General features: G+C 56.1%; 116 protein-coding genes and 1 riboswitch (1 of these 117 running past the window's edge). Of the genes, 30 read left to right on the top strand and 86 right to left on the bottom strand.

The window, feature by feature from the left end:
* The 8 genes from KGZ66_07065 to pdxS form a co-directional block, all read right to left on the bottom strand.
* Positions 1-457, bottom strand: the 5' end (the start) of a protein-coding gene (locus KGZ66_07065) for an amidohydrolase (protein MBS3985348.1). Its footprint begins 740 nt before the window's first position; the window shows 457 of its 1,197 coding nt (coding positions 1-457); it begins with the start codon at positions 455-457; its stop codon lies off the left edge, out of view.
* Between the two features lie 87 nt (positions 458-544).
* Positions 545-874 carry a DUF1904 family protein gene (locus tag KGZ66_07060; GenBank protein MBS3985347.1) on the bottom strand — a complete coding sequence of 110 codons (330 nt, stop codon included), beginning with the start codon at positions 872-874 and terminating at the stop codon, positions 545-547.
* Positions 875-1,049: 175 nt separating this feature from the next.
* Positions 1,050-2,897, bottom strand: a complete 1,848-nt coding sequence (gene feoB, locus KGZ66_07055) for a ferrous iron transport protein B (protein ID MBS3985346.1) — start codon at positions 2,895-2,897, stop codon at positions 1,050-1,052.
* Positions 2,890-3,132 (bottom strand): ferrous iron transport protein A, encoded by a 243-nt coding sequence (locus KGZ66_07050; protein MBS3985345.1) that lies wholly within the window; start codon positions 3,130-3,132, stop codon positions 2,890-2,892. Before KGZ66_07050 ends, feoB begins: the two co-directional genes overlap by 8 nt.
* Positions 3,133-3,202: 70 nt before the next feature.
* A complete protein-coding gene (rnhA, locus tag KGZ66_07045) occupies positions 3,203-3,679 on the bottom strand; it encodes a ribonuclease HI (GenBank protein ID MBS3985344.1) in 477 nt (158 codons plus the stop codon).
* A gap of 219 nt (positions 3,680-3,898) precedes the next feature.
* Positions 3,899-4,690 (bottom strand): NYN domain-containing protein, encoded by a 792-nt coding sequence (locus KGZ66_07040; protein ID MBS3985343.1) that lies wholly within the window; start codon positions 4,688-4,690, stop codon positions 3,899-3,901.
* 101 nt (positions 4,691-4,791) lie between these two features.
* Entirely contained in the window at positions 4,792-5,349 is a 558-nt protein-coding gene (pdxT, locus tag KGZ66_07035) for a pyridoxal 5'-phosphate synthase glutaminase subunit PdxT (protein MBS3985342.1), read from the bottom strand.
* Complete coding sequence (pdxS, locus tag KGZ66_07030) at positions 5,349-6,215, bottom strand: pyridoxal 5'-phosphate synthase lyase subunit PdxS (GenBank protein MBS3985341.1); 867 nt, start codon at positions 6,213-6,215, stop codon at positions 5,349-5,351. The genes pdxT and pdxS overlap by 1 nt, the downstream gene beginning before the upstream one ends.
* A 114-nt stretch (positions 6,216-6,329) precedes the next feature.
* On the opposite strand from pdxS, the gene KGZ66_07025 reads away from it, so the two are divergent.
* Complete coding sequence (locus KGZ66_07025) at positions 6,330-7,679, top strand: PLP-dependent aminotransferase family protein (protein MBS3985340.1); 1,350 nt, start codon at positions 6,330-6,332, stop codon at positions 7,677-7,679.
* Here KGZ66_07025 and KGZ66_07020 read toward each other — a convergent pair.
* Positions 7,596-8,450 carry an MBL fold metallo-hydrolase gene (locus tag KGZ66_07020; protein MBS3985339.1) on the bottom strand — a complete coding sequence of 285 codons (855 nt, stop codon included), beginning with the start codon at positions 8,448-8,450 and terminating at the stop codon, positions 7,596-7,598. The genes KGZ66_07025 and KGZ66_07020 overlap by 84 nt on opposite strands.
* Positions 8,451-8,608: 158 nt before the next feature.
* On the opposite strand from KGZ66_07020, the gene KGZ66_07015 reads away from it, so the two are divergent.
* Entirely contained in the window at positions 8,609-10,063 is a 1,455-nt protein-coding gene (locus KGZ66_07015; GenBank protein ID MBS3985338.1) for a PAS domain-containing protein, read from the top strand.
* Here the strand turns inward: KGZ66_07015 and KGZ66_07010 are convergent.
* On the bottom strand, positions 10,060-11,433 hold the full coding sequence (locus KGZ66_07010) for a DEAD/DEAH box helicase (GenBank protein ID MBS3985337.1): 1,374 nt from the start codon (positions 11,431-11,433) through the stop codon (positions 10,060-10,062). The two genes, KGZ66_07015 and KGZ66_07010, sit on opposite strands and share 4 nt — an antisense overlap.
* 503 nt (positions 11,434-11,936) lie before the next feature.
* Between KGZ66_07010 and KGZ66_07005 the strand changes: the two genes are divergently transcribed.
* Both KGZ66_07005 and KGZ66_07000 read left to right on the top strand, forming a co-directional pair.
* Positions 11,937-12,428 carry a hypothetical protein gene (locus KGZ66_07005; protein ID MBS3985336.1) on the top strand — a complete coding sequence of 164 codons (492 nt, stop codon included), beginning with the start codon at positions 11,937-11,939 and terminating at the stop codon, positions 12,426-12,428.
* A gap of 148 nt (positions 12,429-12,576) precedes the next feature.
* Positions 12,577-12,701: riboswitch (FMN riboswitch) on the top strand.
* Positions 12,702-12,771: 70 nt separating this feature from the next.
* Entirely contained in the window at positions 12,772-13,335 is a 564-nt protein-coding gene (locus KGZ66_07000) for an ECF transporter S component (GenBank protein ID MBS3985335.1), read from the top strand.
* A 71-nt stretch (positions 13,336-13,406) separates the two neighbouring features.
* Here KGZ66_07000 and KGZ66_06995 read toward each other — a convergent pair whose 3' ends face one another.
* Positions 13,407-14,258, bottom strand: a complete 852-nt coding sequence (locus tag KGZ66_06995; GenBank protein ID MBS3985334.1) for a YitT family protein — start codon at positions 14,256-14,258, stop codon at positions 13,407-13,409.
* Positions 14,259-14,567: 309 nt separating this feature from the next.
* Here KGZ66_06995 and KGZ66_06990 point away from each other — a divergent pair, with 309 nt between their 5' ends.
* Positions 14,568-15,269, top strand: a complete 702-nt coding sequence (locus KGZ66_06990; GenBank protein ID MBS3985333.1) for a TMEM165/GDT1 family protein — start codon at positions 14,568-14,570, stop codon at positions 15,267-15,269.
* A gap of 18 nt (positions 15,270-15,287) precedes the next feature.
* A complete protein-coding gene (locus KGZ66_06985) occupies positions 15,288-16,313 on the top strand; it encodes a hypothetical protein (GenBank protein MBS3985332.1) in 1,026 nt (341 codons plus the stop codon).
* Here KGZ66_06985 and KGZ66_06980 read toward each other — a convergent pair.
* The 13 genes from KGZ66_06980 to KGZ66_06920 all read right to left on the bottom strand — a co-directional run bounded on the left by KGZ66_06980 (position 16,308) and on the right by KGZ66_06920 (position 30,710).
* Complete coding sequence (locus KGZ66_06980; GenBank protein MBS3985331.1) at positions 16,308-17,477, bottom strand: M20 family metallopeptidase; 1,170 nt, start codon at positions 17,475-17,477, stop codon at positions 16,308-16,310. The genes KGZ66_06985 and KGZ66_06980 overlap by 6 nt on opposite strands.
* A 48-nt stretch (positions 17,478-17,525) precedes the next feature.
* On the bottom strand, positions 17,526-18,230 hold the full coding sequence (locus KGZ66_06975) for a radical SAM protein (protein MBS3985330.1): 705 nt from the start codon (positions 18,228-18,230) through the stop codon (positions 17,526-17,528).
* A 19-nt stretch (positions 18,231-18,249) separates the two neighbouring features.
* The gene (locus KGZ66_06970; GenBank protein ID MBS3985329.1) at positions 18,250-19,758 is read right to left on the bottom strand and encodes a YjjI family glycine radical enzyme; all 1,509 of its coding nucleotides are present in this window, start codon (positions 19,756-19,758) and stop codon (positions 18,250-18,252) included.
* Positions 19,751-20,623, bottom strand: coding sequence for an ABC transporter permease (locus KGZ66_06965; GenBank protein MBS3985328.1), 873 nt, complete (start codon positions 20,621-20,623; stop codon positions 19,751-19,753). The genes KGZ66_06970 and KGZ66_06965 overlap by 8 nt, the downstream gene beginning before the upstream one ends.
* A gap of 1 nt (position 20,624) precedes the next feature.
* Positions 20,625-21,689 (bottom strand): ABC transporter permease, encoded by a 1,065-nt coding sequence (locus tag KGZ66_06960; GenBank protein MBS3985327.1) that lies wholly within the window; start codon positions 21,687-21,689, stop codon positions 20,625-20,627.
* Entirely contained in the window at positions 21,679-23,232 is a 1,554-nt protein-coding gene (locus KGZ66_06955; protein MBS3985326.1) for an ABC transporter ATP-binding protein, read from the bottom strand. The genes KGZ66_06960 and KGZ66_06955 overlap by 11 nt, the downstream gene beginning before the upstream one ends.
* 25 nt (positions 23,233-23,257) lie before the next feature.
* Entirely contained in the window at positions 23,258-24,352 is a 1,095-nt protein-coding gene (locus tag KGZ66_06950) for a BMP family ABC transporter substrate-binding protein (GenBank protein ID MBS3985325.1), read from the bottom strand.
* Between the two features lie 141 nt (positions 24,353-24,493).
* Positions 24,494-25,141, bottom strand: coding sequence for an endonuclease III (nth, locus tag KGZ66_06945; GenBank protein ID MBS3985324.1), 648 nt, complete (start codon positions 25,139-25,141; stop codon positions 24,494-24,496).
* Positions 25,135-26,082 carry an undecaprenyl/decaprenyl-phosphate alpha-N-acetylglucosaminyl 1-phosphate transferase gene (locus KGZ66_06940; protein ID MBS3985323.1) on the bottom strand — a complete coding sequence of 316 codons (948 nt, stop codon included), beginning with the start codon at positions 26,080-26,082 and terminating at the stop codon, positions 25,135-25,137. The genes nth and KGZ66_06940 overlap by 7 nt, the downstream gene beginning before the upstream one ends.
* A 70-nt stretch (positions 26,083-26,152) precedes the next feature.
* Positions 26,153-26,995, bottom strand: a complete 843-nt coding sequence (locus KGZ66_06935) for a deoxyribonuclease IV (protein MBS3985322.1) — start codon at positions 26,993-26,995, stop codon at positions 26,153-26,155.
* A gap of 9 nt (positions 26,996-27,004) precedes the next feature.
* Positions 27,005-27,709 (bottom strand): anaerobic ribonucleoside-triphosphate reductase activating protein, encoded by a 705-nt coding sequence (locus KGZ66_06930; protein MBS3985321.1) that lies wholly within the window; start codon positions 27,707-27,709, stop codon positions 27,005-27,007.
* A complete protein-coding gene (locus KGZ66_06925; GenBank protein ID MBS3985320.1) occupies positions 27,702-29,822 on the bottom strand; it encodes a ribonucleoside triphosphate reductase in 2,121 nt (706 codons plus the stop codon). The genes KGZ66_06930 and KGZ66_06925 overlap by 8 nt, the downstream gene beginning before the upstream one ends.
* Positions 29,823-30,209: 387 nt before the next feature.
* Positions 30,210-30,710, bottom strand: coding sequence for a GAF domain-containing protein (locus KGZ66_06920; protein ID MBS3985319.1), 501 nt, complete (start codon positions 30,708-30,710; stop codon positions 30,210-30,212).
* A gap of 189 nt (positions 30,711-30,899) precedes the next feature.
* Between KGZ66_06920 and KGZ66_06915 the strand changes: the two genes are divergently transcribed.
* Complete coding sequence (locus KGZ66_06915; protein ID MBS3985318.1) at positions 30,900-31,367, top strand: C40 family peptidase; 468 nt, start codon at positions 30,900-30,902, stop codon at positions 31,365-31,367.
* 61 nt (positions 31,368-31,428) lie between these two features.
* Here KGZ66_06915 and KGZ66_06910 read toward each other — a convergent pair whose 3' ends face one another.
* The 3 genes from KGZ66_06910 to KGZ66_06900 form a co-directional block, all read right to left on the bottom strand.
* On the bottom strand, positions 31,429-31,947 hold the full coding sequence (locus KGZ66_06910; protein MBS3985317.1) for a hypothetical protein: 519 nt from the start codon (positions 31,945-31,947) through the stop codon (positions 31,429-31,431).
* Positions 31,948-31,966: 19 nt separating this feature from the next.
* Positions 31,967-33,583: a transporter substrate-binding domain-containing protein gene (locus KGZ66_06905; protein ID MBS3985316.1), complete on the bottom strand. Its 1,617-nt coding sequence runs from the start codon at positions 33,581-33,583 to the stop codon at positions 31,967-31,969.
* A gap of 95 nt (positions 33,584-33,678) precedes the next feature.
* Positions 33,679-35,268 (bottom strand): hypothetical protein, encoded by a 1,590-nt coding sequence (locus KGZ66_06900; protein MBS3985315.1) that lies wholly within the window; start codon positions 35,266-35,268, stop codon positions 33,679-33,681.
* A 219-nt stretch (positions 35,269-35,487) separates the two neighbouring features.
* Between KGZ66_06900 and KGZ66_06895 the strand changes: the two genes are divergently transcribed.
* The 5 genes from KGZ66_06895 (at position 35,488) to KGZ66_06875 (ending at position 39,873) form a co-directional block, all read left to right on the top strand.
* Positions 35,488-36,636 (top strand): acyl-CoA dehydrogenase, encoded by a 1,149-nt coding sequence (locus tag KGZ66_06895; protein MBS3985314.1) that lies wholly within the window; start codon positions 35,488-35,490, stop codon positions 36,634-36,636.
* A gap of 32 nt (positions 36,637-36,668) precedes the next feature.
* Positions 36,669-37,454 carry an electron transfer flavoprotein subunit beta/FixA family protein gene (locus KGZ66_06890; GenBank protein ID MBS3985313.1) on the top strand — a complete coding sequence of 262 codons (786 nt, stop codon included), beginning with the start codon at positions 36,669-36,671 and terminating at the stop codon, positions 37,452-37,454.
* A 14-nt stretch (positions 37,455-37,468) separates the two neighbouring features.
* Positions 37,469-38,665 carry an electron transfer flavoprotein subunit alpha gene (locus tag KGZ66_06885; GenBank protein MBS3985312.1) on the top strand — a complete coding sequence of 399 codons (1,197 nt, stop codon included), beginning with the start codon at positions 37,469-37,471 and terminating at the stop codon, positions 38,663-38,665.
* Between the two features lie 37 nt (positions 38,666-38,702).
* Positions 38,703-39,119 carry a MaoC family dehydratase gene (locus tag KGZ66_06880; protein MBS3985311.1) on the top strand — a complete coding sequence of 139 codons (417 nt, stop codon included), beginning with the start codon at positions 38,703-38,705 and terminating at the stop codon, positions 39,117-39,119.
* Positions 39,120-39,279: 160 nt separating this feature from the next.
* Entirely contained in the window at positions 39,280-39,873 is a 594-nt protein-coding gene (locus tag KGZ66_06875) for a zinc dependent phospholipase C family protein (protein ID MBS3985310.1), read from the top strand.
* A gap of 4 nt (positions 39,874-39,877) precedes the next feature.
* Here KGZ66_06875 and KGZ66_06870 read toward each other — a convergent pair whose 3' ends face one another.
* Entirely contained in the window at positions 39,878-40,513 is a 636-nt protein-coding gene (locus tag KGZ66_06870; GenBank protein ID MBS3985309.1) for a glycerol-3-phosphate acyltransferase, read from the bottom strand.
* 92 nt (positions 40,514-40,605) lie between these two features.
* Between KGZ66_06870 and KGZ66_06865 the strand changes: the two genes are divergently transcribed.
* The 8 genes from KGZ66_06865 to KGZ66_06830 all read left to right on the top strand — a co-directional run bounded on the left by KGZ66_06865 (position 40,606) and on the right by KGZ66_06830 (position 48,784).
* Complete coding sequence (locus KGZ66_06865; GenBank protein ID MBS3985308.1) at positions 40,606-40,830, top strand: hypothetical protein; 225 nt, start codon at positions 40,606-40,608, stop codon at positions 40,828-40,830.
* 198 nt (positions 40,831-41,028) lie between these two features.
* Complete coding sequence (locus tag KGZ66_06860; protein MBS3985307.1) at positions 41,029-43,005, top strand: hypothetical protein; 1,977 nt, start codon at positions 41,029-41,031, stop codon at positions 43,003-43,005.
* A gap of 75 nt (positions 43,006-43,080) precedes the next feature.
* On the top strand, positions 43,081-44,052 hold the full coding sequence (locus KGZ66_06855) for an ABC transporter permease (GenBank protein MBS3985306.1): 972 nt from the start codon (positions 43,081-43,083) through the stop codon (positions 44,050-44,052).
* Positions 44,053-44,064: 12 nt separating this feature from the next.
* Positions 44,065-44,955 carry an ABC transporter permease gene (locus KGZ66_06850; GenBank protein ID MBS3985305.1) on the top strand — a complete coding sequence of 297 codons (891 nt, stop codon included), beginning with the start codon at positions 44,065-44,067 and terminating at the stop codon, positions 44,953-44,955.
* Positions 44,930-46,588: a hypothetical protein gene (locus tag KGZ66_06845; GenBank protein MBS3985304.1), complete on the top strand. Its 1,659-nt coding sequence runs from the start codon at positions 44,930-44,932 to the stop codon at positions 46,586-46,588. Before KGZ66_06850 ends, KGZ66_06845 begins: the two co-directional genes overlap by 26 nt.
* Entirely contained in the window at positions 46,582-46,812 is a 231-nt protein-coding gene (locus KGZ66_06840) for a hypothetical protein (GenBank protein ID MBS3985303.1), read from the top strand. The genes KGZ66_06845 and KGZ66_06840 overlap by 7 nt, the downstream gene beginning before the upstream one ends.
* On the top strand, positions 46,805-47,788 hold the full coding sequence (locus KGZ66_06835; GenBank protein MBS3985302.1) for an ABC transporter ATP-binding protein: 984 nt from the start codon (positions 46,805-46,807) through the stop codon (positions 47,786-47,788). Before KGZ66_06840 ends, KGZ66_06835 begins: the two co-directional genes overlap by 8 nt.
* Before the next feature lie 12 nt (positions 47,789-47,800).
* Complete coding sequence (locus tag KGZ66_06830; GenBank protein ID MBS3985301.1) at positions 47,801-48,784, top strand: dipeptide ABC transporter ATP-binding protein; 984 nt, start codon at positions 47,801-47,803, stop codon at positions 48,782-48,784.
* Positions 48,785-48,876: 92 nt separating this feature from the next.
* On the opposite strand, the gene ligA is transcribed toward KGZ66_06830, so the two are convergent.
* From ligA to KGZ66_06815, 3 genes are all read right to left on the bottom strand, one after another.
* Positions 48,877-50,859 carry an NAD-dependent DNA ligase LigA gene (gene ligA, locus KGZ66_06825; protein MBS3985300.1) on the bottom strand — a complete coding sequence of 661 codons (1,983 nt, stop codon included), beginning with the start codon at positions 50,857-50,859 and terminating at the stop codon, positions 48,877-48,879.
* 193 nt (positions 50,860-51,052) lie between these two features.
* Positions 51,053-53,248: a UvrD-helicase domain-containing protein gene (locus KGZ66_06820; protein MBS3985299.1), complete on the bottom strand. Its 2,196-nt coding sequence runs from the start codon at positions 53,246-53,248 to the stop codon at positions 51,053-51,055.
* A gap of 88 nt (positions 53,249-53,336) precedes the next feature.
* Positions 53,337-53,729 carry a response regulator gene (locus KGZ66_06815; GenBank protein MBS3985298.1) on the bottom strand — a complete coding sequence of 131 codons (393 nt, stop codon included), beginning with the start codon at positions 53,727-53,729 and terminating at the stop codon, positions 53,337-53,339.
* Positions 53,730-54,058: 329 nt separating this feature from the next.
* On the opposite strand from KGZ66_06815, the gene KGZ66_06810 reads away from it, so the two are divergent.
* From KGZ66_06810 to KGZ66_06785, 6 genes are all read left to right on the top strand, one after another.
* A complete protein-coding gene (locus tag KGZ66_06810) occupies positions 54,059-54,526 on the top strand; it encodes an NfeD family protein (protein MBS3985297.1) in 468 nt (155 codons plus the stop codon).
* Entirely contained in the window at positions 54,526-55,434 is a 909-nt protein-coding gene (locus KGZ66_06805) for an SPFH/Band 7/PHB domain protein (protein MBS3985296.1), read from the top strand. The genes KGZ66_06810 and KGZ66_06805 overlap by 1 nt, the downstream gene beginning before the upstream one ends.
* 82 nt (positions 55,435-55,516) lie before the next feature.
* Positions 55,517-56,125 (top strand): sulfurtransferase-like selenium metabolism protein YedF, encoded by a 609-nt coding sequence (yedF, locus tag KGZ66_06800; GenBank protein MBS3985295.1) that lies wholly within the window; start codon positions 55,517-55,519, stop codon positions 56,123-56,125.
* A gap of 72 nt (positions 56,126-56,197) precedes the next feature.
* The gene (locus KGZ66_06795; GenBank protein MBS3985294.1) at positions 56,198-56,629 is read left to right on the top strand and encodes an FMN-binding protein; all 432 of its coding nucleotides are present in this window, start codon (positions 56,198-56,200) and stop codon (positions 56,627-56,629) included.
* A 458-nt stretch (positions 56,630-57,087) separates the two neighbouring features.
* Complete coding sequence (locus KGZ66_06790) at positions 57,088-57,363, top strand: hypothetical protein (GenBank protein MBS3985293.1); 276 nt, start codon at positions 57,088-57,090, stop codon at positions 57,361-57,363.
* Positions 57,335-57,721 carry a hypothetical protein gene (locus KGZ66_06785; protein ID MBS3985292.1) on the top strand — a complete coding sequence of 129 codons (387 nt, stop codon included), beginning with the start codon at positions 57,335-57,337 and terminating at the stop codon, positions 57,719-57,721. The genes KGZ66_06790 and KGZ66_06785 overlap by 29 nt, the downstream gene beginning before the upstream one ends.
* Before the next feature lie 30 nt (positions 57,722-57,751).
* Here KGZ66_06785 and KGZ66_06780 read toward each other — a convergent pair whose 3' ends face one another.
* The 18 genes from KGZ66_06780 to KGZ66_06695 all read right to left on the bottom strand — a co-directional run bounded on the left by KGZ66_06780 (position 57,752) and on the right by KGZ66_06695 (position 75,892).
* Complete coding sequence (locus tag KGZ66_06780; protein ID MBS3985291.1) at positions 57,752-58,669, bottom strand: site-specific DNA-methyltransferase; 918 nt, start codon at positions 58,667-58,669, stop codon at positions 57,752-57,754.
* A complete protein-coding gene (locus KGZ66_06775; GenBank protein MBS3985290.1) occupies positions 58,666-59,397 on the bottom strand; it encodes a PaeR7I family type II restriction endonuclease in 732 nt (243 codons plus the stop codon). The genes KGZ66_06780 and KGZ66_06775 overlap by 4 nt, the downstream gene beginning before the upstream one ends.
* 98 nt (positions 59,398-59,495) lie before the next feature.
* Entirely contained in the window at positions 59,496-60,290 is a 795-nt protein-coding gene (locus KGZ66_06770) for a hypothetical protein (protein MBS3985289.1), read from the bottom strand.
* Positions 60,291-60,443: 153 nt separating this feature from the next.
* The gene (locus KGZ66_06765) at positions 60,444-60,923 is read right to left on the bottom strand and encodes a 23S rRNA (pseudouridine(1915)-N(3))-methyltransferase RlmH (protein MBS3985288.1); all 480 of its coding nucleotides are present in this window, start codon (positions 60,921-60,923) and stop codon (positions 60,444-60,446) included.
* Complete coding sequence (locus KGZ66_06760; GenBank protein ID MBS3985287.1) at positions 60,924-61,943, bottom strand: diaminopimelate epimerase; 1,020 nt, start codon at positions 61,941-61,943, stop codon at positions 60,924-60,926.
* A gap of 1 nt (position 61,944) precedes the next feature.
* The gene (locus KGZ66_06755) at positions 61,945-62,994 is read right to left on the bottom strand and encodes a Fic family protein (GenBank protein MBS3985286.1); all 1,050 of its coding nucleotides are present in this window, start codon (positions 62,992-62,994) and stop codon (positions 61,945-61,947) included.
* A gap of 85 nt (positions 62,995-63,079) precedes the next feature.
* Positions 63,080-64,213, bottom strand: coding sequence for a 5-(carboxyamino)imidazole ribonucleotide synthase (purK, locus tag KGZ66_06750; protein MBS3985285.1), 1,134 nt, complete (start codon positions 64,211-64,213; stop codon positions 63,080-63,082).
* Positions 64,210-64,701 (bottom strand): 5-(carboxyamino)imidazole ribonucleotide mutase, encoded by a 492-nt coding sequence (gene purE / locus KGZ66_06745; GenBank protein ID MBS3985284.1) that lies wholly within the window; start codon positions 64,699-64,701, stop codon positions 64,210-64,212. The genes purK and purE overlap by 4 nt, the downstream gene beginning before the upstream one ends.
* 4 nt (positions 64,702-64,705) lie before the next feature.
* Positions 64,706-65,953, bottom strand: a complete 1,248-nt coding sequence (gene purD / locus KGZ66_06740) for a phosphoribosylamine--glycine ligase (protein ID MBS3985283.1) — start codon at positions 65,951-65,953, stop codon at positions 64,706-64,708.
* A gap of 17 nt (positions 65,954-65,970) precedes the next feature.
* Positions 65,971-67,509, bottom strand: a complete 1,539-nt coding sequence (gene purH / locus KGZ66_06735; protein ID MBS3985282.1) for a bifunctional phosphoribosylaminoimidazolecarboxamide formyltransferase/IMP cyclohydrolase — start codon at positions 67,507-67,509, stop codon at positions 65,971-65,973.
* Positions 67,510-67,518: 9 nt separating this feature from the next.
* Positions 67,519-68,223 carry a phosphoribosylglycinamide formyltransferase gene (locus KGZ66_06730; GenBank protein ID MBS3985281.1) on the bottom strand — a complete coding sequence of 235 codons (705 nt, stop codon included), beginning with the start codon at positions 68,221-68,223 and terminating at the stop codon, positions 67,519-67,521.
* On the bottom strand, positions 68,216-69,262 hold the full coding sequence (locus tag KGZ66_06725; GenBank protein ID MBS3985280.1) for a phosphoribosylformylglycinamidine cyclo-ligase: 1,047 nt from the start codon (positions 69,260-69,262) through the stop codon (positions 68,216-68,218). The genes KGZ66_06730 and KGZ66_06725 overlap by 8 nt, the downstream gene beginning before the upstream one ends.
* A complete protein-coding gene (locus KGZ66_06720; GenBank protein MBS3985279.1) occupies positions 69,255-70,703 on the bottom strand; it encodes an amidophosphoribosyltransferase in 1,449 nt (482 codons plus the stop codon). The genes KGZ66_06725 and KGZ66_06720 overlap by 8 nt, the downstream gene beginning before the upstream one ends.
* Positions 70,685-72,916 carry a phosphoribosylformylglycinamidine synthase subunit PurL gene (purL, locus tag KGZ66_06715; protein ID MBS3985278.1) on the bottom strand — a complete coding sequence of 744 codons (2,232 nt, stop codon included), beginning with the start codon at positions 72,914-72,916 and terminating at the stop codon, positions 70,685-70,687. Before purL ends, KGZ66_06720 begins: the two co-directional genes overlap by 19 nt.
* Positions 72,909-73,610 (bottom strand): phosphoribosylformylglycinamidine synthase subunit PurQ, encoded by a 702-nt coding sequence (gene purQ / locus KGZ66_06710; GenBank protein MBS3985277.1) that lies wholly within the window; start codon positions 73,608-73,610, stop codon positions 72,909-72,911. The genes purL and purQ overlap by 8 nt, the downstream gene beginning before the upstream one ends.
* A complete protein-coding gene (gene purS, locus KGZ66_06705) occupies positions 73,607-73,858 on the bottom strand; it encodes a phosphoribosylformylglycinamidine synthase subunit PurS (GenBank protein MBS3985276.1) in 252 nt (83 codons plus the stop codon). Before purS ends, purQ begins: the two co-directional genes overlap by 4 nt.
* Entirely contained in the window at positions 73,851-74,570 is a 720-nt protein-coding gene (locus KGZ66_06700; protein ID MBS3985275.1) for a phosphoribosylaminoimidazolesuccinocarboxamide synthase, read from the bottom strand. Before KGZ66_06700 ends, purS begins: the two co-directional genes overlap by 8 nt.
* A gap of 29 nt (positions 74,571-74,599) precedes the next feature.
* Complete coding sequence (locus KGZ66_06695; protein ID MBS3985274.1) at positions 74,600-75,892, bottom strand: adenylosuccinate lyase; 1,293 nt, start codon at positions 75,890-75,892, stop codon at positions 74,600-74,602.
* 724 nt (positions 75,893-76,616) lie between these two features.
* Here KGZ66_06695 and KGZ66_06690 point away from each other — a divergent pair.
* On the top strand, positions 76,617-78,752 hold the full coding sequence (locus KGZ66_06690; GenBank protein ID MBS3985273.1) for an RNA-binding transcriptional accessory protein: 2,136 nt from the start codon (positions 76,617-76,619) through the stop codon (positions 78,750-78,752).
* Between the two features lie 6 nt (positions 78,753-78,758).
* On the opposite strand, the gene KGZ66_06685 is transcribed toward KGZ66_06690, so the two are convergent.
* From KGZ66_06685 to KGZ66_06515, 35 genes are all read right to left on the bottom strand, one after another.
* Positions 78,759-79,172 (bottom strand): transcriptional repressor, encoded by a 414-nt coding sequence (locus KGZ66_06685; GenBank protein MBS3985272.1) that lies wholly within the window; start codon positions 79,170-79,172, stop codon positions 78,759-78,761.
* Between the two features lie 268 nt (positions 79,173-79,440).
* The gene (gene dctP, locus KGZ66_06680; protein MBS3985271.1) at positions 79,441-80,514 is read right to left on the bottom strand and encodes a TRAP transporter substrate-binding protein DctP; all 1,074 of its coding nucleotides are present in this window, start codon (positions 80,512-80,514) and stop codon (positions 79,441-79,443) included.
* 85 nt (positions 80,515-80,599) lie between these two features.
* Positions 80,600-81,928, bottom strand: coding sequence for a TRAP transporter large permease subunit (locus KGZ66_06675; GenBank protein MBS3985270.1), 1,329 nt, complete (start codon positions 81,926-81,928; stop codon positions 80,600-80,602).
* Complete coding sequence (locus tag KGZ66_06670) at positions 81,925-82,443, bottom strand: TRAP transporter small permease (protein MBS3985269.1); 519 nt, start codon at positions 82,441-82,443, stop codon at positions 81,925-81,927. The genes KGZ66_06675 and KGZ66_06670 overlap by 4 nt, the downstream gene beginning before the upstream one ends.
* A 203-nt stretch (positions 82,444-82,646) precedes the next feature.
* Positions 82,647-84,188, bottom strand: coding sequence for a glutamine-hydrolyzing GMP synthase (gene guaA, locus KGZ66_06665; GenBank protein ID MBS3985268.1), 1,542 nt, complete (start codon positions 84,186-84,188; stop codon positions 82,647-82,649).
* Positions 84,189-84,221: 33 nt separating this feature from the next.
* Positions 84,222-85,079 (bottom strand): pantoate--beta-alanine ligase, encoded by an 858-nt coding sequence (panC, locus tag KGZ66_06660; GenBank protein ID MBS3985267.1) that lies wholly within the window; start codon positions 85,077-85,079, stop codon positions 84,222-84,224.
* Positions 85,076-85,852 (bottom strand): 3-methyl-2-oxobutanoate hydroxymethyltransferase, encoded by a 777-nt coding sequence (gene panB, locus KGZ66_06655; GenBank protein ID MBS3985266.1) that lies wholly within the window; start codon positions 85,850-85,852, stop codon positions 85,076-85,078. Before panB ends, panC begins: the two co-directional genes overlap by 4 nt.
* Positions 85,849-86,214, bottom strand: a complete 366-nt coding sequence (locus tag KGZ66_06650; GenBank protein MBS3985265.1) for an aspartate 1-decarboxylase — start codon at positions 86,212-86,214, stop codon at positions 85,849-85,851. The genes panB and KGZ66_06650 overlap by 4 nt, the downstream gene beginning before the upstream one ends.
* Positions 86,168-87,130, bottom strand: a complete 963-nt coding sequence (locus KGZ66_06645; protein ID MBS3985264.1) for a DUF2520 domain-containing protein — start codon at positions 87,128-87,130, stop codon at positions 86,168-86,170. The genes KGZ66_06650 and KGZ66_06645 overlap by 47 nt, the downstream gene beginning before the upstream one ends.
* A gap of 117 nt (positions 87,131-87,247) precedes the next feature.
* Positions 87,248-88,426, bottom strand: a complete 1,179-nt coding sequence (coaBC, locus tag KGZ66_06640) for a bifunctional phosphopantothenoylcysteine decarboxylase/phosphopantothenate--cysteine ligase CoaBC (protein MBS3985263.1) — start codon at positions 88,424-88,426, stop codon at positions 87,248-87,250.
* A gap of 140 nt (positions 88,427-88,566) precedes the next feature.
* Entirely contained in the window at positions 88,567-89,331 is a 765-nt protein-coding gene (locus KGZ66_06635) for a type III pantothenate kinase (protein ID MBS3985262.1), read from the bottom strand.
* A gap of 33 nt (positions 89,332-89,364) precedes the next feature.
* Positions 89,365-89,934, bottom strand: a complete 570-nt coding sequence (locus tag KGZ66_06630) for a 2'-5' RNA ligase family protein (GenBank protein ID MBS3985261.1) — start codon at positions 89,932-89,934, stop codon at positions 89,365-89,367.
* A gap of 99 nt (positions 89,935-90,033) precedes the next feature.
* Positions 90,034-91,659 (bottom strand): chaperonin GroEL, encoded by a 1,626-nt coding sequence (groL, locus tag KGZ66_06625; GenBank protein MBS3985260.1) that lies wholly within the window; start codon positions 91,657-91,659, stop codon positions 90,034-90,036.
* Between the two features lie 18 nt (positions 91,660-91,677).
* A complete protein-coding gene (gene groES / locus KGZ66_06620) occupies positions 91,678-91,968 on the bottom strand; it encodes a co-chaperone GroES (GenBank protein ID MBS3985259.1) in 291 nt (96 codons plus the stop codon).
* A 167-nt stretch (positions 91,969-92,135) separates the two neighbouring features.
* Entirely contained in the window at positions 92,136-92,768 is a 633-nt protein-coding gene (locus KGZ66_06615) for a 5-formyltetrahydrofolate cyclo-ligase (protein MBS3985258.1), read from the bottom strand.
* Entirely contained in the window at positions 92,761-93,801 is a 1,041-nt protein-coding gene (gene tsaD / locus KGZ66_06610) for a tRNA (adenosine(37)-N6)-threonylcarbamoyltransferase complex transferase subunit TsaD (protein MBS3985257.1), read from the bottom strand. Before tsaD ends, KGZ66_06615 begins: the two co-directional genes overlap by 8 nt.
* Positions 93,802-94,268: 467 nt before the next feature.
* Positions 94,269-94,697 carry a ribosomal protein S18-alanine N-acetyltransferase gene (gene rimI / locus KGZ66_06605; GenBank protein MBS3985256.1) on the bottom strand — a complete coding sequence of 143 codons (429 nt, stop codon included), beginning with the start codon at positions 94,695-94,697 and terminating at the stop codon, positions 94,269-94,271.
* Positions 94,698-94,718: 21 nt separating this feature from the next.
* Positions 94,719-95,387, bottom strand: a complete 669-nt coding sequence (gene tsaB, locus KGZ66_06600; protein MBS3985255.1) for a tRNA (adenosine(37)-N6)-threonylcarbamoyltransferase complex dimerization subunit type 1 TsaB — start codon at positions 95,385-95,387, stop codon at positions 94,719-94,721.
* Positions 95,375-95,851 carry a tRNA (adenosine(37)-N6)-threonylcarbamoyltransferase complex ATPase subunit type 1 TsaE gene (gene tsaE / locus KGZ66_06595; GenBank protein ID MBS3985254.1) on the bottom strand — a complete coding sequence of 159 codons (477 nt, stop codon included), beginning with the start codon at positions 95,849-95,851 and terminating at the stop codon, positions 95,375-95,377. The genes tsaB and tsaE overlap by 13 nt, the downstream gene beginning before the upstream one ends.
* Positions 95,844-96,815: a thiamine-phosphate kinase gene (gene thiL, locus KGZ66_06590; GenBank protein ID MBS3985253.1), complete on the bottom strand. Its 972-nt coding sequence runs from the start codon at positions 96,813-96,815 to the stop codon at positions 95,844-95,846. The genes tsaE and thiL overlap by 8 nt, the downstream gene beginning before the upstream one ends.
* Positions 96,816-97,143: 328 nt before the next feature.
* The gene (locus KGZ66_06585; GenBank protein ID MBS3985252.1) at positions 97,144-98,667 is read right to left on the bottom strand and encodes an MATE family efflux transporter; all 1,524 of its coding nucleotides are present in this window, start codon (positions 98,665-98,667) and stop codon (positions 97,144-97,146) included.
* Positions 98,664-99,788 carry a hypothetical protein gene (locus tag KGZ66_06580; protein ID MBS3985251.1) on the bottom strand — a complete coding sequence of 375 codons (1,125 nt, stop codon included), beginning with the start codon at positions 99,786-99,788 and terminating at the stop codon, positions 98,664-98,666. Before KGZ66_06580 ends, KGZ66_06585 begins: the two co-directional genes overlap by 4 nt.
* Positions 99,789-99,991: 203 nt before the next feature.
* The gene (locus KGZ66_06575; protein MBS3985250.1) at positions 99,992-100,276 is read right to left on the bottom strand and encodes a hypothetical protein; all 285 of its coding nucleotides are present in this window, start codon (positions 100,274-100,276) and stop codon (positions 99,992-99,994) included.
* A gap of 58 nt (positions 100,277-100,334) precedes the next feature.
* Positions 100,335-101,474 (bottom strand): class I SAM-dependent RNA methyltransferase, encoded by a 1,140-nt coding sequence (locus tag KGZ66_06570; protein MBS3985249.1) that lies wholly within the window; start codon positions 101,472-101,474, stop codon positions 100,335-100,337.
* Positions 101,475-101,629: 155 nt separating this feature from the next.
* The gene (locus tag KGZ66_06565; GenBank protein ID MBS3985248.1) at positions 101,630-102,748 is read right to left on the bottom strand and encodes a hypothetical protein; all 1,119 of its coding nucleotides are present in this window, start codon (positions 102,746-102,748) and stop codon (positions 101,630-101,632) included.
* 14 nt (positions 102,749-102,762) lie between these two features.
* Positions 102,763-104,592, bottom strand: a complete 1,830-nt coding sequence (locus KGZ66_06560; GenBank protein ID MBS3985247.1) for a glutamate mutase L — start codon at positions 104,590-104,592, stop codon at positions 102,763-102,765.
* A 167-nt stretch (positions 104,593-104,759) separates the two neighbouring features.
* Positions 104,760-105,056, bottom strand: a complete 297-nt coding sequence (locus tag KGZ66_06555; protein ID MBS3985246.1) for a hypothetical protein — start codon at positions 105,054-105,056, stop codon at positions 104,760-104,762.
* A 28-nt stretch (positions 105,057-105,084) separates the two neighbouring features.
* Positions 105,085-105,552, bottom strand: coding sequence for a hypothetical protein (locus KGZ66_06550; GenBank protein MBS3985245.1), 468 nt, complete (start codon positions 105,550-105,552; stop codon positions 105,085-105,087).
* A gap of 15 nt (positions 105,553-105,567) precedes the next feature.
* Positions 105,568-106,629 carry a P1 family peptidase gene (locus KGZ66_06545; GenBank protein ID MBS3985244.1) on the bottom strand — a complete coding sequence of 354 codons (1,062 nt, stop codon included), beginning with the start codon at positions 106,627-106,629 and terminating at the stop codon, positions 105,568-105,570.
* On the bottom strand, positions 106,613-107,338 hold the full coding sequence (locus tag KGZ66_06540; protein ID MBS3985243.1) for a gamma-glutamyl-gamma-aminobutyrate hydrolase family protein: 726 nt from the start codon (positions 107,336-107,338) through the stop codon (positions 106,613-106,615). Before KGZ66_06540 ends, KGZ66_06545 begins: the two co-directional genes overlap by 17 nt.
* Positions 107,335-108,318, bottom strand: a complete 984-nt coding sequence (locus KGZ66_06535; protein MBS3985242.1) for a D-cysteine desulfhydrase family protein — start codon at positions 108,316-108,318, stop codon at positions 107,335-107,337. Before KGZ66_06535 ends, KGZ66_06540 begins: the two co-directional genes overlap by 4 nt.
* An 89-nt stretch (positions 108,319-108,407) precedes the next feature.
* Entirely contained in the window at positions 108,408-108,758 is a 351-nt protein-coding gene (locus tag KGZ66_06530) for a type II toxin-antitoxin system PemK/MazF family toxin (GenBank protein MBS3985241.1), read from the bottom strand.
* 1 nt (position 108,759) lies between these two features.
* Positions 108,760-109,032, bottom strand: coding sequence for a ribbon-helix-helix domain-containing protein (locus KGZ66_06525; GenBank protein MBS3985240.1), 273 nt, complete (start codon positions 109,030-109,032; stop codon positions 108,760-108,762).
* A gap of 83 nt (positions 109,033-109,115) precedes the next feature.
* Entirely contained in the window at positions 109,116-110,276 is a 1,161-nt protein-coding gene (alr, locus tag KGZ66_06520; GenBank protein MBS3985239.1) for an alanine racemase, read from the bottom strand.
* Between the two features lie 38 nt (positions 110,277-110,314).
* Entirely contained in the window at positions 110,315-110,665 is a 351-nt protein-coding gene (locus KGZ66_06515; GenBank protein MBS3985238.1) for a holo-ACP synthase, read from the bottom strand.
* A gap of 298 nt (positions 110,666-110,963) precedes the next feature.
* Here KGZ66_06515 and KGZ66_06510 point away from each other — a divergent pair, with 298 nt between their 5' ends.
* Genes KGZ66_06510 through KGZ66_06500 form a run of 3 tightly spaced genes read left to right on the top strand, consistent with a single transcriptional unit; the run spans position 110,964 to position 111,977 of the window.
* A complete protein-coding gene (locus tag KGZ66_06510; GenBank protein MBS3985237.1) occupies positions 110,964-111,218 on the top strand; it encodes a hypothetical protein in 255 nt (84 codons plus the stop codon).
* Between the two features lie 10 nt (positions 111,219-111,228).
* Positions 111,229-111,564, top strand: a complete 336-nt coding sequence (locus KGZ66_06505; protein MBS3985236.1) for a nucleotidyltransferase domain-containing protein — start codon at positions 111,229-111,231, stop codon at positions 111,562-111,564.
* Positions 111,565-111,566: 2 nt separating this feature from the next.
* Positions 111,567-111,977 carry a HEPN domain-containing protein gene (locus tag KGZ66_06500; protein MBS3985235.1) on the top strand — a complete coding sequence of 137 codons (411 nt, stop codon included), beginning with the start codon at positions 111,567-111,569 and terminating at the stop codon, positions 111,975-111,977.
* 103 nt (positions 111,978-112,080) lie between these two features.
* On the opposite strand, the gene glmS is transcribed toward KGZ66_06500, so the two are convergent.
* Together glmS and glmM are read right to left on the bottom strand one after the other, a co-directional pair.
* On the bottom strand, positions 112,081-113,907 hold the full coding sequence (gene glmS, locus KGZ66_06495) for a glutamine--fructose-6-phosphate transaminase (isomerizing) (protein ID MBS3985234.1): 1,827 nt from the start codon (positions 113,905-113,907) through the stop codon (positions 112,081-112,083).
* A 159-nt stretch (positions 113,908-114,066) separates the two neighbouring features.
* A partial coding sequence (gene glmM, locus KGZ66_06490) for a phosphoglucosamine mutase (GenBank protein MBS3985233.1) occupies positions 114,067-115,343 on the bottom strand: 1,277 nt, incomplete at its 5' end.

Below are 115,343 nucleotides of genomic sequence, written 5' to 3'. Positions count from 1 at the left end.
TCATGCCCTTCGCGCCGCCTTCCGGCGCGCACTCTTCCGCGGGTTGGAAAAAGAACTTAACTGTGCCGGCAAAATCCTGGCGGTGGAGGGACAGCACTTTGGCTACGCCTAGCAACATAGCGGTGTGCCCGTCATGCCCACAGGCGTGCATCTTGCCGGGGTAACGCGAAGCAAAGGGTAGATTGGTCTCTTCGGTAACGGGCAATGCATCCATATCGGCGCGTAGCGCTATGCAGCGGCCCTCACCTCCGGCCTCGCCTTGGAGCAGCGCCAATACGCCCGTGCCGCCCACACCTTCTACAACTTCGAGACCAAAGCTGCGCAGCAGTCGCGCGACAAAAGCCGCCGTTTCTACTTCCTCATAGCCTAGTTCCGGATGAGCATGGAGATGTCTCCGCCAAGCGATTATTTCTCCTCCGACTGCCCCAACAGCTCCCGTAACATCAAAAGCCTTCATAGCATCATCCCCTCCAGCTCTAGCGGCCAACTAGCTGGTCACTCTATTCTCGTCGCGGCACGCATTTCCCTGCAACACTTCACATTCCTACCCTAAGGGTTTGCCGTCCTCGTAGTAGTGCCGCCTAAGTAGTGGACGGAAAGTCACGTCTACGCTAGGTATGCCTAGCGCCTGCAGGCGGCGGGTTATTGTTTCTGCCGTGCGGTCAAAGACCTCGGCACCGCGGTCAAAGCAGTGCACCTCCACATAGGGGAAACCTTCCTTCACTGCGCCGTCATAGATAAAGGTGGAGTCTACACATTCCAGAACGAAGTGCTCCCGTGCGACGCCCATCAGCGTAGCTAGTTCATCTACTAATCCCTTGCTTACGTCTCTCACCAGCGGTAACGGCAGAGCATAGAACTGCAATCTAGGCAAGACTTTTTCCTCCTTCTTCTGCGCGGCGACTCTCTTTGGCGCTTTGATCGGCACATTCCTTACAGGAACCGCTACACCGGGGGAGCTGCACTACTTGGCATAAGCACCGCGGACAACGCAAGCTCGCAGGGGGTACCGGGGCCTGACACCGGGGGCATGTTTCGCCGCAAGTCACCTAAATCACCAACTTAGCGACGAGGCCGCCGACGAGGAAAGCTACGGTGAAGGAACTTGCCCAGAGCAGAAGGCCCTCCTTGACGTTGCGTTCTTTAAACATTACTAAGACTGCGGCAATGCAGGGGACAAAGAGGGTAATGGTAACCATGGCCACTAGCGTTTGCGCGGCAGTAAGACTCATGTCTGCCAGACCTGCTGCGCCAAAGTCGCGGCGAATTATGCCCATAATAAACGCAGCCGCTGCCTCCTTAGGTAGCTCGAGCCAGCCTGCTGTTAGCGGTGCCAATAAGTTCTCCAAGGCGGTGAGGACACCCGTGAGCTGCATGCCGCTAATCAAGAGCGCCCCTACAGCAAACATCGGCGTAGCTTCTATGAGAAACAAGTAGGACTTGTTTAGGGTTTTCTTCATGACATTGCTCAAGCGAGGCAAACGCAATGGGGGCAAATCAATGAGCAGGTCTGAGGACTTACCCGGCAGGAGCTTGTTGAGGAAGAAGCCGATGACGACAAAGACCAGAAAGATTGTCGCCACGTAAATAGTCACATACTGCGCGCCCAATGGGGCAATAAGGCCGACTATAACTCCTAACTGCGCCGAGCAAGGAATAGTAATGGCTAGGAGTGCCACGGCAATCAGCCGTTCGCGCGAAGTGCCAAGGAGGCGCGTGGTGATTGCGGCCATAGTCACGCATCCGAAGCCAAGAATTAGCGGGATTACTGCTCGCCCGTTTAGACCTATGGCAGTCAGAGCGCGGTCTAGCAGAGCGGCGATGCGCGGCAGATACCCGGAGTCCTCAAGTATAGCCAAAAGAAGATAAAAGCCGACCACTAGGGGGAGTAAGAGTCCCAAGACATACGTCGCCGTCATAGTGAGGAGCCCAAACTCACCGACGAGCAGCGTGTGTACTGCTGTACCTTCGCTTACGAAGCGCTCTACAAACCCGCGCACCGCCGGCTCGTATATGCCTAGCATGATGGTTTCTTCGGTGATGCCGACCACCGTGCCGGCCACAAAGACGCCGATAATGTGGAACATAGCGTATAGTGTGGCCAACAACATGAGTATGCCTGTAATGGGCCTTAGCATCAGCAGCCCTAATGTCCGAGCGAAGCTAGAACCAACCATCCGCTCCTTAACTACGGTGCGGACAATTTCGTTTACGCGTTCACGGCGCGCCAGGTAGATTTTCTCCCTGCTACCGGGGGGTTTTAGGCCGTACCGTGCCGCAACATCTATGTCGTCTTCAAGATAGAGTAGCGCTTCACCGCGGGTTTTTATTCGCCCCAGAAGGCGAGTGATATCGGGTTCTAAGTACGGGCCGAGATTACCGGTCTTAGGGCAGGCCAATGCTGACTTTAGCTCTTTCAGCCCTTTACTTTCTACTGCGACCGTACCTACTACGGGCACACCAAGCTGTTTAGACAGCACCGCTAGGTCTACAACTAAGCCCTGCGCCTTGGCCTCATCTAGCATGTTTACCGCAACGACAACGGGGAGATTTAGGTCTATGCACTGTAACGTCAGGAAGAGGTCGCGCTCAAGGTGGGTTGCGTTCACTACATTGACGATGATGTCGGCGGTGAGGCAAACGTCGCGCGTCACTCTCTCTTCGTCGTTAAAAGCCGAAATTCCGTATACACCCGGCGTATCTATAAGCATGTAGTCCCCCATGCGCGCCTGTGTTAGCTCCACGGTGGTGCCGGGGAAGTTTGACACATCGACATAAAGACCGGTCAGCGCGTTAAACAGCGCTGACTTGCCGCAGTTAGGGTTCCCCACTAAGACTACGCGTTGCGGGCGACCTGTTGCTGTACGCGCTGCGCCGTGTTGCTTGCTGCTACGCATGTTTCTTGGCCTTCGCAGCGGTACGTTCGACTTCTATTTGGCGGGCAAGGTTTCTGCCGATGGCATAGCGCATGGTGCCGCGCCTCACAATCACAGGGCCATGCGGCAACACTTCTTCCACGGCAAACAACGCGCCCTCGGCGATGCCGAAGCGTATAGCCTGCGCACGCACTAGCTCGTCGATAATCTTGCGAACTACTGCCGTGTCTCCCCGCCTTAGGTCACTCATATTCATGCCCGCGCCCCCTTATGATAACAATTATCATTTTAAGTATACGCCGCGGGGCAAGGAAAATCAACGAAAATCAATGCCTTTCTAGCTGGGAAATCGCTTCTCGCGCTAGTGCATCACAGCGTTCGTTCTCTTTATTGCCGGCATGACCCTTAACCTTCACCCACGTGATGCGGTGTTTCTTGCTAAGGGCAACGAGTTCTCGCCAAAGGTCCTTGTTTTCCACCGGCTGCTTCTTACTGGTGAGCCAGCCGTTTTGCTCCCACCTTCCCAGCCAGTTCTGCTGAAAAGCGTTAATTAGATAAGCGCTGTCGCTATAAAGCGTCACCGCACACTGCGTTTTAAGGGCGGCTAACGCCTCGACTGCGGCTCTAAGCTCCATTCGGTTGTTCGTGGTTTGGGCTTCTGCTCCCTGCAGCTCCTTGCGCCTGTCCCCGCTCATTAGGACAGCCCCCCACCCGCCCGGGCCGGGATTACCTGAGCAAGCACCGTCTGTGTAGATGACTACTTCTTTCAGAGAAAACAAAGGGGACGGTTCTTTTTGTTTCACTAACTACAACTCACAATCTCGCTACCGTAGCTGCGGCGATAAAGGGGATAGCTGACTCGGGGAAAGGCGTCACACAGCCATTCTATCACAGGTTGCGTAGATGTGAACTGAAAGTGCCACCACAAGAACGGGAAAAAAAAACAAGAAGAACCGTCCCTTTTGTTTTGCCTTTGTTGGCGGGACGGCTCTAGAACGAATGTGAACCAATGTCAAGGGCAGCTATGAAGCAAAAGGCTCCGTCCCTTTTGCTTCTTTGGTGTCGAGGATTGCTTCGACGAAGGGATGCGCGCGGTTGAGGCGGCAGGCGGTGGTGGGAAAATCATTGTTGCTCGGGTTTGGCACCTTGTAGGTCTCAAGTATCCCTTCGCTAATGGCCTGCGACACCACGGACTGCGGGTCCCGCAGGCTCGCAAGCACCCTTGTGGTAACTAGCTTCAACCCGACGAACGCCATACGGGATTGCTCTAGGCAGTTAACCTTTTTTATTAGGAAGGCGAGGTCAGGTGTAATTGTTTCGCCCGCTTTAGCCGTCATCTCTTCTATGCCTAGGATGCGCTCAACAGACGAAAAGGCGTCGGCAAACTGCTTGAGGTCTTTGCTCGTAGTTCGTTCTACCCCGATTACGTGTACCTGCTTGCGCCGCGTGTGGAGCTTCTTGATGACTTGTATTACGTCTCTGTCTCCGCACACTAGGCAGTAGTAGTCGATGTCGAGGCGCGTGTAGACTAGTTCTAGTGCGTCTAGCGACAGCTCTATGTCCGCCGCATTCTTGCGCCTATCCTCTTCAGAGTTCACTGAGTATACGTGTCGCGGTTCGACCGAACGTCGCTGCAGTTCGGTTTGCAGGCCCTTGAACTCCGGGTGGTCAAAGTCGGCATACGCTAGCATTAGCACTACATGGCCTTGGCGCCCTATTAAGTTTCGCACTCCGTCGACAAGCATACCGGGCTCAAGGCTAAAACCATAGTTGTTCTTAAGACTCCAGTAGACGTTCTCGTAATCAATCAGCACAGCAATGTCTATGATCTACCACCTGCCATAAAAGTATTAACTTAGACAAAGAGACGGTTACCCGTCTCTTGTAGTTAATACTATGCCCATCTTTAGGTGCCTTATTCCGACCTAAGGAACATTTCGTGCAGGCGCAAATCCTCGGTCAACTCCGGGTGAAACGAAAGCGCCCAAATGTGGCCGGCGCGCACACCTACGATTTGCTCACGGCACGTTGCCACGACGCTGACGCTAGCGCCAAGTTTACTAAAACGCGGTGCGCGGATAAAGACTAGCGGAAAATCCGGCACACCCGCAACTTCGGCCTTGCAGGTAAAGCTGTCTAGCTGCGAACCGTAGGCGTTGCGCTCGACGGTTACATCAAGCGCGCCGAGAACAGGTTCCTCATAAGCAGGTTCTATTCTCCGCGCCAAGAGAATCGCCCCGGCACAGGTCCCAAGCGTAGGCTTCTGCAACACAAACTCCCTAAGAGGTAGAAGTAGCTCCGCCTTGTCGAGCAGGCGCCGCATGGCCGTGCTTTCTCCGCCGGGAAGAATCATGGCGTCTAGCCCTGCTAAGTGCTCCGGCAGCCTGACCTCTATGCCGATAGCCCCTAGCTGCCTGACTGCGCGCAAGTGCTCTCTGACTGCACCCTGTAACGCTAGGACACCAACTCGCACTAGTGTCCCCTCTGCGCGTAGGTAGCCGCGAGCCCGGCAATCTCAAGCCCCGGCATGGCTTCGCCTAAGCCGCGCGAAATGTGCGCCAGCCGCTCTGCATCCTTAAAGTGCGTTGTCGCCTGCACGATGGCCGCCGCACGGCGCGCGGGGTCTGCCGATTTGAAAATGCCCGAGCCGACAAAGACGCCGTCACATCCGAGCTGCATCATCAGCGCGGCGTCGGCGGGTGTAGCGATGCCCCCAGCGGCAAAGTTGACTACGGGAAGGCGGCCTAACTGCTTCACCTCTTGCACAAGTGGGAACGGCGCGCCAAACTCCTTAGCAATCGTCATCAGTTCCTCGTCGGGAGCGAGCATCACGCGGCGCATTTCGCTTTGCACTGCCCGCATATGGCGCACTGCTTCCACTACATTGCCGGTTCCGGCCTCGCCCTTTGTGCGCACCATCGCCGCTCCCTCGCCGATACGGCGCAAGGCTTCGCCTAGATTGCGGCAACCGCAGACGAAGGGGATAGCAAAGCGGTGCTTGTCGATATGGCACTGGTCATCAGCAGGCGTTAATACTTCGCTCTCGTCAATAAAGTCAATCCTAAGCGCTTCGAGAATCTGCGCTTCGACAAAATGCCCAATGCGTACTTTTGCCATGACGGGAATACTCACGGCTTCTTTGATGGCTATTATGAGCTCGGGGTCGCTCATCCGCGCCACCCCGCCCTGCTTGCGAATATCTGCCGGGACGCGCTCTAGCGCCATAACGGCGACAGCCCCCGCCGCCTCTGCAATGCGTGCCTGCTCCGCATTAACTACGTCCATGATTACGCCGCCCTTGAGCATTTCCGCCAAACCCCGGTTTAGCCCTGTCCGCATTTGTCACACAACTCCTTGACATCTATTCGGCGTATCGATACAGTTAGAACTGTATGAGCTACTCCGTCGCCAAAATTATAGTAGGACTTCTGAGATTGTCAAGGAGGAACCTGTATGTCCGTCTTAGATAAGCACAAGCCGCTCTATCAGTCTCTCGCCGAGCACCTAAAGCGCGCGGCGGCAACATCCCCCGCGCATACTAGACTGCCCTCGGTGCGTGCGCTCGCGCGCGAACACGCCCTAAACCCCTCTACCGTAGTAGCCGCTCTGCGAGTCCTCGAGCAGGAGGGTTTGGTTTACTGCCGAGAAGGGAGCGGTACATACCTCGCTCCGCGGGCTGTCTTACCCTCCGCGCCGACCGAGAAAGAAAGAGCGGACATCGACTTCACCTCAAGTACACCTTCGCCCGAGTTCTTCCCGGTGGATGAGTTTAAAGCCGCCTTTAACACCGTGCTTGACCGCGACCGCGGTGAGGCCTTCGCTTACCCCGAACCGCAGGGTTACGGTCCGCTTCGGCACAGCATTGCCGCTTATCTCGCGCAACAAGGGCTTACGGTAAACCCCGACCACGTATTTATAACCTCGGGTGCGCAGCAGGCCATTTTTCTTCTGGCACAGCTGCTGCTCGCGCCGGGCGCACTTGCTGTCGTAGAGAGTCCCTGCTACCCGGGGGCCATGCAGGCCTTTCAAGCAGTAGGAGCGCGCGTCCTCGGCGTCCCGCTCGGTCAGACCGGCTTGCGACTCGCGCCGCTAGAGCAGGCTCTGCGCCACTCCCCGCGCTTGGTGTACACCATCCCTAACTACCATAACCCCACCGGTGCAGTCTACAGCGCGGACGTGCGCAAAAAGCTAGTTAACCTCGCACGGGAGCGTGACTTCTATATCATCGAAGATGACCACATTTCCGAGCTGTACTATACACCCACTCGACCGCCCCTCTTGTGGCAGGAAGCGCCCGACAGAGTGCTGTTCGTAAAGAGCTTCTCTAAGATGTTTATGCCCGGACTCCGCCTCGGCTTTATTGTAGTGCCGCCACAGCTCTTGACGCGTGTTAACAACGCCAAGCAAGCTGTCGACATTGGCAGTTCCGGCCTCACCCAACGCGCGCTGGACCTGTACTTAAGGAGCGGTCACTGGGACAAACACCAAGCGCGCCTTCGGAACATCTACCGCGAGCGGGCAGGCGTCCTCTACGGCGCGCTGAAAAGTCACTGGCAAGGCACTGCTGTCTTTTATCCGCTGCGTGGCGGCATGAATTGCTGGATAGGGTTGCCCGAGGGCGCACGCGCTAGCGAGCTGCTTAAGCTCACCTCACAGGAAGGCGTGCTCTTCTCGCCCGGCGACGATTTTTCCGTGGCACGACAAGAATATCGCAATTTCCTACGTATTAGTATTGCAGGCACTTTCCCCGAACGCATCGAGCGCGGTATAGCGGTGCTGGCGCGCAGTTGGCACTCCCTCTGACAGCACACTAGGCACACCGGCCTGTGCGACTGTCAGCAGGCCGCTATACCCCGCACGTCGCAGGTACGGCGTGACTGTTCTAAGTGCCAGCTCTGGAGTATTGCAGTCAATACTCAGGTGAGCCAACATAACGCCCCGCGTGCGCTCACCCACCAGTTCCTTTAAGGCGACTCCGGCCTCGTCGTTAGACAAATGGCCAAAGCGCCCAAGCACGCGGTTAATGAGCATTTGCGGCCGACCGGAGTTAAGTTCCATGTATCGGTCGTGGTTGCTCTCAAAAACTAGGTAGTCGGCGTTGTGCGCGCCGCGATAAACTTCCTCCGTGACTTCACCTAGGTCTGTAACTACCGCCGCGGCGACACCGTCGGGTGCCGTAAGGCGAAACATCAGGGGACGCACTGCGTCATGCGACTTGGCGTAAGAACAGACGGTAAAATCTCCTACCTGCACTATAGACCCTGCCGCAAGGGAAAGTCCGCGTATCGCGCCGATACCCCTAACCCCGGGGGAGAACAACTCTCGCGGAGCGTACACCGGGATGTTGTACTTCGTCGAGAAAGGCGTTTTTAACTGCAGGGACTTAACATGGTCGCCGTGTTCATGCGACACGAGAATGCCGGCAAGGGAGCGCGGGGATACTCCGAGACCAACCAGACTCTGCTCTAGGCGCCTTATAGACACACCGCAGTCAACCAGTACATATGTAGAACCCCAGCCGATAAGATAGGCATTGCCGTATGTGCTTGAGCTCGCTAACGATATAACCTTCATCCGCATCACCCTGTAGATTATACACCGAGCCAGCCCTTTTTTCGACTGCTTAAGTGCCATGCCGTATCGCGTCGTTTTATTTTCCCCTACCACGCGCACTAACCCACAATAGTCGCGAGCAGCGTGTGAGACAATTTTTCCGAGGAGGTTTTGTGTCTATGCCAAACACGCATGAAATAGTCGACGCAGCACTCGTGTGGCTGGCCGGAGTTACAAAGGGTTCGCTCATTGTAATCGATGCGGCGGAAGTCGTGGTCTTTGCTAATGCCGGGGCGTACGACCTGATGGGCATTGACGCCGCCCTGCATTCGGTTGTCGGCAGCCACATTGAAAAGGTTTTCTCTTACACCGGCTATACTCGCGCCCAGTCGCCTATCCTGCGCTCGCTACACGAAGGCGTGCCTTTTAGCCAGGTGCGGACGGTCACGCCAAAGGGCGTGTTTATCGTAGACACCTCTCCGGTAGTAATCGCAGGCAAAGTCGCGGGTGCGGTAGCGCTCGGCTACGACATATCGCGGGAGGAGCGCATCCAGCAGGCCCTATATGAGATCACCGCGCACCTTACACAATCCAAAGCGGAAGCGTCGCAACATCGCGATGCCTTAGCTTGGCTCATTGAACACAGTCCCATCGGCATTATGGCGGTTGATGCCACCGGGTATGTAACTAGCGTAAACAACACCTGGCTAGAGCTAGTGCAGGCTGATAAGGATGCGGTCTTAGGCAAGCACTACCTGCAACTCAGCCCAAGCGTAGGGGCCGCCCTCATTGCAGGCGCACTACAGGGCACTAACGTATCAGGCACTCGCGCACACATTCGAGACCGCGTCTACGACATTTCAACCTATTCGCGACAAAGTAATGTTCTGAACCAAGCTGCGGGAGCTCTAGTTCTTGCGGTTGACTGCACCGAGAAAGCAAGAAAGGAAGCGGATCTAGCGCGCCTTGAACGTCTAAACCTCGTGGGAGAAATGGCGGCAAGCATCGCACATGAAATCCGTAACCCTTTGACCACCGTGCGCGGGTTCCTGCAGCTGTTCGCCGAAAAGCCTGAGTTTGCTCCGTACCGCAAATTCACACACCTTATGACAGAAGAAATAGACCGCGCCTGCAGCATTATCTCGACTTATCTGTCGCTCTCGCGCACCGCAGTCAGCATTAAGCCCTGTTGTCTCTCTGTCCTAATCGAATGCTTTGCCCCCGTGCTTAATTCGCTCGCCCTTGTAAAAGGCATGCGCATGAGCTACGCCCTGCGCTCACCCGCCACAATCATCGCCAACGAAGCGGAGATTAGGCAGTTGTTAACGAACCTCGTCAACAACGCTCTGGAAGCGATGACCTCCGGCGGGACAGTGTCGATTACGACGACGGAACTCGCAGGCTCTATTTGTCTAGCTGTAAGCGACGAGGGCTCCGGCATTGCAGCTTCGCTCATACCGCAGCTCGGCACGCCGTTTCTCACCACAAAAGAAAACGGCACCGGGCTCGGTTTGGCGGTATGCTACCGCATCGCCGAGCGCCACGGCGCCAAAATTCACGTGGAGAGCTCTCCGGCCGGGAGCACTTTTACTGTCGCCTTTCCTAAAGCGACGTGCCTCCCCGCCAGCAATTAGCGATGCTTATCCCGAGCTTGGCGCGCACGGTGGTCGCCTTGGCGCCGCTCGCGCCCATTCGTTTCAGCGCGAGGCCTGCCGAATGGCTTCTGCCCCGTACGGGGGCGGCGCAAAGGTGCTTCTTCTGTGATGAGCACCGGCGTGGCATCAGGCTCTTTAGTCATGATTTTGAGCGCGGCTGCCACTAGCGCGGCTGAGTCTGCTTTAGTTAACAGCGCTTCGGCGGCGCTCATATATTGCTCAATGTTGCCTTCTTCCACGACTTGCAGTAGCTTCTCCATGCTTAAGCGGCGTTGACCTTCGATGGCTTCGCTAAAGGTAGGACTAGGGCGCCGCCGCACCTTGCGTCCCGTCATCTTCTCAATGAGGCGCATAAGGTCTAGTTCGCGAGGCGTCACTAGAGTCGTGGCTTGCCCGGTGCGTCCGGCACGACCTGTGCGCCCGATGCGGTGCACGTACCCTTCGGCATCCTGCGGAATATCGAAGTTGTAGATATGCGCTACCCCCTCGATGTCTAGACCACGCGCTGCTACATCAGTCGCTACCAGCACATCAATCGTGCCGTCACGAAATCTGCGCATAACTTGGTCGCGCCGCGCCTGCGTCAAGTCCCCGTGTATGCCCATCGCGGCGTAGCCCCGCTTGGCCAACGCTTCGGAAACTTCATCTACGCGGCGCTTAGTCCGTCCGAACACGATCGACAGCCCGGGGTTAGCGGTGTCTAGCAGCAAGCACAAAACGTCAAATTTTTGTGACTCCCTGACTTCAATGTATTGCTGCTCGATGGTAGGCACCGTCAGCTCTCGCACCGGCACGGCAGCCCTAACTGCTTCGCGCATAAACTTCATCGCCAGATTCTGGATGGGCAGAGGCAGTGTAGCCGAGAAAAGCATAGTTTGACGGGCGCTCGGCGTCTCAGCTAAGATAGACTCGATATCCTCGATAAAACCCATGTTCAGCATTTCATCGGCTTCGTCTAGAACGACAAAACTCACCTGCCCGATACGTAGAGTCCGCCGGCGCAAGTGGTCAAGTAGCCTGCCTGGCGTGGCTACCACAATGTGGGGGCGAGCCTTGAGCGCGCGAATCTGCCGCTCTATCTCTTGCCCGCCGTATACGGGGAGACTGCGTACGCCCTTGACAGCGCCGAGGCGATTTAGTTCTTCGGCTACCTGCATGGCTAGTTCACGTGTCGGAGCTAGCACTAAACCTTGCACTTGCTCGACATCCATGCGAATGCGCTCCATCATTGGTATACCAAAGGCCGCCGTCTTCCCTGTGCCGGTTTGAGCTTGCCCCAAGACGTCGCGCCCGGCTAGAGCTTCGGGTATGGCGACGGCCTGAATAGGGGTCATCTCCTCAAAGCCCATGTCGACAATCGCTTGCAGCACCTCGGGACTTAGCTGTAGTTCATTAAAATTAGGCAATGTTTCATCTTCCTTTGTGTTTCACTTTGGTCTAGACTAAGGGCGCACCGGAGACTGCAAAAAACAGAGCTTCCATACGCTAGAGAGCAGTACAGAAGCCTGAATTTAAGCCTCCCAGTCACCCGTTGACGTTGCCAGTATAGCACGTCTTTAGCAGTGACGCAACCTCCGTGGAGGACGAGGGGTTGCTGGCTCCTGGCTCCTGGTAAAGAAGTGCCCGGTGCCCGGTGCCCGGTGCCCAGTGCCCAGTGCTCAGTAGAGCGCGTCGCCGCGGTATCCGTTTCCTCTTCGGGCACAGCTCAAAGCTCAAAGCTCACCGCTTCTAATGCCTCAAGCCTAAAGCCTAAAGGCTGAGTGCTGAGCGCTGTGCGCCCCCTCATAGCTCAATGCTCAATGCTCAATGCTCGCTCTGCGCGCTGACTAATCTGAGAGGTGGATGAACACGAATGGGTTTTGTACGAGGTCGGGTTGGGGGTCTCTTGGGAGGGTTTGATATCGACTGCGCCGTTGGCGCACATTCGGTCACGGGGCGCATAGGCGGCATGATGCGCGGCGCAGACGTTAACCTTAGTATTAGCGGAGACGAAATTGAAGGGCGTCTAGGAGGAGCGTTTCATGGGCAAAGTGTGTATGCCTGCATGGTGGGTCTAGAACTTGGCGGTCGGATTGGTGGGGAACTAGTCGGCAGGGACATTGCCCTGAAGCAGATTGGAGAAGAAGTCACCGGTCGGATTGGCGGAGAATACCTAGGCTTTAGTTGTGCTTTACAGCAGGTAAATGGCCACTTGGTAGGGAGGCTGGGCGGGCAGTTTGGCGGTCATGACGTAAACGCGAAAGTAGAGGACTGCCCGCCTTTACTTGCTGCGTTGTTGGTTGTTCTGACTTACCATTACTACGTGTTTACAAGGCGCTCCCCGCCGGCCGCTGCAAACCCCTAAGGGGTGCCTAGTGCTCAGTGCCCAGCGGAGCTCTCTCTCCCAGTTCATGATTCACGATTCCTGATTCATGATTGCCCCCGCTCACAGCTCATTGCGCCGCTTGACAAGGCCGCGTCTCTGCGGTACGATTTTAGTGCAACAAAATACGATAAACCTTCGGGGTTGGGTGTAATTCCCTATCGGTGGTAATGCGAAAGCTAGCCCACGAGCCACATGGCAGACTTGGTGCGATTCCAAGGCCGACGGTTAAAGTCCGGATGAAAGAAGGTACGCTGCAAGCTCCTTTTGCTTGTGCCTGCCCCGATTGCTTTATCGGGGCAGTTATTTTTTAGGAGGAATTCAAGTGAACCAAGACAATCGCCGCCAAAACTTACGCACCTTAGTGACTATGGCCATGCTGGCGGGCATGAGCTATCTCCTTATGTTCGTACTGCAGATTCCGCTAATCCCGGCTGCGCCGTTTCTTAAGTATGACCCAAGCGACGTGCCCACGCTAATTGGGAGCTTCATGCTCGGGCCTTTAGCCGGGGGCGCAATTGCGCTGGTGAAGGTTTTGCTATTCTTTTTAACTAAGGGCACGGGTGGCCCTATCGGGTCTGTGCAAAACTTTTTGGCTTCAGCAACTTTTGCCATTGTCACTGGGCTGGTATACCGGAAACTCCCTAACAAATGGGGCGCGCTGCTAGGGCTAGTCACCGGGGGTCTCGTGATGTCAGTAGTGATGTACGCTTCAAACCTCTACTGGGCGCTTGCCGCTTGGGGTGTGCCAGAGGCACAGCATGCCGAGCTCCTGTGGACGGCAATAGTGCCGTTTAATGCAGCGCGTGCCGCGTTAAGCAGTGTAATTACTTTGCCGCTTTATCTGGCGCTTGCTCCGTTCCTTAAGCGCTTTGGTCTGCGCGCCTAGGCCTTCTGCTTCCTCTGTCTTGCTTCCTATTTCTTGCTTCTTGAAGCAAAAGGCTCCGTCCCTTTTGCTTCTCACTTGAGGGCGCGGAGTGGGTTGTAGGCGGCGAAGCGGCCGATGATTTCATTGGTATCGCTAATCGTCATGAAGGCTTGTGGGTCTATTTGCAGGACGACTGCTTTAAGTTCAGCGACTTCGTAGCGCGTTAGCACGCAAAGAATGACTTTTAGCTGGGAGTGGCCGTAGGCCCCTTCGCCGTGGAGGAAGGTCACTCCCCGCTCTAGTTTTGTGTTAATGGCGCGCGCTATTTCGTCGGCAGAGCGCGAGACAATGAGCGCACTCTTGCGCCCGTGCGAGGTCTGTAAAGTATCGATGATGCGCGCTGCAACGAACATGGCTATTAAGGTATACAGTGCAGACGTAAGGTCAAACAACAGGGCACCTACCGCCACGATGATGGCGTTAAACCCCATTAGCACTTCACCAATAGAGATGCCTAGTTTACGGTTGGCGATGACGCCAATCACGTCAGTGCCGCCGGTAGAGCCACCTGCCTTTAGCACCAGCCCTAACCCTAACCCGTTGACTACCCCGCCAAACACGGCGGCCAGGAGCAAGTCGTCTACTAACGCCTGCACAGGCACAAGGTCAAGCAGGAGCGAAAAGCTCAGTACGGCCATGCTGGTCAGCAGGATAAACCTGCCGCCGATATGCTTGTACCCAAGGTACAATACCGGGATGTTTAGCAGCAGCACCATGACCCCGGTCGGCCAGCCCGTAAGGTTGTTAATAATGATGCTAAGCCCGGCAATGCCGCCTGAAAGCATGCGGTTAGGAATCAGAAACTGGTTAAAGGCAGCTGCGGACAGCAAGGTGCCAAGAGCAATCGTCAACAGCAGCCGCGCTGTAGATAGTGGCTTATTCAACTCTTCACTTCCGCTCGCGTATAGTCGCAGACTGCCAATCATAAGCTGTAGCAGTGTGCTGGCAGTATACTACCGTGCTCATGCTAGGAGGTCAAGTGTGCTTTGCGGTTGGCATGTTTAGTGATATACTCTCTCTATATCGAAGGGGAGTAGCCATAACTGGCGCGCCAACATACTGGACGATGAGTCCTGGCCGCTAGGGTCGCTCGTTAACTCTTTGGAGTTACTAGTTGACTGGTGAGACCTTCGGTGCTAAATCAGCGCCGAAGGTCTCTTGTTTTTGCGGGAGACCAGAAAGGAGCATCTCTAATGCCCACACTCGCGTTCACTGCAGCTATTGTGTTTCTGGCAGAGCTCGGTGACAAGACGCAACTGGTCTGTCTAGGCCTAGTGGCCAAGTTTGGCACATCGCGCGTGCTTATAGGAGCCCTGTTGGCCGCCCTGCTGAACACTGCGCTGGCAGTGACCTTAGGCGAGGGACTAAACCATCTCCTCCCCCTGTCGCTCCTAGAACCCCTAGCCGCACTTGGATTTATTGGCTTTGGCCTGTGGTCGCTCCGTGCCATACACGCTGAGGGCAACTGTCCTGATGTCTCGCCGGCCACGCATCATCCCCTCGCGGCAATCTGCATGGCTTTCTTTATCGCCGAGCTTGGAGACAAGACACAGCTAGTAACACTCGGACTCGCAGCCAAGCAGTCCGCACCGCTCTACACCTGGCTTGGTGCCGGCTTGGGTCTCTTTGCCGCGCAGGCGTTAGCCATTTTAGCTAGCGCTAAACTGGCGGAGTTAGTTCCGCCCCGCGTGCTAAAGAGTGGGGCAGCAATCGTCTTTATCTCTTTTGGCTTGCTTAGCCTGAGTCGCTACCTAGACCTCTCACCGCTCTCGGCTGCACCGGCACTGCTCTTGATGTTCTTACTCCTGCTCACTGCTCGGTTGTGGATTAGACACCGGCAAACGGCGCGCGCCCGCCGCTACCGCGCCAAGCAATCACGCCGCTACAAGCCCTAGAACATGGAGGAATCCTTAATGTCTGTGGCCGTAAAGGACATCCTGCCAAGACTCCCCGCGCCCTTTTGCCGCGCCGACCTTAAACGAATTACGCTTGGCGAAAGCGGTTGCTTGGTATATCGGCTGACTGAGCATGGCGCTAGTGCCATACTTAAGGTGTCCTCGCGTGCCTTGATGCCCGATTACCTCCGCCTAGGGCATCCGGAAAGCCATATTGCGGAGCATTTGTTCTACACTGAGCTCCTGCCCTTGCTCGATATACCTGCGCCAAAATTGCTTATGGGCGAACGATTAACAGACGACCTAAATTACATACTCCTTGAGGATGTGTCGCCTTACTACACGATTCCTGCCTTAGACCACCACTGGACGACTGCCGAGCTGCTTCTAGTCGTGGAGGTATACGCCGCCTTACATGGGCGTGCACCGCGGGCATTAGCTAAGCATGCGTCGCTCGCGTGGCTTAAACAAGACCCGCGTCAAGAGTTTTGCCCCGAACGTGCGCACGCTTTACTGGCCGCCCTCTACGACAATGCTTGGACTCACGCGACCGTCGCGCCGGTGTTTCTGCACCCTAGGCTTCAAGTAGTCTTAGACGGCTTGCTGGACGCCCTAGCCCATGTGCCCCCTACCCTACTGCATAACGACTTCTACCCGCTAAACATAGGCCTGCCGCGCGATGCGGCAGGCGGAGCTTTACTTATGGACTATCAGCTGCTTGGGCTTGGGCCGGGTATGTTAGATATACTAAACATCGGCTTCCTTCACCCGCAGCCACGCTTTTCTGGCATAGACAGGGACGCCGTCCTTGACCACTATCTGCGCTGCCTAGCGGTTCACACCGGCGAAAGCATAGAACTCGCGGAGTTTCGTCGCCTCTACACTTCTGCTGTCATACTTGGCTGGGCAGATTATCTGCCGCGCTTTGTACGGGCTATGCAGCGCGCCAATCTAGGTGTCGAGCCTTGGAATAACTGGCTCAGAGAGACGCTTACACGCGCGATGTCCGAGTGGGAACAAGCACTGACGGCGCAGAGTTTATAAGCGGCGGCCGGCTTCTTTGCGCAGCGCTTGCTGTATATCTGTGCGGCTAAAAATGTCCGCCACTGTCCCGGCCATGGCCTTTGCGCCAAGCGCCATACCGTCATGCGCCGCAGGGGTAATAGTGGCGTCTGCAAACTCTCGGCTATGGCCTACTAATTTGCTGTGAGAGATACAAATGTAGGGATGAATGGCCGGCACTTCATGGCTGACGTTAGCCATATCGGTCGAGCCGGCACCTGACGCTTGCGTCTCTTCTATTTCTTCGCCTAGCGCCTCCATGTTGTCCTTAAAGAGAGCGCCGAGGACGGGGTTATTCAGCATGTTCTTATAGCGCTTCGCGGTCTGCCTAAACTGCACCTCGGCACCTGTAGCTAAAGCACCGGCCCGCGCGCAGTTCTTAACTTTCTCGACCACAGTCTCTAAATAGTCGGCCTCATTGGCGCGCACGTAAAGCCTAATAACCGCCCGCTCCGGTACGATGTTTGGCGCCACGCCGCCTTCGCTGATAATGCCGTGAATGCGCACGTCCGGCAGCACATGCTGCCGCAAGGCGTTAAAGCCGTTGAAGGTCTGTATAGCCGCGTCAAGTGCATTGATTCCCTCGTGCGGTGCGCCGGCGGCGTGAGCGGGCCGGCCCTTAAAGACTATTTCTAACGCTTCGCGCGCGCTCGACGAGCCACCGATTACGTTACGCGTTGCCGGATGAACCATAAGCGCGGCATCCACATCGTTAAAGGCGCCATGCTCAATTAGAAATACCTTGCCGCCGGCGTTGTCCACGGCACCTTCTTCCGCAGGCGCGCCAAACACCACCACGGTTCCGCCCTCGCGCAGCCCTTCTCGCAGGCCGATAGCGGCCAGCACAGCCGCACAGCCGATAATATTGTGCCCGCAACCATGACCGATTTCAGGCAAAGCGTCGTACTCCGCCAGCAAAGCCACCGTAGGGCCTTCGCCTAGCTTGTACACGGCTTTAAAGGCTGTGGCTAACCCGGCATACGGCATTTCCACGCTAAAGCCGTGCAGGCTAAGCTCGCGCGCCAACCTACTCGCCGCTTGGTGCTCGTTATGCCCAATCTCGGGATGATAGTACATCCAGTCGCTGATGGCAGCCATCCTCGTCAGCTTGTCGTCTATGGCCGAAAACACAGCCCGCTTATTCACGCAGGACACTCCTCTCGCTTTCTAAATGGGCTGAATTCGACACTGAACCTATAAAACCCTGCAGTCTTTCACGCCTAAGCGCGTGGCTAAGTGTGCTAAGTCCTCCATGTAGCGGTCGTCAGGTGTAGCTAGAGACAAAGCATGCTGCTCTACACCCCGCTGGCGAAACTTAATCAGCTTATAGCGAATGTCGGGGTCAACGCTAATTAACCGACTTGTCTCTGCCACTGTGACATGATTTGACAGGACATCCGGCACGATAACCGTGCGCACCTCATACACCTTCTTGTGAGCGATAGCATAGCGGAGATTTGCCTGCACAAGGCTTGGCGTGTGTCCCGTCAGGGCGAGGTGCTCATCGTCTCCCCAAGCCTTAACGTCGAACATGAACTTGTCTACGTGTTGACACAACTCCTTGAACTCCTGCGGGTCAACGTGTCCATTGGTGTCAGCAAAGACTTCGATGTTGTTTTCCTGCAAAGTCTTACACAAAGCCACAAGAAAGGCGAGCTGAACCGTGCATTCTCCACCTGAAATCGTGACTCCACGAATAAAGTCCCTATAGCGCAAGACAACGTCTACAACTTCGAGGTGATCCATCGCCGCGACCCCTAGGATAGCTCTTACTCCATCGCTTACGGCTTGGGTCTCTGGATTGTGGCAGTAGAGGCAACGAAAATTACATCCTTGCAGGAAAACAGCCGTGCGGTTGCCAGGGCCGTCTACACTGCTAAAAGGAATTATGCGACGCACAAACCCAAGCACGTGCGTTTCAGTGCCTTTCTACTTGCCCGGTGCGGAGCTTTCGCTTTAAGACGCCTTGGTTTGCTACCGACCCTTGTCCTAAGAACACTGCCCCGTTTCGCACCTGCTGTCCAGCGGTGAGCTTTCCCATATCTGATTTCTTGACTAGATATCCCGTGATGCGGACCACGTCCGAGTCAGAGGAGTACGCCGAGAAATATCGCAGCCCATTCTTAAAGGCCCCTTTGATTATGTCCAGGACAAACTGCGGGTTGTTCTTCACAGTGGCGTCAAACGCGAAGACATCGCCAATACCCGCAGGGAAGAACCTGTGAAACGGCGCCGACTGCAGGAGGTGCTGATAGAGCTCCGGCTCTTCCCCAATCGGAATCCGACAACCGGGCGACGTCGCTACGTCAGTGTCTATGCCTACCTGAGCGTGCAGCATATAGTGCCCGTGCGAAAAGTGCAGGTGCTCATTGCTGTGCTCTCTCACTAGCTTAGAAATCTCCCTGACTATGTCCTGGCCAAGCTCATTAGCTGGGAGGCTATGGCCATATCTCTCACTTACCTCTGTAGGATTGCCCCGCAAGGAATTAACGCATTCCGCTAGCCCCACTATCCCAAACATGGCGGTGAACCGCTCCTTCTGTAGCAGCCCCTCCTTGACGAGAAAGTTGCTGGCAAAGAAGTTCGACTCCTCCACCAGAAAGCGTACGCGTTCGTCCATATAGGCTAGCATATGCGCCACGGCAGTTGGCAAGACGCTCTCGCGAAACAGCGCATAATCCTTGGCGTCTCTGGCCAGTCGAGCTAGGTTCAGGCGGACGAGAGTATAGCTGCCCCCACCTAACGGCAGGCCGTTGTAGCAGGAGGCAATTGCGTAATCTCCGCCGAAGTCGCGGCGAAAAAGCTCGTCGTTAGCAAAGCTAGGCTTCGCCGTCGCCAACGCAGTCTCGATGGCCTGCAGGGCAAAAGCGTCTTCTGTGTGCAAGCTGTACTTGAGAGTAAGATTAGGCACCGCAGTCTGCAGCTCTCGCTGTGCGCGAAGAATTAGCCGTCCTGCGGCCGAATCACGCGGTCCGAGGTTCCCGTGGCAGAAAGAATCCGGCAGCGCCCTGTCTATATGCAGCAAGAAACGCTTGATGGCCTTGTAGGCAGTAGTCTCATCCTCAATGAACGGATTTAATAGCCTGTCTAGATTGCCGACGAACACCGGGCACGTCGTTATAGAGGGCACATGCTTGTAGAGGATTAGCAGGCTGTTAAGCGCATCATGCAAATCCTCGGGTGGATCAAGCTCTAAAAAACTACTGCCGCGCGCGATAAACGAGTCGTAATCGGGGATCGCATAACGAGGACGGAAAGGCGCATCCCCTTCTCCTAGGTCGCAGATTATGCCCGCCGCACGCAGCTCTTGCACTGCCGGTGGAATATTTAGCGCATCCACACTGTTCTCTGCCGCAAGGGCTAGGGCCGATGTCTTCTGCTGCACTGTGAGTCGCGCGTCTCTAATGATGTCGTTACACTTATTCATCTTGATACGGCTCGCCTAGCGCAGCCGGCGCCGTGGCCCGCCCTACAAATCCCGCCAATACAACCATCGTAAATACATACGGGATAGCCTGCATGAGCTGCGTGGGCAAGCCGCCGCCTTGCAGACGCACCTGTAGCGCTTCAAAAAGCCCAAACAACAGAGCTGCCGCCATTGCGCCTAGCGGGTGCCATTTGCCGAAAATCACTGCGGCGAGGGCAATAAATCCCCTTCCCGCCGTCATATCGCGGACAAAGACACTCAATGTTCCTATTGACAGGTGCGCTCCGGCGATACCTGCCAGCATGCCACTCAGTATTACGCAGACATATCTTATTGCAATGACATTTACACCCATCGTAGTGGCGGCCTTGGGGTGTTCCCCCACGGCCCGGATGCGCAGACCCCACGGCGTTCGATATAAGACAAGGAAGGCGAGAGCCACCAAAATGGGTGCTAGATAGACAATCGGCGTAAACAGCCCAATGGTAGGCAGTCGCCGCACTGCCGGACTCGACCCTGCCGTGCCAAAGAAGACGTGCATCAGAAACACTGTCAGCCCCGCCGCCAGCATGTTGATAGCTATGCCGCTGACTACTTGGTTAGCCTTGTACTTAATGCTAACCACTGCGAATATCAAAGCCATGAACCCGCCTGTCAGAAGTGCGGCCAAGATGCCGAGCCACGGATTGCCGGTATAGAAAGCGACGACCACTGCCGCAAAGGCGCCTGCCAACATTTTGCCCTCAAGCGCAATGTTAACCACACCAGAGCGTTCAGAGAATATGCCGCCGAGCGCCGCAATGACAAGCGGTGTGGCTGAGCGCAGAGTGGCCATTACCAACGCAAGGTCAAGTACAGTGCCCATACTAGGCTGCTCCCTTCTTTTTACCTGATATTATGGCCCGCACAATTTGGTCGGCCGCGACAAAAAAGATGATTATGGCCTGGAGCACCACTACGATATCGGCTGGTATGTCGGTGGTAAAGCTTAGCCACACCCCACCGCTTGACAGTGCCCCGAATAAGAGCGCAGCCAGCAACACGCCCACGGGGTGATTGCGTCCGAGCAAAGCTACCGCAATGCCCTCAAAACCAAAGCCAGGCGAGAATCCGAGCGCCAAAGTGCGGTCAAACCCAAGAATGCGCTCTGCGCCGGCAAGACCGGCCAGGGCACCTGAGAGAATCATAGTAATAACGATGCATCTAGACACGTTAATCCCGGCGTATGCTGCCGCCTTCGCATTGTGACCAACCGCCCTAATTTCATAGCCAAACGTCGTGCGCCAGAGCAGGTAATATAATACCAGAGCCAAGACTAGCGCTATGACAAAACCTAGGTTCAAGCGAGCGGTGATGCCGGGGATGAAGTCACTAAAGCGCGCTAACATCGCGGACGGGAGTACAGGCGGAGTTTTAGGAATCATCTCACCGGGCATGCGTAACACTTCCACCACGAGGTACGCCAACACCGCGTTGGCGATAAAGTTCATCATGATGGTATTGATGACTTCATGAATACCGCGGCGTGCCTTTAGCCAAGCCGGGATAAGCGCCCACAGCCCTCCACCTAGAGCTGCGGCGAGTATGGCCAATGGTAAGTGCAAAAACCCCGGAAGACCAGCAAACCTACTGCCTACGACAGCGGCAGAGAGCGCCCCCATCAAGAGCTGCCCCTCCACACCGATGTTAAAGAGCCCGGCCCTAAACGGCAATGCCACGGCCAGACCCGTGATGATAATCGGCGTTGCGCGCGTCAGCGTGCCAAGAATCCTATTTAGGCTGCCAAAGGCGCCAAGAAACAGAGCAGAGTAGGCACGCAATGGGTTTTCCCCCATTACCGCGATAATTACCGCGCCAACTACCAGCCCAAGCACAATGGCGCCAGCCGGCACCAATAGCTCCTCTAGGCCCTTCTTCGTCTTATCTGACATCGCTCTGCTTCCTCTCCTCTACTGGGGGCCTCTCGTTAGGTTTTACGCCTGCCATCATTAGCCCGAGCTCTTCCTCGGTAACTTTTGCACTCTCAACGATGCCCATAATTTGGCCCTCGTAGATAACGGCTATGCGGTCGCTAAGTGACATTATCTCAGATAACTCAGGCGAGATAAGCAGCACCGCCTTGCCGACGTCGCGATGCTCTACGATACGGCGATGGATGAACTCAATCGCTCCGATATCGACGCCACGTGAGGGCTGAGCGGCAATAAGGAGGTCCGGTTCCTGATAGAGCTCGCGCGCAATGATAACTTTCTGCTGATTACCACCTGACAGGGAGCGCACGAGAACCTCGCTGTGTGGCGTCCTGATGTCAAAATCCTCAATCATCTTGTCAGCGTGCTTGGCAATAACCTCCAGATTAAGGACGCCGTTGCCGGCAAATGGAGGCTTGTAGTGGAAGCCAAAGACCAAGTTCTCCTGCACGGAAAAATCTAGCTCTAGCCCTCTCTTCTGCCTGTCCTCCGGAATATGCCCGACCTTGCTCTCTTTGATCTGACGTGCAGTAAGATTCGTTATCTCTGCACCGTTTAGAAACACTTTCCCAGCCGAAGCTTGCCTTAGCCCGGTTAAAACCTCAACTAGCTCGGTCTGCCCATTGCCCTCGACCCCGGCAATCCCTAGTATTTCGCCCGCCTTAATTTCAAAGCTCACCCGATCTAGCACCTTGTCGCCGGCAAAGTCCTTCGCCACCAGGTCCTCCACGGCGAGGATAGTTCGTCCGACTGCACTAGGTTGCTTATCGACCTGCAGCAGCACCTGCCGACCGACCATCATGTTAGCTAGTTCGGTGGGCGAAGTATCCTGCGTGAGCACGGTTCCCATAACTTTGCCACGGCGCATAACTGTGACACGCTGGCTAGTCGCCATAACCTCATTGAGCTTGTGCGTAATAAATATGATGCTCTTTCCTTGCGCGGTAAGGTTCTGCATGATGGTGTAAAGCTCTCTGACTTCCTGTGGGTTGAGTACCGCAGTTGGTTCGTCAAACACGACAATTTCTGCCCCGCGATAGAGTATTTTGAGAATCTCAACCCTTTGCTGGACACCGACAGGCAGTTCGTCTATCTTGGCATCCGGTTTGACGCGCAAGCCATAGCGAGTGGATACTTCCGCTACCGAACGGCGAGCTTTGTCGAGGTCAAACAAAATCCCACGCCGTGGCTCATCACCTAGCACGATATTTTCGGACACGGTAAAAGGGTTCACCAGCATAAAGTGCTGGTGAACCATCCCAATACCGTGCGCAATCGCTTGGTGCGGGTTCAGAATCTCTACCGGCGTGCCGTTTATCAGAATCTGGCCATCATCGGGCTGATACAGCCCAAACAGGACCTTCATCAACGTTGACTTGCCGGCGCCATTCTCCCCGATTATGGCGAGGATTTCCCCCGGATAGAGGCTAATGTCGACACTATCGCAAGCCAAAACCCCCGGGAATCTCTTGGTAATGCCTCGCATTTCTAGTATGGGTTGCATGGTAGATTCCTCTCCCGCGTCTAGATTATTCTGAGCGTACTGTGATTCTGCCGTCCGCGATTTGCTGTGCGAGGTCTGCAATTAGCTGACGTACATCAGCCGGAATGGCATCCTTCATGGCCTGAATCTTGGCTATCTGTGCGGCATCGTTCTTGAGTGCCGCTTTTTCGACGTCGGTTACAGCGGCTAGGTCGGTAAGGCCAATACCGCCCTCTTTAACGCCAAAGGAACTCATGCCAGCGGTGAAGTTACCTTCCTTGGTTGCCTTAATAGCATTAAATACAGCAACGTCTACGCGCTTTAGCATACTAGCGATAATGGTGCCCGGCTTAACCCAGTTCTGGTTGGAGTCCACGCCGATAGCTTTAATACCTTTTTCTGCAGCAGCCTCAAACACGCCTTGACCGCTACCGCCCGAAGCGTGATAGATGATGTCGGCACCTTGAGCGATCTGTGCCAGGGCAAGCTCTTTACCGCGCACGGGGTCCCTAAAAGCGGCGCCCGTAGTCCCAATATAATTGGAGATGACCGCTACATTACGGTTACGCAGCGTGTTAACCTGCTCTACTCCATGCATAAAACCCTTTTCGAATCTAGCAATAAGCGGAATTTGCATGCCGCCGACAAACCCAACTCGATTAGAAGTAGTTAGCATAGCGGCGAGAGCGCCAGCAAGGAACGAGCCCTCGTGTTCCCTAAAGACCAAAGACTTAACGTTTGGACGCTCGATTACTGTGTCTACGACAGCCCAACGTTGATTCGGAAACTCTGCGGCTACTTTGTTAATAGCATCAGCCTGCAGGAACCCTACCCCGATGATGAGGTCCATCTTTTCTTGGGCAAAAAGGCGATGGAACTCCTCCATTTGCGGCACTTCTTTTGGTTCCTGGTAACGGAACTCGATGCCCAGCTCAGCTACTGCTCTTTCTAGACCGGCGATAGCGGCATCATTAAACGAATTGTCGCCACGACCACCCGTCGATAGCACGACTCCTACGCGGAAGGCTGCCGGTGGTGGTTCCGGCGGGCGAAGCATCCCGGGGACAACGTAGACCAAAGCAACGATAAGGACTAGGGCTGCGACGACTCCGACAATTAACTTGGTGTTTCCTTTTTGCACGTCCGTTCCTCCTTTATTTTGTATCTATATATCCCGCTACCATCGACCAGACTGCGTTTTGTGTAATGCAGCTAATCTACAGCAACGCAGGAATATAAAACTTTGTTCACTCTTTGATGATATATGAACGCGGTGTCGCTGTCAAAGCTGCCGGCCGCCAACCACGCGACAAGCCACAAGCTCACGCAAAGGACACGCTACACACAGAGGACAGCGAGCATAACAAAGCCGCCGCCCATGCCAAATCAGGAGATGGTGCACTTCGCCCCACATGGCATCCGGCAAAAGAGCGCGCAGCTCTTGCTCCACCGCGAAGGGGGTCTTCCCGTCCGCCCAACCTAGCCGCTTGGCCACTCTAAATACGTGCGTGTCGACCGCGAGGGCCGGTACGCCAAAGGCGTTGTTTACGACCACGCTAGCGGTCTTACGACCTACGCCGGGTAGTTCCGTCAACTCCTCGATGGTGCGTGGCACGTCACACGCGAACCGCTCGCACAGCACGCGACACAAAGCAAGAATGTTTCTCGCCTTGTGCCGAAAAAGCCCAAGTGACCTTATTTCCTCCGCCAGCGCTGCCTGCTCTAGCGAGAGCATTTCATGCACGGTTGGGTATTTGGCAAAGAGCCTGGCTGTAACCTCGTTTACCCGTACATCGGTACATTGGGCAGATAAAACAGTCGCAATCAGAAGTTGAAATGGGCTCACGAAATTAAGTTCACAGCGGGCGTTAGGGTAGAGCCGACGCAGCTCCCGCACCACACTCTCCCACTCTGGCTTCTCGTTTACCATCTGCTAGCGAACAACACTACTAAGGCCGTCAAAGAAAAGCACAGGCTAATCAGGTACATCACCAACACTGTTTGGCGATGGCTAAGCCCCGCCTGCAACAGGCGATGGTGCGTATGCCCTTTATCGGCGACATAGACGGGCTGTCCGGAGCGTAGGCGGCGCATAATGTTGTATAACGTATCGGCAATAGGCAGCCCGAGCACGAGGAAAGGCACCAACAAGCCGACCAAGGTAGCGGACTTAAAGGCCCCTTCTATGGAAATGGCGGAGAGCGTAAAGCCAAGAAAGTAGGCGCCGGCATCGCCCATAAAGGCGCGGGCTGGATTAAAGTTAAAGCGGAAGAAGGCTGCCGATACCCCGGCTAAAACTAAGAACATAAGCAACGTCGTCGGTTGGCCCATAAAGAACGAGATAACCGCCATGGTGACACTAGCGATAGTGACAATGCCACAAGCTAGGCCATCTAAGCCGTCCATAAAATTAATGAGATTCGTTACGGCAACAACCCAAATAACTGTAACCAAGAAACTTAGGGCAGGCGACAACATCACCAATCCGCCCGAAAAAGGGTTGGTGAGGAAGTAGACCTTTACGCCGCTCGCGAACAATAGGCCCGCGGCTAGAATCTGGCCAAGTAGTTTAGGCCACGCGGGGAAATCGCCCCCGCGGCTTTTGACCCAGTCGTCAAGAAACCCGACGGCAAAGGCCGCCGTGCCGCCAAGCGTAAGTCCGAGCGCAAGCTGGCGTTCTACCGGCAGCACCCACATCACCGCAATTAGTCCTAGCCACATCGCGCCGCCTGTCACGGGCACCGGCACTTGATGCACCTTGCGCGGGTTAGGTTTGTCTACTAAGCAGTGATTGAGAGCTAGCATGCGTACGAGTGGCATCAGTGCAGTGACTACGGCGAACGCGCCAAACAAAGCCACTACATTTTGCATAAGTTTCACCCCACATTAGGTCTCTCATAATCATAGTAGGACAAACCTTAAATGTCTAGCATAAGTTTTGTTACCCAAGCCACAGCCGCAGTTTGGCAATTTCTTGCGCGTAGCCGCTATAGTCAGCGACCGGGGTCTCAAGCAGCATAGGTAAGTGTCTAATGCGCTCGTGCCCCAAGATATTTATAAAACCTGCCTGCCCAATCTGGCCTTCGCCTACAAGCTCATGTCTGTCCTTGTGCGACCCCGGCCCAAATTTGCTGTCGTTAACGTGCACACACTTAATGTGCTTTACTCCGACGTGCGTCTCCGCGTCCTCTAGCAGCCGTTCGACCTCGCGCGCGTCACGCCAGTCGTAGCCCATAGCAAATAAGTGACAGGTGTCGATGCAGACGCCAAGTGCCTCCGGATATCCGAGCTCTTTTAGGATAAAGCCTATCTCCGCGAAACTGCCGATTTCGCTGCCGCCGCCGGACATTGTTTCAAGCAAAAGCATAGTCTCAGTTCGGCGCTCGTGACGAGCGAGAATATTGTCTAGGGCACGCACAATGCGGCCCACGCCTTCGCTAACGCTTTGCGTGCCACGGCTACCGGGATGTACGACCAAATACTCGGCCCCGATAACGGACATACGCGTAAGGTCTTCGGCCACCGTTTGACTGGCAAACTCATACGTCTCGTCCTTACTTGCTGCCAAATTGACGGTATACGGCAGATGTCCGACTATCGGGAAGACGTCCGCCTGCGCCCGCAGGCTTAACCAAGTCGAAACTTCGTCCGCTTCGATACGCCGCGCCGCTCCGCCGCGGGGATTGCGGGTAAAGAACTGAAAGCAGTTAGCTCCTACTTCACGGGATAGCTCTACACTTGTCGCGAGTCCTTTAGCAATGCTTAAGTGACAGCCTATGCGCATGCGCTCCTCCTAAATTCCGTGAATATAAACCTCGCTGAAGCTCCCTTCCAAAATTTCACCCATGGCGCGCAACGTGGTAAAGGTCGGCGGCACAAAACGTTGCCTGCTGAGAGACACGGCGTCGCGCTGCACAGGCTGCAAAGAATAGCGCGCTCCGCCGCCTGTGAACGCGACGATTTCACGCATATCCGCTACCTCGTGTAACCCTTCCGCCACGGTTGTACGCAGTTCATGGGCCACGCCCGAAGCCTGCACAAGGTCAAGCGACTGCCTGATGCGGTTTAAATCAATTGTAGTACGCCCTGAGGTGGCCGCGTATTTGGCTGGGCTGTTCTTTATGTCTAGCGCTACAAAATCTAGCAAATCCGCGTCTAGCAGTGTTCTTAGTGGTTCGGGATGATAGCCGTTCGTGTCTAGCTTCACTTCTAAGCCCAGAGCTTTCACCTCGCCAAGAAATTCGGCAAGGAAGGGGGCCAGCGTAGGCTCCCCGCCGCTGATACACACTCCGTCTAAGACCTTGCGCCGCTGTGCGAGAAAATCCCAGACTGCGTCCCACGAGAGCTCCGGTTCCTCGCGTTTCACCAGCGAGCAGTTGTAGCAGTAGGGGCAGTTAAAGCTACACCCGCCGACAAACAGCACACAGGCCACTTTACCCGGGAAATCTAGCAGCGTAGTCTTCTGCAGGCCGCGGAAGCACTTCTCTTGGCTAGTCATTAGCGGCCTCCTGCCGGACAATGTACTCTAACCTGTCGGCAAACTCCTCTTTCTTACCGGGGTTCCAATTCTGCACGGGTCGATGGAAGCCAACCACGCGCGTCCAGATTTCCGCAGGTGCGCCGCAACTTGGGCAGGTGCGATGTTCCCCTCGAATGTAGCCGTGGTCTGGGCATACCGAAAATGTGGGCGAGACCGTGAAATACGGTATGCTGTAGTTCTCCATAACTTTCTGCACGAGGCGTTTGCACGTGGCTAAGTCCTCGATTGCTTCTCCCAAAAAGCCATGAAACACGGTTCCCCCGGTATAACGAATCTGTAGCTGCTCCTGCAGGTCTAGCGCATCAAAGATATCAGTGGTTAAATTTACCGGCAGGTGTGTCGAATTGGTGTAGTATGGCTCCCTGTTGCCAGGAATATACATGGCGGGGTAATTTTCGCGGTCAAGCTTGGCCAAGCGATAGCCTGTCCCCTCCGCTGGAGTGGCTTCTAAGTTAAAGAGGTCGCCTGTTTCTTCTTGGTATTCGGCTAAGACATCTCGCATGTACTCGAGCACGCGCAGAGAGAAGGCTTGTCCGCGCGCGGTAGCGATGTTCTCTGCGAGGCCTAACAGATTAGCTACAGCTTCATTCATGCCGTTAATGCCAATAGTGTTGAAGTGATTTTTCCAGTACTCGCCGAATCTCTCCTTGACCGACTTTAGATAAAATCGGCTATAGGGATAAAGCCCTAGGTCTGTGTTCTTTTCAAGCACTTTGCGCTTAATGTCTAGCGAGGACTTAGCTAGGTCCATTAGGCGACGTAAACGAGTATAGAACTCATCTTCGTTAGTGGCTAAATAGCCGATACGCGCCATGTTAATAGTAACTACGCCGATAGAGCCGGTGAGAGGATTAGCGCCAAACAAGCCCCCGCCGCGCTTGCGCAGCTCGCGGTTGTCAAGGCGCAAGCGGCAGCACATGCTGCGCGCATCTTCCGGCGACATGTCACTGTTGACGAAGTTGGCGAAATAAGGGATGCCGTAGCGTGCCGTCATCTCCATTACGGCGTCAACGACGGGGTTGTCCCAGTCAAAATCCTTGGTGATGTTGTAGGTCGGTATTGGGAAGGTAAAAATTCTGCCTCGGGCGTCGCCTTTCATCATGACATCACAGAAAGCGCGGTTAATCATGTTCATCTCGGCTTGGTACTCGCCATAGGTAGACTCACCGTGTTCTCCACCAATAATTACCGGAACAGAAGCTAAGGTCGCGGGACAATTGAGATCCATGGTAAGGTTAACAAACGGCGTCTGGAACCCTACGCGCGTCGGCACGTTTAGATTGTAGACAAACTCCTGGATGGCTTGGCGCACTTCCTTGTAGGTTAGGTTGTCGTGGCGCACAAAAGGAGCTAAATACGTGTCAAACGAACTTACGGCCTGTGCCCCGGCAGCCTCGCCCTGCAGCGTATAGAAGAAGTTGACTAGTTGCAGGAGTGCGGTGCGGAAATGACGCGGCGGCGCACTTTCTACTTTGCCCGGCACACCTCTAAACCCAAGCAACAGAAGGTCCTCTAGGCTCCAACCACAGCAATAAGGGGCCAAGAGACCAAGGTCGTGCAGGTGAAAATCTCCCCCTACATGCGCCTCGCGCACCTCAGGAGGATATAGCTGGTACAGCCAGAAGCCTTTCGTCACCTCGGCGATAACGTGGTTGTTTAGCCCCTGCAGCGAGAAATCCATGTTGGAATTTTCGTTGACGCGCCAGTCCTCGCGCGTGACGTAGTCTAAGACGATGCGCTGCGCGTCTACGAACGACTTCTTGTTCTGACGAATCTCCTCGTGCTGCAGGCGGTAACGTATGTAGCGGCGAGCAGTTTGGCGTTCGCCTACTTCCATCAGCACTTCTTCTACCGTATCTTGCACCTCTTCCACGGAAGGGCAACTTTCGGCTAGCCGCCGCTTGCTAAGCGTAAAGATAACGCGCTCGGAAATGACCTCGGCTAGCTTACGCAGCTCCGCGCGGGTGCGCTCCGGGTAGTTAGCGACAAGTGCGCTTAGGATAGCTAAGGTGATTTTCTCGGGCTTAAACTGCACAACGGTCTTGTCTCGTTTTCTAATTTCTGCAAACACGTGCTGTTCCTCCTAAGCCTTATGCACTATTAGTGGGATATCGTTGTAAGCAAGTATACTACATATTGTGCTTAGGGGCAATTGTTTGGTGGCTTGTCGCTTGTCGCATGTCGCTTGTCCCTTGTCGCTTGTCCCTTGTCGCTTGTCCCTTGTCGCTTGTCCCTTGTCGCTTGTGAGTTGTGAATTGTGAGTTGTGAGTTGTGAGTTGTGAGCATGGAGGGTGGAAAGGTCAAAGGGAAACCGAAACCGCTGCGACGCGCTCTACTGGGCACTGGGCACTGGGCACCTTCTCTACCAGGAGCCAGGAGCCAGCAGCCAGCAACCCCTCGTCCTCCACTAAGTGCTAAGTGCCAAGTGCGAAGTGCAATCTCTCCCGGCGGCTGGCGCCTAAAACACCACCCTATCCCACGGCAGCACACTCGCCAGTACAGCCACAAACGCTTCTAACCCTGCTTGGTCGCGGGGGAGGAAGCGGTTTTTTTCTGGGCTGTCGATATCGAGCACGCCTTTAAGTTCGCCGCGGTAGATTATCGGCACTACGATTTCAGACTGCGAGGCTTCGTCGCAGGCAATGTGTCCGGGGAAGGCGTGCACATCGGGCACGACTATTGTCTCGCGCCTTAGAGCAGCAGCGCCACAGACACCCTCTCCCAAGACAATCGCAGAACAGGCCGGCTTGCCCCAAAAAGGGCCAAGCACCAATAGGCCTTCTTTAACCAGATAGAACCCCGCCCAGTTAATGCGCCCTAGCTGATGCCCAAGTAGCGCAGCCGCGTTACTGAGCGACGCTAACCACTCTGCTTCGAACTCTACTAAATGGTGAAGCTCTTTGGCCAAAACGGGATAAAAATCGGGGTGTGTGTCGTCAAGTTTTTCTCTGCGGTACATATTTTTCACTCCTAGTAAAAAATAACACAACCAGCAACGGCAAGGCTCTTCTGTGTGTTGTTAATATTTACTTGTTTTCGCATCAAGAATCATCACTTACAATTCAAGCATGCAGAGCTTAAAGTTCAGTTTTGCAGAGCTAAAGCTCAGCATAGGTGACAGCAAAATAAAGGAGAGGAGACAACACTGATGAATCTCATGAAAAAAATCATTGCCACACTCGTGCTAGTAGCATCTGTCGCTGTTATTCCCCTGCCAGCCATGGCTGCCACCAGCAACGGAACCAGAGGAGTGCGCGTTGTGCGCATGGCTCTAAGCTACCTAGGCCGCCCCTACGTCTTTGGCGCTAATGGGCCGCGCGCTTTTGACTGCAGTAGCTTTACACGCCACGTGATGGCTCGCGCCGTCGGCATTCGTTTGCCGCGCACCTCGCTGTCGCAGTCTAGAGTAGGACGTCGCATCGCACGTACAGCGCTACAACCCGGGGATCTCGTGTTTTTCGAGAACACCTGGAGGCGGGGCGTTTCACACGTCGGCATCGCCATGGGTGATGGTCGCATGGTGCACGCTTTCCCAAGGCGAGGCGTAACAATAGATCGCCTCAGCCAGCGTTACCTAGCATCTAGGTACCACAGCAGCCGCACCGTGCTGCGATAGATCTCAGCCCGTCTAAGCTCGAGAGTCCTTGGCCCTAACTTGCGGCCAAGGACTTTTGTCTTTACAGGCGATCGTGAATCAGTGAGCGGAGCCGCGACAAATCACGCATATCTTTTTGCCGCAAGCGTTTCTGCTTCTTATCATAGTCGAGTTTTAGTTGGCGTTGCGCGCTAGGACTCATGACTCGAACCCCGACGCCGTTAATTACACCTGTTTTCTCTTGCGGGAAAGCTCCAGCGGGCCACACATACGTTGCGTCAACATAGCTGTCGTAAGTGACGACTGCCCCATCTTCCTCCCACAGGAGCTCCCAATCAACGCGAAGTTTGCCGCGCTCGGCAGCAAACGAACTGGCCGTAATCTCCACGATGTTGTACCCAAGCTCCTCGAGCAGCACGCGGACCAGCGGGGCATCAGATGCGAAGATGTGAAAATCGACATCCGCGTGATCCCGTTGGTAAGTACTATCGAGAGCCTCAAGTGCCCATCCTCCGCCCAGCCAAGCTTGCACACCCTGCCGATCGAACGCTTCGACTAGCTGCATGATGGCCCTTAGCTGCCGGAGGCGCCGCTTATCCATAGAGAGACCTCCCGCGTGTTTATACGCGCAACCGCATGGCTAACTCCTTAAGTATCATAGGCAAGCTGTGCGGCTCTGTCGCCGCTAACTCTGCCTCCGCACCGATTAGGGTAACCGCAATGTCTGGGTCAAACTGCCCGCCAGCTTCTCTTTGGATTACTGCCACCGCTTCGCTGACGGAACGGGCCGTGCGGTAGGGGCGTTCGGACGTCATGGCGTCAAAAGCGTCGGCAACGGCCACAATGCGCGCCCCCAATGGGATAGCTGTGCCCCTGCGCAGCCCGGGATAGCCCGGATATTGCCCTGTGGTTTGTCCGTCCCACCGTTCATGGTGGTAGAGAACAATGTCCCGCACGGCCTCATACCCGTCTACAGCGCGCAAAATCTCGTGCCCAATGCGCGGGTGCTGTTTGACATACTCGTATTCGGCAGGAGTGAGGTTTCCGTTCTTGGTAAGGATAGCCTCAGGCACCCCTACTTTGCCGATATCATGCATCAAGGAACCGAGGCACAGCTCAAACATCTGCCTCTCCGTCAGCCCAAGTTGCTTGGCAATAAAGTAAGCCACGCCCGCCACACGGTGGCTGTGTCCGCCCGTGTAAATGTCCTTTACTTCGATAGCCACCCCAAAGGCACGTGCCGTGTTGATAAGCATGTCTTGCACGCGCTCATGTTGCCGCGCTAACGCCGCGTTGGAAAGGCGCAAGGCCCGCGTTTGCGTTTCCACACGGCGCTGCAGGTAAGCGTTACTAAAGACTAACCCTACGCCTAGCGTGCCTACACCCAGAAAAAGAAACAAGGCTTGGCGCAGCCTGTCCTCGTCATGCGCCACGCGCGTAACGGCAGGGCCAAACCAACGCGCGTTAATCTCCGCCATCACACCGTGCCGATGCAAACGATACAGCGCTTTGTTAAGTATGCGGCGTAACCGCGGGTCGGCTTGCCCCCACAGCGCCATGGCGTACTCGCCCTGTGTGTCCGGCAGCGGCGTTAGGGTGTAAAACGGCAAATCTTTGGCACCTATTATGTACCTAGCTACCCAGAGCTGCTCCACCCACCCCGCGACCTCGCCCCGCGCCAAAGCAGCAAAAGCTTCGGCCGGGGTGGCCTTAGGTATAATTGTGTGGCCTTCACCGACTAAGCGTTCGGCCGTCGCCGAGCCTGCCTGCGCCGCCACGGGAAGCCCGCGCAGCGCCTCTAAGTCGTCGGCTCGTGCCTCGCGCCTAGTAATAACCGCATGCAGGGTGTAGAGATAAGGATCTGTAAACTGATAGAGCCTGCGCCGCTCTGGCGTAATGCGCATACCGGAGACAAGGTGAGCTTCCCCAAGCATCAGGCGTTCGCGCACATTTAACCACATGTCTTGCTCCACTTTTACCGGGATGAGCAGTACACGCTCTAGTTCGCGCATCAAGTCAAGTTCGTAGCCTACGGCTTTGCCCTCGCGCACATAGGTAAAGGGAGGAAAGTCGCGGTCAGCCAGGACACGCAGTTCACCTAGTGCCGCAAGATAGCGCACTTCTTCTTCGGTAAATGTGTAAGCAAGGGTAGGAAACAAAATGGGTGCGCCCCAAATGAGCACGACCGCCAGCATGACTAAGTAGAAGGCAAGATAGCTCTTGACTAACCTTGACATGTAGCCACCACCCCATCCTCCTTCGCCCTACTCCCTGTTCTAATTGTACTTATTTCTAGACAGCTTGACTACCTCCTGCTTGCGCCTGCACTACCCTAATGAATGCGGTACTTGCCTGCGACCCCTTCCGCCACGCGCAACCCATCCACGGCCGCGGACATAATGCCGCCGGCGTAGCCCGCACCCTCACCCGCAACGCAGAGCCCCAAGACCGTGCTTTCTCCGTCGCTGTTCCTGGCCATTCTTACCGGGGAGGAGCTGCGCGTTTCCACCCCGGTGAGGAGCGCCGCTGGGTGCGCGAAGCCAGAGAGCTGTTTGTCAAAAGCCAGTAGGCCGGCCTGCAGAGACGCCGAGATGCAGTCTGGCAAGCATAGGCGGAGGTCGCTTGGCTCGACGCCGGGAAGATAGGAAGGCCGGCTGCTGCCTACAGAAGATGATTTGCGGTTCTTGAGAAAGTCGCCCACCAGTTGAGCCGGAGCGCGGTGTGTTCTCCCGCCTAATTGCCACGCCTTCTCCTCCCACTGACGCTGAAAGAGGGCCCCGGCTAGAGGGTGTGTACCGCCGTAGTCTGCCGGAGATACTTCAACTAGGATAGCGCTGTTGGCTTGCCCGCTAGCACGCGCGTGCTCGCTCATGCCGTTGGTGACTACGCCGCCTTGTTCCGAGGCCGCGGCAACAACTTGTCCGCCCGGACACATGCAAAAAGTGTACACCGAGCGTCCGCTTTCCGGGTGATGGCTTAGTTTGTAGTCAGCCGCGCCTAGATTTGGGTGACCTGCGGCTTGGCCATACTGCGCTTCGTCAATCAGAGCTTGGGGATGCTCTATGCGCGCGCCGATAGCAAAAGGCTTAGGGATCATGTCTACACCACGGGCGAGCAGGGCTGAAAAGGTGTCCCGTGCGCTGTGCCCCGGCGCGACAATGACTAGGTCAGCCGGTACTACTTCTTGTCCGTTCACGATTACGCCGGACACCGCCCCCCTATCTGAGCGGAAATCTGTCACGGTAGCGCGAAAGCGCACCTCCCCGCCGCGCTGCACGATGGTCTGCCGCAGCCCCTTCACCACGCGCCGCAGGATATCTGTGCCGACATGGGGCTTGTAGCTGTAGAGGATATTTGCCGGCGCACCGGCCGCGACTAAGTCTGCCAACACTTTACGGCAGCGCGGGTCCTTAATATTGGTCGTTAGTTTGCCGTCCGAGAAAGTGCCCGCCCCACCCTCGCCAAACTGCACGTTGGAGCTTGGGTCTAGCTCTCCCCCCAGCCAGAAATCGCGCACCTTTGCGGCGCGAGCATCGACGTCGTCGCCGCGCTCGAGTAGTAGCGGGCGAAAACCAAGTTCCGACAGAATGAGCCCGGCAAAGAGCCCGGCAGGCCCCGTGCCGACAATTACCGGGCGGTGCTTAAGCCTTTGCTCCCCCGGCTGCGGCAGTTGATAGGTCCCCGTGGGCGCAAGCGAAATGTCGGGATGACGCGTCTTCTGCAGGAACTTCTGCTCGCTCGGCAGGGCAACGTCTACGGTGTAGACAAACTGAATCCTATCTTTGCGGCGAGCGTCGATAGCCTCTTTGTAGATGTAGTAATGCGAGAGGGAGCTTCCCGCAACGCCAAGCTTTTTAAGGAGGGCTGGCAACACTTCGCCGCGCTCGTCTAAAGCGACCTTTATGTTTGTGACTCGAATCATCGTCTTCTCCTCCAGATTGCTTGCCTCATTATAACGCGGACTTCGGGCAATCTCTACTTTGGCACTGTCGGCGACACGAACCCGGGGTTGATGTATTGTCTGCTATTTATTTCACATCTATTGATATTTATTTCGCAAAGTCCTTGAAAATCGGACGAACTCGGTGCACAATAGTATCGTGACAAATAGCAAAGAGATTTTGTAGGGAGGTCCTCACAAATGGAGTTTAATCTATCCGCCGAACAAAAAATGCTCCTGCAAATGGTGCGCGAGTTTGCTGCCAAGTCTATCGCCCCTTCTGTGGCCGAACGCGATGAAAACGAGCACTTTAGCCGCGAATTGTTCGACTCCCTGTTGGAGCTCGGGCTAGCCGGCATCTGTTTCCCGGAAAAGTACGGCGGAGCAGACGGCGACACGCTTACCTACATTCTAGCCGTCGAGGAGTTGTCACGCGTTGATGACGGCCTTGGCATCACACTGTCGGCCGACGTTTCGCTGGGTGCGTGGCCTATCTTCCAGTACGGCAGCGAGGAGCAGAAAAAGAAGTTCCTTGTTCCGCTCGCCGAGGGGACTAAACTGGGCGCGTTTGCGCTCACCGAGCCAAATGCCGGCACCGACGCCGCAGCGCAGCAGACTATCGCGAGTTTAGACGGCGACCACTACGTGCTAAACGGCAGCAAGATTTTTATCACCAACGCCGGAGAGGCTGAGATTAACATCGTCTTTGCGATGACAGATAAGAGCAAGGGCGTAAAGGGCATGTCTGCCTTTATTGTGGAGAAGGATACTCCCGGATTTACCTTCGGCAAGAAGGAACACAAAATGGGCATCCGCACTTCGATAACGACGGAGCTTATCTTCCAAGACTGTCGCATTCCCAAAGCCAACCTGCTTGGCAACGAAGGCGACGGCTTCAAGATTGCCATGACCACGCTTGACGGCGGGCGCATCGGTGTGGCCGCGCAAGCGCTTGGCATTGCCCAAGCTGCTTTAGACCACGCCGTAAAGTACTCCAAGGAACGGGTGCAGTTTGGCAAGCCCATTTCCCACAACCAAGCTATTGCCTTTATGTTAGCAGATATGGCCACCCAAATTGAAGCCGCCCGGCTCTTAACCTATCGCGCCGCGTACCTAAAGGACATGGGCCTCCCCTATGCCAAGGAAGCTGCCATGGCTAAAATGTTTGCCTCGGATACGGCCATGAGCGTAACAACCGATGCCGTGCAAATCTTTGGTGGCTATGGCTACAGCCGCGAGTACCCGGTAGAGCGCTTAATGCGTAACGCCAAGATTACGCAAATCTATGAAGGAACGAATCAGGTGCAGCGCATGGTCGTGTCTAGCGCCCTCTTGCGCGACAGCAAGTAAATACATTTACCATCACCGCAAGGAGGACAAGCATGGAAATCGTCGTCTGCATTAAACAAGTGCCCAATACCACGGAGGTTAAAATAGACCCGGAGACAAATACGCTGATTCGCCAAGGCGTGCCGAGCATCGTTAACCCCTTCGACAAAAATGCCGTTGAGGCGGCGCTTCGCCTGCGCGAGCAGCACGGGGGCAAGGTGACCGCACTCTCCATGGGGCCACCGCAGGCCGAGGAGGCGTTACGCGAGTGTATCGCCATGGGTGCGGATGAAGCCATTCTAGTTAGCGACCGCGCCTTTGCCGGGGCCGACACTCTAGCCACAAGCTATACATTAGCCGCCGCCATCAGGAAAATGGGCCGGTTTGACCTAATTATCTGCGGCAAGCAAGCTATAGACGGCGATACGGCGCAAGTCGGGCCGGAAATAGCCGAGTGTCTGGACATTCCGCAAGCCACTTACGTCTCCCGCATTGATATTGGCGGCAAAACCGCGCGCCTTGAGCGCGAGCATGAGGAAGGGATTGAGGTCATTGAGACCTCACTGCCCCTGCTTATCAGCGTGGTTAAGTCTATTAACGAGCCGCGTCTGCCGACTGTAAAAGGCACGATGAAGGCAGCGCGCAAAGTAATTCCTGTCTGGACAGTTAACGACCTCGATGTGGAACACAAGCGGTTGGGACTTAAAGGCTCGCCCACCCAAGTTGTCCGCATCTTTACCCCAAAGCAGCGCACGCAAGGCGAAATAATTTACAAAGACACGGCGCGGGCGGCAGTGCTTGAGCTGCTTGGCAAACTAGCCGAAGCCAAGCTAGTTTAAGGGAGGAGAGCGACATGACGATTAGAGTAATTAGCGACGAATGTATTAGTTGCGGCATTTGCCTCCCAGCCTGTCCGTTTGGGGCGATTGTGTGGCGAGACGACAAAGCTTACATCGACGAAAGGTGTACGCTTTGCGGCGCTTGCGTGCCTCTCTGCCCGGTGACCGCGATTGTGCGTGAGGACGAAGCGCGCGAGGTTCTAGTTGACAAGAGCGCTTACAGCGGCGTGTGGGTATACATGGAGCGCGTCGGCGACAAGACGCGCAGCGTCGGGCACGAGCTGCTCGGTCAGGGCAGGCTGTTGGCTGACACGTTAGGGCAGGAGCTTGCGGCTGTGCTGCTAGGTGAAAACTTAGACACGCTCGCACGCGAAGCTATCGCCAGCGGCGCTGACAAAGTCTATCTAGTAGAAGGTCCTGAATACAAGCATTATAGCACCGATGCCTACACCATCGCCTGCGTCGACTTGATTAACACCTATAAGCCCTCGGTGGTGCTGCTTGGCGCGACGACCGACGGGCGGGACCTTGCACCGCGGGTAGCCGGACGCTTAGGCACCGGGCTTACCGCCGACTGCACCGGGCTTAGCATCCAAGCCGAGACCGGGCTCGTTGAATGGACGCGACCCGCGTTTGGCGGCAACATTATGGCAACCATCCTCTGCCCCGACCACCGCCCGCAAATGGGCTCGGTCAGGCCAAAGGTGTTTAAGCGCCCGGCAGAGAACTACAATCGTACCGGGGAACTTGTGCGCGTCACAAGCAAAGTAAAGTGGAGTGACATTCGCACGAAACTGGTGGACGTAATTCAGGTGACCACGGCGAGTGTCAACCTCGAGGAAGCAGAGGTCATCGTTTCCGGCGGGCGCGGCATGGGCAGGCCAGAAAACTTTGCCTTGATTGAAGAGCTGGCAGAAGTGCTAGGCGGCGCAGTCGGCGCTTCCCGCGCGGCTGTAGATGCTGGCTGGAAACACGCGCTACACCAAGTTGGTCAGACCGGTAAGACCGTCGGCCCCAAAATCTACATTGCCTGCGGCATCTCCGGCGCGATTCAGCACCTTGCGGGGATGTCCTCCTCGGACATCGTTATCGCCATAAACAAAGATGCGGACGCGCCCATCTTTAAGGCTGCCGATTACGGCATCGTCGGCGACGTGCTAGATGTTCTGCCCGTCCTAATCGAGGAGCTACGCAAGCTGCGCTCGGCGTGACTTTGGAGGACAAGAATAACGAGGAGGTAATAAGTTAATGATTCGAGATGTAAAGTTTGCCGACATCAAGGTAGGCGACACGGCCTCTATGTCTAAGACCATCAGCGAGTACGACGTCTACGCTTTCGCCGGCCTGACGGGAGATTTTAACCCCGTCCATGTTAACGCCGAGTTCGCGAAGGACACTATGTTCAAAGGTCGCATAGCGCACGGCATGCTCTCGGTCGGGATGATTTCTGCCGTCCTCGGCACTTCACTCCCCGGCGTAAACACCATTTACCTCGCGCAAGAGCTCTCGTTTAAGGCCCCGGTAAGGATTGGCGACACTGTCACCGCCACAGTGGAAGTCCTAGAGAAAATCGAGGGAAAGAACCGCATTGTCCTTAGGACCACCGCGACCACGCAAGACGGCACGTTAGTTATTGACGGCAAAGCAACCGTCATGAAGAAGTAGTATTTTTCTCTTTCCCCTCATCTACACTCATTTGCCCCGCCGCGTACCACGGCGGGGACTTTTTATGTGTTAATGTTTACCTAAGGTTAACTTCTGTTTGATGCCGGCTTAATCTTTCTGCGTTAGCATTTGCTTAAGCAAAGAAACAGGAGTGAGTACATTGCTTTCGGGAACGCACCAGCGCGTCGGTCTCGCCATACTTAGCGCCCTGCAATCGCGGTCGGAGGTCTGCAAAATATCGGTGGATGACTTCCTGTTTGGCTGTATCCAACCGGACTTTTCGCTTGGTGTCTTCTATACTCCGCATATAAAGGAGAAATCCTTCGCCTTTGTGCTGCGCGCAATTGCCGAGCTAGCCAACAACGTGCTTCCCATCGACAACACCGCGCGTGAAACCTTCGCTACGCGCCTCGGCGTGGTCATACACTTTTTGACGGACTTCTTCTGCGCCGTGCACAACCAGCGGCAGGACGACTCCCTGCCGCTACACTTTGCCTATGAGGCCAACCTACACCTCGTAAGCCGCACTATGCCTTTAGACACCCTAGCGCAAGAATCGCTAACCGAGCTAAAGCATGGTACCCTGGCGACAGTCGGTGACCTAGAAAGTCACCTCGAGCGGCTACATCGCCGCTACCTAGCTACCCCCATGTCCCCGCAGGCCGACCTGCGCTTTGCCCTAGCCGCAGGCACTGCTGCCGCATATTACGTGTGTAGCGCAAGTATCCGCGCGGCTGTGCAGCCAGCTGCGTAGTCCCCTAGGATGTCGCACTCCTCCGTCCCTCAACTCCACTCCTCCGCCTCTCTCTATCCCGCAACAGCATAACGTACCCACCGATAGCTATGGGAATGCCCATAGCTATTATTGTTGCGCTGCCGGGGAAAAAACCGTACCGTTGCCAGACGAAGGCCAAGGTAGTAAGTAAGCCCACTACGCTTATAATCGGGACCGGTCCGATGAACGGCAACCAGCGGCGTATAGGCGTGCGCTTATAGAGCGCGAGCATAAGTAGCGCCGGAATCAGCCCCAGCGCAAACTCCAACGGGTAGTGGTAGATAATCACGCCAAATGCCGGTGCCAACCCGCCGCCGCCGCGAAAGGAAAAATAGATTGGCCAGTTGTGCCCTGCCACTACCGCCATTGCACTAAGCATCACGACAATTGGGTCGCCTGTAAGCGTGTGAGCGAGATAAGTTGCCGCTACCCCCTTTAGCGCATCAAGGACGCCTACCATAAGCCCAAAGCGCCAACCAAACTTGCGAATGGAGCCTGTGCCGCCGGGATTATCTAAGCCGCGGATGTCAACGCCTTTAAGCCACTTGCTTAAAATCACGCCAAACAACAAGGAGCCACAAAGATAGGCCGCTAACACCGCGACAAGTGCATCAACCATCTATTCCTTCCTCCTCAAATTCCTAATTGGTTCACTGTAAGCATATCAATGAAAGAATACCACAGCAATGGACTGTCAAAGGAGGGCTGGCGATGCCGTTTTTGGTGATTGACTTTGTTGCCGCCTATTGGGTAAATATGTTGGTTGGGCTGCTGTCTATAGCTATATCTAAGCTTCTGTGTGACGAGTTCGTCTTTCGGTACCCGCGAGGCGCTAAGGCACGGTTAGCGCGCTTGGTGCTCCTCGCCTACTTTGCGCTCTTCTTCTACTTTGTTTCATACTATGCTATCACCGCAGTCAGGCAAGCCTTTTTATGACGGAAACTTCATATTTGGCCCGCGTTAAAAGTAACAAAAAATTCACGGATTAGAAGTGCGAGAATTATAGCAGGATTCCAAATTAGCATGTAGAATAAAGCGAGAGCAGTCTTATTCTTATCATCTTTAGGAGGTGGTTTCGGCCACTACATAGGCTTTTTCCTAGATGCCCAACAAAAGAAAAAGGAGTGAAGAAAGTTGCTAAGAAAATCTCTGGTTGGTTTTGCCGTGTTGGCAATGGTGGCGACGATGTTCTTAGGGCTACCCCTAGCCCAAGCTAACACCCCCATTCGCGTAACGATTAACGGCGCTCCCCTGACGATGGACGTAGCTCCCACCATTCAAAACGGCCGTACTCTCGTGCCGATGCGCGCAATCTTCGAAGCGCTTGGCGCTCAAGTACACTGGGATGACGCCACTAGCACCATCCGCGCCTACCGCCGCGAGGACGCCATTGTCCTGCAGCTTGGTAACCGCACGGCTTGGGTGAACGGCCCCTCCCGCCAACTCGACGTAGCCCCGGTAGCCGTCGGCGGCCGCACGATGGTGCCGCTCCGCTTTGTAGCTGAAGCCCTAGGTGCAGAGGTCGCTTGGGTTGACGCTACTCGCACCGTAACCGTACAACATACCCCCTACACAGCAAAGCCAATCGGCGGCACTATTACTTTTGGTGCTATATCCGAGCCTGTTATTCTAAACCCGATTCTGAGCACAGACACCGCTTCATCAGACATCCATGGTTGGATTAGCTATGGCCTTGTCCGCACAGCAGTGGACTTGACGGTGCGCAATTCTATTGCTGATCGTTGGTCGTGGGATCAGGCTAGCCTCACTTGGACCTTCTGGCTGCGGCCGGATGTCCGGTGGAGCGACGGTCGTCCGCTTACCGCGCGCGACGTTAAGTTCACGTATGACACTATCCTGCACCCTGACTATGACGGCGTGCGTCGCACTAACGTGCAGCATGTTGCCGAAATTACTACCTCAGGCGACCACATCGTGCGCTTTAGAATGCGCCAAGTAGACGCGCCCTTCCTCCTTAACATTGGCCTTGGGATTATCCCCCACCACATCCTCGGCAACGTACCTGTGCGTGAACATCGCGCACACTCCTTTAGCCGCCAACCGATTGGCGCAGGTCCATACTTACTCGACCGTATTATCCCCGGGCAATTCGCCGCATTGCGGCGTAATCCACATTTCTGGATGGCTCCTCGTCCTTACATCGACCAGATCGTCTTTAGGCGCTACGCCGACATTAACGTTATGCAGGCAGCGTTTGAAGCAGGCGATATCGACTGGATGACTATCACCCCCGATGCAGTTGACCGCGTACGACGGGAGATGGCAACCCGCGCTAACTTCCGCGATATCCCCAACCACGGCTACGACTATATGTCGCTCAACCTTGAGAACCCAATTCTGCGTGACCGCCGTGTACGTGAGGCGCTGAAGCTTGCTCTCGACAGGCCCGCTATGGTTAGGAGCATTCTTAATGGTCTCGGCACCGTAGTTAACTCCCACCAGATTCCAACTACTTGGGCCAGCGGCGCGGCAAACCTCAACACCTATGCCTTTAACCAGACACGCGCCCGTCAGTTGCTTGATGAAGCCGGCTGGCGTATACCCGCCGGGCAAACAATGCGCCGCCGCGACGGTTCCCCCACCGGCGATCCTATGCGCCTCGGCGTGCAATGGAACACCGGCAACGCCATTCGCCAGGACACCGCCGCCATGGCTGTAAGGCAGTGGAGAGAGATTGGTGTAGACGCGGCCGACCGTCCGACTGAGTGGTCGGTTATGCTTGATGACCTCACTCTCAGCCGCTTTGAGGTCGTCATCATTGGTTGGGCGCTTGGCCTTGATCCCGATCCGTTCCCCTTCTTCCATTCCTCTCAGGCTGTACGTGGTGCTGACGGTCATATCCGCGGGTTCAACCGCCAGCCATTCGTCAACGCAGAAGTAGACAGGTTGCTTGAGGCTGGTCGTCTTACAGTCGACGTGGCCGAGCGCCGCGCCATGTACCAGCAGGTTGACCAAATCCTTAACCGTGAACTGCCCTACATCTGGCTGTGGCAGCGGACACTGGTTCGTGGTGTCGCAAAGCGGGTCGACGGCATCATAGAGTCGCCCATTGGCACGATCATTGCAGAGGCCCGTTTTATTAGAAGGTAGCCACTTCTGCGAAGGGGCAGAGCTACGCTCTGCCCCTCCTTTGTGCAAATCTATACCTAGGAAGGAGCTTTGAGCTTGGGACGCTATATTGCGGGGAGACTCCTCCAGTCAATCTTTCTCCTTATCGGCGTATCTATCTTGACCTTCACCATTATCCAATTGGCCCCAGGTAGCTTTGCCGATATGGTTGGTGAGTCTATTGACGCTACAGCTGAAGACAATGCACGCCTGATAGCCTTGTGGGGTTTAGACCAACCCGTTCACATCCAATATTTCCGTTGGTTGCGGAATGTTGTGAGCGGCAATTTCGGCCACTCCTTAATCACGGCGCGACCAGTCTTTGATATGATTATGGAGCGCATGCCAGCGACCATTGTTCTGAATCTCTTGATTGTGTTCTTTGTGTACCTAATTGCTCTGCCAATAGGCATCATCTCCGCTGTGAAGCAGTATTCATGGTTTGACCATATCATGACCTTCATGGCTTTTATTGGGAGCGCTATGCCCGGATTCTTTTTTGCGATGATGCTTATCTATTATGTCGCGATGAATGTTGAGTTCATTCCTATTTCTGGTTTGGCTACGTTTGGCGTAGAGTGGGGCCAAGTACCCTTTATGGAGTGGTTTAGCGACCGACTGCGCTATTTGATCCTGCCTCTGACTGTCGGCGTATTTGGAGGTTTGGCAGGGCTTGTCCGCTTTATGCGCGCTAGCATGCTCGACGAAGTTAACCAAGACTATGTGCGCACAGCGCGGGCCAAGGGTTTGTCTGAGCGCGTCGTAATCTTTAAGCATGCTCTCCGTAACAGCTTGCTGCCTATTGTAACTACTCTTGGCTTTACATTTAGCGGCATGTTGGGTGGGCAGATTGTAATCGAGAGTATATTTGCTTGGCCTGGCGTCGGTCTGTTAGCGTTAAGTGCGATATTCACGCGAGACTACCAGGTTATTATGGCCTTTAACCTCATGGGGGCGACCATGCTAGTGCTTGGCATGCTCATTGCGGATATTCTCTACGTTGTGGTTGATCCACGCATTAAGTATTAGGTAGGTGACATAATGGCTACGGCAAACCCACAGGTGACAAAACCTTTTACCGGGATGAGCGCGAAAGAAGAAACCTTCTGGTCACTTACCTGGTACCGCTTCCGTCGACATAAGTTGGCTATGTTCTTCACCGGCGTCTTAGTGTTGCTGTACTTTATCGCCATCATCGCCCCCTATATCGCACCGCACGACCCCATGGCCATCCACGTCGGCGGCCGCTTTGAGCCGATGAGCCGCGAATTCCCTTTCGGAACTGACCGTTTGGGTCGCGACCTCTACAGCCGCACCTTGCATGGCGCTCGCATTAGTCTAATGGTAGGCTTTGTAGCGGCCGGCATTGCCATGTCGCTTGGGACTTTAGCAGGCGCAGTGGCTGGCTACTTTGGCGGCGTAATCGACGATGTGATTATGCGCATCTGCGAAGTTATGATGGCTATTCCCACCTTCTTCTTGCTACTTACCGTAGTAGCTGTGTTTGAGCGCAGCTTGCTCAATATTATGTTGGTTATCGGGTTTACGACGTGGCCTTCTGCGGCGCGTCTGGTGCGCGGACAGTTCCTATCCTTACGCGAGATGGACTACGTTGAAGCGGCACGCTCGGTAGGGGCACGCAACTCGCGCATCGTCATGCAGCACATTCTTCCAAACTGCATGGCCCCCATCATTGTATCGACCACGCTTCGCGTCGGCGGCGCTATGTTGACCGAAGCCGGGTTGGCCTTTATTGGCCTCGGCGTAACAGACCCTCCAAGCTGGGGCTCCTTAATGGAAGCCGGGCGCCATACGCTACGCTTTGCCCCGCATATGACGTATATCCCCGGCCTGCTAATCTTCCTTACCGTCTTGGCGTACAACTATATTGGTGATGGTTTACGCGATGCGCTCGACCCGAAACTTAAATAGTCGCCAAGCCGCTCTAGCGCTGGTTGTACTCGTACTGCTGTCAGTCGCCATGCTTAGTACAACTGCCCATGCGGCAGCTCCGTCAGCTTGGCCGGATGGCTGGTCACGCGAACAAAGTGTCATTGAAGCAAGGCCGCACTACGGGCACCTCAGCGCTCCGGCTGGGTTCGACAGCCTGTGGTTAGCTTCGGTGGGTTATCAGGGGCCTGCAACCGTACTTCAAGTTACACTCTTCAGCCTAGAGAGAAATGCGGCCGTGACCAATATCACGCTCCCCGTAACACACCTATTGCGCGGGTTCACCTTGCTAGAATCTGATGCCGGACTATCTGTGTTTTGGATAGAGCGGCAAGAAGGCATCGAGAGCACTCTACACAGGGCAAAGTTGGACACAAATGGACAGCTTTTGCGGCAGGACATCCTCTGGCGTACCCCGGCACTTGCCGACTCCCCTGCCGTAGCCGCCGCCGATGACGACACATTTTACATCGCACTGAGTGCCGCGATTGACGGTCACCACGCGATTCATCTGCTGAGTTTCACGTCCGGCAGCGAAACACCTCTGGTGACACGCCTCACCACGCCGGATGAGCTGGCTACCGTACCTACCATCGCCCTTGCCGGCGATAGACTGCATTTGGTGTTTCACAGGCATCGACAGCATCTCTCTTGGGCGCGCTATCACCTCTATGAACTGCCCATGCTCACACGTTTAGCCACAACCGAGCTTGGAGCGATACCCCAAGACTATGAGCACGCACCTACGCTCCTCGCCAACCCTGACGGATCAGTTTCAGTGATCTGGCAACGTATGCATGTTACCCCAGCACGCGTCATCCCCATGGAACCGGTACAGGGACGATTGCTTAACGGTGAATGGGTAGAGCCACTTAGCAGCCTCATACATTTACGTGGTCGAATTCTATCTGCACGCGGAGCCCGTAGCGACGATGGGCGCACCCTAGTGGCCGCCATGGTCGAGGTGGGTCGCGCTTGGCAGGTGAAGAGCATTCTTAGGGACGGTGCAGGCAATACAGTGCGAGCCGGATATGCCACGATAACGCGTGGCCATGCCTTAGGTGCGCGACCGCTGTTAGTGGGTAATGTCGGCGTCATATCCTTCTTCAGCCACGACAATGCCGGACGTTCCCAGTTGTATGTCGTCCAGACCGCTACGCCCGCACAGCGCACGCTAGCTTTTCGCGTTGGCCTGAATCCGCATTCCCCATGGGCTGACGCTCTGTATAAGTACATGAGCCTGCTCACCGGCGCAGTGTTTGTCGCCTTTGGCGCAACCGGCGCTATGGCAATTAGCTTGGTCGCAATTTGGTTGATGAGCCACTTTGGCCTGTTTTCATCCAGCAGACTTGGCAGCTACTTGCGTCTTGCCCTGCAGTTTGCGATTATCGTTGCGCTGAAAGAACCGGGAAGCCTGCTGTACTTTGGCGCGGTAATGTTGCCGGGTTGGACGGCGGTGGTGTCGTGGCTTGCGGCAGCCTCACTTACCGTGGCCGTAATTCACTTGGCAGATATGCCCGCAGACGATTTCCTTACCCTCTCGTTTGCCGGCTTGCTGTTTGTGATAGGTGATTCCTTTACTAGTTTGTTTATGGCGGGGGTGGGGCGATGGTAGAGCAACTGACGAAGTGCGTGCGCATGGTCGCATGGTTGATTGTCCTCACTCTACCCATGTTAGTTGGCTTTTTAATGGTCTTCTTTTCGGTGCAACACCAGGGCCTCGCCATTAACTTCCGCCCTTGGTATATTATAGTGGTAGTCGTGTTGTTTGTTCTAGCAGTAGTAGATGCGCGTTATCGCAAATGGGTAGCGCAGCGAGAGGAGGCCCGTAATGTCTAGTCCCATGCTTGAAGTTAAAGATATCCGTACCGCGTTCCACATTCGCGAAGGAATCGTCCCCGCAGTTGACGGCGTATCCCTGCACATTGACAAGGATGAAACGTTAGCCGTAGTGGGCGAGAGCGGTTGCGGCAAGAGCGTAACGGCGCTGTCAATTATGCGCCTAATTAAGAGCCCGCCCGGTAAGATTGAGCGCGGCGAGATTATCTTCGACGGCAAAGACCTGCTTAAGCTAAGCATAAAAGAAATGCGCGAAATCCGCGGCAACGACATCGGCATGATTTTCCAAGAGCCGATGACCAGCCTTAACCCTGTCTATACGGTGGGCGACCAAATTGCCGAGGCGATAATCCTGCACCAAAAGGTATCTAAGAGCGAGGCGCGTGCGCGCACGGTTGAAATGCTGCGCAAAGTTGAAATACCACTTGCCGAGCGCCGCTTTGACGAGTTCCCGCATCAGCTTTCGGGAGGCATGCGGCAAAGAGTGATGATTGCCATGGCGCTCTCCTGTAACCCTAAGCTTTTAATCGCGGATGAGCCGACAACAGCGCTAGACGTGACTATTCAAGCGCAAATTCTCGACCTGATGCGGGGCCTGCGCAAGACGCTCGGCATGAGCATCATGCTCATTACGCATGACCTCGGCGTAGTCGCGAGCATGGCTGACCGCGTGGTCGTTATGTACGCAGGTAAGGTTGTGGAAGAAGCTACAGTGCGCGACACCTTCAAGAAACCGATGCACCCTTATACGCACGGTCTACTTGATTCTATCCCGCACCTCGCGCGCGAGGTCGAGAAGCTGCACGTTATCTCCGGCACGGTGCCAAACCTCTTGTACCTGCCGGAAGGATGCCGCTTTGGGCCGCGCTGCCCCTATGTACAAGACAAGTGCCGCGCCGAGCAGCCGACACTGGTGGAGGCTGCGCCCGGGCACAAAGTTAGCTGTTGGTATCCTATCAGGGAGGCAAGGGGGTAGAGCGTGATGGCAATGAGACTAGAGACCGATTCACCTAATCTCTTAGAAGTTAACAATCTTGTAAAGCACTTCCCCATTAAGGGCGGCTGGTTTGGCAAGCCCAAGAACTACGTCCGCGCTGTCGACGGCGTAAGCTTCTTTATTCGCAAGGGAGAAACACTAGGGCTCGTCGGCGAGAGCGGCTGCGGCAAAACAACGACGGGGCGCACTATCCTGCGCTTACACGAGCCGACCGCCGGTCAGATTCTCTTTGAAGGCACTGACCTGCGCAGGCTGCGCACCGAAGAACTGCGCAAGAAGCGCAAGGACCTCGGCATCATCTTCCAAGACCCATACTCCTCGCTTAACCCCCGCATGATGGTAGGCGATATTATCGGGGAGCCGCTCTTGGTGCAGGGAATGACGAATGTTCGGGAGCGCACGGAACGCGTGCACGCTATGCTTGAGGAAGTTGGCCTAGCGCCATACCACTACCGCCGCTTCCCGCACGAGTTTAGCGGTGGACAGCGCCAGCGTATCGGTATTGCCCGCTCTGTCATCTATAACCCGAAGCTCATTGTCTGTGACGAGCCGGTATCGGCCCTTGACGTTTCTATCCAGTCACAAATTCTAAATCTCTTAAAAGAGCTACAGCAGAAGCATGACCTCACGTACCTCTTTATTGCCCATAACTTAAGTGTCGTCAAGCACATTAGTGACCGGGTAGGGGTTATGTACCTCGGCAAACTCGTGGAGCTTACTACGTCAAGAAACCTCTACGCGCAGCCGACTCACCCGTATACGCAGGCGCTGCTTTCGGCCATTCCCCATGCCGACCCGGATATGAGCATGGACAGGCAAAGGCTCAAAGGGGACGTGCCAAGCCCGGTTAACCCGCCTTCCGGCTGCCGCTTCCACACGCGCTGTCCGATTGCGGTAGACCAGTGCAAAGTCGACGACCCCGTATGGCGCGAAATTCGCCCCGACCACTTCGTGGCCTGCCACCTAGCAAAGTAAAAACAAAAGAAAAACAAAAGGGACGGTTCTCTGTGGAATCGTCCCTTTCATCCGTCCTATCAGAGCAATCCGGCCTATCCGGATAAATTCGTTCACCCCGATATCATATCCTGTAGCTCGCGCAGACTAATCACCGAGACCCCCAGCGACTCGGCCTTAATGAGCTTCTCCCCGGCCTTTTCGCCTGCCAGCAGATAGGTCGTGCGCGCGCTGACCGAGCCGCTTACAGTGCCGCCATTAGCGACAATTAGCGCTGTCGCCTCTTCGCGGCTTAATCCTGGCAGTGTCCCGGTGATAACAAACGTGAGCCCCGCAAGATTCGCCCCTTGTCGCCTAGCGAGATAAGCTAGGTTCACCCCCGCGCGGGTAAGCTTATCTAGCAGAGTAAGTGTCGATGGCAGGGAGAAAAACACCAGGATGCTTGCCGCCATCTTGTCGCCGATGTCAGGGATTGCTACTAAGTCCTCGTAGCGCGCCGCCATTAGCGCCGGCAAGCTTCCGAACACCTGCGCGAGGGTGAGGGCCGCCTTTGTTCCTACTAAGGGAATGCCAAGCCCGGTGAGCAAGCGCTCAAGCGAATTACTGCGGCTCTTATCTATCGCCGCTAGCACTTTGGCCGCCGACTTAGCTTGTAGGCGCGGCAGTGCAAGCAAGGCCTCCTGTGTAAGGAAATACAAGTCGCCCGCGTCGCGCAACAGATTATGTGCGAGCAGGTTTGCGATTAAGGCTTCCCCCACACCGCTAATATCCATGGCGTCGCGCGAGACAAAGTGAATGATGCTTTCACGCAGTAACGCCGGGCAATCAGGGTTTGGGCAGCGCCAGGCCACCTCCCCCGCCCTTTGTACTGCCACTGCCCCACACTCCGGGCAGTTGGTCGGGTAGACAAAGGGCTTTTCTGTGCCCGTACGGCGTTCTGTGAGCGGCGCAAGCACCTCCGGAATAATCTCCCCGGCCTTGGCTACATAGACAAAATCGCCGATGCGAATGTCCTTAGCGGCGATAAGCTCGGCGTTGTGCAGCGAAGCGCGGCTTACCGTAGTACCGGCAACGGCTACTGGCTCCAAAATGGCGGTTGGGTTAAGTGTGGCCGTGCGGCCGACCGTTACTTCTATATCGAGCAACCGCGTCACTACCTGCTCGGCTGGGAACTTGTAAGCTATGGCCCAACGTGGGCTCTTGGCTGTTGCGCCTAGTTGCCGTTGCGCATCATAGCTGTTCACCTTGATAACCAAGCCATCTATATCGTAGGGCAAGGTGTGGCGCTTGGACTGAAACTCAAGGCAGACGTCTAGGGCCTCGCCTATGGTAGCCGCAATCTGGCGCAACGGGCTTACCTTCAGTCCCGCTTGCGCTAGGAGTGCTAAGGCGTCGCTGTGAGACTCCGGCTGTTTGTCCCCTTCTAGCTCGGCTAGGGCGTAGAATACAACGTCTAGGTTGCGCCTCGCCGCCTCACGCGCGTCAAGCTGCCGCAGTGAACCGGCGGCTGCGTTGCGTGGATTGGCAAACACTTGGAGGCCTTGTTCGCTGCGCTCCGCGTTTAATTTGGCGAAGGCCGCTCGCGGCATATAGGCCTCGCCGCGCGCTTCTAGCGTCAGCGGCTGGCGCAACGTAAGGGGGAGCGAGCGGATGGTACGCATATTGGCCGTAATGTCCTCACCGGTCTCGCCGTCGCCTCGCGTGGCCGCCTGCACTAGGTGGCCGCTTTCGTAGCGCACCGCCACAGCTAAGCCGTCGACTTTAAGTTCCACTATGTATTGCACGTTGCCGTCGTAGGCTTCACGCACGCGGCGGTCAAAGCTCTCGAGCTCGGCGCGGCTAAAGGCGTTAGCTAAGCTTAGCATAGGCACGCGATGGCGCACGGCTTCAAACGCGGTAAGCGGCCGCGGGGCGACGCGCTGCGTCGGGGAGCCTGGCACTATGAACTCGGGATGCGCTTCCTCTAGCGCGCGCAGTTCGCCTACCAGAGCATCATACTGCGCATCTGTGATAAGCGGCGCGTCAAGCACGTGGTAATGGTAGTCGTGTGTGGCGATGTCGCGTAGTAGCGCGTCGATACGCTCTTTGACATTCATGGCAAGGCACCTCCGTGAGCGATGAGCGTTGAGCTGTGGGCGGGGGCAATCATGAATCAGGAATCGTGAATCGTGAACTAGGGGAGTGCGGGTCTCTCTACCAGGAGCTAGGAGCAAGGAGCTAGCCACCCCCCGTCCTCCACGGATCACGAAGCACGAAACACGGCGCACGAAGCACGGCGCACGACGCACGCTACTTCATCCCCCTTAGCGGCGTGTACTGCAACGAAAACGTCTTAATCCCGTGCGGAGGCGAGAAGGCTACCGTCACAAAGGTGTCTCCATCCTCGGCGGTCACTTTGACCACCGTGCCTACGCCAAACTTGGGGTGGCTGACTTTGTCGGCAGGAGCGAAGGTCTGTGTGTCCAAAGGCTTGGCCTTCGGGACAACCGGAGCGTGCGGCAATCGCCTGGATAACTGAGGTTCTATCATCACTCGCTCGCTCCGGCTGCCGCGCTGCAGCAAGCAGGACGAGGGAATCTCGGCTATAAAGCGCGACGGCAAGCTTAAGCTGTGCCTGCCAAACAGTAGGCGCTGCTTAGCATAGGTGAGGAACAGGCGCTCGCGCGCGCGGGTAATGCCGACATAGCAGAGGCGCCGCTCCTCTTCAAGTTCTGCGGTCTCTCCCCCCTGCAGAATGCGGCTATGCGGGAAGACCCCTTCCTCGAGCCCTACGAGAAAGACTACCGGGAATTCGAGCCCCTTGGCGGAGTGCAGGCTCATTAAGGTCACGGCTCCTCCCTGCGCTTCGCTTGCGTCGTCTCCCGCTGTGACTAAGCTGACGGAGTTGAGAAAATCGAGCAGGTTGGTGTCTGGGTTTTTTTCCGCAAAGTCCTGCGCGACGGAAACAACTTCCGCTAGGTTTTCCTGCCGCGAAAGGGCTTCCGGCGAATCGTCCGCTTCGTATTGGCGCAAGAGGCCTGTCTGCTCAAGGACTAACTCCACAAGTTCATGTAGCGCGATAAACTCAGCCTGCCGCGCAAAAGCCGAAATCTGCCTGACAAACCCCTCCAGCTTAGCTTTGGTCGCCGGCTTTAACCCAAGCGACGCCCCGTCAAGCCCGGTCGCCGCCTCAAACAGCGAGCAGCCCCTCTCTTGTGCCTCTGCCGCGAGCCTAGCCAGCGAGACCTCGCCTAGGCCGCGCGCCGGGACGTTGACGACGCGCCTAAAGCTCACGTCGTCCTTGGCGTTGGCAATAAGCCGCAAGTAGGCGAGCAAGTCTTTTACTTCCTTGCGTTCGTAGAACCTTAACCCACCCACAATGCGGTAAGGAATATTCATGCGCATAAAGACTTCTTCAAAGACGCGCGACTGCGCATGCATGCGGTAGAGCACGGCGCAATCCTCATATTCGAAGCGCCCTCGTGCCGCTAACTCCTCGGCGATGGTGTGGGCCACAAAGAGGGCCTCTTCCTGTTCGGTCAGGGCCGCAAACAAGGTGACGGGCTCTCCGGCCTGATTAGCCGTCCACAGCCGCTTCTCCTTGCGGGTAGTATTGTGGGCGATAATGGCATTAGCTGCGTCCAGTATGCACTGCGTACTGCGATAGTTTTGCTCAAGCTTAAAGACAGCCGCCTCGGGGTAATCGCGCTCGAAATCTAAGATATTGCGCAAATTGGCGCCGCGCCACCTATAAATGCTTTGGTCGTCGTCACCCACCACACTTAAGTTGCGGTGACCTGCCGCCAAAAGGTTGGTGAGCGTATACTGCGCGTGATTAGTGTCTTGATACTCGTCCACCAGTATGTGCTGAAAGCGCGTCTGGTAGTATTCGCGCACACCGGCGCTCTCGCGGAGAAGCTTCACAGCAAGTAATATCAAATCGTCAAAGTCGAGCGCATTGTGTCGGCGCAGCAGCCTTTCGTACAGGAGATAGGTCGAAGAAATCTTCTCCGAGTAGTAATCGCGACTTAAGCTCGCAAACTCCTCGGCATCCTGCAAATTGTTCTTGGCGCTGCTAATGCGAGCCAAGACGGACTGCGGCGGATACCGTTCGGGGTCGATATTTAGTTGCTTGAGGCACGCCTTCATAAGAGACATCTGGTCTTGTGCATCATAGACGACGAAGTTACGGCTTAGGGCGATGGCCTCGCCATGCTGCTTAAGGATACGCAACGCTGCGGCATGAAAGGTAAAAATCCACAGGTCGCGCGCCTCCGGCAGAAGGCGGAAGAGGCGCTCGCGCATCTCGTTTGCCGCCTTATTGGTGAAAGTGATGGCGAGGATGCGGGACGGGCTGACGCCGCACTTGTTTACCAGATGCGCGATGCGCTGCGTCAGCACCCGCGTTTTGCCGCTGCCGGCCCCGGCCAGAATCAAGAGAGGGCCATGACCGTGCTCGACCGCCTGTCTTTGTACGGGGTTAAGGGATAGCTCTGCTTTTGATATCACCGCTGTCAACTCCTTAAAACAAAAGACACCGCGCGGCCTAGCAGGGTACGGGTGTCCGTCGCCATATTCATCTTACCAGAGCACTTTACATCCCGGCAACTTTTCGCGGGAGCGGAGTGGTTAGACTGCGCATCAGGCCGCACAGCTCTTCTACGTCAAAGGGCTTCAAAAGGCTCGCCGCCACACCGAGGCGCTCGGCTTCGTTGATCATATCTGCCTCTTGGTAAGCAGTTACTAGCACCACCGGCACGCCTACTTCTTTGTCGCGCCGCAAGATGCGTAGCGTCTCAATGCCGGAGAGCCCGGGCATTTTCATATCAAGAAAGATAATATCGGGCGCACACTCGGAAGCGACCTCTACGCCCTCATAGCCATTTCCTGCTTCCACTACTTCACAACCGAAAATGCCAAACACTTCGCGAAACAACGCCCTAATCCCAGCTTGGTCGTCGATGATCAGCACTCGCTTGTTTGTCAGGCTGCTCACCCCCTATACCCCTACATAAATTCTACCACAGAACATGGCAATGTCAATATTTTGTGGTACAATTTTCTCACACCACTAGCTGTAGTGGTATGGTTCGGCATCAGGCGTGTTTGTTCGACGACGAGGGCAATCAACTGCTGTATTGTGACATGTTTCTGTCCCGCAAAAACCCTATTTCCCGGGAAATTACGACAAGAAGGTCGAAGTGTCGGGAAGCTCCGCCAGGCAGTGCGAAAACATGCCGCCGGTGAGAAACTTTGCCCTACCGCTCGCGTAGTAGATGATAACGTGAATAACGCGTACTTTGGGAGGTGCTTGGCGTGGACGTGTGGCTGACTTGGCTTATAGTCGGTCTGGCGCTGATCGGCTTCGAGATGATTACGCCCGGGTTTGTAATTATTTGGTTTGGTATAGGAGCTTTAGCGGCGGCATTGGCGGCCTACCTTGAATTGTCTATGGCGGTACAACTGGTGTCGTTTATCCTGACGACCGTAGTGCTGCTTGCCTGTAGCCGCAGTCTCGCGGCACGTGTGCGCAGCGAGGCTAAAGAGACAAAGACCAACTACAACGCCATGGTGGGCACGAAGGCGACGGTCACGCAGCGCATCTCTGCCGCGAGCGGCCTCGGCGTGGTTAAAGTCCTGGGCGAAGAATGGTCAGCCTTGGCGGAGACGCCGCGCGACATTGACGTAGGTGAAAAGGTGGAGGTGCTCGGGGTTATCGGTGTCAGGCTGGTGGTCCGCGCGCTTACACTTAACACAAACCAAAATAAGGAGGGAATCAGTTAATGCTTTGGGTACTGCTAGCTTTTGTCCTGATTGTCGCTCTGTTTTCTTTCCGGGTTATCCGTCAGTCAACGGTGGGCGTGGTGGAGCGCCTTGGCAGCTACCACCGCCTCTTACCTAACGGACTGCAATTCATCGTTCCTTTTATTGACCGCGTTCTGCCCTTGATCGACCTGCGCGAGCAGGTAATGGATTACCCCCCGCAGCCGGTCATCACCAAGGACAATGTCACCATGCAGATTGATACCGTGATTTACTACCAAATCACTGACCCCGTCAAGGCTACGTATGAAATTGCCAAGCTGCGCGTAGGCATCGAAACGCTTACGCAGACGACGATTAGAAACGTAATCGGCGAACTGGCCTTAGACGAAACGTTGACCTCGCGCGAGCGCATTAATGCGCAGCTGCGCCTCACCCTCGACCAAGCGACTGACAAGTGGGGTGTCAGGGTTAACCGCGTGGAGCTAAAGTCGATTGAGCCGCCTAAGGACATTAAAGACGCCATGGAAAAGCAGATGCGAGCCGAGCGCGACAAGCGGGCGCAAATTCTCGCGGCGGAAGGCGAGCGCGCGGCTAACATCCTAACTGCGGAGGGGCGCAAAGAAGCTACCATCCTCGCGGCCGAAGCCGAGAAGACACGCGCCATATTAGCGGCAGAGGCCACCCGGCAACAACGCATACTTGAGGCCGAGGGTGAAGCCGCGGCCATACTCAAGGTGAACGAAGCCCGTGCCCGCGGCCTTACGATGATTAAAGAAGTGCAGCCGGACGCCGCCTTGCTCACCATCCAAGGTTTTGACGCCCTGAAGGAAGTCGCGCATGGGCAAGCCACGAAGATTGTAGTGCCTAACGACTTAGCCGGATTAGCCGGTAGCCTTGCCGCCTTAGCGGGAGTGGTTATAAAGTAAAAGCATTTGTTAGAGCTCGCATAAGCTGTTATAATCTAACCGGGGTCGTCGACCCCGGCTTTTTATCTGAGGAGGGATATAAGTGCGCATCGTAGATAACCGTGGTTTAAACTGCCCGCTACCTGTCATAAACACTAAGCGGGCGCTAGAGGAACATGGAAGCGAGCCGCTCGTCTCTGTGGTCGACAACGACGCCGCAAAAAGCAACGTAGAAAAGCTCGCCCGTAGCCTTGGCTACCGTACCGATGTGCGGCAAGAGGGGACAGCCTATTACATTGCCATACGTCCTGGTGAGCCTGAGCCCGTTGAGCTGAGCGCGGTTGCCATCGCACCAAAAGCTGCCCCTGCTCCGCTCGGCTTTACACTCTACGTCATTGCCGCGGAAGAAGTCGGCCGCGGCAGCGCCGAACTCGGCCGCGCTCTGCTTAAGACTTTTCTCTATGCCTTAGCCGAAACAGGTGAGCAAGCGAACCGCCTTGTTTTTCTCCACGGCGGCGCACACGTTACCTGCGAAGGCTCCCCCCTGCTCCCGAGCCTGCAAAGACTAGAAGCCAACGGCTGGAGCATCGCCACTTGCGGCGCTTGCCTAGATTTCTATGCACTTAAGGACAAGCTAGCTATAGGTGAGATTACCAACATGTACTCGATTGTGGAGCTAATGCGCACTGCGCACAAAGTAGTTTCGCTTTAGCAGCAGAAGCAGGATTATTCGCGCAACTAGCGAATAGTATTCTTAAGCAAGAGCGAGAGCGAGGTGATATGTTTGGCAAAATCTAAAGCAGTCACGAACAAGCACATGATCTATGCAGGTGTGGCTGTAGTTGTGCTGGTGGCACTTCTTGGCATCGGCTATATGTTCCAGCTCAGCTATGAGGCCACCGCGGCGCTAGCGGTGACAATTGAACCTATTGACTTCTCTTCTATTCATGAGGGCCACTACATAGGTGAGTACCGCCTTGGGCTCACTAAGTACAAAGTTGAGGTTGAGGTTCACAACCGCCGCATTACAGGCGTGGAGATTATTAGGAATCGCAGTAATCGCTATGCACGCATGGCCGCGGAGGGCATCATCGAAAGAGTTGTGGCGCGCGGCAATGTCAGTGTCGATACCGTAAGCGGCGCGACTACCTCAAGTATTGGCATTCTTAAGGCCATTGAACAAGCTCTAAAGCACGCCCCAGCTTGCCCCACCTGATAGACAAAATAAAGGCTGCGGCGCAGCCTACATGAACTGAGCCCCCTCTGGCCATCAAGATAACAGACCCCCCTGCAGGAGATTACTGCAGGGGGTTGTGTTTAAGGCGGACAATGACACGGGATATGCCTATTGGGCGTAGAGGAGCTGTTTGTTAATTATGAAGGAGTTATCCGCCTGTGAGTGGAATATATTACATGCACTTCAGTCGTTTGGGGGTGGTGTTTCATGCGAAGAACTACTCAGCTCGTGCTGGCTTTCGTTGGCCTTAACGTCTTAGGGCTTCTGCTGCTTGGGTGGAGCATGGCACTATCTATGGCCACAGATCCAACGCTTTCTCCCTACTGGGAAGTGCAGGCCCCGGACCGAGAAGTCGGACTTGGCGGGCAGAGAGCGACAACGTCATCTTCTGCAATGTCAAGGTGCTGGTCAATAGCGACCAGGGCGTTACACTGGGCATGCCTAAAGGAACCCGCGTCAACACGGAACTTATTCGGCTAGGCGGCACCGCGGACATCGTTGTGGGAGAGGTTGCCACAGTTCTCCCGGGAGCTGCTGGCCCTTTTACGGTAAGGGTAGTCGGGTATATGCAGTTCCGCGGCGAGCAGTTGCTACTCGTATCTCCGCTACATGCGAAGGATAGAATTGAGCCAGGCATGAGCGGTAGCCCAATCGTGCAGAACGGCAAGCTGATTGGGGTTCTCTTTGCCAGAGTGGGATGCCGCCGCTCCTGACCTCGGCAGCCCAATCGCTCCTAACACCCTAGAGCCTACGGAGGACCAGGTCAGGGAAGCGCACCGCCAGCTCGTGGAAAAGCACGAAATTGACCTCGGCAGGTACGAGGTTGTCACAAACTGGAGCCAGATGCCGACACTCCATGTGGCAGGTCTAACAGGAGAGGCCTTAATGCATGCAGCCATTCAAGACGCTCAAAGGGAGTATCGGGAAACGACGCGGTTTCCGCCACTTATCCTACACGATGAGGACCGCCGAGTGCTGTTGGTTGGTTATCTACAGAAGGACGGGCGGGCGGTAGTAGTGCGGTACGTGCTAGGTTTCACCGGCTGGACGAAGACGGTGGCGGTAAAGTAAGCCCACCATCGCTGTGGCGGACAGCGCATCCTATTCGAGTCTCTTCTTGGCAGCGCGTACTTCATAAAGGGCATCGTCCTCTCTTAGGGCTCCGGTAGCTTCAACGGAAGACCTCTCAAAGAGCAGTGTGCTGTTAGCAGAGAACAGGTTGTTGCTCTCAGCCTTTAGATACTGCGCCGCCATGCGGCAATAGAGGGGGTCAATCTCAATCCCAATGCTGTTACGTCCGGCCCTTAGTGCGGCGACCATAGTGGTGCCGGAGCCACAAAAGGGGTCGAGCACTGTGTCTTCGGTAAATGAGAACATTTGCACCAGACGCGCTGCGAGCTCTAATGGATACGGTGCTGGATGGTGCTTTGTTGACGCGCCGGGAATGTGCCACATTTGTTGAAACCAGCGGTCAAAGTCTTCTTTGCTGATCTTGCTTGCCTCTCGTTGCGACTCGCTTGGCTTCCTATAACCTCCAGGTTTGCGTTGCATCAAGATGAACTCAATGTCATTCTTGATAATCGCATTCGGCTCATACGGCTTGCCGAGGAATTTCGAGCCATTGGCAACTTCATAAGAAGCGTTGGTAATCTTATGCCAAATTATCGGGTTAAGGTTGTCAAACCCCATACGGCGGCAGATAACTGCAATGTCCGCATGGAGCGGGAAAACTAAGTGGCGTCCGAACTCGCGCCTAGAAACACAGACGTCGCCAACAACGCACACCAGGCGACCGCCCGGAACTAGGACACGGTACACCTGCTTCCACACTTTCTCAAGCTCTAGGAGAAACGTCTCATAATCTTGTATGTGGCCCATCTGACCGGGGCTCTCGTTATACCGCTTGAGATTCCAGTAGGGGGGCGAAGTTACCACCAGATGGACAGACGCATCACTGAGGAATGAGAGATCTCGTGCGTCGCCATTGACAAGCCTGTGCGTCGTCTGTACTGGCTTCATACAAATGCTCCGAGATGGCTGACTAACACTCTAGCGAAACGCTCAACAGATAGATCCTCCGCCGGTACGGTAAAGGTTCCTGCACTACCTCTGTCAGTTGACGATACGAGAAATGCGGAGGCTGTGTAGTGCCTTTCAAGGACTAGTTTTCGGCAAAGCAACTCGTATCTGCGCTTATAGGACGCCCCGATAAACTCCTTGGCAACCTCGAAATGCGGTTCCTGAACCATGACAGGTCTGTTCGAGGCCTTGCAGTCTTCCAGCATGAAGAGGAAACCTAAGAACGGTTGAGGACTTGATAGATAAAGATTCTCTCGATAGGCAGTCCAGAGATCAACCGCGCTACCTAGCGCTTCCTCAGTTCGATTGTTAAAGTTGTTACCGAATGAAGGGCCCACCTGTGACTTAGCTTCAACTGCAGCAACCAAAGTCTGTTCTTTAACAACAAGTAGATCCCACTCTTTGGTTGGCCTAAAGTAGCCGGGGAGCTCAACAGACTTCTTTCTAAATATGCATCGTTCAGGGATTCCGGCTCGCACTACTAGTTCAACAACCAGATCAATGAAACCGTCCATCTGGGCTCCTCCGGTTACTGCGCTGCGTAGGCCCTGGTCGATCTTACCGCTATGTTCTTGTTTCTGTCTCTGCGTTGTTCGCGTTCCCCAATAGTGAGCAACAGCCTTCGCAGTCAGACAAGAAACATCCTCAAGAATGTCGCTGTTCTTCATTAATCCAAGACTCCTTCCGGAACACACCCCGTATTGAGCGGGGACATGATCGCAAAACGCTGTCGGCGACGCCGGTCAGGCCGTCCCACCGCCTATTCCTAATCGCGTCTTATTATCGGTTGCTCGAAATGGTTGTGCGGGTCGAATGTCACACTACGGGTCTCGCCATCCCCGTAGTAGGCGGTGACTGTCACCGCTCTAGCTGCCTGGTAGACTGTTTCATCGAACTTGTAACCGGTTAGATCGCCGCGAAACATTTCGAGAACGACTGCCTCAGGCGCATTGTCGAGCTTGATAGTGACCTTATCTACCTGCCAAGCTCTAAGCGCCGAAAATTGCGGCTGGTACACAGCGACTCGCACCTTACGTTCGTTGGGATAACCGGACCGCACGATGTTTAAGGTGGAGGTCCCCACCCATTCACCAACTTTGATGAAGCCTGGGGTGGTGGCCCTCATGACTTGGTCTCCAAGCATTTGAACAACTTGGTACTCATAGCTGAGAGCCGGATTCACGTGAAGGAAGGCTTCGTATTCCAGCCCGTAGAGAGGCGCGGGGCGAACTTGTTCCCAAGCGGCTGTCTGACTTGCTCTAAAGCGGACAACTAAGACGTAACCGGGAATTCGTTCCGTGAGGGTGAAGTTGTATCTAACTATTAGTTTTTCGCCCATCGTTTCCGAGACCATCAGAACACGCTCGTCAACAACCCCTGTATACAAGGGGCTGAGGTTGACGTAGGTGGTAGGACTCGGAATATGCCTCGGCAAAGAACCAATCGCACGTATAAGATCGTTTACCTTAATCATCAACCAGACATTAGACATGACTAGAGCCGCAATACATACGACCGCACTGTAGCGTATGATGGCGTCGCGCTTCCACTTAGCTTCCATCACAACACCTCCCTATCAAAGCTCTATTCGTCGAAGGCTTACTATTTCCCTTCTCTAGAACGCAATAGCAGTAAGTATCTTCAACTGAGCTGAATGTGTAGGGAGAATATAGCCTACAAGAGAAAAAATGACGAGTCCTGTCAGGGCTCGCCGTTACTTATGGTACGGCTCATTCCGCAGAATGCGAAACGCGCGGTAGATTTGCTCGAGCAGGACGATGCGTGCGAGTTGGTGGGGAAGAGTAAGCGGGCCGAGGGAGAACTGGTGGTGAGACAAAGATTTCACGCTGTCGGCGACGCCGGTCGAGCCGCCGACTATAAAGGTGAGATGTGAGCGCGACGCGAGTTGCTCTGCGGCGAAAAATTCGGCCCATTGCTCGGAGCTCCGCTGCTCGCCGTTAATGGCCAAAAGGACTGGCACGCTCCCTTGGGGTACGGCCTTAGCGATGGCCTGTGCTTCCGCTGCGCGCGCTCGCGCCTCGTCGCCGGCGTTTGCGTCTTGCCCTACGCGGCATTCGGGAAGCTCTGTAATCGCGACGTGCGCATAGCCGGCAAGGCGCTTTAGGTATTCCTTAGCCGCTTCTCGCCAGAAGATTTCTTTTAAGGTGCCTACGGCGACAATCGTAATCTTCACTTAGACCACCAAAAACTCCGGCGCACGTGAACAAAAGTGGCAGGCAGGAGGCGCCGTCCACTCTGTAAAGGTAATGTCTTTTAGCCGGTGGATGTCCGGGGGCGACTCGAAGGCATCGAGAAATTCCTCAATGGCTTCGTCGAGGTGGTCGGGACAAACGACATATGATTTTACAAGCATTGCTAGTGGCACATGCCCTGTAAAGGCTACGGCTGCGGGACCGGTCATATAGACATGGCCGGTCTTTTCGTCCCACTCCATATAGAGCTCACCACCCGGCAGCTCTACCGTTAGGCGGCGGTCGGCGCGCCCGGTAAGGTTAGCGGCCACAGCCACGGCAGCGGCTCCCGTGCCGCAGGCTAGCGTCGCGCCTGCGCCGCGCTCCCACACCAGCACCTTTAAATAGTCGCGGCTAATAACTTGCACAAAATCTACGTTAATGCCGGCCGGGAAGAGCGGATGCTTCTCAATGGCCTGCCCGGCGGGAACAAAGTCAAAGGCAGCTAGGTCCGGGACGAAGATGACGACATGCGGCACGCCGCTGTTAATTAATACGCCGGAGAAGTCCCCGTGGGGTGTCGAGATACTCAGGTCTAAGACAGGTCCATCGCCTGCCACGTTGGCTGGGATAGCCGCAGGATGAAGCAATGGCGCACCCATGTTGACTTTGACAAGCGTCTCGCCGTGCGCCGCAGGCACAAGCTCAGCGCTGTAGACGCCGGCTAACGCCTCCACGCGGACGGCAGTGCCCTGCACCCTACCTTTAAGCTGCATAAACCGCGCCACACAGCGCAAGGCGTTGCCGCAAGACTCGGCCTCGCTGCCGTCGGAATTAAAGATTTGCATGCGACAATCGGCGCGCTCAGACGGGTGGACTAGCACCAGCCCATCAGCGCCCACGCCAAAGTGGCGGTGGCAGATAGCGCGCGCAACACCATGCGGCTTGAGAATTTCCATCCCGTCAAACATATCGACGACGATAAAGTCGTTTCCTAAGCCGTGCATTTTTGTGAAGTTCATCTTATTGCCCCGCCCTCACCAAATCGTAGAGTCTCCGGTTGAGGTAGATGCGCTCTTTGCCGATTCTTTCTGAGCTCAAAAAGCCTTCCCTCTCTAACGCTGATAGGTAGCTAACGGCTGTCTTTCTGGTTACCGCCAAGCCCTTCTCTATATAGTGGGTCTTAGTATAGAACTCATAGAAAAGCAGACTCATCAGTTCTTGTGAATATATCTTGGGCAGCCTAGCCTGAATCTCTGCGCTCATTGCTTCTGCTTCTTGATTGATCTTTCTTATCAAGAACAAGGTCTCCGCAGCAGTCTGTTCTATGCCAGTCAGAATGTATAGAATCCATTCTTCCCAGTTGTCATGCGTGCGCACTTCCTGTAACAGACGGTAATAGGCAGGCTTGTTCCTGATAATAAAACTACTCAGATAGAGTACCGGGCTCTCAAGCAGGCCTTTCAAGACTAGATACAGGACGTTGACTATCCTGCCGGTGCGCCCATTGCCATCATAAAAAGGATGGATAACTTCAAATTGGTAATGCAGGACCGCGAGCTTAATCAGATGATCTACATCATCGTCGTCTTCATTGATGTATGTCTCTAGATTTGCCAGTAGTTGTTTAATGTCGTGCTCGGTAGATGGTGGAGTATAAACGATCTCACCAGTAGCTTCGTTGCGCAAGACTGTTCCAGGCAACTTCCTTAAACCAGCAGTATTCTTCTCTATCATTTCTTGGATTTCGATGATCATCGAGGTTGTGAGCACTTGCCTTGCTCTGACCGATTGATAGCCATGCCATAAGGCTTCCCTATAGCTGACGACTTCCTTAGCGGCGATACTCGCTTTACCAGCGTTACTCATCGCCCGATAGAGGTCGTCGTGTGTAGTTATTATGTTTTCGATAGCTGAACTATCCTTGGCCTCCTTAATCATGACCGCATTAATCAACATATGTTGATTAGGAATCGTACTCGCATAACCTTTTAGTTCAGCTAAAGCGCGGTTAGCCCTGGCCAACTGCTTAAGTGCCGCCCTGCTTTCCAGATCGGCACGAGGCGGCAACATAGGTAATTTTGGCTCGTTCACGACCCACACCTCCTCAACGTAGGTATTATACTGCTCTTTTTTACCTATGTCAAAGTTTTGTGTTTTAGACTAACACCTCTTCCGCCCAAGCGGTTGTCTGGTCTGGAGTGTCAGTCCTAATCAACAGATGCCCCATCTTGCGTCGCGGGACAGGTGTACCGCTTTTGCCGTAAAGGTGGACTTTGACGTTTGGGGGGAGTGTAGCGAACTGGGTCATAAGACCAGCCATATGCTCGCCTAAGATGTTGACCATCACCGCGGGGTAGAGGAGAGTTGTAGGGCCTAGCGGCAGGTTACACACCGCACGCACAAACTGCTCAAACTGCGAGGTCTCGCAGGCGCCGAGGGTGTAGTGGCCGGAGTTATGGGGGCGCGGCGCGAGCTCGTTTACGATAATGCCTTCCGGCGTAAGAAACATCTCTACTGCCAGGAGCCCAACTACACCGAGCGACTCGGCAATGCCTATGGCCAGTTCGGTGGCTTGGGCCTGCAATGCTTGGCTTAAACGGGCAGGAACGACGGTAGTATGTAAGATATTGTGGCGATGCACATTCTCCCCAACCGGAAAGGCTGCGGTTTCACCATCTCTACGTCGCGCCACGACGACAGAAACCTCACCCGTTAACGTCAAGAACTTTTCTAGCACCTGGAGGCCGCTGATAGTAACGTTTCCTAAGTCAGCCGGCGACCTAAGCACCGCTTGGCCCTTGCCGTCGTAGCCGCCGGTAGCAGACTTAAGCACGACCGGGTACTTTAACTCCTCTGCCGCCGCCGCTAATTCCGCGCGGCCGTCAACCACGCGATAAGGCACCACGGGGAAGCCCTGTTCTCGGAGGTGCGCTTTCTCGCTGATGCGGTTTTGCGTCACGCGCAACAGGAAACTTCCCTGCGGCACGTTAAACTCTCGCTCTAGCTCTGCCACTACATCAGCATTGATATTCTCAAATTCATACACACAGACGTCGGACTGCTTCGCCAGTGCGCGCGCCGCGGTGTAATCGTCAAACGACCCTTGAATCTGGGCGTCACAGACCTGCCCGCAGGGGGAGTTTGGCTGCGGGTCTAAACAGACCACCCGGTAACCCATTTGCTTAGCGGCCATGGCCGTCATACGCCCCAGTTGACCGCCGCCAAGGATACCGATGGTTCCCCCGGGTAGGATTGTGCGCAGAGCGGCGGACGAGTTTGGTTTAGTCATGGCAGGAGCTCCAGCTCTGTCGCCATGACTTGTTCGCGCGCCGTCGCTCGCCGCGCCGTGAGCTTATCACGAAGGTGCGTGTCCGAAAGGGCTAGTATCTGGCAGGCCAAGAGCGCCGCATTTTTCGCCCCGGCTGTGCCTACGGCTACCGTGGCTACGGTGACTCCGGCCGGCATTTGTACAATCGAGAGCAGCGAGTCTAGCCCGCGCAAATGCTCGGTCGGGATAGGCACCCCGATAACGGGCAACACTGTGTGGCTTGCTACCATGCCCGGCAAGTGTGCGGCGCCGCCCGCTCCGGCAATAATCACGCGGAGTCCCTGCGCGACAGCCGCGCGGCCAAAATCGGCCATCAGTTCCGGCGTGCGGTGGGCAGAGACGACTTTAGCTAAGTAAGGTACCTCTAGCTCGCGCAAAATGCGGCAAGCTTCCTGCATAATCGGCCAGTCTGAGGTACTGCCCATAATCACGGCAACTAGCGTTTGCATGTACTCACGCTTCCTTTCGTCTGCCAATATCTCGCCGATAGTGCATGCCGGGAAAACTAATCGCGCCAATTCCATTGTAGGCTTTAGCGAGGGCGGACGCTAGGGTCTCGCCGCGTCCCACGACATTAAGAATGCGTCCGCCGTTGGTGACAAGCGTCTCGCCCGCGCGCGCTGTACCGGCGTGAAATATCAGACAACCTGAGGCCTCCGCCGCTCTGATGCCCGTAATCGGCACGCCGCGCGACGGGGCCGCCGGGTACTCCGCCCCGCAGGCCACCACCAGGGCTACGTACTCGTGACTCCACTGTGGAGGGCTAAGTGGTAATTTCCCGCTTGCCGCTTGGTACAAGTAAGGCAACACGTCGTCAGCAAGCTTAGCCATCAGCACTTGGCACTCGGGGTCGCCAAAACGCGCGTTAAACTCCAGGAGCTTAATGCCGGTGGCTGTTATCATTAACCCAAGGAAAATCACGCCGCGATAGTCCCTGTCCTCAGCGCAGAGGCCTACTATGATCTGCATAACAATTTCTTCAACCTCTGCCTGCAACTCTTCATTCCAATAACTCACCGGAGCGTAAGCCCCCATGCCGCCTGTATTCGGGCCCGTATCGCCGTCGCCGAGCTGTTTGTGGTCTTCTGTGGGCGGCAGCACGTGAAAGCGCTGCCCGTCGGTAAGCACAAACACCGAAGCCTCGCGCCCTACGAGATATTCCTCGACAATGACTTTTCCTCCCGCCGGCAAGGCATCCGGCGCGGCTAGCGCTTCTTCGCGCGTCTTAGCAATCACTACGCCCTTGCCTTGCGCCAAACCGTCTGCTTTTACCACGATGGGCAGCGGCGCTGTGGCCAGAAACTTACGCGCTTTGGCGGCGTTAGCAAAGCAGCGGTAATCTGCCGTCGGCAAGTGGTATCGCCGCATAAAGGCTTTAGCGTAGGCTTTGCTCCACTCGAGCTCGGCACCGAGCTTACCCGGGCCAAACACTACACAAGCGGGGTAGCCTTGCCTGACGGCATCGGCAACGCCGGCCGCTAACGGGGCTTCGCCTCCGACGACTAATAAGTCTACTTCTAACTGCCGCACCAGCGCGGTAACTGCGGCCGGGTCGCAAATGTCGCAGGCGATGTTTTCGCCGAAAAGTGCCGTGCCTGGGTTCCCCGGCGCCGTGTAAAGCGCGGAAAGCAAAGGACTTTCGGCTATCTTCCAGGCCAAGGCGTGTTCACGCGCACCGTTCCCCAAAAGTAAAACCCGCACACAGAGCCCTCCCTCGGTTAATGACGAAAATGTCTCTCCCCAGTATAGATCATGCATATACCTACGCGCTCGGCTACAGCAAGCGAATCGCTGTCCCTAATGGAGCCGCCTGGCTGAATTACGGCCGCAACACCTGCTAGAGCGCACTGCTCTAACACATCCGGCATGGGGAAAAAGGCATCCGAGGCGAGTACCGCACCGCGCGCCTGCTCGCCCGCGCGCTGTATGGCCTGCGTGGCGGCGTCTATGCGGTTGGTTTGGCCCCCACCTATACCTACCGTAGCCCCATTTTTAACCAACACAATCGCATTCGAGCTTACGTGCCGCACTACCTGCCAAGCTAGCTTGAGGTCGTCAAGTTGACTGTCGGTAGGCATGGCGGAAGTGACGACGCGCCAGTTGCGCTTAGGCCCTGTGGCGTCGGGCGTCTGCACGAGATACCCGCCCTCTACGCGCCGCACATCCCACGCGGGTAGTCGTGATTTTTCTTGCTTTAAACTTACTTCGAGTAGCCTTAAGTTCCTGCGTTTGCCGAGGTGCTCGCGCGCTTCGCACGAAAACTTAGGTGCTACGACTACCTCCAGAAATGTCTCGCCAAGGAGCGCGGCAGTAGTTAAGTCCACTTCGCGGTTTAGCGCGACAATGCCGCCAAAGATAGAGACTGTATCCGCAGCGTAGGCTTTGGCATAGGCGGTGGCGGCCGAGTGGCTTACGGCTACGCCGCAAGGATTAGCGTGCTTAATGGCCACAGCTGCCGGTTGGTCAAGCTCGCCTAAGACTGCGAGCGCCGCGCTGACGTCGTTAATGTTGCAGTACGAAAGCTCTTTTCCCTGTAGTTGGCGCATACCGGCCAAACCTTCGCCTGCGCCGGGATGGCGATAGTAGGCCCCTTTTTGGTGGGGATTTTCGCCGTAGCGAAGCTCTTGAGCCAGCTCCATCGGCAACGCCATTTCCCGCGGGAAGTTCGGCAGCTCGAAAGCGCGGTGGAAGTACAGGCTGATGGTGCTATCGTAATGGGCAGTGTGAAAGAAGGCCTCGGCAGCGAGTGTGGAGCGTAATGCCGGGCTAACTTCTCCTTGTTCGCAAAGCTCGGTAAGCACATTTGCATACTGCCTGGGATTAGTCACTGTAGTCACGAAGGCCTGGTTCTTAGCCGCGGCGCGAATAAGCGTCGGCCCGCCGATGTCGATATTCTCGATAGCGTCTTCTAATGTATGCTGTCGCCTAATCGTCGCCTGAAAGGGGTAGAGGTTAACGCAAACTAAGTCGATGGGAAGAATGCCGAGGCTCGCCGCCTGCGCGACATCTTCGGCGTGGTCGCGGCGGAGCAGAATTCCGCCGTGAATACTGGGGTGCAAAGTCTTGACTCGCCCACTCATCATGGACGGGAAGCCTGTCACCTGCTCGACGTCGGTTACCAGAACGCCCGCTTGCCGCAAATGCTCCGCCGTCTTGCCGGTAGAAAGGATGGTAAATCCTAAGTCCATAAGACCACGCGCAAAAGGCACTAAATCTGTCTTATCCCAGACACTTAGCAGTGCACGTCTAGGCTGCATACTTCCACCTCACTTTAGAATCGTTACCCTGCGCCCGACTTGCCGGAGCTTGCCGTCGGCAAAAAGTTGAATGGCTCTTGGGTACAGCTCGCGCTCGAGTTCTCCTACCTTAGCTGCGAGCGACTCGCTCGTGTCGTCGTCCTCTATTTCTACGGCTCCCTGCAAAATTATGGGTCCTGTGTCGAGCTCGGCCTCCACAAAGTGCACGGTAGCCCCGGTAATCTTACAGCCGTGCTCCAGAACTTCGGTATGTACGCGTGACCCGTAATATCCCCGTCCGCCAAAGGCGGGCAGGAGACTGGGATGAATGTTTATAATCCGCCCCGGGAACGCACTTAGCGTCGCTTGGCCTATGGGCAGCAAGTAGCCCGCTAAGACGACGAGGTCAACTTGGTGTTGCTGCAGTAGCCCGGCGAGGGCCGCATCGTGTTGCTCGGGCGTTGTGAAAGCGCGCCTGCTAAGTACGCAGGTAGGAATGTCGGAGCGGCGCGCGCGCTCAAGGGCGAAAGCATCGCGCCGCGAACTGACGACCAAGGCGATTTCCGCGCCGAGCGAGCCTGCCGCTATGGCGTCTATTAGCCCCTGCAAAGTAGTTCCGCCGCCTGAGACTAGGACGGCAAGGCGTAAGGGGGGGGGATGTCGCTTGTCGCTTGGCGTATGTCGCTTGTCGCTTGTCGCTTGTCGCTTGGGGAAGTGTTGTGTCACATCAGACAAGCGAAACCCCCTCACCCGCGATTACTTTCCCTATGACATAGCTTTCTTCGCCAAAGCCTGCAAGCCGCTCGCGTACTGCGGCTACGTCTGTTGCGGCCACAAAGAGCACAAAGCCAATTCCCATATTAAACGTGCGGTACATTTCGCTCTCGGCTACCTGACCAAGTTCTTGGAGCCAGCCAAAAACGGGCAAAACAGGCCAGCTCCCGCGCGTTACTTCCACGCCAAGACCGGCGGGGAGCATGCGCGGAATATTGTCGATAAACCCGCCGCCTGTAATGTGGGCCATGCCTTTAACTAAGCCTAGCCGTACTAGCGGCAGTACGGGTCGCACATAGATGCGCGTCGGACGGAGCAGTTCTTCCCCGACTGCTACGCCTAGTGCCGGCGGCACATCGGCACAGGTAAACCCGCCGACTTCGAATACTAGTTTGCGCGCCAGCGAATAGCCGTTGCTATGCAGTCCGCTAGACGCAAGCCCAAGCAGCATATCGCCACAGCTAATTGTTTTACCGTCGATAAGACGCTTTTTCTCCGCTACACCTACGGCAAACCCGGCTAGGTCGTACTCGCCCGCGCTGTAGAGGTCTGGCAGTTCGGCTGTTTCGCCGCCTATAAGCGCGCACCCCGCGGCTTGGCAGCCTGCGGCAACGCCGGCCACAATCTCGGCCACCAAAATGGGGTCTAAGCGGGCAATGCCGATGTAGTCGAGGAAAAACAGCGGCTCTGCACCTGAGACCAAGATGTCGTTGGCCGACATGGCTACGAGGTCGATGCCGACTGTGTTGTGACGCCCAAGCATAAAGGCTACCTTAAGCTTGCTGCCGACGCCGTCCGTGCCGGACACTAAGACCGGCTCCTCGTACTTGCCTAAGGCAAACAGCCCGCCGAAACCGCCGATATCCCCCAGCACCTCGCGGCGAAAGGTAGAGCGCACGTGCGCCCGCATAAGGTCAACCGCTTGATGACCGGCTGCGACATCTACGCCTGCGTCGCGGTACGTGAGACCCGCTCCCCTGCCCCCTACTTCCTTACCCACGCACGTCACCCCACTCCTCTCTTTGGTCTGGCTTTGGCGCCCCCTGCTTTACTTTCAAAATGGGCATGGGATAGACCCCGGTAAAACAACTGACGCAAGCGGGCGTCTCTCTGGTCGCCAGGGCGGAGAGCGTCCCCGCGAGGCTTAAGAACCCAAGGCTGTCGGCACCGAGCAACGCACACATTTCGTCGACGTTACAGCGCGCCGCCACGAGCTCGGCGCTAGAGGGTGTGTCTATACCAAAGTAGCAGGGGCTCAAGTAAGGCGGACAGCTTATGCGCACATGTACTTCACTGGCCCCGGCTTGCCGCAGCATCTTTACTAGGATTTGCGTGGTGGTGCCGCGCACAATGGAATCGTCGACCATGATTACGCGCTTACCGGCAATTACTTCGGTGTTGGCCGTAAGTTTGAGCCTAACTTTAAGCTCACGCAACGCCTGCCCCGGCTCAATAAACGTGCGTCCGACATAGCGGTTTTTCACCAAGCCTTCCGCGAAAGGAAGGTTTGCCCCTCTGGCATAGCCTAGTGCTGCCGGAGTGCCGGAGTCGGGCACGGGGATTACGACATCGGCCGCTACCGGATGTTCCTGGCTTAGGCAGAGCCCTAAAGCTTCTCGCGCGCGATAGACGTTTAGGCCGTCGATAGTGCTGTCGTTTCGGGCGAAGTAAATGTACTCAAAGATGCAGGCCGAAACAGCGCTGTCGCTAAAGCGGCGGAAGCGCACGCCACTTTGGTCGATAACCACGATTTCGCCGGGGCGAATATCGCGCACAAACTCGCCGCCTATGGCGTCAATCGCGGCACTCTCCGAAGCCAGTACATAGCCCGCCGGCCCTAACCGTCCTAAGGCCAAGGGACGAAAGCCATGCGGGTCGCGCACGCCAATCAGCTCCGTCTCCGTGCCGAGCACTAGGCTATAAGCCCCCTGTACATGGGTGAGTGATTGCAGCAGCGCGTTTTCGTTGCCGCTTTGGCGGTAGCGCGCCATTAGGCTAAGAATAACTTCCGTGTCGCTGGTGGTGTGAAATATGGCTCCCTGACCCTCAAGCTCCTCGCGCAGTTGGTCATTGTTAACGAGGTTGCCGTTGTGTGCAAGCGCAATGTGTCCGCGCAGGTGACTGGCTACTAGCGGCTGGCTGTTAGCTAAGCCGCCGCCCCCTGCGGTGGAGTAACGCACATGGCCGACGGCCATATGTGCCCCTACATCCCCCAAAGCGGCGACATCGTCTTCTGTGAAGACATCCGCCACTAAGCCAAGTCCTCGGTGGGTCTTAATTTCTTTGCCGTTTATCACCGCGAGGCCGGCGCTTTCCTGCCCGCGGTGCTGTAGGGCGAACAGGCCAAAGTATCCTAACCGGGCCACGTCTAGACCATGCCCATAGAGGCCGAGCACACCGCACTCTTCCCTGAGCTTACCGTCTACTGCGACATAAGGCATGGGATAGCGTCCCTCCAACTTTGCGCTAAATCTGCTACGGGCAGGTCAATCAGGGTGCTCTCCTCTACGCGAATGACCAGCGAACCGCGGTTCACTCGTCCTAATTCGGTGCAGGGGACGCCATACTCGCTGCATAACGCCGCGAGCGCGGGCAGGGAGTCGGCTTTCGTTGTTACAACGACTCGCGACTGCGACTCTCCGAACAGCAGTGCGTCTAGGCGCAGGCCGCGCTCATTGGGGATAGTGACTTCCGCGCCTAACCCGAGCGGGAAGGCTGACTCGCACAAGGCCACTGCTAAGCCGCCTTCCGCACAGTCGTGGGCCGAAGACAAGAGCTTAGCCGAAGCCGCGGCCAGCAAGAGCCCTTGCAGCGCGCGCTCACGCGCGAAGTCGAGTGCCGGCGGCGAGCCGCACTCGCGGTCGTGCATAACCTTTAGGTACTCGCTCCCCCCAAGCTCTTCCTCGGTTGTGCCGAGGAGGAGCACGACATCGCCCGCTTGCTTAAAGGAGAGCGTCACGCGCGAGCTAATATCCGACAGCAGCCCGACCATGCCTACCGTCGGCGTGGGATAAACGGCTTTACCGCTTGTTTCGTTGTAGAGGCTGACGTTGCCGCCGGTAACCGGCGTGCCTAGTGCCTGACACGCTGCCGCCATGCCGGCGATGGCCTGTGTAAACTGGTAGAAAATCTCCGGCCGCTCTGGGTTGCCAAAGTTAAGGCAGTTAGTGACCGCTAAGGGCTCCGCACCGCTCACCGCTAGGTTGCGGGCAGCCTCGGCTACCGCGATAGCCCCGCCGCGATACGGGTCTAGATAGACGTAGCGGCTGTTGCAGTCGACCGTCATGGCTAGGCCCTTCTTAGTCCCCTTAATGCGGAGCACTGCCGCGTCCGAGCCGGGCAATACTACCGTGTCTCCCCGCACCATATGGTCGTACTGCCGATAAACCCACTCTTTGCTGGCGATGTTAGGTGACGCCAGTAGAGACTTTAGCACCTGCCCGTAGTCGCTTGGCAACGGCAGAGAGTCTAGGTCAAGTGTTTGCGCATCTCTTTGCCATGGCGGCTCGGTCGCCGCCGGGTTATATATCGGCCCTAAAGAGGCTAGAGCTTTAGCCGGCACCTCGGCCACTAATTCGCTGCCGTCAAACACACGCACGAGGCCTGTGTCGGTTACCTCGCCAATGTCGGTGGCTGCTAGTCCCCAGTGTCGGCAAATTTCTAAGACCCCGCTCACGCGCTCAGGTTCGACTACGAGCAACATGCGCTCCTGTGATTCGGAAAGCATGACTTCATAGGGGTTCATGCCGGTTTCGCGGCGCGGCACGCGAGACACGTCAATGTCTACACCCGTACCGGCCCGCGCCGCCATCTCGCTGCTGGCGGAAGTCAGGCCCGCCGCGCCAAGGTCTTGCATGCCGACGATAGCTTTCTTGTCGATAAGCTCCAGGCAAGCCTCAATAAGCAGCTTTTCCATAAAGGGGTCGCCTACCTGCACCATCGGCCGCTTCTCGTTCGAGCGCTCGGACAGCTCCTCTGAGGCAAAGGTAGCCCCATGAATGCCGTCGCGTCCGGTAAGCGCGCCGACTAGCAGCACGCGGTTGCCAAGACCGGCCGCCTTGCCGCGCGCGAGTTTGTCGTGCGCAATGGTACCCACGCACATGGCATTAACCAGGCAGTTGCCGGTGTAGCTTTGGTTAAAGTAGACCTCGCCGCCGACAGTGGGAATGCCTAAGCAGTTGCCGTAGCCCGCAATGCCTGCTACTACGCTGGCGAACAAGTAGCGCTGATGCGGCGAGCTAAGCTCCCCAAAGCGCAAGCTGTTAAGGAGCGCGATTGGCCTCGCCCCCATGGCGAAGACGTCCCGCACTATACCGCCTACGCCTGTAGCCGCGCCTTGGTAGGGCTCGATGGCGGAGGGGTGGTTATGGCTCTCGATTTTAAACACTACCGCTTGGCCGTCGCCAATGTCTACTACGCCAGCGTTTTCTCCCGGCCCCACCAGGACGCGCGGGCCGGTGGTGGGAAACTGGCGCAGGGCGAGCTTGCTGTGTTTGTAGCTGCAGTGCTCGCTCCACATGACGGCAAACATGCCAAGCTCCGTGAGGTTAGGCGTACGGCTGAGGTGCTTAAGCACAAGCTCCCACTCACGCGGCTTAAGCCCCATGCTGCGCGCGGCGTTTTCGTCCTGCAGACTAAGGTAAGTCTTAAGCATGTCGCTCCTCCCACCACCTAAAGATTGAATCCCAGACAAGTTTTCCATCGGTGCCGCCGGTTATAGCTTCGCAGGCGCGCTCAGGGTGCGGCATTAAGCCAAAGACGTTGCCGCGCTTGTTGACAATCCCGGCAATATTCTCGAGTGCGCCGTTTGGGTTGGCGGCGGGCGTAATGTTGCCCGCTTGGTCGCAATAGCGCAGCACAATTTGGCTGTGCCGCTTAAGTTCCAAAAGCTCGTCGCTCCCAATATAGTAGTTGCCTTCGGCATGCGCGATAGGCAAGCTAAGCACTTGCCCCGCCTCACCTAGATGAGTAAAGGGGGTGCGGTTGTTTTCCAGACGTACATAGCGCGTTTCACAGCGAAACTGCAGGTGGTCGTTTCTACGCATGGCACCGGGCAGCAGGCCGGCTTCTAATAGAATCTGAAAGCCGTTACAGATACCAAGCACAAGTTTGCCGCGCTCCGCCGCCTCGGCTACCGCCTGCATCACGGGCGAGAAGCGGGCGATAGCGCCGGCGCGCAAATAGTCGCCGTAGGAAAAGCCGCCCGGCAAGACAATGCAGTCATAGTCGGAAACGTCGCTACTTTCATGCCAGACGTAGTCCGTGGGTTGTCCTAAGACCTCTTTGGCGGCATGATAGCAGTCGAGGTCGCAGTTTGAGCCGGGGAAGACGACTATGCCAAACCTCATGCTAAAGCCTCAAGGGTAAAGTTGTAGTCCTCCATAACCGGATTAACCAGTAGCCGCTCGCAAGTCTCGCGCACTAGGCTACTTGCCTCGCGTTCACTTCCTGCCTCTAGCGTCAGTTCCATAAACTTGCCCATGCGTACGTCCAGCACACAGCCAAAGCCTTGACTGTGTAAGCCCTTTCGCACGGCTTGTCCGGCTGGGTCGAGGATACCTTGCCGCAGCGTAACGTAGATTTTTGCTTTATACATCTGCCTTGCCTCCTTTAAGTCGCCGATAAATCTCTTGGTAAGCTTCCGCGACGCCGCCTAAGTCGCGGCGGAATCTGTCCTTATCTAGTTTTTCCTGGGTAGTGGCGTCCCAAAAGCGACAAGTGTCGGGGGAAATTTCGTCACCGAGGAGGACTTGTCCGGCGAAACGCCCGAATTCAAGCTTAAAGTCTACCAAGAGGACGCCGCTGGCCTTAAGCGCTGGCAGGAGGATGTCGTTGATGCGAAGCGCCGTAGCCGCAATCTCATTCATCTCGTCGCGCGAGGCCCACCCTAGCGCCTGAATGTGATAGTCGTTTACCAGCGGGTCGCCGAGCGCGTCGTCCTTGTAGTAGTATTCGAGCACCGGCTGCGCTAACTGCGTTCCTTCCGGCAGCCCCAGCCGCTGGCTAAGCGACCCGGCGGCGACGTTGCGCACTACCACCTCTACCTTAATGATTTCGAGGCGACGCACTAGCATTTCGCGTGGCGTTAAAACGCTCAGGAAGTGCGTCTTTACGCCGTGAGCCTCAAGTAGCCGGAAGAAATGGGCCGAAATTAGGTTGTTGAGCTCGCCTTTGCCCGCGATTTCGCCCTTCTTTTGCGCGTTAAACGCCGTGGCCGAATCCCTAAAGTAGACTACGCACAAGTCTGGGTCGTCGGTGGCATATACTTCTTTGGCTTTGCCGGAGTAGAGCAACTTTCGCTTTTCCATGTTAACCTCCTCGTCTACAATCCCCTTGTCTACAACCCTAGGCGGGCAAAAATGGTGTCGACGTGCTTGGTATGGGCGGAGATATCAAACAAGTGCAGGAGCGTAGGCGCATCTAAGCGTGCCGTAATCTCGGGCTCGCCAAAGACTAATGTCTTAAAGCTAGAGCCTTCCCGCCACGCCTGCATGGCGAGGCGCTGCACAAGGTCATACGCGGCCTCGCGCGACAGACCGGACTCAATCAGCTTAAGCAAAACCTGCTGTGAATAAGTAAGGTCGTAGGAGCGCTCCATGTTCGCGCGCATCTGCTCGGGGTAGACGTTAAGTCCGTCTAGGATGCGGCACTGCACACCGAGCATGTAGTAGAGGAGGTGGAAGGCGTCGGGGATAATAATGCGCTCCGCCGAGGAATGCGAGATGTCGCGTTCGTGCCAGAGCGCTACGTTTTCCATGGCGGTAAGCGCATAGCCGCGCAAAACCCGCGACAAGCCCACGATGCGCTCAGACATGATGGGATTACGTTTATGCGGCATGGCGGAGCTTCCCTTCTGCCCGGCGGTAAAGGGTTCCTCTACTTCGCGCGTCTCGGTCTTTTGCAGGGCGCGTATCTCGGTGGCGAACTTCTCAAGCGAACAGCCGACAAGGGCTAAAGTAGATAACAAGAAGGCGTGGCGGTCGCGCTGTAGCGTCTGAGTGGCGGCTTTGGCCGGAGTTAGGCCCAAACGGGTGCAAACGTACTCCTCAACAAAGGGCTCAATATTGGCGTACGTGCCGACAGCGCCCGAGAGCTTGCCAACGGCCATAGTCGTGCGGGCGGCGGCAAGGCGCTCTAGATGACGCTCGATTTCTGCGTACCATACGGCAAGCTTTAGCCCAAAGGTGGTGGGCTCGGCATGTACGCCATGCGTGCGTCCCATGATGAGGGTGTACTTATGGCGGCGCGCCTGTGCGGCGCAGATATCGCGGAGGGAACCGAGCTTTTCGGCTACTAAGTCTAGCGCCTCGACGATAAGGCTAGAGAGCGCCGTGTCGACAACGTCGGTAGAGGTAAGGCCGTAGTGCACCCACTTTTTTTCCGGCCCCAGCGATTCGCTGACACAACGCGTAAAGGCTACGACGTCGTGATTTGTCTCGCGCTCTAGCTCGTCGATGCGTGCGACGCTAAACTTCGCCTGCGCGCGAATTAGGTCGACGTCGCTAGCGGGTATTACGCCGAGTTTACTCCACGCTTCGCAGGCGAGAATCTCAATTTCGAGCCACTTCGCGAACTTTTTCTCCGCGCCCCACAGGCGAGACATGGCGGGAGAGGTGTAGCGGTCAATCACTCGTTCTTCCTCCTTTGTAGGGCGGCTGGCTACTGGCTACTGGATCCTAGTAGGGAGCGTGCTTCGTGCTCCGTGAAGGACGAGGGGCTCCTAGCTGCTGGCTCCTGACTCCTGGTAGGGAAGTGCCCAGTGCTCAGTGCCCAGTAGAGCGCGTCGCCGCGGTATCCGCTTCCTCTTCGTGCACAGCTCAATGCTTAAGCTCACAGCCCGTTCCCCTAGCGCCTAACGCCTAAAGCCTATCCTCACAGCTCACAGCTCACAGCCCTTACCCCTTTAACTTTTCCACCTTTCCACCTTTCCACCCCGTCACTGCTCCGCTGCCGGCCAGCGGCTGGCGGCTGGCGGCTGGCGGCTGGCGGCTGGCGGCTGGCGGCTGGCGGCTGGCGGCTGGCGGCTGGCGAAAAAGAAAACGGGCGGGGATGTTTACGAGAAAACATCCCCGCCCGGGCTTTTATCCCTTCGGTGTAGCGCAACGCGCTAGTGTCGCTCGGTCCAGGCTAGCTTTAGGCTACGGAACCCTAGACACACTTTAGCTCGTGACCACTATTCTTTTCGCCTCGACTATAGCATTGCGCCCTACCCGTGTCAAGCGGCCGCCTCTGTGCATTAAAATTTGGGCAGGACGGATATAAGGCTCCGTTTATTCAGTCGGACTAAGTGTCAAAAATCCGGTATAATAGGCTGTGCCGCGCCCGTGCGGCAGACTTTGTTGTGGAGGTAGTTTATGGATCTGCACATAAAGATAGCGCATGAACTTGGCCTTAAGCGCGAGCAAGTAGAAAGCGTAGACAAGCTGCTAGCAGAGGGGAACACCATTCCTTTTATCGCCCGCTACCGCAAGGAGGTAACCGGGGAACTTGACGAAGTTAAACTGCGCGAAGTTGACGAGCGACTTACATACCTTAAGAACCTCGCCTCCCGCAAAGCAGAGGTAGCGCGGCTTATCGCCGAGCAGGGCAAACTCACGCCTGAAGTGGAAAGCAACCTGCGCGGGGCCACTACACTACAGCAGGTCGAAGACATATACCTGCCCTTCCGCCCCAAACGGCGCACCAAGGCGACGATTGCCAAGGAAAAGGGCCTTGAACCTTTAGCGGACTACCTAGCCGCTAACCCCGGGTTAGATTATGCCGGCCTTCTGTCTGTTGCTTCGACCTATGTCAACACCGAACTAGGCGTTTTGGATGTCGAGGCGGCCATCGAAGGTGCACAGGACATCCTAGCCGAACGCATGAGCGAAACATTTGCCGTACGCGAAGCCGTGCGCGCTTTCTTGCGTCAGGAGGCGAGCATCGCTTCCAAAGCTATCGGCACTGAGCAGACATCCGTGTACGAAATGTACTACGATTACAGCGAACCGGTGCGCAAAATCCCGCCCCACCGCGTGCTCGCCCTTAACCGCGGCGAACGGGAGGAAGTCCTCAAGGTAACGCTCACCTATCCCGAGGAGAAGGCGTATCAGGTTGCGACGCTAAGGTTTATGGGCGCGCAGACGGGAGTTGGCCAGGTCCTCGTTGACGCCATTCGCGACGGCTGCAAGCGGTTGCTGCTGCCCTCTATTGAGCGAGAGCTAAGGGCTACCCTAACCGAGCAAGCAGAGGAACAAGCCATTAAGGTGTTTGGGCAGAACCTTAAGCAGTTGCTGTTACTGGCCCCGGTCAAGGGCAAGACGTTTCTCGCCATCGACCCTGCCTACCGCACCGGCTGCAAAATGGCGGTGGTCGGCACTACAGGCAAAGTTTTGGCCACCGCCGTGGCGTACTTTACCCCGCCCCAAAACGACCGGAGCGGGGGCGCGCGCTTAGTTAAGCAACTGATAGAAACCCATGGGGTGCAAGCCATAGCCATCGGCAACGGCACGGGTAGCCGGGAAACAGAGGACTTTATCGCCAATCTAATCCGCGAGCATAATCTCCGCGTGTCCTATACGATTGTGAATGAGGCGGGGGCATCCGTTTACTCGGCGTCCGAGCTAGCCGGTCAAGAACTGCCGGATTTAGACGTTACCCTCCGCGGCGCGGTGTCGATCGGCCGCCGCGTGCTCGACCCGCTGGCCGAACTAGTAAAAATCGACCCCAAAGCAATTGGGGTCGGGCAATACCAACACGATGTCGACCAAAAGCAGCTGGCCGGCAAGCTAACGGGTGTAGTTGAGGACTGCGTGAACAGCGTAGGCGTTGACCTTAACACCGCCTCACCCGCGCTCTTGCGCTATGTAGCGGGAGTTAGCCCGACGGTGGCAAAGAACATCGTGGCGTTTCGCGACGAGCACGGCGCGTTTTCCTCCCGCGAGCAGCTAAGGAAAGTGCCGCGCTTAGGCCCGGCCACATACACGCAGTGCGCAGGGTTTACTAGGATACCTGCCGCTAAAAACATACTGGACAATACGCCCGTTCACCCGGAATCCTATGACCTAGCCGAGAAGTTCTTGCGCCTTGTAGGGAACCTTGAGTCGCTCACCACCGGACAAGTGCAGCTAAACGAAGGGGCTCTCGCTAAAGCCGCAGAGGAGCTTAATGCCGGTCTCCCCACGCTGCGGGATATCTACCACGCCCTGAAAAAGCCGGGCAGGGATCCGCGCGAAGATGTCGCCGGGCCCGTGTTTCGCAGCGACGTGCTGCAAATGGAAGACCTCGCCGAGGGCATGGTGCTAAGCGGCGTAGTGCGCAACGTCATAGATTTCGGCGCGTTTGTAGACATCGGTGTTAAGCAGGACGGCCTAGTGCATATCTCGGAGATAAGCGACAAGTACATTAAGCACCCGTCCGAGGCCCTATCTGTCGGCGATGTAGTAAAAGTAAGGATTCTCAGCGTTGACCTAAAGCGCAAACGCATCGGCCTGTCGATGAAGGGGATGTAGACAAACCTACATACACTCCCGACACAAACCGTAGAAGTTGAGCTCTAAGCGTCCTACGGCAAAGCCGGTTTGGGCGTTGACCTGACGCGCGACATCTTCGTAGTCTACACCGATAAAGGCATGGTGATCTTCTACGAAGCCGCAGTGGTTACAGTAGAGGTGAGCGTGCGGCTGCACCTTGGCGTCAAAGTGCGCGACGCCGCCGATGTGCAGGCGCTGTACGAGCCCCGCCTGCTCTAGGGTGTTTAAGGTCGTATAGACGGTGTTAAAACTCACTGCTGGGTATTCCTCCTTGACGTGCTCCCACACTGCCTCTGCCGTGGGATGCGCTGTCGTCGCCATAAGCATGTTATAGATGGCCATGCGTTGCGGCGTCACCTTCAGGCCTTTCTCTCGCAGCGTTTGCACCATACCGCTCATCATAGCCACCTCATTTTTTTAGTAACAGTTACTGTTCAGTCAAGATTATGTCATGTAGAAGCACACATGTCAAGGACAGGTTACGGCTCACAACTCACAACTCACAACTCACAACTCGCAACTCATAACTCACAACTCACAACTCACAGCTTACGGCCCCGAGCGGAGGAGGAAAGAGGAAGGCGGAAAACGGAGAGCCCGCAAAAACAGAGCAAAGAGCGGCGTCCCGGTGGGACCCGCTCTTTTGCCACAAAGAAATGCCTAGAGCTTAGTTCCAAGGATACAAGGTTTCCGTAAAGTCGCGATAGTCGTCGCGGAAGGCGCGTAGTGAAGTCCATATTTTAGCAAAGTTGGCGTTAGTCGCGGCTTGGGTATCGAGAATACCGTCCAACGTGGTGCGGAACTCGTTCATTAACGCCTCGGAGACAGGGATAAATCGTACTCCGGCACCTAGAGCCGTTTGCATGGCCTGCTTTTCCTGCCGTAAAAGCTCCATATACCCTATGGTAGCATGACGGGCTAGGGAAGCGTTGACGATGCCTTGCAGGTCCGGCGGGAGCGCGTTCCATTTGTCCATGTTAATCATGACGTCATCTGAGATGACCGGCGCGCGCGGGCCGACCATGGCATACTTAGCGGCGTCGTGGAAGCCTACTGCTATGTCTTGCACCAATGCGCCAAACTCGGCGGCATCTACTACCTTCTTCATCAGCGCCGGAGGAGTCTCGCCCCCGGGAAGGAAGGAGGCTGCAGCGCCCATGGCGGTAAATGTGTCAAGCGAGAATCCGCCGGCGCGCAGTTTCAGACCACGCAGGTCTGCCGAGGTGCGAATGGGCTTGTGCGCCCACAGGAAAGTCTCCGGCGGCATCGGCACGGCCGGCAACCAGTGAATTTTGTGACGCGCATACGCCTCTTGTACGAGCGCAAGTCCGCCGTGGCTGTGTAGCCACGCGTCAAACTCAGCGGCAGTCAGCCCCGAAGTCTGCCCGCAAGAGAGCGCGAGTACAGGGTCGACCCCGCGCCAGAAAGGCCCCCACATAATTGCGCCGTCTAGCGTACCAGCCGTCACCGCTCCTAGCGTCTCCATGAGCGGCACGGCCGTGTTCACCGGATGCACGGTTATATTTAGGCGCCCACCCGACATTTCCGCGATGTCTTTAGCCCACCGTTGGTAAATGGGGAAGGCAGGGTGAGCAGACGTGCCATGCATCTGGAACGTCCAGTTGAATACTTGCGCCTCGGGCCCTTCGGCGACAGGTGCAATCATCGGCCGCACCGCGTACCCGACAAGGAATGTGACCAAGGCAATAGCAACGTAGACGATTAGTTGGGATTTTTTCAACTGATTCAAACCTCCATTCGTAGAATGAGTAGTGCGTCAAAGAACACTGCTGTTCTTTACTGCCATGAAGGTAGGCCGGGAAACGTCAGCGTTGATAGAGCAAGCTAGGAAGCCAGAGCACCAAGTCTGGGAAAATGATGATGAGTAGTAAGCCCACCGCCTGCAGCGCAATAAACGGCCACACGCCCTTGTACATATGAAACAGCGTGACTTCGGGTGGTGCCGCCTGCTTGAGGTAGAAGATGGAGTAAGCAAAAGGCGGTGTCAAGAGCGACATCTGCAGGTTAACGCACACGAGCAAGGCAAACCAAATCGGGTTAAATCCGAGGCTGGTCGCTATCGGGGTGAAGATGGGGACGGTAATGAGCAGAATACCTACCCAACAGATGAGTTTACCTAGGACAAAGAGGAGGACCATCATTATGGCGAGAACGACCCAGGCATTGCCCCCAGCTACACTCATCATCGCATCGTGCACTACCCGCCCTCCCCCGAGCACGAGGAAGATCGAGGTAAACATACTCGCGCCTACCACTAACCACAAAATGGTGCTTGAGATCTGCAGGGTATGCTGGGCAGCCTTTTTCAACACGTCCAAGCTGACCCGCTTGTTCATGGCCGCTAGCAGCGTCGCGCCAAACGCGCCTGCCGCCGATGCTTCGACCGGCGCGGCAATCCCTAGAAAGATAGTGCCAAGCACTGCGACAATAAGCAGCACGGGCGGCACTAGGGAGGTGAGCAAATCGCCCAGAAAAGGCATCAATCGGATTTTCCCTCTTTCTTCTGGCGGCAGCGGCGGACCTAGCTCCGGCCGCAGGTGACAGCGAATAGCCACATAAGCTACATACAAGGCAGCGAGCAACAAGCCGGGAATAACAGCCGCAGCAAACAGCGACACGACCGAAACGCCTGCCGACAGAGCATAGATGATCAGCATGTTACTTGGCGGGATAAGGATGCCTAGACTGCCGCCTGCGCAAATGATGCCCGCGGCCAAAGGCTTATCGTACTCGGCCTTTAGCATGCTTGGCAGTGCGAGTGCCGCCATCATCACTATCGAGGCCCCGATAATGCCAGTGGTTGCGGCCAAGACTGTAGCCAACAAGATAGCCACAATACCTAAGCCGCCGCGCATAGAGCCTAACAACACGCGCAGATTCATAAAGAGCCGGTCCGCTACACCGGAGGCCTCCATCATACAGCCCATAAACACAAAGAGCGGCAAGGCAATAAGCACGTCGCTGGTCATCGTGCCAAAGATGGCCGAAACCATAATCGGCATGGAGCGCATACCCCAGGTGGCCAATCCAGTGAACAAACCCAAACCCGCTAAGACTGAAGCTACCGGCATGCCGGAGCCGATGCCAGCCAAGAGGAGGACGAACATCACCGCCGTAAGCACTGCAGGATTCACGGCTTATCCACCCCCCGCAGTTTCTGTACGGACTCCAGGATCCCAACTACAGCCTGAGCCCCAAGCAAGAGCATGGCCGCGGGGATGACGGCGCGAAACGGCCAGAGTATGGGCCGCCAGGTGGTCATGCCGGAAAGCTCCTGCAGCGCAAATGAGCGCAGCACCGCCTGCGTCGCGGGCCAGAAGAGAAACCCGGCCACCGCTAGCAGGATGAGGTTGTGAATTAGGTCGATAGTGGCGCGCTGCGCATCGTTTAAGCGAAAGGCGTAAACCAAGTCCTCAGCTGAGATGTGGGCGCGCTTGTTGTAGTAGTGCGCGACTGTGAGCAAAAAAGGTACAGCGAAAAGCCAAACTGACACGTCCCGCACCCACGGCAATGGGCGCAAGAAAAAATACCGCGCAACAATTTCTGCTACCATGACGGCGACTAGCGGGTAGACTAGCCACATCAGGATGGCCTCGAGCCGCTCGTGCAGAAACGTCACAAACTTAGGCGCGCTCCCCCTGTTCTCCAATGCGTCTCCTCCCTTAGTAGATGGCAACTATTTGGTAAGCCCACAACAAATTCGCCACCCTGTACACCGTGCTGACACTTCTCACCTCCATTGTGGTAGAGCACTATTCGCTACCGCCGGTTGGATATCCTGCAAAGAGGCGCAATTTTCCCAAAAAACAAAGTCCTGCAGAGCGTTCCCTGCAGGACTTTGGTGCGTCTAGATTATTCCCACTCGATAGTTCCGGGCGGTTTGGACGTTATGTCGTAGACGACACGGTTTACGCCCTTTACTTCGTTGACAATCCGGCGGGAGATGACGTCTAGCACTTCGTGCGGCATACGGTACCAATCGGCGGTCATGGCGTCGACCGACGACACCGCGCGCACCGCGATAACCTCGGCATATGTACGCTCATCCCCCATTACCCCGACAGTGCGGACGCCTGGGAGCACGGCAAAGCACTGCCATATCTCCTTGTGCAGCCCGGCCCGCACGACCTCCTCGCGCACGATGTGGTCGGCCTCGCGCAACACGGCGAGCTTTGGCCGCGTAATCTCGCCTACAATGCGTACGGCTAGCCCGGGGCCTGGGAACGGATGCCTGTCCACCACGGCGTCGGGCAATCCAAGCTTGCGCCCGATTGCACGCACTTCGTCCTTAAAAAGCTGACGAAGCGGCTCAAGCAGCTCAAACTTCATGTCCTTAGGGAGACCGCCGACATTGTGATGAGTCTTAATCGTCGCTGCGGTCGCGGTACCGCTCTCGATGACGTCGGGATAGAGCGTGCCTTGCACCAGGAACTTAGCCGCACTCACTTCTTTGGCTTGTTCCTCAAAGACGCGAATGAACTCCGTCCCGATAATCTTGCGCTTTTGCTCTGGGTCGGTAATGCCTTCTAGCTTGGCAAGAAAACGGTCGCTCGCGTCGACGTGGATTAATTTCATGCCTAATTGGTCGCGAAACGTCTTTACTACTTGCTCGGCCTCGCCCTTGCGCAACATGCCGTGGTCAACAAAGATAGAGGTGAGCTTCTGGCCTACGGCGCGATGCACAAGCACTGCCGCCACCGCCGAGTCCACACCGCCACTTAAGCCGCACATAACTTGGCTATCCCCAACGAGGCGCTGAATTTCCGCAGTAGCCTCGGACACAAACGACTTCATGCCCCAGTCGCCTGCCGCCCCGGCAATGTCAAAGAGGAAATTCTTTAACATATCCATGCCGTACGCGCCGTGTGTAACCTCGGGATGAAACTGTGTGCCTACCATTTTGAGTGCAGAGCTGTACATGGCTGCGACCGGCGTGTTTGCAGTGTGAGCCGCGTTAACAAACTCGGGCGGCAGTTTAACTACGGAATCGCCGTGGCTCATCCACACCGGGAAACGGTCGGGCAGGCCGGCAAAGATGCCGCTTTGCTCGGTGACAACTACGTCGGCGCGGCCGTACTCCCTCTTATGTAGCGTAGGGGCAACCTCTCCGCCAAGCGCTCGCGCCATTAGCTGCATGCCGTAGCAGATGCCGAGAATGGGGATGCCGAGGTGGAAGATGTCTTCGTCCACTCCGGGCGCATGGTCGGCGTAGACCGAGTTAGGCCCGCCGGAAAAGATAACGGCCAGCGGACGCGCCTCTTTAATGGCCACAGCTCCCGTCTGGTGCGACCAAATCTCAGAATAGACTCCAAGCTCACGGGTGCGCCGGGCGATAAGCTGCGCGTATTGGCCGCCAAAATCGAGAATAATTACGAGCTGGTGCTTGCCCTGCATAGCGCCTTCCCCCTTCCGCTTGGGGAAATTATATCACATGGGCGAGGGGCACGAAAGCAAGACGTTGTCTATCAAGCGCGTTGTCCCTACGCGCGCCGCCACGGCAATTAGGGCGGTAGGCGCGTCCCCCGCGTAGGGCAGAAACGTGAGTGGGTCAACAACCGCGATGTAATCAATGCTAACAAAGTTGCCCGGCCGCATGCACCGCGCCACCGCAGCCTCTAGAGCATCCGCATTGCGCTCCCCCACTTGCCACAGCGCCTTTGCCGCAAACAAGCCAGCGGAAATAAGCCTAGCCGTCGCGCGGTCGGTGGGGGTAAGAAAGACGTTCCGGCTGCTCATGGCTAGGCCGTCTGCCTCGCGCACGGTGGGGCAGACCACCATCTCGACAGGGAAGTTAAGGTCTTGCACCATCTTAGTAATGACCGCGACTTGCTGTGCGTCCTTTTGGCCGAAGTAGGCACGCGTAGGACATATGATGTTAAAGAGCTTGGCTACAACGGTGGCGACACCCTCGAAATGACCGGGCCGAGCCGCCCCCTCAAGACGCTCGGTTGGCCCATGCACAGTTACAGTGGTGCCAAGTGCCGGCCCTGTCGGGTATATTTCGCTGGGGCTAGGTGCGAAAACGCAGTCGAGGCCAAGTGGATTAAGGAGAGCTAAGTCACGTTCTAAGTCGCGTGGGTAACGCGCTAGGTCCTCGTTTGGCCCAAACTGCGTAGGGTTAACAAAGATGCTCGCTATCGTGTGCTTGTTCTCGGCCACAGAGCGCTCTACGAGACTAAGATGCCCGGCATGCAGATACCCCATGGTAGGTACAAGACCAAGGTCGTCCGCCCCATAGGTAGACCGGAGGGAACGCAGTTCAGCTATGGTCGTGACTATTTTCATGCGCCAAATACTCCCCGCGTCACCTCATCGGCATACGCTTGCACCACTCCGCGGATTACGTCAGGCAGCTTAACAAACTGCTTGGCGTGTTTGGGGATGTAGTCGCTTAACCCTAACACATCGCTAATCACTTGGATTTGGCCGTCGCAGTGCGGCCCGGCGCCAATGCCAATCGTCGGCACGGCGACGCTTTGGCTTATCTCTGCCGCAAGGCTGCTTGGCATGCACTCAAGCACCACAGAGAAGACGCCAGCGCTCTCGAGCGCCTTAGCATCGGCGAGCAATCGTTCTGCCGCATCGGCTGATTTGCCTTGGACTTTGTACCCGCCAAGTTGATGCACGTATTGCGGGGTTAGACCGATATGTCCCATGACAGGAATGCCTGACGAGACGATTCTTTCTACCTGAGCTGCGACCGTGACGCCGCCCTCAAGCTTTACGGCCGTAGCGCCTCCTTGCTGCACTAGGCGTATGGCGTTACGCAGAGCGTCCTCAGACGACAAGTGGTATGTGCCAAACGGCATATCGCCGACGATAATGGCGCGCTTCGCCCCACGCGCTACAGCAGCCACATGGTGCAGCATAACCTCCATGGTCACAGGAATAGTGGACTCAAGGCCGAGTACGACCATGCCTAGGCTATCGCCTACTAGGATGATGGGGATGCCACACTCATCGACGAGCTTGGCGGTAGGGTAGTCGTAAGCGGTTAAGGCGGCTATCTTCTGACCTGCCGCCTTCATCTTTTTTAACTCATGGATAGAAATCCTCATTTCTTGCCATCCCCTCCCCGCATTGGTCGGTTATTGCTGTCGACGTGCACCACGCGCGGCACGTGTACCCGCGCCTCTTGCGTCGACATCAGTTGATAACTAATGATAATAATCGTGTCCCCTGGCTGCACAAGCCTTGCTGCCGCACCGTTGACGCAAATCATCCCGGAACCGCGCTCGCCGGTAATGGCGTAGGTTTCAAAGCGTGCACCGTTGTTGACTACTACCACCTGCACCTTCTCGTGCGGCAAGATATCGGCTAAGTCTAACAAGTCGGGGTCTACAGTGATGCTCCCTTCGTAGTTTAGGTTCGAGTCAATTACTGTGGCACGGTGAATTTTGGACTTCATCATTTCGCGCATGTTCATGCTCCTTTATCAGTAGTTGTCGTACTTTCACGTCGGACGCTTGGCTTAAAGTCCCCGCTCCTCGCGCTAGCGGCAGCAGGGCTAAGGTTAGGGCGCGGTAAAGTTCCGCTAGGCCGGCCTCCGCGGGCAATGCTGCGAGGGCCTCTAAGTGCTTGGCCACCGTGGCGACGTCCCCTCGCGCCGCAGGCCCGGTTAGAGCCTGCACAGGGCCTAGGCGAAGTATATTTGCGCAGGCGCTACTCATAAGGGGGGCCATAAAGGCGAGGGCCTCGCGCTCACCGTACCCTATAGTCTGCCACAGACCAAGACTTGCCCCCACTAGCCCCGTGACGAAATTAGAGGCAAAGACGGCCGCCGCGTGGTAGAGCACGCGGTCGCTTTCTCGCACCGTGAAGTACCCACGGCAAATGGACGAAGCGAGCTGCTTGAGCGTCTCTTCCGCCTGTGCCTGGTCTGCGGCTAAGGCGACGTAAGAGTGGGCCAACGTAGCTGCCGCAAAAGCCAGACCGGGCTTGTCCCACGGCACCGCAGGGAAGGTGTTAAGGGGGTGAAACGAAGCGCGACTTGCGCCTGCTTGTGCTGCCTCCCCGAGCACCCCTAACGTCTCGGCGCCGCTTACGTGTACGGCGATCTGTCCTTTACGCCAGGCCACGCAGCCTGCAACCAGAGAGATGGCCCCGTCCGGAGTCGCCACAAAGATAAGGTCGGCGTAGCTTGCCATGTCGCTTGTCTCTACCGCGCGTACCTGGCAGCCGTAGTTCGCAGCCAAAGCCCGCGCAAGCTCTTCGGCACGTTCTCTGCGTCGGCTGGCTATTGCGGCAAGCGGCAGGCCGGCCTGCGCTAAGCACGCGCACAGTGCTGTGCCTAACCGCCCAACGCCAATAACGCCGACGGACGGTATCTCGCTCATGGCGCCTCGCACCCCTTTACCTAAAGTTAATAAAAAAGCCCACGCCAAACGTTGGCATGGGCTTAAGAGCCGCTTCGCAAACGTCTCGGTCATAAATGATCCAAGCGCACGACGAAACTAGTATAGGTCGGTTAGTCTATCCAGTATTATATGCGCTAGGCGTTCTTTTGTCATCAGCGGCAAAGCTTCGCGGCGGCCGCCCCGGTAGAGCAGGGTGGCTTCGTTGGTTTCTGTGCCAAAGCCGCTACCCGCGCGTGTGATGTCGTTAGCTACAATCATGTGCAGTCCTTTGGCTTCTAGTTTGGCCGCGGCGTTAGCCAAGAGGTCTTGGCTTTCGGCGGCAAAGCCTATTTTAGCAAAGTCGCCGGTAAGACTAGCGAGAATGTCCGGGTTCTTTACTAGCTCTAGGCTGAGAGTTTTGGCGGCTTTCTTTATCTTTTGTTCGGCCACCTCGGCCACGCGGTAATCGGCGACGGCGGCGGCCATCACCAAGGCGTCGCAGTCGCGTGTGGCTGCCTGCACTGCCGCAAGCATCTCCAGGGCGGTGCGTACGGGAACGCAGTTGACGCCGTAGGGAGCGCGGAGGCTGGTGGGGCCTGCGATTAGCGTCACAGACGCGCCGCGGTCGCGCGCCGCCTCGGCTAAGGCATAGCCCATTTTGCCGGAGGAGCGGTTAGTAATACAGCGCACAGGATCAATCGGTTCTTCTGTACCTCCCGCTGTAATCACGACTTTTCGTCCCGCTAAGTCCCCGCTTCGCCCAAGCACCATCTTTACGGTATCAAAGATATCCAAAATCTCCGTAAGGCGCCCGCGCCCGACGGTGCCGCAGGCGAGATACCCTTCGCCCGGGCCGACAAAAGTAACGCCGCGCGCCTTTAGCACCGCGATGTTCTCTTGCGTTACCGGATTCTCGTACATGCCGTTATTCATGGCGGGAGCGATAACAAGCGGCGCCCGTGTGGCCAGCGCCGTGCAGCTTAGCATATCGTCCGCTAGGCCGTGCCTAAGCTTGGCAATAATGTTTGCCGTCGCGGGGGCAATGAGGAGCACATTCGCCCGCTCCGCCAAGGCAATATGCTCAACCGACATTTCGTTGTGCAGCGTAAACATTTCGGTAACTACAGGGCGGTGCGTCAGCGCCTGAAACGTAAGCGGCTGCACAAACTCCTGCGCCGCCTTGGTCATTATCACGTCGACAATGTAGCCAGCCTTAACGAGGCGGCTGGTTAAGTCAGCTGCCTTATACACGGCAATACTGCCGGTTACGCCGAGGACGATGTGTTGTTTGCTCATGGGAGGCCTCCTTGTCTCGTGGTAGCACTAGGCACTTGGCACTTAGCACTTAGTGGAGAAAGTAGCGTTCTCTGCTCGCAGTTGGAGCATTACACTACGAAGTGCAAAGTGCAAAGTGCGAAGTGCAAACTGCACCCCTACTACGCATTCATCCCCCAAATTATCCTCAACCCCTCTAGTGTCAGCAAGTCGTCAATGCGGTCAATGCACTGCGTTTCTGCTGCCACCACCCGTGCCAGACCGCCGGTCGCGATAACTTGCGCCTTGTGGCCTAATTCGCGTTGTAGCCGCGCGATCATGCCTTCTACCAGCCCGGCATAGCCAAAGACAAGACCAGACTGCATGCTTTCCACCGTGTTTTTGCCGATGGCGCGCTTAGGACGCTCGAGCTCGACGCGGCTAAGCTTAGAAGCGCGCAAAAAGAGCGCCTCAGCGGAGATGCCGATGCCGGGCGCAATGGCTCCACCTAAGTATTCCCCTTGCGCAGAGACGACATCGAAAGTCGTCGCCGTACCGAAATCTACCACAATCGCCGGGCCGCCGTAGAGGTGATACGCAGCCACCGAGTTAACAATCCTGTCCGCACCTACCTCCCGCGGGTTGTCGGTGCGGATTTTAATCCCTGTGCGGGCACCTTCGCCTACGACTAACGGCGTGCGCTTAAAGAGCTTATGTACCACCTGTTCGAGCGTGCCCTGGATAGGCGGCACGACATTAGTGATTATAACCCCGCTTACTGCGGCGGGGTGATAGGACGCGGCCGCGAGCAAGGCTGAGACAATTGTAAAGTACTCGTCCACCGTGCGTTTAATGTCCGTGGAAATACGCCAGGTGTCTAGCCATTTGCCGTTATCTGCTAACCCCAGGACGATATTTGTGTTCCCAACATCAATCGCAAACAGCATGTCCCACACTACCTCCCATAACTGCCTATCCTTCTAGTCTAAGAGCTCCACTAGCCCAAGTCCCATTCTAAACTTAGCCAACAAGCGTACGCTAGGGTCGTACTGCGGATACCATAACTCTAGCTCTTCGACGAGACATTCGGCCTGTAAAGCATAATCTAGCACCGATGTATAAGCAGCCTTCCACTCCTGCTCACTCCAGGCCCGCCCGTGCGTCGCGGAGACCAGAGTGATGTGCGGCTTCCAATAGTCGTTAGGCTGCACGACAAGTTGCTCGGCTAAGTGGGTAACTAAGTCCGCGCGCAGGCGAAACAGGTTCTCATCCCCTACCACGGCCGCGCCAATCGCCAGATGCGGCGGGCCAAAGCGAAGATACCCATTAGCCTGCACGTAGAAAGCGTCGGTCTTACGCGCGGCTTCGGCAGTCCGCTCTAGGGCTAGCCTGCGCTCGTCCGCATCGGCAAACTGCATGCGTGCTAACGTCAGATGAAGGGGAGGGAGAATCCCGGCATATAGCCTATAACGCTTGTTTAGCATCTCCTGCACTTCTGCCGCAAGGCTCAGGAGACGCCCTGTGGGTCGCGCCACGAGAAATAAGTCCACTCCCACACCTCCTGCCTTGCCTTACTCCACTATATGCGAGGACGGCGTTAAGTGCAAGATAGCCGCCCTTTTCGGGCGGCTATCGCGGGCGCTTGTTTCTTACATGTCCATGCCGCCCATGCCACCCATACCGGGGTTAGGCATAGCGGACTTAGGCTCAGGCTTGTCGGAGACTAGCGTCTCGGTCGTGAGAATCATGGCGGCGATAGACGCGGCGTTCTGCAGAGCGCTGCGGGTAACCTTGGCGGGGTCGACGATACCGACTTCGATCATGTCTACCCAGCGAGTGCGCAGGGCGTCAAAGCCATGGCCCTTAGGCTGCTCTTTGGCCTTACCCACGATTACGGCACCTTCCAGACCGGCGTTATCGGCAATCTGCTTTACCGGATACTCTAGGGCACGACGAACGATGTCTACCCCTGTCTTCATATCGCCTTCGGCCACAATCTTATCAAGTGCGGGGATGGAGGAGAGAAGAGCAATTCCACCGCCGGGAACGATGCCCTCTTCCACGGCAGCGCGCGTCGCCGACAGAGCGTCTTCAATGCGCAGCTTCTTTTCCTTCATTTCGACTTCGGTAGCTGCACCGACGCGGATAACGGCTACGCCGCCGGCGAGCTTAGCAAGGCGCTCTTGTAGCTTCTCGCGGTCAAAGTCGGACGTAGTCTCCTCGATTTGCACCTTAATCTGGCCTACGCGCTTTTGAATCTCGTCGGTTGAGCCGTAGCCTTCGACGATAACGGTTTCCTCTTTGCCGATGCGCACTTGGCGAGCGCGGCCGAGCATAGAGATGTCGGTGTTCTTAAGCTCGAGGCCGAGCTCTTCGGAGATAACTTGGGCCTTAGTAAGTACAGCGATGTCGGCGAGCATAGCCTTGCGGCGGTCGCCAAACCCAGGCGCCTTAACGGCGACGCAGGTGAAGGTACCGCGCAGCTTGTTCACTACGAGGGTAGCGAGGGCTTCGCCTTCTACATCTTCGGCAATAATGAGCAAAGGCTTGCCGCGCTGTACGAGCTTTTCTAGTACAGGCAGAATGTCGTGGATGGCGCTAATCTTGCGGTCGGTTACCAGGATGTAAGGCTCCTCTAACACGGCTTCCATTTTTTCGGCATCGGTTACCATGTAGGGGGAAACATAGCCGCGGTCAAACTCCATGCCTTCGACAACTTCCAGCTCGGTGGTGAAGGTCTTGGATTCTTCGACGGTAATGACGCCGTCTTTGCCGACCTTCTCCATGGCGTCGGCGATGATGGCGCCGATTTCTTCGTCAGAAGCAGCAATCGAGGCGACTTGAGAAATGGCGGCCTTGTCCTTTACGGGCACGGCCATGCTCTTAATCTCAGCAACTACGGCCTCGACAGCCTTCTCGATGCCGCGCTTGATGATCATGGGGTTAGCCCCAGCGGTTACGTTCTTTAGCCCTTCGCGCACAAGTGCCTGTGCCAACAAAGTAGCGGTAGTGGTGCCGTCGCCCGCTACGTCCTGCGTCTTGGTGGCCACCTCTTTAACGAGCTGAGCGCCCATGTTCTCGAAAGACTCTTCGAGCTCGATGTCACGGGCAATGGTTACGCCGTCATTAGTGATAAGCGGCGCGCCAAACTTCTTGTCGAGGACGACATTGCGGCCCTTAGGGCCGAGCGTAACTTTTACTGCATCAGCTAAAGCATCTACACCGCGCTGCAGAGAGCGTCGCGCGTCTTCGCCAAAGATTATCTTCTTTGCCATTATGTTATTCCCCCTTACCTACTTGTTGACGATAGCGAGGACGTCAGATTCTTTAAGAATGAGGTACTCCACGCCGTCGATTTTAACTTCGGTGCCGCCGTACTTAGAGTAAACCACGCGGTCGCCCACCTTTACTTCGAGGGGAATGCGCTTGCCGTCGTCGCCGACTTTGCCAGCCCCTACGGCGAGGACTTCGCCTTCCTGTGGCTTCTCCTTAGCGGTGTCGGGCAGCACAATGCCGCTCTTGGTCTTCTCCTCACGGTCGAGGGCTTTGACTACCACTCTGTCTGCCAATGGTTGTAGCTTCATGCATAGACCTCCCTTGTATTGTCTTACTTATTGTTAGCACTCAGTCTGCCCGAGTGCTAACAATAATATACATGGACCATAGAAGACCCGCAACTGCCCCCTAGCGCCTGGATTAGGGCTAAGGGGCAGCAAATAGGCTTCTGATGAAAATAGCTCTGCTTTGCTGGTTAATACACATCCGTACGAGCCAAAAGGCATTCTTTCTCCGTGCAAAGGGCGTGCAGGGGCACGTCGTGTGGGTCGTGGGCGAGGTGAGGCACGACTTGAAACGCGTACGCTACGCCACAAAGCAGCGCAGAGGCAGGTAGCTGCGGCAGAAAGCGGTCGTAGTAGCCTCCGCCAAAGCCAAGCCGGTAGAAGGCCGTGTCAAAGGCGACGCCGGGCACAAGCACGACGTCTATGGCGTGCGTATGGAGCACAGAACCATCTGTCGGCTCAAGAATGCCAAGCGAACCTGACGCCACATGCTTGCGCCACGGCGAAGGTACAACAAAGGGCTTCATCTCCCTAGTGCGGCGCGATGTAACTTTAGGCAAGACGATGGCAACCCCTCTCGCCTCTAAGACATCTAATAGCTCAGTTAGGTCAACCTCTCCCCGTGTGGTCAAGTAAGCCATAAGCACCTCGGCGCGAGTCACCCACGTCGTGGCAAGGAGCCTCCGCACGATAAGCGCGCTTAACGCCGCTTGATCTGCCGCAGGCAATAAACTTCGGCGCGTTAGCATCTCTTGCCGCAGGGCCAGTTTGTCGGGGACTATGGCAGAAACCTCCTTTTCCACACTATCCACAAGCTTATCCACAGTTACCCACAAAATCCACAGCCCAGCTTGTTAAAGGCAGCACGGCATGGGCGTTTAATTTGTGGTCGGCCGTAGCTCCCTCACGCAAACGGTAGTACGCCGCAGCGCCAATCATCGCGGCGTTGTCTGTGCATAGCTCAAGGTCGGGCAAGAATAACCGCAGATTTTCGGCCCGCGCGGCTTCCGCCATGGCAGAGCGCAGGGCCTTATTCGCAGAGACGCCGCCGGCTAGGCAGAGATTGCGTACGCCCGCCGCCCGCGCCGCTTCTATAGTCTTTTCCACTAGGATGTCGATTACCGCTGCCTGAAAACTAGCCGCGACGGCCGCCGGGGACAGCTCTTCGCCGCGCTGTTGGCTGTTGTGGATATAGTTCATCACCGCCGACTTAAGGCCGGAAAACGAGAAGTCGAGGCTACCCACCTCTAGCCGCGCGCGCGGGAAAGCAATGCTCGGCTCACTCTCCATAGCCAAGCGCTCGAGGTGTGGCCCCCCGGGGTAGGGCAAATTAAGCACGCGCGCAATCTTGTCGAAGGCCTCGCCGGCGGCGTCGTCGCGGGTACTCCCTAAGCGGCTAAAATGTCCGTGCCTGGCCATGTGAATGAGATCGGTATGACCACCGGAAACGACCAAACACACTAACGGGAAGGTCGGAGGTGTGGGTAGAAGAAAGTTAGCGTAAAGATGCCCCTCTAGGTGATGCACGCCAACGAGCGGCAGTCTGCGCCCGTAGGCGAGGCCTTTGGCGTAACACAAGCCGACCAAGAGGGAGCCTACAAGACCCGGGCCCTCGGTTACCGCGATGGCAGTAATGTCGCTAAGCGAGCATTTGGCCACAACCAGCGCGTGGTCTACCACAAAGCTAATGCTACTTAGGTGCTCGCGTGAAGCTATTTCGGGCACTACGCCGCCAAAAGCTTGGTGCACGTCGATTTGCGAGGCGATGACGTTTGCGAGCACCTCGCGGCCGTCTGCCACCACTGCGGCTGACGTTTCGTCGCAACTTGTTTCGATGCTAAGGATAAGTTGGCGCATTGTATTCTCCTCTTGTCGCTTGTCGCTTGTGGGAGCCGCCAGCCAGCTTTGAGCTGTGAGCTGTGAGCTGTGAGCTGTGAGCCGGGGGCAATCATGAATCAGGAATCGCGAATCATGAACTAGGGGCCGGGGATTAGGCGTTAGGCTTTGGGCGTTAGGCGCTAGGGGAACGGGCTTTGAGCTGCGGCCGTAGGGACGTGCCTTTGGCACGTCCGCGGACGTGCGAACGCACGTCCCTACAACGCTGTGGCGAGCGCATGCGCCCTCCCCAGAGCGTCACTCTTGCCTCTTGCCTCTTGTATGCTAGGAGCCAACTGCCCCTCGTCCTCCACTAAGTGCTAAGTGCCAAGTGCGAAGTGCCCGTTCTACCAGCAGCCAGCAGCTAGCAACCCCCTCGTCCTCCACTAAGTGCTAAGTGCCAAGTGCGAAGTGCGAAGTGCGTTCTCTCCCGGCGGCCAGCGGCTGTTTCAGCTCAGCCCTTCTTTCCACATAATTAAGGCGTCTTCCTGCGTGTCGGTGTAATAATTAGGGCGCACACCGGCGGGCACAAAGCCGAGCTTCCGGTATAGTTCACGGGCGACGAGGTTCGATACCCTCACCTCTAGCGTAGCTCGCGTCATACCGCGGTGCGCCGCCTCGCGCATCAGCCAAACACAAACCCCCTCGCCAAACCCTCTGCCGCGAAAACCTGGGGCTACCGCAATGTTGGTAATATGGGCCTCGCCGTGAATCAGCCAACATCCGCCGTAGCACACTATCCGGCCTTCTAACCGCCCCACAAAATACAGGGCCAAGGGGTTAGAAGTCAGTTCCCCTAGAAAAGCGCTGCGCGACCACGGCGTAGAGAAAGCCACTTGCTCTATGCTTAGGACTTCGTCGACATCTTCCACCGTCATCGGGGAATAGAGAACCGTCACTCAGATACCTCCCTGCTTGGGCCTAGCTGAGGAAGAGCGAATGTAGTTTGGCCTTGCTTCCTGCGGGTTCGTAGTCGGGAAGTGACGCGCCAAGAGGGCAAGAGTCCCTGCACGCGAAGTGCGTACTCCAGGAGGCGCAACTAGGCATGGCACGCCGCAACTGACACCCAGGGCGGCATCCCCCGTAACGAGGCATTCCTCTACCCCTAGGGAAAGCAGCCACTCTCCTAGCTCGCTCTTTTTGACGGCAAGGTCCTCGGTAACGCGGGTGAGACAGCGGCTGTCGCTCTTAAAGACCGCAGCATAGTATTCGTCGCGCCGTGCGTCCAGGAGGGGCACAATATGGCCGGCATATAGTTCGCACTGTGCGGCCAGGCCATGGAGCGTGGGAACTAAGACTAGAGGTAATCCCAAACTCTCGGCTAAACCTTTGGCAAAGCTTAGGCCTATGCGCAGGCCCGTAAACGAGCCGGGGCCGTTCCCTATGACAATTGTGCTGAGGGTCTCTCGCTCGACACCGGCCTGCCGCAGCACATAATCTACAGCCGGCAGGAGCCGCGCCGCGTGACTACGCACGCCGCTAAAGGACAGCTCCGCAAGCACAAGGGTGTCTTCCGTTACGGCTACACTCGCCGTGGAAGTGGCAGTCGTAAGGCTTAAAACCGGCAATTTCTCACCCACTCTTCTAGTGCTGCGGTGCGCGGACCACAGACGTGCAGGATTCGCTCACCTTGGCGCGCGGTAATTTCAATCTGCAGGCAGTTCTCGGGTAACAGCGCGCGATACGCCTGTCCCCATTCTATGGCCACGACATGCGCGGGGGTAAAGTACTCCCACACGCCTAGTTGCTCTAGTTCTGCCTCGCTCTCTAGGCGGTAGAAATCGCAGTGTACGAGGGAGAGCGGCGAAGCCTCATGCAGGTGAACGAGCGCAAAGGTGGGGGAAGTGACCGGGGAAGCAATGCCCATTCCTCTCGCTAGTCCTTGTACAAAAGTAGTCTTGCCCACCCCAAGCGACCCGGCGAGCACGATGACTAGTCCCTCTGTCAGTAACCTGCCGAGGGTGGCCCCGTAACTTTGCAGCTCGGCGGCCGAGTGTGACACTAACTCGCCGACAAAATCCCGGCTAGACAAAGTGCGTGTAGGCCGTGGCCAGCCGCTCCCTCTGGCCGTACTTCTGCAGATAAACGCCCTCGCCTGCGGTGACGCGCCCAATTACCTGCACGAGAGGGAAGCGCTCACACGCTAGGGCCGCGAGTTCAGGCGGCAGACAAAAGAGGAGCGCGTACTCCTCGCCACCATATAGCGCGTAGTCGAGTGCCGGCTCACCTAAGGCAAGCGCTACCGTTTCTGCCTCGCGCGCGATGGGGATGGCCGCGCTGTCAAGTTCTATGGCAACACGGCTAGCCGCTGCGATTTCTCGCGCTTCGCTAGCCAAACCGTCACTTATGTCATTAGCACAGCGACAGCCTATTTCGCCCAAGACAAGTGCTAGTTCTGTGGGCACAGCGGGACGAAAGTGCTTAAGCCTCGCTTCTTGTGCGCCGGCTACTTGAGCGTCGACCCGGCCAAGTTCGACCTGCAGTCCGGCGTGGCTTCCGCCAAGCGGCCCGCTGATGCAAACCACGTCGCCCTGCCGTGCACCGCTACGCAGCAACTCGCGCCCCGGCAGCACTTCGCCTAGCAAAGCCACGCTAAGCATAATCTTAGGGCCGCGGCTCGTATCTCCCCCGACCACGTGGCAGCCGTATTGCGAGGCACATTCTTTAATGCCGGCGTAAATATCTTCGAGCCAGGCTACCGGCTCGTCGGAAGGCGTAACCAAAGTAACGACTGCGTAGCGCGCGCGCCCGCCCATCGCCGCAATATCGCTAATGTTGCTGGCCATAAGTTTATAGCCGATATCTTCCCCGTTTGCCGTGCGCAGAAAATGCACATCTTCAACCATGCAGTCGCAGGTAAAGACAACGCGAGAGCCCGGCGTCACTTCAACTACCGCTGCGTCGTCGCCTGCGGCTACTACTACTCCGCCCAAAGCCTTCGCCTCGCCCAGCAGGCGCGCAATCAGACCAAACTCGCCGATGTCACGTACTTTCACTTTCTCACTACCTTCCAGTCGTATAAATTATACAGACTAAGTCGGTAGGGGACAACAGTTGGACGGGGGAGTGCTGGCTGCTGGTAGGACGGGCACTTCGCACTTAGCACTTAGCACTTAGTGGAGGACGGCAGGCAGCGGGGGTGCTCAGTGCTCAGTAGAGCGTTGTCGCTTACAGCGTACAGCTTACTGCTTACAGCGGAAAGCCGAAAGCCACTCCGCGCAGTTCATGATTCATGATTCATGATTGCCCCCGCTCAAAGCTCAACGCTCAAAGCCCATTCGCTACGGCCCCCTGGTGCCCGGCGGCTGGCGCCTGGCGGCTTTCTCACACTCTTGCCTGCTGCCAACCGCCGTGGCGGAAGCGGAGGAAAGCCAGCGTGCCGCGCGTAAACTGGTCAAGCGACATGGCAAACCAAGCACCCATCAAGCCTAGGCCTAAGACCTGCACAAAGAAGTACGCCAGCGTAAGGCGCACGCCCCAGATGCCGATGAGCGTAATAACCATAACGAAGCGGGTGTCACCGGCGCCGCGCAGCGAGCCCATCATCACAAAATTCGAAGCCATCATCGGCTGTACCACGGCGATGATGCGCAAGCACATGACGCCGAGGGCGATGACGGCTGGGTCATCCGTGTACAGGGAGACGAGCGGGCGCGCAAAGATAAGCAGGATAATTCCTGCCGTACTCATAAATAGCATGGCAATAAAACGCGCCTCGAGCCCAAAGCGCTTGGCGAGGTCGGGGCGCTCGGCTCCGAGCCCCTGCCCCACCATGGTGGTGGAGGCCATGGCGAACCCCATACCGGGGGTAAAGGAGAGCCCTTCAATGGTTATGGCAATGAGGTGGGCCGCATAGGCGATAGTGCCAAGCCCGGCCACAGTGCGCGCATACAGCATCATGCCAAGGCGCATGGTGAGCTGCTCGGCGGAAGCCGGTAGCCCGACCCTAAGAATGCGGCGCATAACGGCGACATCCGGCCGCCAATCGTCTAGCCAATGAAAGCGCAATACATATTTCCCTGAAAGGAACGTCAAAAGGACCATAATCAAAGCCGCCAGTCGACTGAAGAGCGTAGCATAGGCCGCACCGGCCACACCTAGAGCCGGAAACCCAAGGTGGCCAAAGATTAGTATGTAATTGCCAACAAGATTTAGGACGTTAGCCGCAATGTTTACGCGCATGGGCGTCTTCATATCGCCGGCGCCGCGCAGCACGCCGTTTAGAATTAGGCTGGTCAACGAAAAGAACAGACTAAGCCCGACGATACGCGTGTACGCGACACCTAGAGGAAAGACATCCGGTTCGGCACCCATAAAAGTGATAATCAGCGGCGCGGCAAACCAAACAAAGACCGTGAGCAAACCCGACAATACGAGTGCCAAAAGCAGCGACTGCTTAGCGGCATGATTGGCGCCCTCTATATCCCTCGCCCCCATCAAGCGCGAGATGAGGGCGGTGTTGCCAACGCTTACGGCAGAGAAAAGCGCTTGCGCCGCAAACATAGGTTGGTTGCTTAATCCCACGGCGGCAATAGCACCAGCACCAAGACTACCTACCATAACCATGTCTACCATATGGATAAGGGACATCAGCACCTGTTCAATAATGGCGGGGAGAGCTAACCTGACGACTTGGCCACGCACCTCTTCTACGGAAGGGTTTGCGCCTAGCTCTTTAATGGGGGTAGGGCGGTGCAAGAAAAATGAGGCAAGAGGCAAGAAGCAAGACCAAAGGAAAGGCCCGTTCTTGCTGCCTGCACCGTGCTTCTTAGTAAGCTCTGTAAGTATAGTAATACCCCCTGAAATTTCGGCTACGATAATATTATGTGCCGCCTCAGGGTATGTCAAGACGGAGCGCCGGGCGAATTCCCCCTAGGTTCCTTGACGGTCACAATAATGACATGACCGCGACTTGTCCCCAGCAGTCCCCAGCCGTGCTCGGCCTGCCGCCAATCGACCCAACCCAAGGGGTCAATGGCCGTCCTGATGTTCTCGCCTTGAATAAGAACATTAAAGTACCTAGCCCCACCACCAAGCACAGAGATAGCAGTCCCTTGGGACACTGTCTCCCAGAAGACAGGCGGAGGGTCAGTGACGCCCGTTCGTTTGTGCAGATTCCAGTCAACTTCACCTGTCAACTCATTAATTCTTGCATGGATGTTGAAGAGATCAATGTAATGGTAGCGGAAGTACAGCGTGCTGTGGTCAATGCGAGTCAACACTCCTTCGTTTCTGAAGGGGCTCCACCACCCGGTTGCGCGCTCGAGAGTCATGTTACCAAACCCAACGTCAGCAGGCGACGGCCTCGGTATTTGTGCAATCACCCGCTTTCGCCCGGAGGCTAGGTCAATGCGAAAGAGGCGACCCCGCCTGTCGACGACAAATGCGGCCTCTTCTTCTACGAGAGGGAACGTAAGCGGTGGTGCCCAAAACCTAAGCCGTTGCACACTAACCACCGGTTGAGCCAAGTGCTGAACGCCGTAGTGGTAGGTAAAGTAGTAGACCGCCACCGCCAAGATCAGCATCTGCAGCCCACCCACCACACGGTATGCTTTTGCCTTGTCTGTCTCCCGTACTTTACGCAACATGTGGGTAAGCACAAAGGGCACGACAAAAATGATCACCGTTGCCGCGAACAGCCGCGAGCTCGTAACGGGAGCTATGCCGTCTTGGCGGGCCAAGAGATTTTCGATTAGGTGCCAAGCGATTGGGACTAGATAGGGTGTTGCCAAGAATACGCCGACGGGAGTCCTCAGGGCAAGTGCCAGACTAACCGGCAGAACTAGCAGCAGGGGGTACGCCACATGGTCTACCAGTCTGAAGAACTCTTCGTTGGCGAACGGCGGTCTAAAGCCGACAAACAACAGGATCCAGGCACAGCTGAGCAACGCGGCCAGCATCGCCGCCCCGGCAATATCTGCATTGGTCATCGATAAGATATAGTTCTTAGCTTTATCACTTAATGACACTGCCTAGCCTCCTTCACGGTCTAGAGCCCAGTTTCTCCTTTATGATGGCGCACCTAACCACTACTCTCAATATTTCTCTAGAACGCAAGCGTACTCCTGCACAAAAGGCCATCCTAGACAGAAGGATGGCAGGGAAAGTTGCCGAGATTAGCGACCGGCTCGAAAAAACAAAAAGAACCGTCCCTTTTGTTTTTCTTTTGTTTTTAGCTCTCCTGCTCAAGTCGTCGTAGTAGCTTTTCTAGGCGGGCGCGGTCAGACAGAATGAAGGCCACTTGTTGCCAGTCGTCCTCGTTCTGCCAGAAGGCAGCGGGCAGAAAGGCGAAAGCGTGGACAAACTGTCCTGCGGCAAAGGACATGGGCTTCATAGCCTCGCCGAAGAAGACGGCGGGCGCTTCCAGACCGTATTTCTGAATGGTTTTCACCGCGGCTTCGATTAGAGCGTCCTGCCTGGCGTCATCCGGCTCGGCCACCGGTACAAACTTAAACACAAAACCCCTCCCACACTTTTCCTTAGTGTGTGCAGGAGGGGCAGGGGAAAATGCAGTGTTACGACTTTGGCAAGCGTGGCCCGAAGTACTGGTAATAGTCAACCTTGATGTCCCCATTATAGAGCTTGCGCTTTTTGCTGGCGGCTCGGCCGAAGCAGCGCTCAAATGCCGGATTGGCTGTCAAAACGTAGTACGACCACGATTCGAGCCTTGAAAAGACAGCGCCCATTTCCTTGTACAGGCGTTCCACCTGCTCACCTTCACCGAGTCGTTCGCCATAGGGAGGATTACAGATGATTTTGCCGTATTTCCTTTTGGAACTAAAACTGCTTACCGGCTGGGCCTGCAGATGGATTTTCCCGCCTACCCCGGCTAAATCGGCATTATGCCGAGCTAAGGCAACGGCCTTTGGGTCGATATCGGTGCCGACTATCTCTAGCGGTGCGTCGGGAGTTAGAGAATCGCCGGCTTCCTGTCTTGCTTGCCCCCATAGCTCCTTGGGCACTTGCGGCCACTCCTCCGCTACAAATCCGCGCTTGTAGCCCGGAGCCATGTTTAGTCCTAGCATAGCCGCTTCAATCGGGATAGTTCCGGAACCGCATAACGGGTCGGCTAGCGGGGTGTCTCTGTACCACTTGGAGAGGTAGATTAGGGCCGCTGCCAGTGTCTCCTTGAGCGGAGCAGCTGTGGCTTGATAGCGGTAGCCGCGCTTGTGTAGCCCTTGGCCGGAAGTATCTATGGTTAGAGTAGCCACATCATTGAGCAAAGCCACCTCAATCGGGTAAAGCGGCCCGTTTTCCTCAAACCATTGCAGCTTGTATGTTAGCTTCAGTCGCTCCACAATGGCCTTCTTGACTATGGCTTGACAATCGGAAACGCTAAACAGCTTTGACTTGATGCTCTTTCCGTCAACCGGGAAACGCGCGTTCCTAGGGAGATACTCCTCCCAGGGGAGGGCTTTCGTTTGCTCAAACAGGCTGTCGAAAGTCTCTGCCCGAAACTCGCCAAGCTTGAGGCGCACTCGGTCAGCAACCCTAAGCCATAAATTAGAACGACAGATGCCAAGCGCATCAGCCCGGTAGGTAACTTTGCCGTTTTCGACGCGAGCATCTGCGTAGCCAAGTCTTCTGACCTCGTCGGCGACGACACTTTCTAACCCAAATGTGGCTGTGGCGATTAGCTCAAGATTGGTGTTCATAAGTCTCCTATGTTACGTTTGATTTAGGGGTTCCTGGGACGGGAAATTAGATTTTGCACCACAGAGTCACGGAGGGCACAGAGATAAGAGAACAAAGGGGACGGTTCTTTTTGTTTCGCAAAACAAGAGGAACCGTCCCTTTTGTTTCTCTCACTTTACCCCTCAATCAGCTCCACGTTGGCACGCGGAATCGTGACTATCTCGCCGCTCGCGAGTTTGGCCGTAAGGATACGCACTTTAGCGCCGGTCTCGATGACGTGTAGCTCCGGCGGCAAAGAGTGCACGGTGGCTAGTTTGCCAAAGTAGGGCTCGCGAATGACGCGAATCGGCGTGCCGGCTTCCATGCCAGCAGTTAAATCGCGCTCGTTCGATTTCTTCATGTTCTCGCTGGTGACGACAATCTCTGGGCGCATAACGCCGGCACGAATCTGTGTCGCTCCGTTTATGGAAGCAACCTTGCCGTTGAGAGATTTCAGAAGGCCAAAGGTCTTGTCAGCCATGTTGATCTGGCCAAACCCTTCAGTAAGAATAACTGTGATGGGAATATCCTCTGCGCCGGTAATGGCGACGCCGATGTCGTGGCCAAGGTATTCGATGAGGTCTTTGTCGATAATCCCGCCCGCTACTAAGCCGGCTGCACCGACTTGCGCTGCCTTCTTTAAGGCGTCAGCCGTGACAAGTGAGCCACCCACAACGATCTTGCCTTTGTGCTCCGGCTTAATCTTGTCGGCGTTCAAGATGTCGGCGTTCGTCTTGGCTACTACCTCGAGCACGCCTTGCGTCTCGCCGCCCACACCAAAGATTCCCTGAATCAACGCGGCCGGCGTTTCAATTACGACGCCTTCGCGGGGGATAACTTCGCTCACCGTGCCGTGGATATAGGCCGGAATGGATACCGGCACAGCAGGGCGACGCAGCGTAATAACCCCGGTGACGCCGGAGATGTTGTCTACCGTGCCGTCAATGGGAGAATGTACAGGAGTCTTAAGCAGGCCAAAGAAGGAGGTCTTCTCGGCGATGACTTCGCCCTTCTTCACGGCGTCGCCTTTTTTCTTCTTCATGACCTCAAGCACTTCTTCGCCCTCTAGCCCTAACTGATTGGCGATGTTAATTGTCTCGGGGTCGCCGGGAATCTGCGTGCGTGCGACTATGTCGTGCGGCTTTACTACATCGCCCGCCTTAACCAAAACGTCTCCCGGTATTGGCAGGCGGCGGCGCTTGCGGACTACGACGGACTCTGTTACCAGCAAACCGGGGGTGTATGCATTAGCCATTAGCCATTTCCTCCTTAACCGAGATACTTCCCGAGAATATCCATGGGGTAGCAATCAAGTGCTTTGTACCACTCCACGAGCTTGCGAATGCGGTTGGTCTTGTCGCTAGGTAGTCCGAGCGGCCCGCGACCGCGTGCGTCGATGATTATGCCAACTACGCCGCCCTCGACCTTCGCATGCACTTCATGTCCCTTGCCGCGCCCGAGGTCAAATCCGCGCGCCGGTCTCGCGATTACGTCAGCAGTTTCTTCTTCGTCCAGCGGAATCAGGTGCATAGAGCCAAAGGTCGCTTTGCGTTCGGTGACGACGCCTTTAGATGTCGTAACTTTGACGGTAACGCAGTCGTCTCCCTCTTTGGCAGTACCTACAGGGGCAATAGCTGTGCCAAGGCGAATCAGGCAGTCGCGGTCAAATACTTGTTGCGCAGCCTCAGGGTTAACGCTTGAGAGTACGCCTAGCTGCGGCATCATAAAGATAGAGTCGACCGCGAGCTGCGTAAAGCCCTCAGGCACGAAGCTGTCAAGCATCATCAGCGCGCTTTGTACGCGGCGCGGCGCATGCGACAGCACGCCACCCGAGCCTACAATCATGCCAAGCTTCATCAGGTCGACCAAGGAAGCGCCGGTAGCTGTCTGCTCAAAGGCCTCGGAAATATCCCGCTGCGTTTGAATACCGCGGAGACCTACCGCCAAGGACTTATGGTGCTCAAAGGCTAAGCGCAATGCTTCGCGCGCAATGGCCTGCTCGATAACGAGCTCTTGCATCGTCTGAGGAATTGTCGTGGGACGAATCATCTTGTTGCGAATGCGGTTTCTGAGGTCTGCCGCGTCGATATCAAAGGGCACCCAACGCATGATGTTTTCAATGCCTGATTCCAACATGACGTTACAAATGCTGTAACTCATGCCTAAGTTAGCGGAGACCGTGCGGTTAAACGTATCGGCAAAAACCGAAAACACGTCCGTCGTGGCGCCACCGATATCGACGCCGACTACAGACATCTTTTTCTGGCTGGCTACGGTTTCAATCATCTTGCCCACAGCTCCGGGAGTAGGCATAATAGGCACTTCCGTCCAACTCATGAGCTTGTTGTAGCCGGGCGCCTGAGCCATAACGTGCTCCATAAACAGGTTGTGAATTTCCTCGCGCGCCGGGCCGAGGACTTCCCTCTCTAGCACCGGACGCAGGTTATCTACCATGCGCAAGTCGGTCTTCTCCGCGAGCGTGGTCTCGATATGCTTGCGGGCTTCCTTGTTGCCGGCGTAAATAATGGGGAGGTTAAAGCCGATACCTAGACGCGGACGCGGCTCCGCCGCGGAGATGAGCTCAGCTAGCTCTACGACGTGCGTGATTGTGCCCCCGTCAATGCCGCCGGACATCAGAATCATGTCGGGGCGAAGCTGGCGAATGCGTTGGATTTTCTGGTAGGGCAGACGACCGTCGTTAATGGCGATAGCATCCATAACGATGGCACCTGCACCTAGGGCAGCGCGTTCGGCGCTTTCGGCTGTCATCTGTTTAACGACGCCTGCCACCATCATCTGCAACCCGCCGCCGGCGCTACTGGTGGAGAGGTAAATGTCTACCCCCACCTTGCTGTCCCGCTGCGGCGTAATGATGCCGGATTCGTCCTGGAAGGTACGCCCCATCAGCTCTTCGATTTCATGAATGGCATTACGAGCTCCCATGGTGACGTCTTCAAAAGGAGCTTCAACAGTGGTCGGGGCCTCGCCACGACATACTAAGCGGTACACACCGTCCACCAGCTCAATGAGAATTGCCTTGGTGGTGGTGCTACCGCAGTCCGTAGCGAGAATCGACCGTAGTTTTCGGTTCTGCTCCATGATGTTCCCAATCCCCCTTCATTATTAGCAATCTCGCCCATCAAAATTTCACGGGCGGCTACAATGGTACCTCACAACAATTAAGTATTATACCACACGGCCGCGCGTATTGTGCGCTAAGCCAGAAAAAATCACGCTTACCGAAATAAGCGTGTCAATTGTCAATGTTAGGACTTTTTGCGCTTTTGCGCTTCCCGCTCTTCAAGGAGGACCATTAACCGCTCGACGTTTTCTCGGTCGGCCATGACCTGGCTAAACTCCTCGAGCAGCTTCTCGTTCATGATGAGCCCTGCCATGGGAGCAAAAGAAAGCAGGGCCTGGCTGCCTACAAAGGAGAGCGGTTTGCTCATTTGCAGGAAGAAGATTGCGGGGGTGATAAGGTCAAATCGCTCGATTTTCTCGGCTACCTTTAACAACAACTCGTCGCGGCGTTCAGGGGTAAGATCCGCTTCACCTAAGACCATGTCTTAACCTCGCTTTCACCTAGTCTACTCACGCGATAAACTTAGCTATAACCGCAAGTACCGCCTCGGGTTTCTGGTCCCCGAAGTAAAGAAAGTGGCCTAACCTGCTCTGTCTGCCTATGCCGTAGACCAGAAAAACGCCGTCTTTGTGTTTGCGTACACTGGTATATTGCGACCACGCCCGTGATGTCTTGCTAAACAGCGACCTAACTTCAACTCCGGCTGTGGTGAGGCGATAGTGTGACGGAAAAATGTACTGGCTGTACGCTGCGGTGAGTACACCTACAGCCAGCACTACCCATATTATCTCCCGATAAAGGATATATAGTAGCGCAAGAAATAGGAGGCAGCTAAGCCCGAAGACGACGCCTTTCTTGGGTTCCTCGCGAAAGGGCGTCACCGTCCATTTGAGTAGCTCACTTCCTTCTGCAGGAGCTTTCGCCTGCTGCGGGCTCTGCTTGCCCTTACCGCCCTTATTCTTCTCTGACTTTTTCACGTGACTTCCCCCAGTCTAATCGCGGAGTAACTCCAAGACCTTCTTCACAGGTAGCGCCTGTACGACGCGTCCCTGTTGCCCAGAGAGCGTATCTGCCGCAAACAGCGAGTTTACCACCGCTTCTTCAATGCTCTCCACTGCCGCCAAAAACAACCCCGTCATAAGCGGGCTACTTTCGTTAAGCCTAACGCGCGGGACTTCAATTCTTTCTTCAAAGTGCTGCGTTTTAATGGCGGTAGAAAAGGCAAAGACATAGTCTCCGCTCCCATGTGAGGCCACGCTGCCCACGCGGGCTAGGCCAAGCCCGCCGCGCCGTGCTACACGGAGGAGCTGCCGTGCGTCAAGCGGCGCATTAGTGGCCAGCACAATAATAACTGAACCGTCGGGACTAGCGGCATGCGAAGACCGCATGGCAAGCTGTCTGCCTATCGGTCGCCCGAGAATAGTCAGGTGTTCTCTGCGCCCAAAGTTCGTAAGAACCAGGCACCCCAAGGTGTAGTCGCCAACGAGGCGCGAGGAGGTGCCTATACCGCCTTTATAGCCAAAGCAAACCATGCCTTTGCCTGCGCCGACGTCGCCTTCGGGGACCATGCCACTACTAGCGTCAGCTATAGCCTCTGCCACATGCACAGGCTTGACATGTCGCCCACGAATGTCATTTAAGTGCCCGTCGTTGCACTCGCCGACCACGGCGTTCACTGTGCCGGTAGTAGTCCCTATCTCAGGGTTATGCTTTAAGCTATATTCTATGAGCCCTTCGATGGCGGCCGACACACTAAGGGTATTAGTTAGGGCGATTGGAGTCTCCATAACCCCCAGTTCCTCAATTTGCGTGACCCCGGCCGCCTTGCCAAAGCCGTTAACGACATAGACAGCTGCTTCTACTTTTTCGCGAAAAACGTTGCCTGCGTGAGGGATAACTACTGTAACGCCGGTGCGCACGTTGTCGCCTTGCACTACGTTCGCATGCCCCACCGTTACGTCAGGCACATCTGTGATGGCGTTGAGTTCTCCTGTCGGCAGCATCCCGAAGCTTAGGCCGAGCTCCCGTGGGCGTACGCTAGGATATTTGGCCATAATTCTGCGCCGCCAAAACGAAGGCAGTAAATAGAGGGTCGAAATTAGGCGTTGCGTCCCACATACACTCCGGGTGCCATTGCACGCCTAGGGCAAACTTGTGTTCCGTCGACTCGATGGCTTCGACCACGCCGTCGGGTGCAACTGCTGAAACGCAAAACCCTAGAGCCACGCGGCCTACGGCTTGGTGGTGAAAGCTGTTGACGCGCGTAGTCCCCTCTCCCAGGATGCGTGAGAGCAACGTGCCGGCGGCTATGTCAATGGCATGCGTAACGTAACTGCGCGGTGCGGACTGCTGATGCTTAAGTACCCGACGCACCGCGGCGGGAAGGTGCTGAATGACCGAGCCACCGGCCGCAATGTTGAGCATCTGCACGCCGCGGCAGATTCCCAGCACCGGCATATCGCGTCTGAGCGCCATGGCTATGACTGGGAGCTCATAAGCGTCCATACAAGGGTTGACGTTTCCCAAACCTTCCTCCGGTTCCTCCCCAAAGAATACGGGGTCGGCATCGGGCCCGCCTGCCACCAGTAAACCATCTACCAAGTCTAGATGTGCGGCGAGGTCTGCCTCTCCCGTCAGGCAGGGCAATAGAACCGGCAGTCCGCCCGCTTTCTTTATGGCGTTAATGTAGGTGTCGTTTTGGCGATGGCGCTGCTCCTGCCAGTCGTGAAAACAGGTGACCCCAATAGTTGGCTTCCTGGTCATGGCCTCTCCCTCCAATGTAGCGACACATCGGCAAAGAGCGCAGGCGTGCCGCCTGTATGCCAAAACACCACGCGTGCGCCGCCAGCAATTACCCCGCGCTGCACTAGGTCGATTAACCCTGCCGCGGCTTTGGCCGTGTAGACGGGGTCGAGGATGATTCCTTCCCGGCGGGCAAATAGCTCAAGCGCGCTAGCGGAAGCTGCCGTAGGCAGGCCATAGCCGCGACCCACATAGTCGTCGTAGACAGAGATGTCGTCTTCTGTGGTGTGCGCCTTAGACTGCGCGTGGGCGAGAGTGTCGCGGCTAAGCTCGAGAACCTCGCGCTCTAACCTTGCCCGCGGCCGGCTGACACTAATGCCAATGACGCGCGTCGGCAAGCCATAGTGCTTAACTCCCGCAAGTAATCCGGCCTGCGTGCCGGCGGAACCCGAGGCGTGTACGATATAGTCAAAGGGTTTGTCGGGAGTTTGAGCTATTAACTCCTCGATAGCGGTGACATACGCGACCGCTCCTGCGGGGCTTGACCCTCCTAGCGGTACAAGGTACGGCCGCGCGCCATTTGCGATAAGCTCGGCTTTAAGCTCCTGCATTCTCGCCGGGGCGAGACTTGCGTCGTCGCTCCCAAGAAAATGCACTTTGGCACCGAGCAGCTCGTCAAGCAAGACGTTGCCTTGCTTTACCGCTAAAGGGGTCCCGTTCAGGACGAGATGGCAGATGAGCCCCGCTTTGGCAGCTGCGGCGGCGGTCATGCGGCAGTGGTTGCTTTGCGGCGCGCCGGTTGTAATCAATGTATCCGCGCCGACTTCTAGTGCTTCTCCTACAAGATACTCAAGCTTCCGCGCTTTATTGCCTCCAAGGGCGAGACCTGTGTTATCGTCCCGCTTGACAACCAAAGATATCCCAAGCTCTTTGCTTAAGCGGGGTGTTTCCTCAAGCGCAGTTGGCAGCATAGCAAATTTCACGCGTGGTAACCACTTCATCGGCATCCCTCCCCCCGTTAAGTTCTGCTGTCATCACCGATTTCCTTCCACGCACACGAAAAAAGGGCCCTTAAGCAAAGGCTCCTCAATCAAAAAGTTATAAGGCCCAAAGAAATCTCTAGCGCGGCGTTAACTCTGTCCATTACGTCTTTTTCGAGGTGGGCAATCTTGTGGGTGAGGCGCTGCTTGTCGATAGTGCGCACTTGCTCAAGCAAAATAACAGAATTGCGCTCTAACCCTGTCTCGTGCGGCGTAATTTCTACGTGCGTGGGCAAGCGCGCCTTTTCAATCTGTGAAGTTATGGCTGCGACAATAACAGTGGGGCTGTATTTGTTACCTACGTCATTCTGTACAACCAGTACCGGGCGAACTCCACCTTGCTCTGAGCCCACCACAGGGCTTAGGTCCGCGTAGTAAATGTCGCCGCGCCTGATATTCAACCTAGCTCACTCCACCCGCTACTCTCGTTCTTTCTAAGGCTTCGTTTTCTAAGGCCAGATTCTCGCGCGCGAGGGCTAGATTTATCTCCGCCATGTCCATATACCCGTTTTTCAGAGTTTCGTAGAGGTGCCGTTTTTGCTTAGCCTGCAGGTAAGCGCGCATCGCCTCCTGTACAAGCTGGCTGCGATTACCACTGGTTTCACGCACCAACACGTCTAGCTCTGCCAACAGATGTTCGGGCAGAGTAACCATAATGCGTTTTGTGACTGCCACTGCGCCACACCCTCTCCGATTCGGACATGCCCGCCGTACTTAATTATATCTACCCCAAGATAAGTGTGTCAACAAACGGGAAGTTAATGCATGCGACCGAGCAAAGTGCGTACGCCGGAAACTTGGTTGTGGCGCCAGAATACCCTAGCTACGCGTCGGCTAATCCCGCAGGTAACCTCGTAATTAATAGTGCCCATCCAAGCGGCCACTTCATCGACCGAAATCTCGTCCTGCCCGGAACTGCCCAATAGGGTTATCTCATCCCCGGTTTTCGCCGCTACACCCGTGACGTCAAACATGCACTGGTCCATACACACGCGCCCAACTAAGGGCACGCGCTGCCCTGCCACGAGCGCCTGGCCTAAGTTGCTGAGTCGGCGCGAGTATCCGTCGGCGTAGCCAATGGGCACAGTGGCTATCTGACGCTGCCCTGCGGCGCGGTAAGTCCAACCATACCCGATTGGGGTCTTGTCCTCTACCCACTTGACATAGGAGAGCTGTGAACGCACAGACATAGCGGGATGGAGCTTAACCAAAGACTTCATGTGGGGCGCGGGATACATGCCGTATAGACCAAGCCCGAGCCTTACCATGTCGAGGTGGCTCTCTGGTAGCGCTAGGATGGCAGCCGTATTGGCGATATGCTTAGTTAGCCTATACCCTTTTGCCTCAAGGCGCATGCAGCACTCCTGGAAAACAGCAGTTTGGCTGCGGGCGGAAGCGAGGTCGGAGGCATCGGCACAGGCTAGGTGCGAGAAGATGCCCTCCACTTCAAGATGCGGCAAACTCATGGCTAGCTCCGTGAATCCTACCGCGTCCTGCGGGCGCACTCCTAAGCGGCCCATACCGGTATCTACCTTTACGTGTATCTTGACCTTGCGCGAGAGCCGCGTCGCCGCGCTAGAAAGCGCCTGCACTGCCTCGCGGTCAAACACTGTAGCCGTAAGGCCAAGTTTTACTGCTTGTTCGGCACATTCGGGCCCCACATACCCTAAAATGTGAATCGGCGCGGCAATCCCCGCCCGCCTAAGTTCTATAGCCTCGTCCAACACAGCCACACCTAAGCGCGTCGCCCCTGCAGACAAAGCCAAAGAAGCTACTTCAATCGCACCGTGCCCGTAGGCGTCGGCCTTAACCACGGCCATTAGTTCGGTGCGGGCGGGGAGGAGTCCCCGTATAGCCTGCACATTGAGTGCGATGTTGTCGAGTGCGATATCGGCGACTGTCGAACGTAGAGGTGCCATATGCCTAATCACTTCTCCTATAAGGATTCTCGCTGCCACTAGAACGCGACGGCACAAGCTACAGCCATACCACCGGCGTGCGATATAGACACTAGTACCTGCGTAATGCCGCGAGTCTCTGCGACCTGCCCTGCTCGTCCCATTAGAGTAACCCGCGGGGCACCGTGGAGGTCGTAGCCGATGTAGATATCGCGTGGGCCAAACTCGCTAAAACCTGTCCCTAGTGCTTTACTTACAGCCTCTTTAGCCGCCCACAGCCCAGCGAGAGACTCCGGGGAGCTAGGTGCCTCCAGCGGAGCTAGCACTTTGCAGCGAAACCTCTCGGGGTAGGTGCGGTCGAGCAGAGCGATGCGCTCCACAGGTGTAATGTCAATGCCTATACCGCGCATGCAGTATCCCCCCGTGTTGTTTTCACGCTAATTCTATCTTACTGCGGGCGTTCGGTCTACATTAAGTGACACGGGAGGGCTATTGGCTCTTAGCTACTGGCTCCTGGTAGAGGGCGTGCCCAGTGCCTAGTGCCCAGTGCTCAGCAGGTGGTGTCGCAGTAGGTACGGTTCCCCTTTAACCTTTAACCTTTTACCTTTCCACCCCTTACCGCTCACAGCTCAAAGCTCACCCCACCGCCTCATCAAGTTTGAGCTTTCAATAAAATGTGCTACACTTATTTACGTGGAGGTGTGCGGCGTGGAAAGCCAAAACGTAACGTTATCACTACCTAAAGACATCCTGCAAAAGGCGAAACACATTGCCGTCAATAGGCAAGTTTCGCTGTCCCGCCTATTGGCGGAGTCTTTAGCGGAGATTGTCCGGAAGGATGAGGCCTACAGTACCGCCAAAAGCCGACAGCTAGCTGTGATGAGTAGTGGGCTTGACCTCGGCCTAGGGTTTGGAATCGCGAAAAACGTGCCTTGGAAGAGAGACGACCTCCATGCCAGATAGAGCAATGAACTTGAAGGCATTACATCTTGCCTGCCACCAGGTTAGCGCCATACAAGAAGCGAGCAGAGCATTGCACGCTCGGTTCCCTGTGCAAGAGGTGCGCTTGTTCGGCTCCTTTGCGAGAGGACAGGGGTCCGCAGACTCTGATCTAGACTTATTCGTGTTAACTTCAAGACCAATGTCTTACCGGGAAAAAGGAGCTATGTCAGATATTGTTTTCGAGATCAACCTTCAGCACGGAGTTGTCATCCACCTACTGATAGTCTCAACGAGTGAATGGCTGTCACCGATATGGTCGCAGTTGCCGGTGTATCAGGATATCCGTCAGGAAGGAGCGGTTATCTAGCCATGCGGGCCGAACGCTTAGTATTAGCAGGCTACTGGATGGACAAAGCCCATGAGAGCGTACGGGCAGCCCGAGTGCTGTTGGGTGCAAACATCGTTAGCGCAAGCATGAGCCGATTATACTACGCTGTGTTCTATGCAGTCAGCGCACTATTTATAGCTAGGGGAGTAAAATATAGCAAGCACAGTGCCATTCAGGCGGCCTTTCACAGGGATTTGGTCAGGCCAGGAACTGTCCCGAAAGACATGGGGGCTTTATATGATCGCATGTCTAATGCCCGTCAGGAAGGCGACTATAAAGCTTTCACTAACTTCGGCCTTGACGATGTGACCGCTGAACTTGTCGAGGTGGAAAGGTTTGTTCAGCTATTTCATGCGCTGTTGAGAGAGGAAGAAGGTCGCTTTGAGGAGTGAACCTGGGCCCGTGGAGAAGTAGTCAACCCATTCAAGTAAGGCAGAGGGACGGAGGAGTGTCGCACTCCTCCGTCCCTCTTCCTCACTCTCTCCCCTCCGTCCCTTACTCCACCGTCACGCTCTTAGCCAAGTTTCGCGGTTTATCTACGTCGGCGCCGCGTGCTACGGCGGCGTAGTAGGCGATTAGCTGCAGCGGGATAACTGCCAAGATGGGGGCTAACTGTGGGTCAATGGGCGGGATACGGATTTCGTGATGTGCGATAGCGGCGGTCTGGGCTTTATCGCAGTTGGTGACGGCTAGGGTGAGAGCTCCCCGCGCGCGCACTACTTCCACGTTGCTGACCATTTTTTCGGCAATCTCCGGTTGCGTAAAGAGACAAATGACCGGCGTCTGCTCGGTAATAAGCGCAAGGGTGCCGTGCTTAAGTTCGCCTGCGGCATAGGCCTCGGCATGGATGTAGGAGATTTCTTTTAACTTAAGCGCTCCCTCTAGGGCTACCGCGTAATCGAGCCCCCGGCCGATAAAGAACACGTGTTCACTTTGCGCTACCCGCTCGGCTAAGACTTTGATTGCTTCTGCTTGGGCGAGAATTTCGCTCACAAACTGGGGAATGGACTTTATGCCGTGCAGCAGTTCATTCGCTCTCGCTTGCGTCAGTGTCCCACGCGCCAAGCCAAGCTCAATCGCAATTAACGTAAGCGCGGCGAGCTGCGTCGTGTAGGCCTTAGTGGACGCTACGGCAATCTCTGGGCCGGCCAAGGTGTGCAGCACATGCTCCCCTTCCCGTGCCACCGAACTCCCGACCACGTTAGTGATGGCCACGACGCGGCAGCCCTGTCGCTTCGCCTCACGCAAAGCGGCGAGAGTGTCAGCCGTTTCGCCGGACTGGCTCACAATGATGACTAAATCCTCCTGCCCAAGCACCGGCCGACGGTAGCGAAACTCCGAAGCTACGTCGACTTCCACATGAATCCGCGCTAACTTCTCAATCAGCGCTTTGCCCACTAAACCGGCATGGTAAGCCGTGCCGCAGGCCACGATGGCGATGCGTCCGATGCACTCCACGACTTCCGGCGTAAGACCGATTTCCTCGGCCAAGTTAGTGCCCCCGTCGCGCACGCGCCCCGCTAACGTATCCCTAAGCGCCTTAGGCTGCTCGTGAACTTCTTTTAGCATAAAGTGAGGGAACCCCGCCTTCTCGGCGGCTACTTCATCCCACTCTACATACATAACTTCTTTTTGTACTTCCTGCCCCTCACGGTAGAAGGACACACCTTCGGCCTTAAGTACGGCGAGGTCGCCATCGTCGAGCACCACCGTGTGCCGTGTATACGGCAAAAGCGCAGGGATGTCCGAAGCTAGGAAGTTTTCGCCTTGCCCAAGTCCAATGATTAGGGGGCTGTCTTGCCGATAGGCAACTACCATGCTGGGGTCATCCGACGAGACTACGGCTATGGCGAAGGCCCCTCTTAACTTAGCGACTGTAGCCTCTACTGCCGCCGGCAAATTTCCTTCGTAGAGCTCTTCTAAGAGATGCGGTATAACCTCGGTGTCTGTATCGGAAAGAAACTTGTGCCCGCGGGCGGTAAGTTCGCGGCGCAGCTCGCCATAGTTCTCGATAATGCCGTTGTGCACTACCGCAAAGCTCCCGTCACAGCCCATATGGGGGTGGGCGTTAACATCGGTGGGGGCGCCGTGGGTGGCCCAACGCGTGTGCCCTATACCTAGATGGGCCGATGTGCGCGGGTTATGTCGCAGGCGCTCGGCTAGCACATTTAGGCGACCGGCGTTCTTGGCCAAGAGCAGTCCCCCGTTGTCAAACAACACAATCCCGGCTGAGTCATATCCCCGGTATTCCAAGCGTCCAAGGCCGTCCATAATGACACCCATCGCTCTTGGGCTACCGATATAGCCGACTATACCACACATTAAGTGAGTGTCCTCCTCTGTTCAATTAAGGGCTGCCCAAAGCATTGTTCCGCCAATCACTTGGCGGTTTTCGCTCGGGGCTTGAGCCGCCCTAGGCCCGGGGGCATCCGCCGAATCCTCGATAAACCCCCACCTCGTCAGCTAGCCTTTTGGGCTAGCTCAGGCGCTTACGCTTCGTATGGTGGCCGCAACTGCTTCTGCCGTTGAGCTAGCCATGTCTTCATCCGGAGCCTCCACCATTACCCTGACACATGCTTCCGTGCCGGATGGGCGCACTAAGATGCGTCCCATTTCGCCCAGGCTGGTTTCGGCCCTTACTATCGCCTCCTTTACCGCGATGTGGTGCATGGCGGCATGCTTGTTGGGAACCGCGATGTTTAAGAGCACCTGTGGATAGCGCCTAAGCTCGTCAAGCCAAGCGTCTAAGGGCCTGCCCTGTTCCACTATAGCCTTAAGCAGCATGAGAGCTGTGAGCAGGCCATCCCCGGTGGTGCTTGAGCCTAGGAATATGCAGTGCCCAGACTGCTCCCCGCCAAGTACCGCGCCACTGCTCTGCATTTCGGCCAAAACATAGCGGTCTCCCACCGGTGCGCGCCGCACCGTTATATCTTTACGCCTTAATACGGCGTCAAGACCTAAATTACTCATTACCGTCCCCACTACCGTCGCGTGCGGCAACATACCCTGTGCATGCAGGAAAGATGCGCATATGTGGAGGATGTTGTCCCCATCGGCGAGTCGCCCGCGTGAGTCGCAGGCGATAAGCCTGTCGGCATCGCCGTCAAAGGCCAGACCTAGATGCGCCGCCTCGGCCCTAACCGTCTCTTGCATACGCTCGGGGTGGGTCGAGCCTGCGCGTACGTTAATGTTTAGTCCATCGGGAGACACGTTTAGTGGAATAACGCTAGCCCCAAGCGCCGCAAAAAGCGCCGGAGCCAAAGCAAAAGCCGCGCCGTTAGCCGCGTCCACGACAATGCGCAACCCCGCCAAGTTTACGGGGGCCACGCTCTTAAGATAGGCGAGATAGTCTTTTGTAAGTGTTGCGTCTTGTCGCAGGAGACCTACGCGGTCGCCGGCGACGGCGCGTGCGCCGCCATTTCGCACCAGTGCTTCAATCTTGTCTTCTGCTTCATCCGCGAGCTTGTAGCCGTCCCGCGAGAAGAACTTAATGCCGTTGTCAATCGCGGGATTGTGCGAAGCGGAAATAACCGCACCTATACCTGCGCCATGGCGACGGGTAAGGTAAGCGAGCGCGGGGGTGGGCACCACGCCTAGGTCGACAACCTCGGCACCGGCAGACATGCAGCCCGCTGCTAAAGCAGACACAAGCAGGTCGCCTGAGCGGCGCGTGTCTCTGCCCACAAAGACTACCGGGCTGTGTGAGTTCACAAGGGTAGTTACTGCGGCCCGCCCGAGCGCGAGCGCTAGCTCCGGGG

Source organism: Selenomonadales bacterium, from assembly GCA_018335585.1.
Classification (GTDB): Bacteria; Bacillota; UBA994; order UBA994; family UBA994; genus UBA994.
Note: the sequence above shows the minus strand (reverse complement) of the source record. Positions and strands in the feature narration are given on the sequence as shown.

Excerpts from the sequence above, each read along its gene's own strand:
- feoB (MBS3985346.1), bottom strand. The coding sequence starts at position 2,897 with ATGCGTAGCAGCAAGCAACACGGCGCAGCGCGTACAGCAACAGGTCGC.
- KGZ66_07050 (MBS3985345.1), bottom strand. The coding sequence starts at position 3,132 with ATGAATATGAGTGACCTAAGGCGGGGAGACACGGCAGTAGTTCGCAAG.
- pdxS (MBS3985341.1), bottom strand. The coding sequence starts at position 6,215 with ATGCGGACAGGGCTAAACCGGGGTTTGGCGGAAATGCTCAAGGGCGGC.
- KGZ66_07025 (MBS3985340.1), top strand. The coding sequence starts at position 6,330 with ATGTCCGTCTTAGATAAGCACAAGCCGCTCTATCAGTCTCTCGCCGAG.
- KGZ66_07020 (MBS3985339.1), bottom strand. The coding sequence starts at position 8,450 with ATGAAGGTTATATCGTTAGCGAGCTCAAGCACATACGGCAATGCCTAT.
- KGZ66_07015 (MBS3985338.1), top strand. The coding sequence starts at position 8,609 with ATGCCAAACACGCATGAAATAGTCGACGCAGCACTCGTGTGGCTGGCC.
- KGZ66_07010 (MBS3985337.1), bottom strand. The coding sequence starts at position 11,433 with ATGGGCTTTGAGGAGATGACCCCTATTCAGGCCGTCGCCATACCCGAA.
- KGZ66_07005 (MBS3985336.1), top strand. The coding sequence starts at position 11,937 with ATGGGTTTTGTACGAGGTCGGGTTGGGGGTCTCTTGGGAGGGTTTGAT.
- KGZ66_06990 (MBS3985333.1), top strand. The coding sequence starts at position 14,568 with ATGCCCACACTCGCGTTCACTGCAGCTATTGTGTTTCTGGCAGAGCTC.
- KGZ66_06985 (MBS3985332.1), top strand. The coding sequence starts at position 15,288 with ATGTCTGTGGCCGTAAAGGACATCCTGCCAAGACTCCCCGCGCCCTTT.
- KGZ66_06970 (MBS3985329.1), bottom strand. The coding sequence starts at position 19,758 with ATGAATAAGTGTAACGACATCATTAGAGACGCGCGACTCACAGTGCAG.
- KGZ66_06965 (MBS3985328.1), bottom strand. The coding sequence starts at position 20,623 with ATGGGCACTGTACTTGACCTTGCGTTGGTAATGGCCACTCTGCGCTCA.
- KGZ66_06960 (MBS3985327.1), bottom strand. The coding sequence starts at position 21,689 with ATGTCAGATAAGACGAAGAAGGGCCTAGAGGAGCTATTGGTGCCGGCT.
- KGZ66_06955 (MBS3985326.1), bottom strand. The coding sequence starts at position 23,232 with ATGCAACCCATACTAGAAATGCGAGGCATTACCAAGAGATTCCCGGGG.
- nth (MBS3985324.1), bottom strand. The coding sequence starts at position 25,141 with ATGGTAAACGAGAAGCCAGAGTGGGAGAGTGTGGTGCGGGAGCTGCGT.
- KGZ66_06940 (MBS3985323.1), bottom strand. The coding sequence starts at position 26,082 with ATGCAAAATGTAGTGGCTTTGTTTGGCGCGTTCGCCGTAGTCACTGCA.
- KGZ66_06935 (MBS3985322.1), bottom strand. The coding sequence starts at position 26,995 with ATGCGCATAGGCTGTCACTTAAGCATTGCTAAAGGACTCGCGACAAGT.
- KGZ66_06930 (MBS3985321.1), bottom strand. The coding sequence starts at position 27,709 with ATGACTAGCCAAGAGAAGTGCTTCCGCGGCCTGCAGAAGACTACGCTG.
- KGZ66_06920 (MBS3985319.1), bottom strand. The coding sequence starts at position 30,710 with ATGTACCGCAGAGAAAAACTTGACGACACACACCCCGATTTTTATCCC.
- KGZ66_06915 (MBS3985318.1), top strand. The coding sequence starts at position 30,900 with ATGAATCTCATGAAAAAAATCATTGCCACACTCGTGCTAGTAGCATCT.
- KGZ66_06910 (MBS3985317.1), bottom strand. The coding sequence starts at position 31,947 with ATGGATAAGCGGCGCCTCCGGCAGCTAAGGGCCATCATGCAGCTAGTC.
- KGZ66_06905 (MBS3985316.1), bottom strand. The coding sequence starts at position 33,583 with ATGTCAAGGTTAGTCAAGAGCTATCTTGCCTTCTACTTAGTCATGCTG.
- KGZ66_06900 (MBS3985315.1), bottom strand. The coding sequence starts at position 35,268 with ATGATTCGAGTCACAAACATAAAGGTCGCTTTAGACGAGCGCGGCGAA.
- KGZ66_06895 (MBS3985314.1), top strand. The coding sequence starts at position 35,488 with ATGGAGTTTAATCTATCCGCCGAACAAAAAATGCTCCTGCAAATGGTG.
- KGZ66_06890 (MBS3985313.1), top strand. The coding sequence starts at position 36,669 with ATGGAAATCGTCGTCTGCATTAAACAAGTGCCCAATACCACGGAGGTT.
- KGZ66_06885 (MBS3985312.1), top strand. The coding sequence starts at position 37,469 with ATGACGATTAGAGTAATTAGCGACGAATGTATTAGTTGCGGCATTTGC.
- KGZ66_06880 (MBS3985311.1), top strand. The coding sequence starts at position 38,703 with ATGATTCGAGATGTAAAGTTTGCCGACATCAAGGTAGGCGACACGGCC.
- KGZ66_06870 (MBS3985309.1), bottom strand. The coding sequence starts at position 40,513 with ATGGTTGATGCACTTGTCGCGGTGTTAGCGGCCTATCTTTGTGGCTCC.
- KGZ66_06865 (MBS3985308.1), top strand. The coding sequence starts at position 40,606 with ATGCCGTTTTTGGTGATTGACTTTGTTGCCGCCTATTGGGTAAATATG.
- KGZ66_06850 (MBS3985305.1), top strand. The coding sequence starts at position 44,065 with ATGGCTACGGCAAACCCACAGGTGACAAAACCTTTTACCGGGATGAGC.
- KGZ66_06845 (MBS3985304.1), top strand. The coding sequence starts at position 44,930 with ATGCGCTCGACCCGAAACTTAAATAGTCGCCAAGCCGCTCTAGCGCTG.
- KGZ66_06840 (MBS3985303.1), top strand. The coding sequence starts at position 46,582 with ATGGTAGAGCAACTGACGAAGTGCGTGCGCATGGTCGCATGGTTGATT.
- KGZ66_06835 (MBS3985302.1), top strand. The coding sequence starts at position 46,805 with ATGTCTAGTCCCATGCTTGAAGTTAAAGATATCCGTACCGCGTTCCAC.
- KGZ66_06830 (MBS3985301.1), top strand. The coding sequence starts at position 47,801 with ATGAGACTAGAGACCGATTCACCTAATCTCTTAGAAGTTAACAATCTT.
- ligA (MBS3985300.1), bottom strand. The coding sequence starts at position 50,859 with ATGAATGTCAAAGAGCGTATCGACGCGCTACTACGCGACATCGCCACA.
- KGZ66_06805 (MBS3985296.1), top strand. The coding sequence starts at position 54,526 with ATGCTTTGGGTACTGCTAGCTTTTGTCCTGATTGTCGCTCTGTTTTCT.
- KGZ66_06790 (MBS3985293.1), top strand. The coding sequence starts at position 57,088 with ATGCCTAAAGGAACCCGCGTCAACACGGAACTTATTCGGCTAGGCGGC.
- KGZ66_06780 (MBS3985291.1), bottom strand. The coding sequence starts at position 58,669 with ATGAAGCCAGTACAGACGACGCACAGGCTTGTCAATGGCGACGCACGA.
- KGZ66_06775 (MBS3985290.1), bottom strand. The coding sequence starts at position 59,397 with ATGAAGAACAGCGACATTCTTGAGGATGTTTCTTGTCTGACTGCGAAG.
- KGZ66_06770 (MBS3985289.1), bottom strand. The coding sequence starts at position 60,290 with ATGGAAGCTAAGTGGAAGCGCGACGCCATCATACGCTACAGTGCGGTC.
- KGZ66_06760 (MBS3985287.1), bottom strand. The coding sequence starts at position 61,943 with ATGAACTTCACAAAAATGCACGGCTTAGGAAACGACTTTATCGTCGTC.
- KGZ66_06755 (MBS3985286.1), bottom strand. The coding sequence starts at position 62,994 with ATGTTGCCGCCTCGTGCCGATCTGGAAAGCAGGGCGGCACTTAAGCAG.
- purK (MBS3985285.1), bottom strand. The coding sequence starts at position 64,213 with ATGACTAAACCAAACTCGTCCGCCGCTCTGCGCACAATCCTACCCGGG.
- purE (MBS3985284.1), bottom strand. The coding sequence starts at position 64,701 with ATGCAAACGCTAGTTGCCGTGATTATGGGCAGTACCTCAGACTGGCCG.
- purH (MBS3985282.1), bottom strand. The coding sequence starts at position 67,509 with ATGCAGCCTAGACGTGCACTGCTAAGTGTCTGGGATAAGACAGATTTA.
- KGZ66_06720 (MBS3985279.1), bottom strand. The coding sequence starts at position 70,703 with ATGCCTTATGTCGCAGTAGACGGTAAGCTCAGGGAAGAGTGCGGTGTG.
- purL (MBS3985278.1), bottom strand. The coding sequence starts at position 72,916 with ATGCTTAAGACTTACCTTAGTCTGCAGGACGAAAACGCCGCGCGCAGC.
- purQ (MBS3985277.1), bottom strand. The coding sequence starts at position 73,610 with ATGAGGTTTGGCATAGTCGTCTTCCCCGGCTCAAACTGCGACCTCGAC.
- purS (MBS3985276.1), bottom strand. The coding sequence starts at position 73,858 with ATGTATAAAGCAAAAATCTACGTTACGCTGCGGCAAGGTATCCTCGAC.
- KGZ66_06700 (MBS3985275.1), bottom strand. The coding sequence starts at position 74,570 with ATGGAAAAGCGAAAGTTGCTCTACTCCGGCAAAGCCAAAGAAGTATAT.
- KGZ66_06690 (MBS3985273.1), top strand. The coding sequence starts at position 76,617 with ATGGATCTGCACATAAAGATAGCGCATGAACTTGGCCTTAAGCGCGAG.
- KGZ66_06685 (MBS3985272.1), bottom strand. The coding sequence starts at position 79,172 with ATGAGCGGTATGGTGCAAACGCTGCGAGAGAAAGGCCTGAAGGTGACG.
- guaA (MBS3985268.1), bottom strand. The coding sequence starts at position 84,188 with ATGCAGGGCAAGCACCAGCTCGTAATTATTCTCGATTTTGGCGGCCAA.
- panC (MBS3985267.1), bottom strand. The coding sequence starts at position 85,079 with ATGAAAATAGTCACGACCATAGCTGAACTGCGTTCCCTCCGGTCTACC.
- panB (MBS3985266.1), bottom strand. The coding sequence starts at position 85,852 with ATGAGGATTTCTATCCATGAGTTAAAAAAGATGAAGGCGGCAGGTCAG.
- KGZ66_06650 (MBS3985265.1), bottom strand. The coding sequence starts at position 86,214 with ATGCGCGAAATGATGAAGTCCAAAATTCACCGTGCCACAGTAATTGAC.
- KGZ66_06645 (MBS3985264.1), bottom strand. The coding sequence starts at position 87,130 with ATGAGCGAGATACCGTCCGTCGGCGTTATTGGCGTTGGGCGGTTAGGC.
- coaBC (MBS3985263.1), bottom strand. The coding sequence starts at position 88,426 with ATGAGCAAACAACACATCGTCCTCGGCGTAACCGGCAGTATTGCCGTG.
- KGZ66_06635 (MBS3985262.1), bottom strand. The coding sequence starts at position 89,331 with ATGCTGTTTGCGATTGATGTTGGGAACACAAATATCGTCCTGGGGTTA.
- groL (MBS3985260.1), bottom strand. The coding sequence starts at position 91,659 with ATGGCAAAGAAGATAATCTTTGGCGAAGACGCGCGACGCTCTCTGCAG.
- groES (MBS3985259.1), bottom strand. The coding sequence starts at position 91,968 with ATGAAGCTACAACCATTGGCAGACAGAGTGGTAGTCAAAGCCCTCGAC.
- tsaD (MBS3985257.1), bottom strand. The coding sequence starts at position 93,801 with ATGCGCCAACTTATCCTTAGCATCGAAACAAGTTGCGACGAAACGTCA.
- rimI (MBS3985256.1), bottom strand. The coding sequence starts at position 94,697 with ATGACGGTGGAAGATGTCGACGAAGTCCTAAGCATAGAGCAAGTGGCT.
- KGZ66_06570 (MBS3985249.1), bottom strand. The coding sequence starts at position 101,474 with ATGAACACCAATCTTGAGCTAATCGCCACAGCCACATTTGGGTTAGAA.
- KGZ66_06565 (MBS3985248.1), bottom strand. The coding sequence starts at position 102,748 with ATGGCTAATGCATACACCCCCGGTTTGCTGGTAACAGAGTCCGTCGTA.
- KGZ66_06560 (MBS3985247.1), bottom strand. The coding sequence starts at position 104,592 with ATGGAGCAGAACCGAAAACTACGGTCGATTCTCGCTACGGACTGCGGT.
- KGZ66_06555 (MBS3985246.1), bottom strand. The coding sequence starts at position 105,056 with ATGGTCTTAGGTGAAGCGGATCTTACCCCTGAACGCCGCGACGAGTTG.
- KGZ66_06545 (MBS3985244.1), bottom strand. The coding sequence starts at position 106,629 with ATGGCCAAATATCCTAGCGTACGCCCACGGGAGCTCGGCCTAAGCTTC.
- KGZ66_06540 (MBS3985243.1), bottom strand. The coding sequence starts at position 107,338 with ATGACCAGGAAGCCAACTATTGGGGTCACCTGTTTTCACGACTGGCAG.
- KGZ66_06535 (MBS3985242.1), bottom strand. The coding sequence starts at position 108,318 with ATGAAGTGGTTACCACGCGTGAAATTTGCTATGCTGCCAACTGCGCTT.
- alr (MBS3985239.1), bottom strand. The coding sequence starts at position 110,276 with ATGGCACCTCTACGTTCGACAGTCGCCGATATCGCACTCGACAACATC.
- KGZ66_06515 (MBS3985238.1), bottom strand. The coding sequence starts at position 110,665 with ATGCGCGGTATAGGCATTGACATTACACCTGTGGAGCGCATCGCTCTG.
- KGZ66_06500 (MBS3985235.1), top strand. The coding sequence starts at position 111,567 with ATGCGGGCCGAACGCTTAGTATTAGCAGGCTACTGGATGGACAAAGCC.
- glmS (MBS3985234.1), bottom strand. The coding sequence starts at position 113,907 with ATGTGTGGTATAGTCGGCTATATCGGTAGCCCAAGAGCGATGGGTGTC.